We start from the raw sequence: 112,404 nt of genomic DNA, 5'->3' as shown, positions 1-112,404 counted from the left end.
CGCCGCCCATAGACACAACAGCCATGCCGAGCGCGCGGGTATCCATAGCCGAGACAAAGCCTTCGCTGTCCGCATAGACCGCTTTGCTGAGCATCGCGGTGGGCAGGTATTTCGCGTAGTTTTCCACGAAGTCGGTCGGGCCTTTCTGCGCCGCCACCATCCGACCAAAGATCTCCGCCGCTTTGCCGTTGTCCAGCACCGCCTGAAGCTTCGCGCGGGCTTCCGCGTCGTCTTTGGCCAACTTGCCGGAGATTAACATCTCAACGCACAGCGCCATGGTGACATCGAACAGGCGCGGGTTACGGTATTCGCCTGTGAGGAACTGCACGGCCTCACGGACTTCAACCGCGTTACCGGCGCTGGAGGCCAGCACCTGGTTCATGTCCGTCAGCAGTGCAGTGGTGCGCACGCCCGCGCCGTTGGAGACGCCAACGATCGCTTCGGCCAGCGCCTCAGAGAGTTCATAGGGTGGCATAAACGCGCCGCTGCCCACTTTCACATCCATCACCAGCGCATCCAGACCTTCCGCCAGTTTTTTGGCAAGGATAGAGGCGGTGATCAGCGGGATGGAGTCTACGGTCGCGGTAATGTCACGCGTCGCGTAGAAACGCTTGTCAGCCGGAGCAAGAGAGCTGGTCTGGCCGATAATCGCCACGCCAACGTCTTTAATAATGTCGCGGAAGCGGTTGTCATCCGGGAAGATATCGAAGCCCGGAATGGCTTCCAGTTTGTCGAGCGTACCGCCGGTATGACCCAGGCCGCGCCCGGAAATCATCGGGATGTAACCGCCACAGGCCGCCACCATTGGGCCGAGCATCAGAGACGTCACGTCGCCCACGCCGCCGGTGGAGTGTTTGTCCACAATTGGGCCGTTAAGGTTGAGGCTTTTCCAGTCCAGAACGGTTCCTGAATCTCGCATCGCCATGGTCAGCGACACGCGCTCAGGCATCGACATATCGTGGAAGAAAATGGTCATCGCCAGAGCCGCAATCTGCCCTTCAGAGATGGTGTTATCACGAATGCCATTGATAAAAAAGCGGATTTCTTCGTCGCTTAATGCATGACCATCACGTTTTTTACGAATAATTTCTTGTGCGAGAAACACGGTAACCTCCATGCGGAATCGGGTGAATGGCGGCGGATATGTTGACCCGCCCTACGCTCCTGTAGGCCGGGTTAGCGTAGCGCCACCCGGCAATTCAACTTAGTAGCTGCTTGCGCTCTTACCGTCACCGTGACCCAGCGCTTTCAGCAAGCTGGCCAGCAGGCTGGACGCGCCGAAGCGGTAGTGGCGGGAATCAGCCCAGTCGGCGCCGAACAGCTCGTCGGCAATCGCCAGGAACTGCTGCGCGTCTTCCGCGGTACGCACGCCGCCCGCCGGTTTGAAGCCAACGGTTTTGGACACGCCCATATCACGGATGACTTCCATCATGATGCGTGCGCTTTCCGGAGTAGCGTTGACCGGCACTTTACCGGTAGAGGTTTTAATGAAATCCGCGCCCGCTTTGATGGAGATTTCAGACGCCTTACGAATCAACGCCTCTTCTTTCAGCTCGCCGGTTTCGATGATCACTTTAAGCAGCACGTTTGCCGCCGCACACGCGTCTTTACAGGCTTTCACCAGGTCAAAACCGACCTGCTCGTTGCCGGCGATCAGCGCGCGGTACGGGAATACCACGTCAACTTCGTCCGCGCCGTACGCAATCGCCGCGCGGGTTTCTGCCAGCGCGATCTCGATATCGTCATTGCCGTGCGGGAAGTTAGTTACGGTGGCAATGCGCACGTCCGGCGTGCCCTGCTCTTTCAGCGTTTTGCGGGCAATCGGGATAAAGCGCGGGTAGATACAGACGGCGGCGGTGTTACCCACTGGCGTTTTCGCCTGATGGCACAGGGCGATGACTTTTTCATTGGTGTCGTCATCGTTCAGGGTGGTCAGGTCCATCAGTTTCAACGCGCGCAGGCTGCTTGCAGTTAAATCGGTCATAACATTCTCCAACGGCAGTGCCGTATAAATTTTACCTTGCGGGTCTGTGAGTATTCTAACATTCACCCGCATCCACACTTCGACATTCATCACAGTTAATGAAAACTGTGTGCAAATTTGCATTACTGTAATGAGATCTTCTTCAAATTTTAGTGCGTTAATTGCTGACTAAATCGGCGATATCCCCTGTCTGATCAAAAGCGCCACCAGGCTGGCTTCCTACAATTCGTTCACCATCCGCAGAACAACCAAGGAAGTGAACATGCCCGACGCCCTGCAACAACGTTGCCAGCACATTGTGACCAGCCCGGTGTTAACCCCGGAACAAAAACGTCATTATCTGGCGCTGGAAGCAGAGAACAATCTGCCCTATCCCGCTCTGCCAGAGGCGGCCCGGGCCGCGCTGGACGAGGGATTCATCTGCGACATGTTCGAAGGCCATGCGCCTTACAAACCGCGCTACGTGCTGCCGGACTACGCTAAATTTCTGGCTAACGGCTCAGAATGGCTGGAGCTGGAAGGGGCGAAAGATCTGGATGATGCCCTCTCGCTGCTCACTATCCTTTATCACCATGTTCCGTCCGTCACATCGATGCCGGTCTATCTGGGCCAGCTCGATGAGATACTCAGCCCCTATGTTAAAATTCTAACACAGGATGAAATCGATAGCCGAATAAAACGTTTCTGGCGTTACCTGGACAGAACCCTGCCCGATGCGTTTATGCATGCCAATATCGGCCCGGCGGATACGCCTGTCACCCGAGCCATCCTTCGCGCGGATGCCGAACTGAAGCAGGTTGCGCCGAACCTGACCTTTATCTACGACCCGGATGTAACCCCCAGCGATCTGCTGCTGAGCGTGGCGGAAAACATTTGTGAATGTAGTAAACCGCATATTTCTAATGGCCCGGTGAATGATAAAATTTTCACAAAAGGTCGCTATGGCGTGGTGAGCTGTTACAACTCCCTGCCGCTGGCGGGCGGCGGCAGCACGCTGGTGCGCCTTAACCTGAAAGCGATCGCGGAACACAGCCTCTCACCGGAAGACTTTTTCACCCGTACCCTTCCCCACTACTGCCAACAACAAATCGCGATCATCAATGCGCGCTGCGATTTTCTATATGAACAATCCGGCTTCTTTGAGAATAGCTTCCTGGTGAAAGAGGGGCTGATTGATGCCGATCGCTTTGTGCCGATGTTTGGCATGTACGGTCTGGCCGAAGCGGTGAATGTGCTGTGCGAGAAAGCAGGCATTACGGGACGTTACGGTAAGAACGAACAGGCCAATGCGCTGGGCTACCGCATCAGTGAACAGCTTGCGGCGTTTGTTGAAAACACGCCGGTGAAACACGGCTGGCAGCACCGCGCGATGCTGCATGCCCAGTCTGGGATCAGTTCCGATTCTGACACCACGCCGGGCGCACGTCTGCCGTACGGCGACGAACCGGACCCTGTCAGCCACCTGCTGGCCGTGGCGCCGCATCATAAACACTATCATTCGGGGATCAGCGATATTCTCACCCTGGAGGAAACGGTTAAACGCAATCCTCAGGCTGTGGTGCAGCTGTGCCTGGGGGCGTTCAACGCCGGTATGCGTGAGTTCACCGCGAATGTAGCCGGAAACGACCTGGTGCGCGTCACCGGGTATATGGTGCGGCTCTCCGATCTGGAGAAATACCGGGAGGCCGGCTCGCGCACCAACACCACCTGGCTCGGCGAGGAGGCCGCGCGCAATACCCGTATTCTGGAACGTCAGCCGCGCGTGATAAGCCATGAACAGCAGATGCGCTTTAGTTAGTCAGGTCATACCCTTCTCCTGCGTGGACGGGCCGGGCAGCCGCCTGGCGTTGTTCCTCCAGGGCTGTAACCTGCGCTGCAAAACCTGCCACAACCCGTGGACGATAGGGCGCTGCAACGACTGCGGCGACTGTGTTCCCCACTGTCCTCATGATGCGCTGGCAATTCAGGCCGGGCGCGTCTGGTGGCAGGAGAGTCACTGTCAGCAGTGCGACACCTGTCTGCACCTGTGTCAGCAGCAGGCGACGCCGATGGCGCAGCGCTATAGCGTCGAGGAGATCCTCTCCCGGGTTCGCACGTCCGCGCCGTTTATTGAGGGCGTGACCGTCAGCGGGGGTGAGGCCACCACGCAGCTGCCGTTTTTGGTTGCGCTGTTCACCGCGATCAAAGCCGATCCGTCCCTGCGCCATCTGACGTGCCTGGTGGACAGCAACGGCCTGTTAAGCGAAACCGGCTGGCAAAAGCTGTTACCGGTGTTTGACGGCGCGATGGTGGATCTGAAAGCCTGGGGCAATGAACATCACCGTTTTCTGACCGGGCGCGAAAACACGCAGATCAAGCAGAGCATCCGCTGGCTGGCCGATCGTCATCGCCTGACGGAGCTGCGCCTGATGGTGATCCCCGCTCGGTGTGATTATCTGCACCATCTGCCATCGCTGACCGCTTTTATCCACGCGTTGGGGAACGTTCCTGTGCGGATCAACGCGTTTCATGCTCATGGGGTTTACGGGGAGGCGGCGCGATGGCGGAGCGCCACGCCGGAGGACATCGAGCCGCTGGCGCAGGCCCTGGAACGGCAGCAGATCACGGTGATCCGCCCGGCCCTTTATTTATAGCGTGATGCCGAAGACCGCGCGGGTGTTTTCCAGCAGCGCGCTGGCAATCACATCTTCAGGCTCCTGACGCAGCTCACACAGCACATCAAAAACGCGTGCCGCCTGCTCCGGGCGGTTGGGCTGGCCCTGAAAACCATTCAGCGGCATGTCAGGCGCATCCGTTTCCAGCAGGAGCGAGGTCAGCGGGAGCTGCGCCATCACATCACGGGTTTTGCTGGCACGCGGATAGGTAATGGTGCCACCGACGCCAATCTTATAGCCCAGCTCAATAAAACGCTGCGCCTGCTGAAGGCTTCCAGCGAAACCATGGACCACGCCCCTGCGCGGCACGTCGATACGCTTCAGGTGCATCGCCAGTTTGTCATGGGTACGTCTGGAGTGGAGGATCACCGGCAGATCGTGGCGCTTTGCCAGCCGGAGCTGCGCATCCAGGATCGTCTGCTGGCGCTCAAACTGCGGATCTTCACGATAGAGATCGAGGCCGATCTCACCGATGGCAACCAGCTTCGTATCCGCATTTTGCAGCGTGGCATCCAGCCTGTCGAGATGGTCATCAAGATGGTGCTCAATAACGATCGGATGCAGACCCAGCGCGGCATACAGCGCATCGTGCTCCCGGGCAAGCGCCAGAACTTTGTCGAATCTCGCCGCTTCAATAGCGGGCACAATAATGGCTCTCACACCGGCCTCAGCCGCGCGCGCAATACTTGATGTTTCCTCCCCGCTAAACGGCGGGAAATCAAAGTGGCAATGGGTATCGATAAAGCAGTGCGTCACGCCAGATCCTCGTTATCGAGTAAGCCATCGTTGGCCTGCGGCGCGTCCACCAGCGGCATCGCCACCGCGTCATTGGCCACCACGGCAGGCGGCAAAATGATGCTTTTATGCCGATGAAGAGGCGGTTGCTCCGCCAGCATTTTCCCGACGGTCGCCAGGAAGTAACGCCCGCACAGCCGCCCCGTTTTGTAATCCATACGCAACGCAGGCAGCCGACTGCCCAGCGCCATGCTCAACAGCGGCTTAGGCGGATAAATTTCAAAGATGCGCAGCTTGCCCGGTGGTTTTTCAATAAAACGCTGCATCGCGCCGTAGGTGGTTTCATGCTGCTTCGCGATATTCACCAGCGGTTGCAGGCTGCTGTCGCCCAGCCAGCGTTCCATCCGCTTAAACCACTGTGGGGTGTAATACATCTGCGAAGGCACCGTGCGGATCACCACAATGGTTTTTGCCCCGCGCCGCGCCGCCTCCTGTACCGGCACCGCGTCGCTGATACCGCCGTCAAGATAGCTTATCCCCTCCAGCAGGGCGCCGGTGCGGTAGAATCCCGGGATCGCGCTGGACGCGCGGATGATATCCAGCCAGTTCTCTTTCTGCGGCGAAAAGTAACCCGGCGAATAGTCATCGCCACGGCTGGCGCACATCCAGAACTCTTTGCCGGTATCGAACAGACGTGACGCGGTATCCATGGCCAGCGGCATCTGGCTGGAGGTAGCATCCAGTAACCAGTCGAGATCGATCAGGTTCCCGCCGCGTACGAAGCGTACCGGATTGAAGAATTCTTTGGAGGTGGTGTAGCGCATAATCACTTTGCGCGCATAGCCGGGCTGGTTGCAGACATAGGCGGAGAGGTTCTGCGCCCCGGCAGAGGTACCGAAATAGAGATCGAACGGGTTGAATTGTGCGCGCATAAATTCGTCAAGCACGCCAGCAGTGAAAATACCGCGCTGCCCTCCCCCTTCACAGACCAGCGCAAGCTGGCCTGCATGAAACGGTTTTAACGTCAGCGGCGCAATATTGCCGAGCGTAACGGGAATTCGTTGCCCCACCTCTGCCTTCCTGTTTTCATTATTTTGATGAGACACAGTAACGCACTTCCCCGGTGGTTCTCAAACGAGAAAAAGCCAGTCACGAGGACTGGCTTGAGTTTGTTTAATAAATATTGCGTTTGCTACGGGCGACGTCGACCCGTAAACAGGCTGACCAGGAACAGAATAATACCGACGACGAAGACAATTTTCGCTGCCCATGCCGCGGTACCCGCCAGTCCACCAAAGCCCAATGCGGCGGCAATTAACGCGATAACCAGAAATATAATGCCCCAACGAAACATAAGCCTCTCCTTTACCATAGTTAATGTCGGCCGCTAAACGTGAGCGCTCAGGTCACTCACCGGCTTTTCCAGAATCGTTTTTATTTCGCCCGCAGTTTTCAGCCTGCGGGCGAATGGTACTGCTTTACTTCGTTTTCAGATCGTTTTTGACGCTTTTCACACCATCAATAGCTTTCGCAATTGACTCGGCACGATCGCTTTGTGCCTGATTCTCAACCGTACCGGACAGCTGGACCACACCATCGGTGGTTTCAACTTTCACCATACGGGATGGCACGATGTCGTCAGCTAACAGTTTAGCTTTGATTTCGCTGGTAGTTGCTGCATCTCCGGCATAGCCCTTCACCGACGATTCTTTGCTGTCACGTACGTGCAATTTGTCGCTGACGGAGCTTACGCCCTCAACGCCTTTTGCCACTTTAACGGCTTCTTCAGCCTGGGTCTGGCTTTCAACGAAACCGCTCAGGGTGACAACCTTATTGTCGGTTTTAACAGAAATATCGGTGCTCTTGATGGATTCGTGATCCACCAGTGCGGCTTTCACTTTTGCTGTGATTGAGCTGTCATCCATGAAATTACCGACTTTATTCATAGAGCTATCGATTTTTTCCCCTGCGGTATTGGCGGAATTTTGCGCTTTATCCATGGTGCTGGTTTCCGCCAGAGCAGAACCGCTTACCAGGACACTACCCAATGTTACAGCCAGCAGAGTTTTAGAAATCTTCAGTCTTGTCATATTCATCGATTTATTCCTGTGTTTTGCCCATTATTTGGGCGACATACTTCCCTAATCTTGGTTTTATATATTGCGAATTAACACCGGGGCAAAATGGAGAACCAATGGACATGCATTGAACAGTTAATTCATCCACGCCCGGTGCTAAACACTGAGTTAAATATAGATCACAATCAGAGGGGTGCATTCAGAATTGGGGAAAAAACGAACGAATAGCGAAAAATTGCGGTGAATTAAGAACATTCCGCAAGGGTTTAATAACACAGGAATTAAAGAAGAGCACGGCGGCTACCGTGCTCTGAAAGGAAATTAATGCTCGCGCGTTTTGCGGAACTGAACATCAGGATAACGTTCCTGCGTCAGGTTCAGGTTTACCATGGTTGGGGCGATATAGGTCAGGTTATCGCCACCGTCCAGCGCCAGCTGAACTTCGTTCTTACGTTTAAATTCTTCGAATTTCTTCACGTCTGAACATTCAACCCAGCGGGCGGTCGCCACGTTCACCGATTCGTAAATCGCTTCCACGTTGTACTCGCTCTTAAGACGGGCAACCACCACGTCGAACTGGAGCACACCCACCGCGCCTACGATCAGATCGTTGTTGGCGATGGGGCGGAACACCTGTACCGCGCCCTCTTCGGAAAGCTGGACCAGGCCTTTCAGCAGCTGCTTCTGCTTCAGCGGATCGCGCAGGCGAATGCGGCGGAACAGTTCCGGCGCGAAGTTCGGGATACCGGTGAACTTCATCATCTCGCCCTGCGTGAAGGTATCGCCAATCTGAATGGTGCCGTGGTTGTGTAAACCAATGATGTCACCCGGATAGGCTTCTTCTACATGCGAACGGTCGCCCGCCATGAAGGTCAGCGCGTCGGAGATCACCACGTCTTTACCGATACGGACCTGACGCAGCTTCATGCCCTTCTCGTACTTACCGGAGACCACGCGCATAAAGGCGACGCGGTCGCGGTGTTTCGGATCCATGTTGGCCTGAATTTTAAAGACGAAGCCGGAAAACTTCTCTTCCTTCGCTTCTACTTCGCGGGTGTCGGTTTTGCGCGGCATCGGCTGCGGGGCCCACTCCACCAGACCGTCGAGCATATGGTCAACGCCGAAGTTGCCGAGTGCGGTACCGAAGAAGACCGGGGTAATTTCACCGCTCAGGAACAGCTCTCTGTCGAACTCGTGCGACGCGCCTTTAACCAGCTCCAGCTCATCGCGCAGCTGGGCGGCCAGCTCTTCACCGACAGCGGCGTCCAGCTCCGGGTTGTCCAGACCTTTCACAATGCGGACTTCCTGAATGGTGTGGCCCTTGCCGGTCTGGTACAGGTAGGTTTCGTCTTTATAGAGGTGGTAAACCCCTTTGAACAGCTTGCCGCAGCCAATCGGCCAGGTGATGGGCGCGCAGGCAATCTTCAGCTCGTTTTCCACTTCATCCATCAGCTCCATCGGGTCACGGATGTCACGGTCGAGTTTGTTCATAAAGGTGAGGATCGGCGTATCGCGCAGACGGGTGACTTCCATCAGCTTGCGGGTACGATCTTCAACACCTTTCGCGGCGTCGATCACCATCAGGCAGCAGTCCACCGCCGTCAGCGTACGGTAGGTATCTTCGGAGAAGTCTTCGTGCCCCGGGGTGTCCAGCAGGTTCACCAGGCAGTCGTGATACGGGAACTGCATCACGGAGGTGGTAATCGAAATACCACGCTGCTTTTCCATCTCCATCCAATCGGATTTAGCATGCTGGCTGGAGCCACGGCCTTTAACGGTACCCGCGGTCTGGATCGCCTGTCCGAACAGCAACACCTTCTCGGTGATGGTCGTTTTACCGGCATCCGGGTGCGAGATAATGGCAAAAGTGCGGCGTTTGGCCACCTCTTGCAGATAAGGAGACAACGTCATAATCAATTCTTCTTAGGTAAGCGCGGCAGCAGGCCGCGCATCATGGAATACGAAAAATGCGGCTATTTTACCCATCAACAGGGGGCAGGCAATCATTGTTTACACAGGAGCTGCTCCAGTTCGTTCAATGACGTTACGGTCCAGGTCGGCTCGATGCCTTCCGGCAGCGTGCGGCCATGCGCATTCAGCCAGACGGTCGACAGGCTCGATCTCATACCTCCCAGAATATCAGATTCTGCCGTATCCCCCACCATCAGCACGCGATCGCGGTCAGGATTGCCGGCTTGCGCCAGCGCATAATCGAAAATACGCGGATCCGGCTTCGGTACGCCCACCTCTTCGGAGATCACCAGCGCGTCGAAATGATCGCGCAGGCCGGTGCGTTCAAGGCGGATCTGCTGAAGCGCGGTAAAGCCGTTGGTGATGATCCCAAGCTTCACCTTCCCTTTCAGCGAATCCAGCAGAGAAACGGCGCCGGGCAGCGGCGCGCAGATATCCGCCATCGCATTCAGGAAGGCCTCGTTCAGCGCCCCAGGACTGACGTTTAACCGTTCAGCCCACACGTCAAAACGCTGATGCTGAAGCTGTAACGCGGTGATGGCTCCGTTCTGGTAATCCACCCACAGCGGTTTGTTCACCGCCTGATAGTCCTGAAAATCTTCCGCGGTGAACGTCACGCTATAGTCGAGAAACATTCGCTGTAGGCCGCCGAACGAGTCAAACGTAAACAGCGTTTCGTCGGCATCAAAGAAAATCCAGTCCCATTTCATCGTTACAACCTTATTTTCGTTATCCAATCGGCAGAGCCATGATAATGGCGTCTTCACGTCCCTCTGCGGTGGGGTAGTAGTTACGGCGGATAGTCGCCTCGTTGAAGCCTAAGCTTTCATAGAGCGCGATGGCAGCGACATTGGACGCGCGCACCTCCAGCCACAGGGTGAAAACGTCACGGGTTTCCAGCTCACGAATGAGGTGCTCAAGCAGTTCCCTGCCCAGCCCGCGGCGCTGATAAGCGGGATCGACCGCAATATTAAACAGCGTCGCCTCGTCCAGAACGACCTGCGTGATGGCGAACGCAGCCATCGCACCGTCAACGTCCAGGCGGAGATTTAAATAGCGTTCGCCCTGATTGCTGGCAAACGTCTTTTCGCTCCACGGAAAGGCATGGGCGCGGGTTTCAATCGCGAACGCGGTGGTCAGGTCAGCCATCGTGAGGGAAGAAATCGTGTTCATATTCGCAAATTTGTTGCCATAGCGCGCTACGCGCTTTTGGGTTGGCTTTCAGTTCGTCCAGCGCTGGCGAACTGATCTGGCTTCCTTCAAGAGGTAGCTCGTCCACCGCCCCGATTCGCCAGCTGTTACAGCGGCTGTCAGGGGGAAGCATCGCGACGCTTTCGGGCGCCAGCTGTAATACCTGATCGCGGGTCACCTTCAGGGTGCGAAGGACATCCTCAATCAGGGGCTCGTTCAGGGCAGGCGGCGCTTCTGCCACCATCACCAGGCGGACATGCGCAGGTATGGAGATGGCTATTTCGCCCCGCAACGCCGTCGGGCGACGCAAAGCCCACTGGGTAATGCCCAGCTGCTGCAACTGCCAGTCTCGTCGGGATGTCATAGCGAAAACTCCTGTCTCTCAGGCGCGCAAATATAGCAAATGTGTCGAAACTGCGCCATCTACCTACTATAATCCCCGCCTGAGTTTATTGAGGAACAATTCATGTCTGCATTTACCCCGGCAAGTGAAGTCTTGCTGCGTCACAGTGATGATTTCGAAGAAAGCCGTATTCTGTTTGCCGGAGATATGCAGGATGACCTGCCCGCGCGTTTCGACTGTGCTGAAAGCCGTGCCCACACCCAATACTATCACCACTGGCAGGTGCTGAGCCGCCAGATGGGCGAGCGCGCGCGCTTTAGCCTGGCGGCGGAGCAGAGCGATATTGCTGACTGCGATACGCTCATTTACTACTGGCCGAAAAACAAGCCGGAAGCCCAGTTCCAGCTGATGAACCTGCTTTCTCTGCTGCCGGTCGGCTGCGATATTTTTGTTGTCGGTGAGAACCGCAGCGGGGTGCGTAGCGCAGAGCAGATGCTCGAAGCCTGGGCGCCGCTGACGAAAATCGACAGCGCCCGTCGCTGCGGACTGTACCATGGTCGTCTGGAAAAACAGACCACCTTCGATGCCGACGCTTTCTGGGACGAGTACCAGCTCGACGGCCTGACCATTAAAACCCTGCCGGGCGTGTTCAGTCGTGATGCGCTCGATACGGGCAGCAAGCTGCTGCTGTCCACCCTGACGCCTCACACCAAGGGCAAGGTGCTGGACGTCGGCTGTGGCGCGGGCGTGCTGTCAACGGTTCTCGCCAGCCACTCACCAAAAGTGCGTTTAACCCTGTGTGACGTGAGCGCCCCGGCAGTAGAAGCCAGCCGCGCCACGCTTGCTGCGAATGGCATAGAAGGTGACGTGTTTGCCAGCAACGTCTTCTCCGACGTGACCGGTCGCTTTGACATGATCATCTCTAACCCGCCGTTCCACGACGGAATGGAGACCAGCCTTGAAGCGGCGCAAACGCTGATCCGTGGAGCAACCCGTCACCTCAACAGCGGCGGTGAGCTGCGTATCGTAGCGAACGCCTTCCTCGCGTACCCGAAAGTGCTGGATGAAACCTTTGGCTTCCACGAAGTGATCGCCCAGACGGGCCGCTTTAAGGTCTATCGCACCGTGATGACGCGCCAGGCGAAAAAGTAACCCCCCGGTCCGGCGATGGCTGACGCTGCCATCGCCCATTTTTGCAGCAATCAAAACAACGTGCGCAATTTTCTGTTGACGTAAAGCTGAAAACATCTAGAATGCGCCTCCGTGGTTACGATACTTTTACAGTGTCGATGGTATGCGAAGGTGGCGGAATTGGTAGACGCGCTAGCTTCAGGTGTTAGTGTCCTTACGGACGTGGGGGTTCAAGTCCCCCCCCTCGCACCATAAATCACGTTGATATTGCTCGCACTGGGCGAAGGTGGCGGAATTGGTAGACGCGCTAGCTTCAGGTGTTAGTGTCCTTAGGATGTGGGGGTTCGAGTCCCCCCCCTCGCACCAACGAGGCGATATCAAACCAGTAAGATGACTGTGCGAAGGTGGCGGAATTGGTAGACGCGCTAGCTTCAGGTGTTAGTGTCCTTACGGACGTGGGGGTTCAAGTCCCCCCCCTCGCACCAATTATCTTACATCCCCTCAGCAGTGCCTCCTGTTTTTCCCTTTTATTTCAAACTCATCAGAATCACCAGCAGTCCACTGATTAGCGCAACGCATGATGGCAGCAGCACGTAATGCCGTAACTGTTTGTGCCAGATCATTGCGGATGTCACCAGCAAGCCTGAAACAATCATTGCTTTCCAGACATCAATGGGGAGATCGGCAAACATTAGCCCACCGATAATGGAACCAGGCAGTAATATTCCCCACCCACTTCCCAGCGCTTTGCTCAACATGGTTTCACCTCTCGCACTGATAATGATAACCAGTATCATATGATAGTAATTATCACTTGTCAGCATGCGACGTAAGAAATTGCGCCAGCAATTGCTTTCCCATAATGACAGAGAATGTGTAAGGTGATAAATTGCCCACCTGTTAACTTCCGATAAAGTTTTTCTGATAATAAAAATTCAATTTTTTAGCGCCCAATATTACACAACAACACCTTGCTCATTGTTTTAATTGAGTTTTAATAAAAACGCACGCATATGACATCACAATCCTGGCTGTCTTTAGTCAACAAGAAATATCAGCTATCTTTACGTTTGTTTTTATTTCTGAACGCCGCATCAGCATTGTTCTCGGTAACAAACCCTCTCTATTCCGTGCGTGTGTTATCAGTCCCGCTCTTTGCCGTACTGACTATCAGCACAGGCTTACTTATCTGGCACTGGAAAAACAGCACGCGAAAAATAAATATCCCTGTTGTTTCAGCTATTTTTGGTCTTTTATGGGCCTGGCAGATCGTCTCTAAATTTCTGTTAATCACGCACGATCACGCGACCTATTTAATGATGGCGCTATTAACAGTGCTTTTTATAGGGTCTCTGGCGTTCGCAAGTAATATTAAAGCCTTTACGTTACATTCATTTCCCGCTTTTATATCCTGCCTGTGGCTTAGTCCGTCCGAAAACTGGCTGAGAATGGCCTATTTTTTCGCGCTGCCGGTGGTCGCCATTGGTATCCATCATGTTCTTCAGCGGCGCAATGACCGTTTCGCCCAGGAGCTGCTTTCCGAACTGCTGGAGGAGCGCGAAACCCTGACCGATCTCAGCATGATGGACCCGCTCACCGGCCTATATAACCGTCGCGGGCTGCAAAGCCGGCTGGAGAATCTTCCCAGGCCTGACGCTGGCGAGCACTTCGTGCTGCTGATGGATATCGACCACTTCAAAGCCTACAACGACCATTATGGCCATATGATGGGCGATCAGGCCTTGATCAGGGTCTCGGCTGCGATACGCGACGCCGTGCGCTCACGCGATGTTGTCGCCCGGTTTGGCGGGGAAGAATTTATGGTGCTGTTGAGTAACATCCCGCTGGAGCAAGCGCGACAGACGGCTGAACGCATACGTCAGAAGGTTTACGATCTTAAAATCCCCCATATGTTTAACGAAAGCGTCGCCACTAACGTGACCATCAGCATCGGCATCGCCATGTTCGAGGGTGAAGACGTTGAAGGCGCGCTGGCGAAAGCCGATAAAGCCCTCTATGAAGCCAAGCATATGGGACGCAACAGCATTCTGCTGAGCGACGAGCTTCATACCGCCTGAAACCGCCTTCACAGCGCCAGGATAAAACGCTTGCGCTCGGTTTTATCTATAGTTAGGATTGGCAATCATTATCATTTAGATTTGTAATCCACACTATGGCAACTCGTACCGCACACATCGTTGAGCCCCTGCTCTGGCGAGCTCCACTCTCCGCCGGGGAAACGACGCTTGCGGATGCCATTCGGGAAAAAATTGCCGTAACGCGCGCCCATCTGCTGGATTTCATCAAACTGGATGAAGCACCGCCGCATCATGCTCTGACGCTGACTGAGTGGCAACGCCCTGCGGAGCTGCGGTCACTGCTGGCAACCTATTCCGACCATATTTATCGTAACCAACCTACCCTGACGCGGGAAAACAAACCGCTGTTATCCCTCTGGGCACAGTGGTATATCGGGCTGATGGTGCCGCCTGTCATGCTGGCCCTGTTGACCCAGGAAACGATGCTCGATCTCTCGTCGGAACATTTCCATGTTGAGTTTCATGAAACCGGGCGTGCTGCCTGTTTCTGGATTGATGTACACGAAGATCCGAGCGCGAGACACCTGTCAGCGCAGGCGCGTATGGAACGGCTGATTACAAGAGCGCTGGTTCCGGTCATTGATGCGCTGGAAGCGACGGGAGAGATTAACGGCAAACTGATCTGGAGTAATACCGGGTATCTTATCCACTGGTATTTAACGGAGATGAAGCCGCTGCTCGGCGACGAGAAAGTGGATGCACTGCGTCAGAGCTGTTTCTTTGCCAGACAGCTGTCGGATGGACGGGATAACCCTCTTTACCGCACCGTGGTTCCGCGTGAGGGACTTCTGGTACGTCGTACCTGCTGTCAGCGCTACCGTTTGCCGGACGTCCAGCAGTGTGGCGATTGCACGCTTAAGTAGTCTGGCCCGGCCTGAAACCCGCAGAGAGAGGGAACAAACATTAAAAACGGCAACCTGCGTTGCCGTTTTGCTTTTACCTAAGCGACCTGCTGATTTTCCTCTTCTCCATTACGCTGTGCTTCTTCCGCTTCCTGCTGAAGCAACTGTTTCTCGTACACCTTGAAGAACGGGAAATAGATAATGGCGGAAACGCAGGCCAAAACCAGCACCAGAATGGCTGCACGGAAATCCCAGCCCAGCGCCCAGGCGGCACCAACCGGAGCCGGTGCCGTCCATGGCACAACGGAAATCACGCGGCCAATCAGATCAAACTTCATCGCTGCCCATGCCAGCACGGCATTAACCATCGGCGCCAGCAGGAAAGGAATAAAGAACACCGGGTTCATCACAATCGGCGTACCGAAAATCACCGGTTCATTGATATTGAAAATGCTTGGTACCACGCTCAGACGTCCAATGGAGCGCAGGTGCGCGGAGCGGCTACGCAGATAGCAGAACACCAGCCCCATCGTCGCCCCCGATCCGCCGATAACGATAAAGAACGTCCAGAAGGCTTCCATAAAGATGTGTGGCAAAGGCTGGCTCGCCGCCAGCGCGGTCTGGTTCGCCCCCAGGTTTGTCAGCCAGAACATTTGCAGCATCCCGGAGACAATCGCCGCGCCGTGGATCCCGGCAAACCACAGCAGGTGGCCAATCAGCACCGCCAGCAGGATCGCAGGCAGCGAGTCAGCCGCAGAGACCAGCGGTTTGAATATCGACATGATGGCCTGTGGGATCAGCATACCGAACTGCGACTGGATCAGCAGGCTCAGCGGGTATAGCGTGAGCACCACTACCAGCACCGGGATCAGCAGGTCAAACGAGTTTTTGATCATCGGTGGAACCTGGTCTGGCAGGCGGATCCCGATATTGTGTGCTTTCAGGAAACGCATCATCTCAACGCAATAGATCGCCACCAGAATCGCGGTGAAAATACCGGTCCCTCCCAGGCTATCCACCGGTAAAGCGCCTTTGGTTTTAGGGGCGGCGACCAGCAGGAACGCCATCAGCGACAGCATCGCGCACATGAACGGATCCAGCTGATGCGTTTTAACGTAATGTTTGCCCAGGTTGTAGGCAATAGCCGCACAGATATAAAGGGACATCACCCCCATTGTCATATCAAACGGCGTCAGAATTTGACCTTCAAACTGCTTCGCCATATCCAGCCACGCGCGAGCAAAACCCCAGGTGGTATCTGGCGAAAAAGGCGGGTAAGCGAACACTAATAAAAACGAGCCTACAATCATAAACGGCATCGCTGAGATAAACCCGTCACGAATAGCCATAACGTGACGCTGGGAAGAGATGCGCCCGGCAATAGGGCTGACATAATTTTCAACGAAGCGGAAAATCAGATTAAATGCAGCGTGGTTGGCAGACATAGCAGATCTCCTGTCAGACGTTCGTTTTGGACGCTCTCACGTCACACGTTGTTCCATACATCAGCGTCACAACCTTGCCGGATCGTGTACCTGCGATACTGCTCAAACGGAATGGTTTCATAATTAGCTCTTATTATTAGATACAGGGGAAGTTACACACTTAGTATTAATCTCTGCATCACGCTCTGCAACCGGTTACTGTAACCGGTTTCTGTGAATGTGAAGGCGATCCAGAAATCGCCCCTGACGGATATTTGTTACTTAAGGGATATTTACAGCGACTAAATTCTTATGACAGATTACGCAGGATATTTGTCAGGAGGAATCAATGAGTTTGCAGTCTGTACAACAGTTTTTTGCCGAACACGCTCCGGATATAGAGATCATTGAGCTTAACCAAAGCACAGCGACTGTTGCCCTTGCTGCTGCCGCGCACAACGTTGAACCCGGCCAAATTGCCAAAACGCTGTCACTGAAAATTAAAAATGACGTGATTCTGGTGGTTGCAAAAGGCGATGCGCGTCTGGATAACAAAAAGCTTAAAGAGACATTCGGCGCAAAAGCCCGCATGCTCAGCAGCGATGAGGTAGTCACCCTGACGGGTCATCCTGTTGGCGGCGTCTGCCCTTTCGGACTGGAAAATCCGCTCTCTGTTTACTGTGACATCACATTAAAACAGTACGCGGAAGTGTTACCCGCAGCGGGTGCCATCCACAGTGCGGTGCGTATATCGCCCGACAGAATGGCGGAGCTGACCGCAGCAAAATGGGTCGATGTCTGCATTTAAACGTTGCGCCAGAAGAACTCTGGCGCACCACTTAACGCTGAGAGAATGAAGGAACGGTGAGAGCTGAACGACGCACTTCCCGGGCAGGGAGATGCGCCAGGATATCCGCCGCATCCAGTAATCCCACGTCAGAATTGACGCCCAGCTTTACCATTGCGTTAAACTTATGCGCCCGGATGGTTTTAATATTGCGTTCAAGCTGCGCCGCAATTTCAGGGATTGAAAAACCCGATGACATATAACGTAGTATTGCCCTTTCGGTTGGGCTTAACATACGATTCTGGCTAACACACCAGTGATTGTACATGTTGTCATTCACCTGATGCGTTTCGCTGAGTAATGTCTCCAGCCCCTCCATCAGCTGCTTTAGCGGAACCGATTTACTGATTATCCCATGCAGGCGAGAAGGCGAAAGATGGCTGACCAGCCTCGCCTCCATTTCGTCAGAGGCCAGCACGATACGCTGGACGTCGCTGTGGGTGAAGGTAAGATCCCGTAAACAGGCCAGACAGTTTCTCCGCTCTTCACGCTCATCAGACAGTGAATAGATAACCGCATAGAATGAGATATCCGAGAGCGCCGCTTTAAAGCTGGCGAATCTGCTAAACAGGTGCACCTGGTAATGGCTCAGGGCGGGCATCGCAAAGAGATGCTTCAGCCCTACAGCGCTCATTGAGCAGCTTTCGATGACGGCGATATGTCTTGTTGCAGTGGTCTTTTCCATTCCTCAAACTCTCCATAAGCCGACATTAAACTGAGTTCTCGCATTCCCTGGGTACTGCTTATCCACGCGTACATATCGGCATTACTGCGAAGTGATAAGCGGCGCATTGCACTGTTTTTCTGTGCACTGATCGTTTTATTACTTTTATTCAGCAGCGTGGCTATTTGGTTGATTCCCCAACCTTTACCTAATAAACGCAACACCTTGCGTTCAGAGTGGGTGAGTGCAATCATTTGCTCACTCTCTTCTTCAATATCGGACGTTTCCGGTATTAATAACGTCTGGCTTATTCGCTCGGCACGTTCACTGCCCGCGCGAATAGCGTTAATAACGCCTTCGATCGGTTCCATATCCGAAAGCAGCGTGCTTTCCGGACGCATAAGAAGCTCTACTGCAAGTGGATAAAGGGGACGCGAGACAAGGAATATCCAGTGAATGTCCCGATACTGATTCATTAATCCATAATACTGCTCAAGCGTGCCGCGAGGATTACGATACTCACCTGAAATATCGGCAATAACGACCCCAGCGCGACGCAATTGTAGTAGCGTCAACTCCTGCATCGAACGGCAGTACGTTATTTCAAAATCAGGAAAATGACGCGTCATGACGCCACCTAGCCCATTTTGCATAACCGGCACTCTACTAATCACCACTCCGTGTTTACCATTCAATGGCAACATAGACCCTCCCTGTCATAAATTCATTATTTAAGAACGAACTAACCCTACGAGTTTAAACACGCTTGCATCCCTCAGTACAAAACGGCTTAATACTCGCAAATCAGAAGAAATGTCACATGGGTTAAGAAACGCCCAATACTGGCTTAATATCGCATAAAGACCACAAAACTTTAATTAAGATTGCGTGAAAAGATTGAAAATATGAAATTAGAAATACTTAATATATTGTCTTTATAAATCTCTATTTTTATATTCATTAAATAAATAGAAAGTGCGGTTTTCTCCCCCTGCTCACGCGACTGATTGCACAAATGTTGATCTGGCCCAGCGCAAAGGGCCCGGCCCTTTGTGTTAAAAGTAAGCAATCTCTCTTCTCTTCAGGGCGTTTCATGCAGGCAGATCGGTCTACGCAACGTGCTACCACGCGGCTATGTATTCAGTGCGGGCTTTTTCTCTTACAACACGGGGCAGAAAGCGCCCTCGTGGAAGAACTTTCCACACGCCTTGGGCTGGCGCTGGGGATGGACAGCGTTGAGAGCTCCATCTCGTCAAATGCCATTGTGCTGACCACCATTAAAGACGGACAGTGCCTGACCTCCACCCGTAAAAATCATGACCGCGGTATTAACATGCACGTCGTGACGGAAGTGCAGCACATCGTGATCCTTGCTGAACACAAGCTGCTCGATCTGAGGGAGATAGAGAAACGCTTCAACCAGATCAAACCTCTCCGGTATCCACGCTGGCTGGTTGTGCTGATGGTGGGACTCTCCTGCGCCTGCTTCTGCAAGCTCAACGCGGGCGGCTGGGACGGCGCTGTCGTGACCTTCTTTGCCAGCAGCATCGCGATGTATGTCCGCCAGTTGTTGACGCACAGGCAACTGCATCCGCAAATTAACTTCTGCATCACGGCGTTCGTGGCGACAACCGTATCCGGCCTGCTTTTGCGCCAGCCTTACTTCGCCAGCACGCCTACTGTTGCGATGGCCGCCAGCGTATTGCTGCTGGTGCCGGGTTTTCCCTTAATCAACGCCGTCGCTGATATGTTCAAAGGCCACATCAACACCGGTCTGGCGCGCTGGGCGATAGCCAGCCTGCTGACGCTGGCGACCTGTATCGGGGTGGTAATGGCCATGACACTCTGGGGGTTACGCGGATGGGCGTGATGGATTTTCTGCTCGCACTGGCGCAGGACATGCTCCTGGCAGCCCTTCCCGCCGTTGGCTTTGCGATGGTGTTTAACGTACCACAGCGTGCATTACCCTGGTGTGCGCTGCTGGGTGCCATTGGCCACGGCTCACGTATGATCATGATGACCTCGGGCTTTAATATCGAATGGTCGACGTTTATCGCCTCCATGCTGGTCGGCAGCATCGGTATTCAGTGGTCCCGCTGGTATCTGGCGCACCCGAAAGTGTTCACCGTGGCGGCAGTCATTCCTATGTTCCCGGGCATTTCAGCCTATACGGCGATGATCTCCGCCGTCAAAATCAGCCACTTTGGCTACAGCGAACCGCAGATGATCCTGCTTCTGAGCAATTTCCTTAAAGCCTCGTCGATTGTGGGCGCGCTCTCCATCGGCCTGTCGATCCCCGGATTATGGCTTTACCGCAAACGTCCACGCGTATAATAAAATCGCTTGCAATTGTATCGTGCGCTATCTATATTCATTTCATGGACGCAAAAACGAACGACACTACCAACGCGCTTCTGCTGGATAACCAGCTCTGTTTTGCCCTCTATTCGGCAAATCTGGCGCTTAACAAGCTGTACCGGCAACTGCTGGCGCCGCTTAACCTGACCTACCCGCAATACCTTGTGATGCTGGTGCTGTGGGAGCAGGATGATATCACGGTGTCAGACATTGGCGAGCGGCTGTTCCTGGATTCCGCCACGCTGACTCCCCTGCTGAAACGCCTGGAAAGCGCAGGATTAATCTTCCGCCAGCGTTCCCGTCAGGATGAGCGTCAGGTCGCCGTCACCCTGAGAGACGCGGGTCGGGCGCTGCAACAGCAGGCCGTGACGATACCCCACGCCGTGGGCTGTGCAGCGCAGTGTGATACCGACACCATGCTGGCGCTCAAGCAACAGCTCGAACTTTTGCGCCAACAGCTTCATCGCGCGTAAGGCTATACTTTACGCGTCTGATTCTAACTTAATACATCGCGCGCTATTTAATAGTGCATATAAACGTAAGATGAGGAACCTGCCATGTCTTTAGAAAAAGTTGTCTACACTGCCAAAGCCAAAGCAACCGGAGGCCGTGATGGCCGCGCAACGTCTTCCGATGGCGTTCTGGATGTCAAACTGGGTGTGCCAAAAGAGATGGGCGGCATGGGGGGTGAAGTAACCAACCCTGAACAGCTGTTCGCTGCGGGCTACTCCGCCTGCTTCCTGGGCGCAATGAAGTTCGTTGCGGCACGCGACAAATTCGCTCTGCCAAAAGACGCCTTTATTGAAGGCGAAGTGGGGATTGGCCCGCTGCCAACCGGTTTTGGTATCGAAGCGAAGCTGAACATCCACGTTGAAGGGATGGACGCAGCGGAAGCCAAAAAACTGGTGGATGCAGCGCATATCGTCTGTCCGTACTCTAACGCGACGCGCGGCAATATCGACGTGACGCTGAACATCATCGCGTAAACTGCCGCCTGTGATTTTAGCCCCGGTAAGCGTAACGCCGCCGGGGAAATCCTCTCCTTTCCTCCCCCTCTCTCTGTGCTACCATAACCCTCAATCACGTCCGTAGTAATCAGTTGAGAAAGTGTTATGTCCTCCAGAATCCTGACCACCAGCATTGCTGGCATTGATGCCTTTATGCGCGATCCTCGCGGTGTGTTGACGCACGCCGAAGGCGGCACGGTCGCGGTATTTGCCGACAACGCCCCGGCGTTTTATGCGGTCACGCCGGAACGTCTGGCGCAGCTTCTGGAAATTGAAGCGAAGCTGTCGCGTCCGGCGAGCGATGTCATGCTGGATAATCAGTTTTTTGACGAACCCGCCAGCGCCCCGGTGGCCGTTCCAATGGGGAAATTTCCCATGTACGCCGGTTGGCAGCCGGACGCCGATTTTCAGCGGCAGGCGGCCTTATGGGGAATAGCCCTCGCGCAGCCCGCGACGCCAGAAGAGCTGGCGGCCTTTACCGCTTACTGGCAGGCTGAAGGAAAAGTCTTCCACCATGTTCAGTGGCAGCAAAAGTTCGCGCGCAGTCTGCAAATCAACCGCGCCAGCAACAATGGCCAGCCAAAACGTGATATCAATGCCTTTTCAGAACCGGACAAAAAAATCCCTGATGGATTCCGAGGTGCGAAATGAAAAACGTCGGCGACCTGATGAAACGTTTGCAGAAGATGATGCCCGCCAACGTGAAGCCCGCATTCACCACCGGTGAAGAGCTGCTGGCATGGCAAAAAGAGCAGGGTAAAATTCGCGCGGCTGCCCTCGCCCGCGAAAACCGCGCGATGAAAATGCAGCGCACCTTTAACCGCTCGGGCATTCGCCCTCTGCACCAGAACTGCTCCTTCGAGAATTATAAGGTCGAGTCACAGGGGCAGATGAACGCCCTCAACCAGGCGCGCCAGTACGTGGATGAATTTGACGGCAACATTGCCAGCTTCATCTTTAGCGGAAAACCCGGCACGGGGAAAAATCACCTTGCGGCCGCAATCTGCAACGAGCTGCTGCTGCGCGGGAAGTCAGTGCTGATTATCACCGTGGCCGATATTATGTCCGCCATGAAGGACACCTTCAGTAACCGCGAAACCAGCGAAGAACAGCTGCTGAATGATTTGAGTAACGTGGATTTGCTGGTCATCGACGAGATCGGCGTCCAGACGGAGTCCCGCTACGAAAAAGTGATCATCAATCAGATTGTCGATCGCCGTTCGTCGTCAAAACGCCCAACCGGTATGCTGACGAACCACAATATCGACGAGATGACCCGACTTCTTGGCGAGCGGGTGATGGATCGCATGAAGCTGGGTAACAGCCTGTACGTCATCTTCGACTGGGACAGCTATCGCAGCCGCGTCACCGGCAAAGAGTATTAAGATATTTCCAGGGAGCACCGGAAGAGCAGAGGTATATACTGAACCCACTTTTGGCCCAAAACGGACCTTGTTGAGTAAATCATTATGAAAAAACAGTTCCTTATCAGCATCCTTACTGGCGCCCTGCTGGTGACTGGCGCAGCGCAGGCCGCATCATGGCAGGAGTCGCTCTCCAGCGCAGCAAGTGAGTTAACCAAAGAGAGCGGCACTTCCCAGGGCGGGCTGTCAGCCTCGTCCCTCACCGGCCTGCTGAGTAACAGCTCCCAAAGCCTGAGCGCCGGAACGATGAACAACGCGGCGGGCATTCTGGAATACTGCGCGAAGCAGAAACTGGCTTCCGTCACCGATACCGAAAACATCAAAAACCAGGTGCTGGGTAAACTGGGTCTGGACACCCAGGAGCAGAAAGCGGACACCAACTATATGGACGGTATTCAGGGTCTGCTGAACGCGCAAAATGGCCAGCAGCTGAACCTCAGCACCCTTGGAAATTCATCTCTGGCGAAACAGGTGAAAACGAAAGCCTGCGATCTGGTGCTGAAACAAGGCGTTAATTTCCTCTCCTGATCGCCTCCCATTTTCTGCCAAAACACGCCGGGTTTATTACGTTAGTCTTACACCGCGGCGTGAAGTGCGTTTTTTTACCCCCTGCCACCACCTCAGCCTCCGTGTGCCACGATGCGACTGTATTCAAAAATCCGATTTTATAAACCAAATCCTAACAACAGCACACTTTCGTGACACTAAAATTGCAGCTAAGCGACATCGCAATTACATTGTATTACCCAAAAAATAAGCAATTAGCCGGCTAAGCGTCCGGCATGATGAGGATCTGCTGTTGTCAGAGTTAATGTCCCTTGTCCTTTTCCTGGCTTCCATCGGCGTTTATGCCTGGAAAGCCGGTCGTCACACCTGGTGGTTTGTGGCCACCCTGGTGGTGCTCGGCATTTTTATTGTTTTAAACATTACGTTATATGCCAGCGATTACTTTACCGGCGACGGTATTAACGACGCGGTGCTCTACACGTTGACCAACAGCCTCACCGGCGCTGGTGTGGGTAAGTACATCCTTCCGGGTCTGGGGCTGGTGGTCGCCCTGGTGGGCATCTTCGCCGCGCTGGCCTGGGTTCTGCGCCGTCGCCGTCACCGTCCGCATCATCATGGCTACAGCCTGCTGGCGCTGTGCCTGGCGCTGGCCTCCGTGGATGCCAGCCCGGCATTCCATCAAATTACCGAGCTGGTAAAATCCCAGTCGCGCGATGGCGATCCGGACTTTGCGGCCTATTACAAAGAACCCTCGAAGAAGATCGACAATCCCAGACTCAACCTGGTCTATATCTACGGCGAAAGTCTGGAACGCACCTATTTTGATAACGATGCTTTCCCGAACCTGACGCCAGAGCTTGGCGCGCTGAAAGACCAGGGCCTCGACTTCAGCCACACCATGCAGCTGCCCGGTACGGATTACACCATCGCCGGGATGGTGGCCTCCCAGTGCGGCATTCCGCTGTTCGCTCCGTTTGAAGGCAACGCCTCCGCCTCAATGTCGAGCTTCTTCCCGCAGAACATTTGCCTCGGCGATATCCTGAAAAACTCGGGCTATGAAAACTACTTTATGCAGGGCGCTAACCTGCGCTTTGCCGGGAAAGATGTGTTCCTGAAATCCCACGGTTTCGATCACTTGTATGGTTCCGAAGAGCTGAAAACCACGGTGGCCGATCCGGCCTACCGCAACGACTGGGGCTTTTACGACGATACCGTTCTGGATGAAACCTGGAAGAAATTCGAGGAGCTTTCCCGCGCCGGTAAACGCTTCTCGCTGTTTGCGTTGACCGTTGACACGCATCATCCGGATGGTTTCGTCTCACGCACCTGTAAACGTCAGGGCTATGACATTGACGGTAAAAACAACAAGTCGTTCAGCGCCGTAACCTGTAGCCAGGAGCATATCGCGGCGTTAATCGAGAAAATCAAAGCGTCGCCGTATTTCAAAAATACGGTCATCGTTGTCTCATCTGACCATCTGGCGATGAAAAACAGCGCCTGGGATGAACTGAATAAGCTGGATCGCAGCAACCTGTTTTTTGTGCTGCGCGGCGATAAACCGCAGCAGGAGATCATTGCCGCTAAACGTAACTCGATGGATAACGGCGCTACCGTGCTGGATATTCTGGGTGGCGATAACTTCATTGGCCTGGGCCGCAGTACGCTGTCGGGCCAGTCCCTGTCGGAAATCTTCCTCAACATGAAGGAAAAAATCCTCGCCTGGAAGCCGGATATCATTCGTCTGTGGAACTTCCCGAAAGAGATAAAAGACTTCACCATCGATCAGGATAAAAAAATGATCGCGTTCTCCGGCAGCCATTTCCGCCTGCCGCTGCTGCTGCGCGTGTCGGATAACCGCGTCGAGCCGCTGCCGGAAAGCGAATACTCCGCGCCACTGCGCTTCCAGCTGGCGGAATTTGCCCCGCGCGATAATTTCGTCTGGGTCGACAAATGCTACAAAATGGGCCAGCTCTGGTCGCAACAGCTGTCGCTGTCCACCGACTGGTGCGTTTCTCAGGGGCAACTCGGCGGCGAGCAGACCGTGCAACACGTTGACAAACCGCAGTGGCAGGGAAAAACCGCGTTTAAAGATACGGTTATTGATACCGCACGCTATCAGCGCAACGTAGACCTGCTGAAAATCGTCGACAACGACATTCGTTATAAAGCAGACAGCTTCATCTTTAATGTTGCCGGCGCACCGGAAGAGGTGAAGCAGTTCAGCGGTATTTCACGGCCGGAATCCTGGGGGCGCTGGTCTAACGCGCAGTTGGGCGATGAGGTGAAAATTGAGTATACCCATCCGCTGCCGGAGAAATTCGATCTGGTGATCACCGCCAGGGCATTTGGTCCCAACGCAAACCGTCCTATACCGGTGCGCGTCGGTGATAAAGAACAGACGCTGACGCTGAGCAATGACGTCACCACCAGCACGCTGCACTTCGATAACCCAACGCGCAGCAATACGCTGGTCATTGTGCCACCCGATCCGCAGTCCACTAACGAAGGGAATATTCTCGGTCACGCTCCGCGCAAGCTGGGGATCGGCATGGTGGAGATTAAAATTGTGAGCAGCGCTGGCTGATGACGGCGTTAACTCTTCGCCCGACGCGCATCGACGACGTCGCTGCCCTGCCCGCCATTGAACGCGCGGCGGGGCAGCGGTTTCGCGACGTTCCTGAGCTGGCCTGGCTGGCAGACAATGAGGTTATTTCTGTTGAAGATCACCTCGGTTACGCCGGACGCGGATTAAGCTGGCTGGCGCTGGCTGACGACAGGCCCGTGGGTTTTATTCTCGCCGAAGCTCATCCATCGTCGCTGTTTATTGTGGAACTGTCGGTTCACCTGGACTGTCAGGGACGAGGTCTTGGACGCCAGTTAATCGCCCGTGCCGCCGCGCATGCCCGCAGTCTGGGGCTGAACTCGCTGACGTTAACGACGTTTCGTGATGTCCCGTGGAATGCGCCCTTCTACAGGCGATTAGGGTTTGAAATGATGACGACGCTGACGCCGGAACTGCGCCAGAAACGCGAGGAAGAGACGGCGCACGGTTTAGCGTATGGTTCCCGCTGCGCCATGCGCCTGCCTCTGTAAGATCGCCCGGTGGCGCTGCGCTTACCGGGCCTACAAAACCCAATTCCGCAGCCGCCACCCGGCGAAACGCACAATCCGTAGGCCGGGTCAGGCGCAGCCGCCACCCGGCAAAACGCACAGCGTCAGAACGTTTCCCAGTTATCGCCCGCGTCTGCGGTCGCCGGTTTACGCGCCACTACCGGTGCGGCAACGCTTTTCGCGGAGGCGAACTCGCGCGCCTTCATCTGTTCCTGCTGAATACGGAACACCGCAACGGCCTGCGTCAGACGGCTCGCCTGCTCTTCCAGTGCCGCGGCCGCCGCCGCAGACTCTTCCACCAGCGAGGCGTTCTGCTGGGTCACGCGATCCATCTCAGCCACCGCCAGCCCAACCTGGTCAATACCGCGGCTCTGCTCGTCAGACGCAGACGCGATTTCGCCCATGATATCCGTCACGCGCGTTACCGCATTCACGATCTCACCCATGGTTTCACCCGCGCTTTCAACAAGCGTTGAACCAATTTCCACGCGCCCCACGGAGTCTTCAATCAGGCTCTTGATCTCGCGAGCCGCCTGGGCGCTGCGCTGCGCCAGGTTTCGGACTTCACCTGCAACCACCGCAAAACCACGCCCCTGCTCGCCCGCACGCGCCGCTTCTACCGCCGCGTTCAGCGCCAGAATATTGGTCTGGAAGGCAATCCCGTCGATCACGCTGATGATATCGGCGATTTTCTGCGAACTGCCGGCGATGTCACGCATGGTCTGCACCACGTTATCCACCACCTTGCCGCCTTTCTGCGCGGTTTCAGACGCGCTCAGCGCCAGGTTGCTCGCCTGACGGGCGTTCTCGGCGTTCTGCTTCACGGTGGCAGTCAGCTGTTCCATGCTGGCGGCGGTCTCTTCCAGAGAGGCAGCCTGCTGTTCGGTACGGGATGAGAGATCGTTATTGCCCATCGAGATTTCGCTCGCACCGCTGTAAATAGCGTTGGCGCCGTTACGCACGTCACCCACGGTACGCACCAGCTCGCCCTGCATATGGCGCAGGGAGTCAGCCAGTACCCCCATCTCGTTGGAGCCTTCCACGTCGATGCGCTTCACCAGGTCGCCGCTGGCGATATGACGAATGCTGTCAATCAGACGGTTCAGCGGCGAAATCAGCGCCTGACGAATACCCAGCCAGACGGCAACAATCACCACCAGCACCGCAGCCAGCACGCTAATCAGCACCCAGATAGCCTGGCGGTAAGAGCTGTTGCTGTCTTCAACCGCGGTCTGATACAGCGCGTCGTTCTGTTGCAGATAGTTGACGTACTGCTTCTCAAAGCCATCCTGATAGCTCTGGGTCGGCTGGTCGAAGAACTCATTGATTTTGCCCGCCCCCAGCAGCTGGATCAGCTCAGCCAGCGCGCCATGGTAAATATCGTAATTACGTTTGATTTCCAGTGCCGCAGCGTCGCTCTGACGCGGGTCGCGCGGCAGCGCTTCGTAATCCGCCCAGTTTTTTTCCGCCTGTTTCAGAGACGCAGAGGCAATCTGCATCAGCTCGGCGACGGTTGAGCCGCTGCCGATATTGTTCTGATCCATCATATAGCGGATACCCGCGCGGTTCAGGGTGTTACGGGTTTGCAGCAGCGCCACCCAGCTACCGTTCAGGGTGGATTGTTGCTGGCGAATGGTTTGCAGGATGGTGAAATTCTCTTTGTCATGCTTCAGGGCATTGAAGAAAAGACCACCAGACGTGAGTTGTAAAAGGCCAAATATCGCTAAAACCAGCAGTAAGCTGGTGACAATCTTGATTCGGTTTAACATGTTTTCTCTTTCCTCAGGCAGATACAGAATATTCGGCCTGGCATGAGAAAACTTTACGAAAATCATCCTGGAATTTAGGGTTTTTACGCTTCGTCCCTCGCGGCGATATGTCGGTTTCCAAGTTCAATAAACTCTTCCAGCAGCGCCGTGAGCTGCTTCATCTTCTCAGGCGTATATTCCGCCTCTATCTGCTGGTACGCCTCTTCCACCTGAGCCTGAGCACGCTGGTACAGCGCGTTGCCTTCTTTCGTCAGCGACACGTACAGCTTGCGCTGGTCAGTCACCGGTTTTAAGCGCAGCACCAGACCGTCGCGCTCCATCCGCGTCAGAATGCCGGTCAGGCTTGGGCGCAAAATACAGGTGCGGAACGCCAGATCGTGAAAATCCATGGAGGGATGCTCGGCCAGCACGCGGACGATACGCCACTGCTGCTCGGTCAGATTATGCCGCTTCACTATCGGGCGGAAGTAGCCCATCGCCGCTTCACGCGCCTGCAACAGCGCGATGGTTAATGAGTCATGCATCATCTACCCCTTACATCATTAACAAATAAACAATTAAAAACAGATGCTTTTATAGACAACACGTTTTAACCCAAAAAGTCTAACAGAAACAAAGCTATTTTTTTTAACTTATTGATTTAAATATATATTAACCCTTTTATGTAAATTTATTGTTATTTGCATCACAAATTATTCACTTCTGATTGCGAAACGAACAGCAAAAGCATAAAACCAGATCATTAACATATTAATGAAATCAAAACCGGACAGCCGGTTTGAGGAGTATGGGAATGAAAGGTACTGTTTTTGCCGTAGCGCTAAACCACCAAAGCCAGCGTGTGGCCTGGGCTGAGGCGTTTGAAAAAGCCCCCTATAACGCGCCGCCAAAAACGGCGGTGTGGTTTATCAAGCCACATAACGCTGTTATCCGCGCAGGCGAACCGATTCCCTTCCCGCAGGGAGAAACCGTGTTAAGCGGCGCGACGGTGGCGCTGGTGGTGGGCAAAACCGCCAGCAAAGTACGCGTTGAAGAGGCAGCGGCGTACATCGCCGGCTACGCGCTGGCTAACGAAATCAGCCTGCCGGAAGAGAGCTTCTACCGTCCGGCGATCAAGGCCAAATGCCGGGATGGATTTTGCCCGCTCGGCGAACCTGTCGCCGTTGATAACGTGGATAATCTGACCATCATCACCGAGATCAACGGCCGCGAAGCGGACCACTGGAACACGGCCGATCTGCACCGCAACGCCGCCGAACTGCTGAGCGCCCTGAGCGAATTTGCCACCCTGAACCCCGGCGATGCGATATTGCTCGGCACTCCGCAAAGCCGCGTCGAAGTTCGCCCGGGCGATCGGGTACGTATTCTGGCAGAAGGATTTCCGCCGCTGGAAAACCCGGTGGTGGAGGAACGCGACGTTGCCATCGCTTCGCGCACGCCGCCGCACGCCACGCTGTTCGCCCTCGGCCTGAACTACGCCGATCACGCCAGCGAGCTGGACTTCAAACCGCCCACCGAGCCGCTGGTGTTTATCAAAGCGCCAAACACCTTTAACGGCGACAACCAGACCTCGGTGCGCCCAAACAACATTGAATACATGCATTACGAAGCCGAGCTGGTGGTGGTCATCGGCAAAACCGCGCGCAAGGTCAGCGAAGCCGAGGCGATGGAGTATGTTGCGGGCTACACGGTGTGCAACGACTACGCCATCCGCGATTATCTCGAAAACTACTATCGCCCGAACCTGCGGGTGAAAAGCCGCGACGGGCTGACCCCCATCAGCCCGAACGTAGTGCCAAAAGAAGCCATTCCTGACCCGCACAACCTTCGTCTTCGCACCTACGTCAACGGTGAACTGCGTCAGGAAGGCACCACGGCAGACCTGATCTTCAGCATCCCCTACCTGATTGCGTATCTGAGTGATTTCATGACCCTGCAACCGGGCGACATGATTGCCACCGGCACGCCGAAGGGGCTGTCCGACGTGGTGCCGGGCGATGAGGTAGTGGTGGAAGTGGAAGGCGTAGGCCGTCTGGTAAACCGAATTGTCAGTGAGGAGACTGCAAAATGAAAAAGATTAACCACTGGATCAACGGTAAAAACGTCGCCGGAAGTGAGTACTTTCAAACCACTAACCCGGCCTCCGGCGAGGTGCTGGCAGAAGTGGCCTCAGGCGGCGAAGCCGAAATCCATCAGGCCGTTGCCGCCGCCAAAGAGGCGTTTCCGAAATGGGCCAACCTGCCGATGAAGGAGCGCGCGCGCCTGATGCGTCGCCTGGGGGATCTGATTGACCAGAACGTACCGGACATTGCCGCGATGGAAACCGCCGACACCGGCCTGCCGATCCACCAGACCAAAAACGTGCTCATTCCGCGCGCCTCGCACAACTTCGAGTTCTTCGCCGAGGTGTGCCAGCAGATGAACGGCAAAACCTACCCGGTCGACGACAAGATGCTCAACTACACCCTGGTGCAGCCGGTGGGTGTCTGCGCGCTGGTGTCGCCGTGGAACGTGCCGTTTATGACCGCCACCTGGAAGGTCGCGCCGTGCCTGGCCTTAGGGAATACCGCGGTGCTGAAGATGTCTGAACTCTCCCCGCTGACCGCTGACCGTCTGGGCGAGCTGGCCCTCGAAGCGGGCATTCCGGCGGGCGTGCTCAACGTGGTGCAGGGCTATGGCGCCACGGCGGGCGACGCGCTGGTGCGTCATCATGACGTGCGCGCCGTCTCCTTCACCGGCGGTACCGCCACCGGGCGCAACATCATGAAAAACGCCGGGCTGAAGAAGTATTCCATGGAGCTGGGCGGCAAATCGCCGGTGCTGATTTTCGAAGACGCAGACATCGAGCGCGCGCTGGACGCCGCCCTGTTTACCATCTTCTCCATCAACGGCGAACGCTGCACCGCCGGCTCGCGCATCTTCATCCAGCAGAGCATCTACCCGGAGTTCGTCAAACGCTTTGCCGAGCGCGCCAACCGCCTGCGCGTGGGCGACCCGACCGATCCGAACACCCAGATTGGCGCGCTCATCAGCCAGCAGCACTGGGAAAAAGTCTCCGGCTATATCCGCCTCGGCATTGAAGAAGGGGCAACCCTGCTGGCGGGCGGCCCGGACAAACCGACCGATCTACCTGCGCACCTGAAGGGCGGCAACTTCCTGCGACCAACCGTGCTGGCGGATGTCGATAACCGCATGCGCGTGGCGCAGGAGGAGATCTTCGGGCCAGTGGCCTGCCTGCTGCCGTTTAAGGATGAAGCGGAAGGCCTGCGCCTGGCGAACGACGTGGAGTACGGCCTGGCATCTTACATCTGGACCCAGGACGTCAGCAAAGTGCTGCGTCTGGCGCGCAGCATCGAAGCGGGCATGGTGTTCGTCAACACCCAGAACGTGCGCGACCTGCGCCAGCCGTTTGGCGGCGTGAAGGCCTCCGGCACCGGGCGTGAGGGCGGCGAGTACAGCTTCGAGGTCTTCGCGGAGATGAAGAACGTCTGTATCTCCATGGGTGACCATCCGATTCCAAAGTGGGGGATCTGACCATGGGTAAATTAGCGTTAGCGGCAAAAATCACACACGTTCCGTCAATGTATCTCTCTGAACTGCCGGGCAAAAACCACGGCTGCCGCCAGTCGGCCATCGACGGGCATAAAGAGATCAGCAAGCGCTGCCGCGAGCTGGGCGTGGACACCATTATCGTCTTCGACACCCACTGGCTGGTGAACAGCGCGTATCACATCAACTGCGCGGACCATTTTTCGGGCGTCTACACCAGCAACGAGCTGCCGCATTTTATTCGCGACATGACCTACGACTACGACGGCAACCCGGAACTCGGCCAGCTGATTGCCGACGAAGCGGTGAAGCTTGGCGTTCGCGCCAAGGCGCACAACATCCCGAGCCTGAAGCTGGAGTACGGCACGCTGGTGCCGATGCGCTACATGAATGCGGATAAGCACTTCAAAGTGATCTCCATCTCGGCGTTCTGCACGGTTCACGATTTCGCCGACAGTCGCCGGCTGGGCGAGGCCATCGTCAGCGCCATCGAAAAATATGACGGCACCGTGGCAGTGCTCGCCAGCGGCTCGCTGTCGCACCGCTTTATCGACGACCAGCGCGCGGAGGAAGGGATGAACAGCTACACCCGCGAGTTTGACCGTCAGATGGACGAGCGCGTGGTGAAGCTGTGGCGCGAGGGTCAGTTCAAGGAGTTTTGCAGCATGCTGCCGGAGTACGCCGACTACTGCTACGGCGAGGGCAATATGCACGACACGGTGATGCTGCTGGGGATGCTCGGCTGGGACAAATACAACGGTAAGGTGGAGTTTCTCACCGAGCTGTTCGCCAGCTCCGGCACCGGCCAGGTCAACGCCGTTTTCCCGCTGCCCGCGTAAGGAGCCGCCATGCCGCACTTTATTGCTGAATGTACCGACAACATCCGCGAGCAGGCCGACCTGCCAGGGCTGTTCGCCAAAGTGAACGAGGCGCTCGCCGCCACGGGCATCTTCCCCATCGGCGGCATCCGCAGCCGCGCCCACTGGCTGGACACCTGGCAGATGGCAGACGGTAAGCACGATTACGCCTTTGTGCATATGACGCTGAAGATCGGCGCGGGGCGCAGCCTGGAAAGCCGGAAAGAGGTCGGTGAAATGCTGTTTGCGCTGATCAAAACGCATTTTGCAGAGCTGATGGCCGCCCGCTATCTGGCGCTGTCGTTCGAGCTCGACGAGCTGCACCCGACGCTTAATTACAAGCAGAACAACGTGCACGCGTTGTTTAAGTAGCCGTTTGCTCGCCCGGTGGCGCTGCGCTTACCGGGCCTACAACGGCCCCAAACCGTAGGCCGGGTAAGCGCAGCGCCACCCGGCAACAGCAGCACCGAACCGTAGGCCGGGTAAGCGAAGCGCCACCCGGCAACAGCAGCACCGAACCGTAGGCCGGGTAAGCGAAGCGCCACCCGGCAACAGCCGCACAAAGGATACGCCATGCTCGACAAACACACCCATACCCTGATCGCCCACCGCCTGCATCAGGCGGAACAATCCCGGGAGCAGATCCGCGCGATCTCGCTGGAGTACCCGGAGATCACCATTGAAGACGCCTACGCCGTCCAGCGCGAATGGGTGAGCCTGAAAATCGCCGAAGGCCGCGTGCTGAAAGGCCACAAGATCGGCCTCACCTCCAAAGCGATGCAGGCCAGCTCGCAGATCAGCGAGCCGGACTACGGCGCGCTGCTGGACGATATGTTCTTCCACGACGGCAGCGACATCCCCGTGGATCGCTTTATCGTCCCGCGCATCGAAGTGGAGCTGGCCTTCGTGCTGGCAAAACCGCTGCGCGGCCCGAACTGTACGATCTTCGACGTCTACAACGCCACGGATTACGTCATCCCCGCCCTGGAGCTGATCGACGCCCGCTGCCATAACGTTGACCCGGAAACCCAACGCCCACGCAAAGTGTTCGACACCATCTCCGATAACGCCGCCAACGCGGGCGTGATCCTCGGCGGCCGCCCGATTAAACCCGACGAGCTGGATCTGCGCTGGATCTCCGCCCTGCTCTACCGCAACGGCGTGATCGAAGAGACCGGGGTCGCCGCAGGCGTGCTTAACCACCCGGCGAACGGCGTGGCGTGGCTGGCGAACAAACTCGCGCCATACGACGTGCAGCTTGAGCCAGGCCAGATCATCCTCGGCGGCTCGTTTACCCGCCCGGTTGCCGCCAGCAGAGGCGACACCTTCCACGTCGATTACGGCAACATGGGCTCCATCAGCTGCCGCTTTGTCTAGGAGAGCACGATGCAAAACGCATTTAAAGCGGCGCTGAAAGCAGGCCGTCCGCAAATTGGGTTATGGCTGGGGCTGACCAGCAGCTACAGCGCTGAGCTACTTGCCGGGGCCGGTTTTGACTGGCTGCTGATCGACGGGGAGCACGCGCCGAACAGCGTGCAGACCGTCCTGACTCAGCTCCAGGCCATCGCCCCTTATCCCAGCCAACCGGTGGTGCGCCCGTCGTGGAACGATCCGGTGCAGATCAAGCAGCTGCTGGACGTGGGGGCGCAAACCCTGCTGGTGCCGATGGTGCAAAACGCCGACGAAGCCCGTCTGGCGGTCAGCGCCACCCGCTATCCGCCTGCCGGCATTCGCGGCGTCGGCAGCGCGCTGGCGCGGGCGTCGCGCTGGAACCGCATCCCGGAGTATCTGCATCAGGCTAACGACGCCATGTGCGTGCTGGTGCAAATCGAAACTCGCGAGGCGCTGAAAAACCTGCCGCAGATCCTGGACGTGGAAGGGGTGGACGGCGTGTTTATCGGCCCGGCGGATCTGAGCGCCGACATGGGCTTCGCTGGCAATCCGCAGCACCCGGAGGTGCAGGCCGCCATTGAACAGGTGATCGCGCAGATCCTCAGCGCGGGCAAAGCGCCCGGCATCCTGATGGCGAATGAACAGCTGGCAAAACGCTATCTCAGCCTCGGCGCGTTGTTTGTCGCGGTCGGCGTGGATACCACCCTGCTCGCCCGCAGCGCCGAAGCGCTGGCGGCCCGCTTTACCGACGTCACCACAGCAGTTGATAACAATAAATCCGTCTACTAAACGTACGATGTGGAGCGCAACATGACGACCTCAACCCTGCATAATAAAGCTGTTGAACATCGCGTTATTAATAAGCTGTTCCGTCGTTTGATCGTGTTTCTTTTTATCCTGTTTGTTTTCTCGTTTCTCGATCGCATCAACATCGGCTTTGCCGGGCTGACGATGGGCAAAGATCTGGGCCTCACGTCGACCATGTTTGGCCTGGCCGCGACGCTGTTTTACGTGACCTACGTGCTGTGCGGTATCCCCAGCAACATCATGCTGGCGAAGGTCGGCGCCCGCCGCTGGATCGCCGGGATCATGGTGGTGTGGGGCATCGCCTCTACCTGCACCATGTTCGCCACCAGCCCCGAAACGCTCTACGTCCTGCGCATGCTGGTGGGCATTGCCGAAGCCGGTTTCCTGCCGGGCATTCTGGTCTATCTCACCTGGTGGTTCCCGGCGTATCACCGCGCCCGCGCCAACGCGCTGTTTATGATCGCCATGCCGGTGACCATGATGCTCGGCTCGATCCTCTCCGGGTACATTCTGGCGATGGACGGGCTGTGGAACCTGAAGGGCTGGCAGTGGCTGTTCCTGCTGGAGGGGCTGCCATCGGTGGTGCTCGGCGTGGTGACCTGGTTCTATCTTAACGACACCCCGGATCAGGCCGCCTGGCTGGATGATGACGAAAAGCAGGCACTCAAAACGATGATCGCCCGCGAACAGGAGCTGGCCATTGCGCACGCCGCCACGCCGCGCTCGACGCTGCGCGAGGTGCTGACGCCCGCCGTGCTGCTCTACACGCTGGCCTACTTCTGCCTGACGAATACGCTGAGCGCGATCAACATCTGGACGCCGCAGATCCTGCAAAGCTTCAACACCGGCAGCAGCAATATCGTGATTGGCCTGCTGGCGGCGATCCCGCAGTTTTGCACCATCCTCGGGATGATCTGGTGGAGCCGCCGCTCCGACAGGCTGAAAGAGCGAAAAAAGCACACCATCCTGCCGTATCTGTTTGCAGCGGCGGGATGGATGCTGGCCTCGGCGACCGATCACAGCCTGATCCAGCTGCTTGGCATCATCATGGCCTCAACCGGATCGTTTACCGCCATGGCGATATTCTGGACCACGCCGGATCAGGTTATTAGCCTGCAATCCCGCGCGGTGGCGCTGGCGGTGATCAACGCCATCGGCAACGTCGGGTCTGCCGTCAGCCCATTGCTGATAGGTATTCTGCGCGACGCGACCGGCAGCTTCAGCTCGGGACTGTGGTTCGTGGCGGGTCTGCTGGTGGTGGGCGCGCTGGTGCTGACGCGCATTCCGATGACGCAGCGGGATCAACAGAGGAACGATCATGTGCCAGAGCCCCATCGCCAACATTGATATCAGCAAGGATTACGACGAAAGTCTGGGCACCGACGATGTGCACTACCAGTCGTTTGCCCGCATGGCGGCCTTTTTTGGCCGCGACATGCAGGCGCACCGCCACGACCAGTATTTTCAGATGCATTTTCTCGACACCGGGCAGATTGAGCTCCAGCTCGACGACCACCGTTACTCGGTGCAGGCGCCGCTGTTCGTGCTAACGCCACCGTCGGTGCCGCACGCGTTTATTACCGAATCCGACAGCGACGGCCACGTGCTGACGGTGCGCGAGGATCTCATCTGGCCGCTGTTAGAAGTGCTCTACCCCGGTACGCGGGAAGCGTTCGGCCTGCCGGGGATCTGCCTGTCGCTTGCCGACAGGCCTGACGAGCTGGCGGCGCTGAAGCACTACTGGCAGCTGATTGCCCGGGAATCCACGGAACAACTGCCCGGTCGCGAGCATACGCTGGTCCTGCTGGCGCAGGCCGTTTTTACCCTGCTGCTGCGCAACGCGAAGCTCGACGACCACGCGTCAGGCGGCATGCGCGGTGAGCTGAAGCTTTTTCAGCGCTTTAACCAGCTGACAGATGCTCATTACCACGAGCACTGGACGGTGCCGGAGTATGCAAGCGAATTGCATCTCACCGAATCTCGCCTGACCGATATCTGTCGCCGCTTCGCCAACCGCTCGCCGAAACGGCTGATCTTCGACCGCCAGCTGCGGGAAGCCAGGCGTTTGCTGCTGTTTTCCGACAGCACAGTGAGCGAAATTGCCTGGCAGCTGGGGTTTAAAGATCCGGCCTATTTCGCCCGTTTTTTTAACCGACTGACGGGGTGCTCACCCAGCGCATACCGGGCGCAGAAAGTACCGGTTTCCTGAACGCATAACGGTTCGTAGGGCGGGTAAGCGCAGCGCAACCCGCCGAAAAGCCGCACAGATCACAAAACCACATCTCACCCGAAAAGTACCTGCCGTTGTCCCAATCGTCCCTTCACGTTCCGCCCCTCTCACGCTTCAATTAAACAACAAAAACAAAACATAAATTTAACAACCATCTTCCGATACGAGGTCCCTATGAAGCCTGAAGATTTCCGCGCTGATGCCAAACGTCCGTTAACCGGTGAAGAGTATTTAAAAAGCCTGCAAGATGGCCGTGAGATTTATATCTACGGCGAGCGCGTTAAGGACGTCACTACCCACCCGGCATTTCGCAATGCGGCGGCGTCCATCGCCCAGATGTACGATGCCCTGCACAAGCCAGACATGCAGGATACCCTCTGCTGGGGTACCGATACCGGCAGCGGCGGCTACACCCATAAATTCTTCCGCGTGGCGAAAAGTGCCGACGATCTTCGCCAGCAGCGTGACGCCATCGCCGAGTGGTCGCGCCTGAGCTACGGCTGGATGGGGCGTACGCCGGACTACAAAGCCGCGTTCGGCTGCGCGCTCGGCGCTAACCCTGCCTTCTACGGTCAGTTCGAGCAGAACGCCCGCAACTGGTACACCCGTATTCAGGAAACCGGCCTGTACTTTAACCACGCCATCGTCAACCCGCCGATCGATCGCCATAAACCGGCGGACGAGGTGAAAGACGTTTACATCAAGCTGGAGAAAGAGACCGACGCCGGGATCATCGTCAGCGGCGCGAAAGTGGTGGCCACCAACTCGGCATTGACCCACTACAACATGATCGGTTTTGGTTCTGCGCAGGTGATGGGCGAAAACCCGGACTTCGCGCTGATGTTCGTCGCGCCGATGGATGCCGAAGGGGTGAAGCTGATCTCCCGCGCCTCATACGAGATGGTGGCAGGGGCGACAGGCTCTCCGTACGACTACCCGCTCTCCAGCCGCTTTGACGAGAACGACGCCATTCTGGTAATGGATCATGTGCTGATCCCATGGGAAAACGTGCTGATCTACCGTGATTTCGACCGCTGCCGTCGCTGGACGATGGAAGGTGGCTTCGCCCGCATGTACCCGCTTCAGGCCTGCGTGCGTCTGGCAGTGAAGCTCGACTTCATCACCGCTCTGCTGAAGAAGTCGCTGGAGTGTACCGGCACCCTCGAGTTCCGCGGCGTGCAGGCGGATCTCGGCGAAGTGGTGGCGTGGCGCAACATGTTCTGGGCGCTGAGCGACTCCATGTGCTCCGAAGCCACTCCGTGGGTAAACGGCGCGTATCTGCCTGACCACGCGGCGTTACAGACCTACCGCGTGATGGCGCCAATGGCCTATGCGAAGATCAAGAACATCATCGAACGTAACGTGACCTCGGGGCTGATCTACCTGCCGTCCAGCGCGCGGGACCTGAACAACCCGCAGATCGACCAGTACCTGGCGAAGTACGTGCGCGGCTCCAACGGGATGGATCATGTCGAACGCATCAAGATTCTGAAACTGATGTGGGATGCCATCGGCAGCGAGTTTGGCGGACGTCACGAGCTGTACGAAATCAACTACTCCGGTAGCCAGGATGAGGTCCGCCTGCAATGCCTGCGTCAGGCGCAAAGCTCCGGCAACATGGACAAGATGATGGCGATGGTTGACCGCTGCATGTCCGAGTACGACCAGCACGGCTGGACCGTACCGCACCTGCACAACAACACTGATATCAATATGCTGGATAAGCTGCTGAAATAACGCAGCGGGAGGTTTCAATGCAATCTGAAGAACGCCTGCGTTTTCGCGACGCGATGGCCAGCCTGTCGGCGGCGGTGAATGTGGTCACCACCGAGGGCGATGCGGGTCGCTGCGGCATTACCGCCACCGCCGTCTGTTCGGTCACGGACACCCCGCCCTCGGTCATGGTCTGCATCAACGCCAACAGCGCCATGAACCCGGTCTTCCAGGGCAACGGCAAACTGTGCGTCAACGTGCTGAACCACGAGCAGGAGATCATGGCCCGCCACTTTGCCGGGATGACCGGCATGGCAATGGAGGAGCGCTTTGCTCTCTCCTGCTGGCAGAAAGGACCGCTGGCGCAGCCGGTGCTGAAAGGCGCTCTGGCAAGCCTGGAAGGTGAGATAACCCAGGTGCAAACCATCGGCACCCATCTGGTCTACCTTGTAGAGATTAAGAACATCATCCTCAGCAGCGAGGGGCACGGCCTGATCTACTTCAAACGCCGTTTCCACCCGGTGATGATGGAGATGGAAGCCGCGATTTGATCCCGTTGCACAAAAAAACGCTAAGGTTTCCGCAAAGGTGCGCCGTTAACTATCCATAAGATAAATTTTCCGGGGCGGCTGGCAACGTCGTCAGCCGCCCCCTTAACGCTGGAAAGTCTTATGGCCCCTTCACCCCGAAGCCGCTCGGCTGAACGTCTGGTTGAAATCATTATTGCCCTGCACCGCAACGGAAGCGTTAATCGCCGCGATCTGATGCAAAAATTTGGCATTACCGAACGCACGGTGTACCGCGATTTACAGGCGCTTTCCCCGATTATTGAACACGACGGCAAAGGGCGCTATCAGCTGCTGCCCGTGTATCAGCCCTGCCGCTGCGTGCACTGCCCTGAAGCGAACGACAAAAGCTCACAGGGCTAGATTATTCTCAGTGATCTCAATCACATATTTTCTCCCACCGGGGGTGAGCCTTAACCACTCACCCTCGCTTTTGACCGCTCACGCATCGCTTTCAACCACTCACCCATTTACCGTGCTTTACACGCGCGAGGATCTGGCACGATCGCTCCAGCATTAATCAATACCTCCTCACAACGAACCCTGACCCTTTTTTCTTTACATAAAAAACCAGGTCTTATTATGGATACTAAAAAACTACTAAAGCACGTGCCCTGGGCCATCCTCGGGATCATCGGTGCTTTCTGTCTGGCGGTTGTCGCGTTACGCCGGGGCGAGCACGTCAGCGCCCTGTGGATCGTGGTCGCGTCGGTTTCCGTCTACCTTGTGGCTTATCGCTACTACAGCTTGTACATCGCGCAGAAGGTTATGAAGCTCGACCCGACGCGCGCCACCCCGGCGGTTATTAACAACGACGGCCTGAACTACGTGCCAACCAACCGTTACGTGCTGTTTGGTCACCACTTCGCCGCCATTGCAGGCGCGGGTCCGCTGGTCGGTCCGGTGCTGGCTGCGCAGATGGGCTACCTGCCGGGTACGCTCTGGCTGCTGGCGGGCGTGGTGCTGGCGGGAGCGGTGCAGGACTTTATGGTGCTGTTTATCTCCTCGCGCCGTAACGGTTCGTCGCTGGGCGAGATGATCAAAGAGGAGATGGGCCGCGTGCCAGGCACGATCGCCCTGTTCGGCTGCTTCCTGATCATGATCATCATCCTGGCGGTGCTGGCCCTGATCGTGGTGAAAGCGCTGGCCGAAAGTCCGTGGGGCGTCTTCACCGTCTGCTCTACCGTACCGATTGCGCTGTTCATGGGCATCTACATGCGCTTCCTGCGCCCTGGCCGCGTTGGCGAGGTGTCGATCATCGGTATCGTGCTGCTGGTCGCCTCCATCTACTTCGGCGGCGTGATTGCGCACGACCCGTACTGGGGTCCGGCGCTGACCTTTAAAGACACCACCATCACCTTCGCGCTGATCGGCTACGCATTCATCTCAGCGCTGCTGCCGGTGTGGCTGATTCTGGCTCCGCGTGACTACCTGGCAACCTTCCTGAAAATCGGCGTTATCGTCGGGCTGGCCATTGGTATTGTGATCATCAACCCGGAGCTGAAAATGCCGGCGGTGACGCAGTACATTGACGGTACCGGTCCGCTGTGGAAAGGCGCCCTGTTCCCGTTCCTGTTTATCACCATTGCCTGCGGTGCCGTGTCTGGCTTCCACGCGCTGATCGCCTCCGGCACCACGCCGAAGCTGATGGCCAACGAAACCGACGCGCGCTTCATCGGTTACGGCGCGATGCTGATGGAATCCTTCGTGGCGATCATGGCGCTGGTTGCGGCGTCGATTATCGAGCCTGGCCTGTACTTTGCGATGAACACCCCGCCGGCGGGTCTCGGCCTTACCATGCCAAACCTGCATGAGATGGGCGGCGAAAATACCGCGCTGATCCTGGCACAGCTGAAAGACGCCAGCGCGCACGCGGCGGCGACCGTCAGCTCCTGGGGCTTCGTGATTTCGCCCGAGCAGATCATGCAGACCGCAAAAGACATCGGCGAACCGTCCGTGCTGAACCGCGCAGGTGGCGCGCCAACGCTGGCGGTGGGTATCGCACACGTGTTCCACAAAGTGCTGCCGTGGGCGGACATGGGCTTCTGGTACCACTTCGGCATTCTGTTTGAAGCGCTGTTCATCCTCACCGCGCTGGATGCCGGTACGCGTGCAGGCCGCTTCATGTTGCAGGATCTGCTGGGTAACTTCGTGCCATTCCTGAAGAAAACCGACTCTCTGGTGGCCGGCGTTCTGGGCACTGCGGGCTGCGTAGGCCTGTGGGGTTATCTGCTGTATCAGGGCGTTGTTGACCCGCTGGGCGGCGTGAAGAGCCTGTGGCCGCTGTTCGGTATCTCTAACCAGATGCTGGCGGCTGTGGCCCTGGTGCTGGGTACCGTTGTCCTCGTGAAGATGAAACGCACCAAATACATCTGGGTCACCGTGGTGCCTGCGCTGTGGCTGCTGCTCTGCACTACCTGGGCGCTGGGTCTGAAACTGTTCAGCACCAACCCGCAGCTGGAAGGCTTCTTCTTCATGGCTAACCAGTACAAAGAGAAGATTGCCGCAGGCGGCGCGGATCTGACCGCGCAGCAGATTGCCAACATGAACCATATCGTGGTGAACAACTACACCAACGCGGGTCTGAGCATTTTGTTCCTGGTGGTGGTGTACAGCATTATCTTCTACGGCATCAAAACCTGGATGAAAGTGCGTAACGTTGAGGGCCGTACGGACAAAGAGACCCCGTACGTACCGGTGCCGGAAGGCGGCGTGAAGACCTCCTCACACCATTAATTAAGCATGTTACTGTAGGCCCGGTAAGCGTAGCGCCACCGGGCTTCTTCTGTCTGGAACCCTCAATGTTTGGTAACTTAGGCGAAGCAAAAAAATACCTCGGTCAGGCGGCGAAAATGTTGATTGGCATTCCGGACTATGACAACTACGTTGAGCATATGAAGACCAACCATCCGGATAAGCCGTACATGACCTACACTGAATTCTTCCGCGAGCGTCAGGAAGCGCGCTACGGCGGAAGTGGAGAAGGCGGCGTCCGCTGCTGCTAAAGGAGAAACCATGACCCCGATTGCCGTTACCCTGCTGACCGGTTTCCTCGGCGCCGGTAAAACCACCCTGCTGCGCCACATTCTGAACGAGCAGCACGGCTTCAAAATCGCCGTCATCGAAAACGAATTTGGCGAAGTCTCCGTTGACGATCAGCTGATTGGCGACCGCGCCACGCAGATCAAAACCCTGACCAACGGCTGCATCTGCTGCACCCGCTCTAACGAATTAGAAGACGCCCTGCTGGACCTGCTCGACAGCCGCGATCGCGGTGACATCGACTTCGACCGACTGGTGATCGAGTGCACCGGCATGGCCGACCCCGGCCCGATTATTCAGACCTTTTTCTCCCATGAGATCATTTGCCAGCGCTACCTGCTGGACGGCGTCATCGCTCTGGTGGATGCGGTCCATGCCGACGAGCAGATGAACCAGTTCACCATCGCCCAGTCCCAGGTTGGCTACGCCGACCGCATCCTGCTGACCAAAACCGACGTGGCGGGTGAAAGCGAAAAACTGCGCGAGCGCCTGACGCGCATCAACTCGCGTGCGCCCATTTACACGGTGACGCACGGCGATATCGATCTCGCCCAGCTGTTCAACACCAACGGCTTTATGCTGGAAGAGAACGTCACCGCGAAACCGCGCTTCCACTTTATGTCCGACAAGCAAAACGACGTGACGTCGATTGTGGTTGAGCTGGACTACCCGGTGGACATCAGCGAGGTCTCCCGCGTGATGGAGAACCTGCTGCTGTCGTTTGCCGACAAGCTGCTGCGCTATAAAGGGATGCTGTGGATCGACGGCGAGCCGAACCGCCTGCTGTTCCAGGGCGTGCAGCGCCTGTACAGCGCCGACTGGGATCGCCCGTGGGACGATGAAGCGCCGCACAGCGTGATGGTGTTTATTGGAATACAGCTGCCGGAAGAGGAAATTCGGGCAGCGTTTGCGGGGCTGAAGAAATAACCGCACCGATTATCCCCTCTCCCCCGCGGGGAGAGGGTTAGGGTGAGGGGGAAACTTATTTCAACGCCTCCGGCAGCGTCACAATCCACAGCTCGCTGTCGGACTCCGGTTTCTTCAACGGCTTCACGCTGAGGGTGGTTTCAACCGGTTTGTCATCCAGCGTCAGCGCCCCCTGCGCGTTCACCCTATAATCCTTGAGCTTCTTGCCTTCGACTGGCTTCTGCATCGCCACCTTCACGCCAAAGTCATTATCGTTCGCCACTGCCAGCGTTTTGCTGTCAATCAGCGCCAGCCCTTCGGCCTTTTCCTGCTGCCAGCCCAGCGCACGCAGATCGACCACCTGCGTTTTTTCCGCAAGCGTGATGCCGCGCTGCGCCAGCGTTTTCTCATCATCAAACTCCGGGTATTCGCCCGGCTTGTCGAAGGCCGCCAGATCGCTCGCCTTGCTCAGATCAACCCTGTAGATGAGGTTACGCATTGCGTCATTTTTATCCTCGCCCTGTTCAATCAGCAGGATGGTGTGGTTATCCAGCGCCACTATGTCGCCGATTTTGGCGTCGCTGTCTTTGCTGTAGGCCGCGCTGTCGACAGGGTAGCCGTACATCGCGGTTTTCCCGGTCGCCGGATCGAAGCTCACCAGACGCGTAAACAGCGCCTGTTTTTTGCTCTTCCCGTCGATATCCAGCGTGCTTTGCACGGCGGCGATAATGCGTCCGTCCGGCATGCGGGTCAGCCCTTCAAAGCCCCGGTTTGCCTGACGCCATTTGATAACGTTTGGCAGACCGCCCGCGATGGATTTCTCCCCTTCCGTCGCCTGCGGACCGTGGATCGCGAGGATTTTCCCTTTACTGTCGACGTTAATCAGGAACGGGCCATACTCATCGCACAGCCAGTAACCGCCCTTCCCGTCCGGCGTGATGCCTTCCGTATCCAGCCCGCGGTTATCGCCTTTCAGCACTTTTAAGGTGTCGCTTAGCGCGACTTCATTGGTAGATCCAATCACGCCGCTTTGCAGCGGCAGGCCGTTGATCTCGCCTTTATCATCATGCAGCGGTCGCGCGTCCACGGCCTCCGCTTTGCCGTTTAGCACACGGATCGTCAGCAGCATCGGGGCGAAATCCGGGGTAACAAAGATTTTGGCATCGTTTTTCCCCATTTTTGGCGAATCCGCGTTAGGACCGCGATCGGTCACGGTCGCAAACGTCAGCGCATCGCCCTGCTTGCCCGTGAATAACAAACCCGAACCAATCCCCACCGGGAGCCCGTTCGGGAATGCGCTGGCAAACGCACCGCTGTATTTGACATGCGCGCCTTCGGGAAAGCTGACGACGTAGCGCTCCGCGGTTGGCTGTGCCGCCAGGCCAGAGAAAGAGAGCGCACAACCGATTAGCACAGGAATAATTTTTCTTTTCATATTGTTAGCATCCAGTAAGTGAAGCCAACAACGTAATGAAGAAACGTGTCAGAAAAATGACATGTAATGGCAACGAAGCGGCGCGTACGGACGTATATCAATCACCAGAAATGTAAACCTCTGTCTTTATCTGTGTCAGCTGAAATACTTTTGGAAATTATTAGAAACCCAATTAATTCATGGCGAAGGACTATTTGCGCCTCGTTCATTTTACGTTTAGCCAGGAATGTAAACTGTCCCTAAACGCGAATGTATTGGACATTGACGATTTGCCATATAAACAACTCATCAACATTTACCATTCAAAAACCCAACACAAACAGCATATAAATGCGAGACATATCACATTTGCAGTCATAAACATCGCTTGTTAAGGTGCCCTCATATTAATTTAATGACGAGGAAACACTCATGAAAAAACTTAACATCCTGATCCTTTCTGCTCTGACCGCCGTATCGGGCTCCGCACTGGCCATGGGTGGCAGCATTGAGCAGGGTAAAAACTTTACTAACCTCAATCTGGAAATGGGGAAATCCTCATCCGGCCTGTATGCGGAGAGCAACTGGCTGAAAAACACCGATGACGGCACCCAGACCGGCGGCGTTGGGGCAGGCTACAACCTGGAAGTGGGTCCGGTGATGCTGAATGCTGGCGCGAAAGCCATCTACATCGGCCCGAAAAAAGGCGATAACGGCGTGGCATTCCCGATTGGCGGCGGCGTTAACGTTGCGCTTACGGACAGCATTCACGTGTTTGGTGAAGGTTATGTGGCGCCAGACGGCCTGAACAACAGCGTGAAGAACTATGTTGAAGCTAACGGCGGCGTAAGCTGGACGCCAGTCAAACCTGTCACGCTGAAAGTGGGCTATCGCCACGTGAGCGTAGACGGTAAAGACGGTCGTCCAAACCACACGCTGATCGACGGTGCATATGTAGGCGGTGGAGTGTCCTTCTAAGCCTGTTTGCGCGTTTCGCCCGGCGGCGCTACGCTTGCACGGGCCTACAATGAAGGGTGCAATGTATTAAAATTATTGCACATTGTAGGCCGGGTAAGCGCAGCGCCACCCGGCAAGAAAGGCGATGCGACCGTTAATAAAAAACCTGCCGGATGGCAGGTTTTTTTATTACCGCATTACTTGCGAACGACCACCAGCTTCTGGTTCACAAACTCTTTGATCCCCAGGTCCGACAGCTCGCGTCCGTAACCCGAACGTTTTACGCCGCCGAACGGCAGCTCTGCCGCAGTGTCGGTGAGCCAGTTGATGTACACCATCCCGGTCTCAATGCGCGACGCCATTTTCTTCGCGCGCTCGATGTTCTGGCTGAACACCGCGCCGCCCAGACCGTAGTGGGAATCGTTAGCCAGTGCGACCGCTTCGTCGTCGCTTTTCACCACGTAAACCTGCGCTACCGGACCGAAGAACTCCTCGAAGTACGCCGGATTATCGCGCGAGATATGCGTCAGGATGGTCGGCTCAAAGAAGCTTCCGTCACGCTGAACCGGCTTGCCGCCATGGTGCAGCTTCGCGCCATTTTTCACCGCCTCGTTAACCTGTTTAGTTAGCGTCTCCAGCGCGTCTTTGGATGACAAAGGCCCCAGCGTGGTGCTTTCGTCCAGCGGATCGCCAATTTTCACCTGCTTAAACGCCTCGGTGAATTTGCTCAGGAAGGCGTCTGCAATCTTTTCATGCAGGATAAAGCGCTTCGCCGCGGTACAGACCTGCCCGGCATTGTTCAGCCGCGCGTTAACGCCGATCTTCACGGCTTTATCCAGGTCGGCATCGTCCAGCACCACGAACACGTCGTTCCCGCCCAGTTCCAGGGTCGATTTTTTGAGGTGCTTCGCAGCCTGTGCCGCAACCACGCTACCCGCTTTTTCTGAACCGGTCAGCGCCGCCCCCTGTACGCGATCGTCGGCGATGATGTTCGCCACCTGTTCGGACGAGATAAACAGGTTGGTCCACGCCCCTTCCGGCGCGCCCGCTTCACGTACCAGCTGTGCAAAGGTCTCTGCACAGTGCGGCACGATGCTGGCGTGCTTGGCGATCACCGGGTTGCCCGCTGCCAGGTTTGGCGCCAGAACGCGCATCAGCTGATAGTACGGGAAGTTCCATGGCTCGACGGCCATCAGCACGCCGATGGGGTGATGTTCAACCCATGCTTCCCCGAGTTCAGAGTCATACTTCACCGGGGCCAGGAACTGCTTCGCGTTGTCCGCATAGTAGCGGGCGATTTGCGCGCACAGCTTCACTTCGCCGCGGCTTTGTTCGATGAGCTTACCCATCTCCTGACTGGCGATTTTCGCCAGATCCTCCACGCGTTCGTCGATCAGGTCCGCCAGCTTATGCAGCACTGGCAGGCGCTGGCTTATGTCGCCTTTCGCCCAGTCGGAATGATAGAGCGCATCGGCTGCCTTCAGCGCCGCTTCAACGTCTGCGTCAGTGTGGGAGGGATATTCTTTGATGAGCTGGTTCGTGGCAGGATTTACTGTCTGGTAAGCCATATCGAATCTCCTTGTTTTACCGCTTAGGGTATTAAGGGTAGTCAATCTGACTGGCTTTGAAGGTAAAGTTGGGTATATACGGAGGGTTCTTATACGTTTTCCCCCTTTCGTTTACGGACAGGGGGAACTGTGATTTTAATTATTTCACCCAATGAGGGATATTTTCTGTCGATACATTTTTTACAGTATATCCTTTCCCCTCTTGCGAGTTTTTAACACAAGTTATTTCATCGAACCCCCACTTTCCGTTACGATTGAAAAAGTAAGCTGTGTACTTATCAGTATTATAACCGAAATATCTCTCATTAGGGCGTGATATTTTTTCATTCTCACATGTAAAATCACTCCGCCATTCACTGCCAGTAGAATATTTTAAAACATAATATGCTACTACATCCGGCCTACTTGAGACAAATAATACAATTAAACTCGTTAGCATTAAAGCGCCCAAAATAGTAAAAAGTCTATATCCTTTTGCATGATCAGCAGTCACGATGAATATTACGTAAGTAGTCAACTGTAATATAAAAAATATCAATACAAAAAATGAACTGAGCTTCCATGTAAACTCCAACCATGGACTGGATGATAAATCCATATTACTCAACTGAAGAAATAAACTTGCCGAGAACGCACTAGATGCAACATAACAAATTGATATAAATGAAAATAACATAACCCGTATATTTTTTACTTTCTCATGGCCATTTTTCTCGAGAACAAAGATTGTTAAAACGCTGCTAATAACAATAAAAATGGAGAACATCACTAACAGTACTTTTGCAAGAAAACCAAACTGTATATTTATTGCAAAAGGAAAAAGAAGAAACGCCCCCCAAGCAAGGAGCGACGCCCATCCGGCCAACTTATTTACAACACCGCCACTTTCGAACCGAATAAAATGAATAATAATTTCCCGGGCTCGCTTCCTTTTTAAATACAGTATTACTAAAAGGCCAATAAATAATGCATATGACAAATAAACCCGAACTGGATCTTTTATTTTCAACAAAACAAAACAACCTACAAAGAAAAGTAACAAATATAAATCCAAGGATTTATTTTTTATTTCATTTATAAAACGATACAGTAAATTCATTTTATATACCCCAGAAAGTAGATTATTATTAGCTATGAAAAACGAATACTCCGAACCAGAAAGAGAATGCAACAAATCTTCTGATCTGTCAGTTAAAAGAGGAATTTTAATTCTTCACCAGATAACACATTTTGCATTTTACCTCCATCACCCTCTATCCTTAACCCATGGAAAAACATACCGAACTCAAACGCGCCAAGCTTCTCGCGCTGTCGCTGCTGCTGATTGCCGTCGCAGCGTTTATCACCACTCTGTTCCTGCCGCAAACCTTCTGGGTGCGCGGCGTAAAGGCCATTGCCGAAGCGGCGATGGTCGGCGCGCTGGCGGACTGGTTTGCCGTTGTCGCGCTGTTCCGCCGGGTGCCAATTCCCTTTATCTCGCGCCATACGGCGATTATCACGCGCAATAAAGACCGCATCGGCGACAATCTCGGCCAGTTCGTGCAGGAAAAGTTTCTCGATACGCAATCCCTTGTCGATCTTATCCGTCGCTACGAGCCCGCACAGATGATTGGGACCTGGTTCAGCCAGCCCGATAACGCCCGGCGCGTGGGGCAGCATCTGGTGCAGGTGATGAGCGGTTTTCTGGAACTTACCGACGATGGACGCATTCAGCGCCTGCTCAAACGCGCCGTGCACAAGGCTATCGACAAAGTCGATCTAACCGAGACCAGCGCCGTCATGCTGGAAAGCATGACCAAAAACAACCGTCACCAGGTGCTGCTGGACGCCATCATCAACCGCCTGATTACCCTGATTCAGCGGGAAAGCACGCGGGAATTTATTGCCGACCAGATCGTCCACTGGCTTAAGACCGAGCATCCGCGCAAGGCGATGGTGCTGCCCACCGAGTGGCTGGGCGATCAAAGCGCGGAGATGGTGTCGAACGCGGTGAACACGCTACTGGACGATATCAGCCACGACCGCACGCACCAGATCCGTCAGGCGTTTGACCGCGCCACGATCAAGTTCATCGACAATCTGAAAAACGATCCGGAGATGACGGCAAAAGCCGAGAATATCAAACACTACCTGAAGAATGACGAAGCCTTTAACCGCTATCTGGGGGAAATGTGGGCTGACCTGCGCCAGTGGCTGAAAAATGACATGCAGAGCGATGATTCCCGCGTGAAGCAGCGTATCGCCAACGCCGGGCTGTGGTTTGGCGAAACGCTGACCAACGACGCCAGCCTGCGGGCGTCGCTGAATGAGCATCTGGAGCATGCCGCGCACCGCGTGGCGCCGGATTTCGCCGCGTTCCTGACGCGCCATATCAGCGACACGGTGAAAAGCTGGGATGCCAAAGACATGTCACGCCAGATAGAACTCAATATCGGTAAAGATCTTCAGTTCATTCGCGTTAACGGTACCCTGGTGGGCGGAACAATTGGCCTGATCCTGTTTCTGCTCTCGCAACTGCCCGCCGTGCTGGGGCATTAATCCGCTTTTGGCGGCGCGATAACGTAGCGCGTCGCCTCGAAGCGGTTCAGGATCAGGTGCACCAGAAAGACCATCGTCAGCGTGACCACCAGCGCGAAGGTGACGGAGGTGATGCGGTACAGATCGCTGAACACCAGGTCGCTGTCCGGGTGCATGTTCTGCCCGAACATAATGCCGATGGTGGTGATACTGGCGAAGCCTACCCCGGCGCCGACCTTCTCCATTACGTGCAGACGCGCGCCAAACGCCAGTCCAAGGCCAATCAGCGGCATCATCAGCAGCATATGGCTGCTGTGATCGTAGAGGATAAGCTGGACGACAAGGATATAGAGACACCCCAGCACCACGCCGACTACGCGCCAGATGGAGCTGATAACCGAGCCGCGATAGTGCATCGGGAACAGGATCAGAATGCCCGCCATCAGCGCCGAAAGCGAATCGCTTAAGTCGCTCATCTGGAACACCACGAAAATCAGCGTCGCCACGGTGCCCGAGAGCAGAGACTCGTGGCGCACGCGGGCGTCATCTTTCTCGATCAGCGGCGGCGGCTTACGCGGCTCCACGTCCGGCAGCAGGTAGTTCATCAGCGCGCTCAGGCACACCGCCATTACGCTCGCTTCGATGTTAGAGAATAAAAGCGTGTGCCAGTTGGTGGTGGGGTAGCTCATAAAGTTGAGCATCACGCTCTGGCAAACCACGCCCATCGAGCCGAACAGGAACAGCGGCCCCTTACTCATAAAGCGAAAACGCATCACGTACAGGGCAAACACCATCAGCGTCATAATGACCGGCCACTGGGACAGATAGCCGATGATAAACACCATTTCGATGCAGTTCAGCGAGGCGCTGAAGATAAACTGCTTCGCCACGTGGCGGTTAAACACCGGCACCAGCGAGAGCAGCATGATCGGATAGACCACAAAAAACACGCCGTAGCTGGTGTTGTAGAAACTCGAAATACTGAGCGCAATCATCCCGGCAAAGACGATACGCAGGGTCTGGCGAAAGTCGTTTGCCGTATAGACGATGTTGCCGTGCGGGGTAAATACCCGCGCCAGGGTGCTAATAGACATAGTGAAGCAGGCTCACCAGATGGATTTGCATCCCGGAGAAGAATCGCGCAAACGGCCCTTCGCTATTGTAGAGCTGCACGGTGGCGCGCGCGCCGGTCGGCAGCGACTTCGGTAAGGCTTCGTCCAGCGCCACGTGAATGCGCATACGCTGGGCATCACGCACCCAGCGGTTGGAGGTTTCCGGTTCAGAAAGTTGACCGTTTACGGCCTCCTGTCCGGCGAGGATCCCCGCGTCGCTGCTGGTGACGTGGGCACGGAAAACTTGCCCCGGGAAGGCGTCGAACACCACGGCGGCGTCGATCCCCTGGTGGGTATGCCGCAGGCTCTTCTCGCGGAAATCCGCCACGATATCGATCCGGGTGTTCACCAGCGCCAGCGCAGCCGAACCGGACGAGGCGTAAAAACCGGGGCTTAATTGCAGGTTACTGACCGTGCCGTCCGCCTCGGCGTAGACCTTCGTCCAGCCAAGATTCAGCTCCGCTTCATCCAGCGCGTTACGGTATTTTTGCAGCGTCACGTTGTGGTGCTCGTCCTGCTCGCCGCGCTGAATGCGCAGGTTATGAATATTCGCCTGAATCGAGCTGACGGACTGCTCGCTGCTCTGCCAGGTGGTACGGACCTTATCCAGATCCGCCTGCGACACGCTCTGCAAGGTACTCAGTTTCTGGTAGCGGTCGAAGGTAACTTTGTCATTACGCGCCGTCAGCACCGCGGTTTTCAGGCTGGCCTGCGCCGCGGCAATCTGCGCGTCCAGCTGATCGTTAGACAGACGCGCCTGTTCCAGCGCAATCTGCGCCGCTTCGACCTTATTGCGAAACGGCGTGGCGTCGAGCTCAAACAGCAGATCGCCTCTCTTAACCTGGCTATTGTTGTGGACATGTACCGCCGCCACATACCCGGAGACGCGGGCAGACACCGGGGTCACCACGCGCATCACGGTGGAGTCCGGCGTCAGCGGGATCCAGATATCCGCGACGATAAAGTAGACAAACATCAGCAGGAAAGAGGCAATACTCACCCTTACCCAGCGGGCAAACTTTTGTTCAGGAGTCATTATTTTTCGGTCTTATTATCTTCTTCGCGGATTGTCCGCAAATTGCAGGCGATTTGATTGAGTGTGGCGCTGAAAATATCGATATGTTCCGGCGCGATGTTTTGCGATACGCGCGCCTGATACGTCTCAATCACCTGAGAGAGCCTTTCAAGAATGGCTTTTCCCTCAGGCGTCAGCGTCAGCAGCCGGATACGCTTGTCATACGGCGAGACGGTGCGCAGCAGGTAGCCCTGCTTTTCCAGCTGTGTCAGCGTACGCATTAGCGGAGGCAGTTCAATCCCCTGCACTTCCGCCAGCTCGCTGACCGAGACGTTATCCCCGAGTTGATGAAGCTGCATCATCACCGTCCAGCTCGACTGGGTTAACCCGGTGTCGAGAATGGCGTCGTCGATGACTGCGCGCCACTGACGCACGATCATCGCCATCCGCATGCCCATCGGCCTGCGGTTAAACAGATCTTCTTCACTCATGGGGAATCCTCTCGTAGTACGCCATTACGATAATAGTTATCAGGGTAAGTATCAAGAAACGCGAGGTGAAAGAGCAGGAATTGCGAAACAATGTTCTCCCTCTCCCTGTGGGAGAGGGTCGGGGTGAGGGCATCAGCCCGCAACGGCGTTTAGCGGCTAAAATGCTTCCTGACGGCACTTTTCCCCGAAGCCGTCACCACCACCTCCCTGTACCCCGCCACCCGCTGGATCCAGCCTTTGCTTTCCAGATAAATCAACAGCGCAGCGCCCGCCTCACCGCCAAGATGAAACCGCCGCTCGCTCCAGTCCAGGCAGGCGCAGCACGCCTTGCGACGGGTATTGGGATTTAACGGAATACCAAGCTTCAGAAACTGCTCGCGGCCATGTAGCGTGAGCGCTGAACCGTCTGCCTCAAGCCAGCCTTCCGCCTGCATGAATTCATAGATATGCACCGCCACCGTTCCGGCAAGATGGTCGTAGCAGGTTCGTGCTTCGCGCAGGGCTTTTGGCGCGGAGGTTTCCGGCGGCGTGATGCGGCTCCAGGAGAGCCCCATCATCTGCTCGACAAGCGCCGCCACGTCGTGTCCCGCCAGGCGATAGTAGCGATGCCGCCCCTGAGACAGGCAGGTAATCAACTTTCCCTCCACCAGCCGCGCGAGATGCCCACTGGCGGTCGACGGCGCAACGTCTGCCGCCACGCTCAGCTCTGTAGCCGTCCACGCCCGCCCGTCCATCAGAGCACAGAGCATCTTCACGCGCGACGGATCGGCCATTGTAGCCGCTACAGCGGCAATGGCCTGTTCCAGCGCCGCCGCAATTTCACCCTGCTCGCCGGGCCTGTTGTCGAAAATCACATGAACGTCATACATCCGCGTGCCCTCCGGTTTCGGAACTGTATTCCCGCACCAGTTGCGCCACGCGAATACGGTAGAAAGAAAAAATCGACGCCCGTCCTTCGGCCTGCGCCGCCTGATGAAAGACGTTCTGCTTCCAGCGGCGGACGGCCTCTTCATCCCGCCACCAGGAAAGGGACAGGATTTTGCCGTCGGTCGTCAGGCTCTGGAACCGTTCGATATCAATAAAGCCGTCGATATCGGCCAGCAAAGGCTTAAGCTCTGCGGCAAGTTGAAGATAGCGCGCCTGATGCGCCGGTGCAGCTTTAGCTTCGAAAAGGACTGCGATCATGAAGGTCTCTCCGTTGTGATGATATGGAGAGAATGCGGGACTAATGGTATGGATGCTTCGGTATGGAGCGAAGTGTTTGCCGGATGGCGCTGCGCCTACGGTGTTTTGTAGGCCCGGTAAGCGTAGCGCCACCGGGCAGGGTTTAACCCACAATCGACCTCGGCTCCATAAACGCCCGAATCCCCCACTCGCCATCGTCACGTCCCGCCAGGCTTACGGGCGCTGGTGGCGATAATCCGCGAGCGCGGGATTACTCCAGGTTAGCCTTGTTCAGCCCATATGCCGCATCCAGCGAGCCCGGCTCCATGCGGGAGGTAATGCCCAGGCGGTTCCAGGCGTTGATCGCTACGATGGCGAAGTTCAGCTCTGAAATCTCCACGTCCGAGAAGTGCTCCGCCACGCTGCGGTACAGCGCGTCGCTCACGCCGTGAACGCCAATCTGGGTCAGCGCTTCGGTGAAGGCCAGCGCGGCTTTCTCGCGGGCGCTGAACAGCGGGGACTCGCGCCACGCCGCCAGATGGTACAGGCGCAGCTCGCGCTCGCCGGCAATTTTGGCCTCTTTCGAATGCATATCCAGGCAGAAGGTACAGCCGTTCAGCTGCGAGACGCGAATGTCGATCAGGTGCTTTAGCGCCGGATCAATGGAGGTTTTCGCCACTTCCATGCTCAGGGCGGAAAGCGCGTTGGCGAGTGCAGGTGTGGCTTTGTGGTGGTTTACGCGGGTGCTCATTGTCTTTCCTCTTTTTTGTGCGGTTTTTATCATGCGATGAGGCAAATCTACGCCGTTAATGACATAGTAAAAAGACACAAAAAACCTGAAATGAGGTAGGACATGAAGCCAGGCTATCACGACATTTATACCCGCTATCGCGATAACATCACGCGCGGCGTACTGAAGCCCGGCGACAAAGTGCCTGCCATCCGCGTGCTGGCTGAAGAGCTGAAGGTGGCGCGAAAAACCGTTGAAACAGCCTATGCCATTCTGACGGGAGAAGGATATCTGGTAAGCCAGGGCGCGCGCGGGACGCGGGTGAATCCGGATCTTCTGCTGCCCGCGCAAAACGCTCCGGCAGAACAAGCGACCGGCACGCTGCCGGCGTCGTTGATTAGCCAGCGCGAACGGGCCGGTTTTCTGCGCCCCGGCATTCCCGCGCTCGACAGCTTCCCCTATAAAAAATGGCTGCTGCTGGCAGGCCAGGCGACGCGCGCCATGCGTCAGGATGAAATGCTCAACCCGCCGGTGCTGGGCTGGTATCCGCTGCGCGAGGCAATTGCCCGCTATCTCAATATCTCGCGCGGGTTGTCCTGCACCGCAGAACAGGTGCTGATCACCAGCGGCTACAGCGGCAGCCTGCGCCTGATCCTCGACACGCTCGCCAGCCGCAGCGATAAGGTGGTATTTGAGGATCCGGGCTACTTTATGGGCCAGCAGTTGCTCAAGCGCATTGTGCCCCGCCTGCACACCGTCCCGGTCGATCGCGCAGGGATGGATACGGACTACCTGCTGCGTAATCACCACGATGCCCGCTTCGCCATCGTTACCCCGTCGCACCAGAGCCCGCTGGCGGTGACGCTCTCCCTGCCGCGCAAGCAGCAGCTGCTCGACTGGGCGTCACAAAACGAGGCGTGGATTATCGAAGATGACTATGACGGCGAATTTCACTACACCCGCAAAGTGCTGCCGTCGTTGAAAAGCCTCGACCAGCATGACAGGGTGATCTTTATGGGCACCTTCAGCAAAACCATCATGCCTTCACTGCGCATGGGCTACGTGGTGATGCCCGCCAACACCGTCGGCGCGTTTACCGACAGCGCGGACATCCTCACCAGCGGCCAGCCGGTCCTGACGCAAAAGATCCTCACAGCCTTTCTCAACGAGGGGCATTTTTTCCGTCATCTGAAAAAGATGCGCGCGCTCTATCAAACCCGCCGCGACTGGATGATTGCCGCCCTGCGTGAGGTCTATGGTGATCTGTTCTTCACCGAGCAAAACGACGGTGGAATGCATATTGTCGCGTTCCTCGCAAAGGGAAGCGCTGACCGGGAGATCGCCCGCTGCTGGCAGGAACAGCAATTGCAGGTCAATGCGCTTTCGGCGTGGTATCGCGGGTCGGGCAAACGCTACGGGCTGGTGATGGGCTATAACAACGTGCGGTCATATCAGGAGGCGGTTGAGCTGCTGGAAAGGCCGAAACGGCAGACGCTTGCGCTGTTGAGCTGAAAACCGCCGGGTGGCGGCTGCGCCTTACCCGGCCAACGGTCTCCTGTAGGCCCGGTAAGCGTAGCGCCACCGGGCAACCCTATGCTCACACATCATATCGCGATAACCCGACGTCCTTGAGCTGCTCGTCGCTCATCTGGCTCAGAATACGGCGGGTACGGTTGATGCGATACCAGTTACGCAGCGTTTTCGCTACCCAGACAAACGCGATAAACGGACGTTTTGAACGATTCTCGTAGAATTCCATGATGCTCTCCTCGCTGTGCCAGTGGAGTTATCATCATGGAAAACGGCCAGTACAATACAGATTCAAAAACTGCTTTTGTTTACCATACAGATCCGCTAAAACGGTATCTGCATGGTGGTTTACCCATCAATCTGTACTGGTTTAATGCTCTGTATGGTGAAAAAAAAGGATACAGCATGACGCGCTATCAACATCTGGCCAACCTCCTGGCGGAACGTATCGAACAAGGGCTGTATCGCAGCGGTGAACGTCTGCCGTCGGTACGCACGCTGAGCCAGGAGCACGGCGTGAGCATCAGCACCATACAGCAGGCCTACCAGATCCTCGAAAACCGCCAGCTGATTACGCCTCAGCCGCGCTCCGGCTATTTTGTCTCGAAACGCAAAGCCCAGCCGCCCGTCCCGGCGATGACGCGCCCGGTACAGCGCCCCGTGGACGTCACCCAGTGGGACGAAGTGATGATGCTGCTGGACGCCCGCGCCGACAAAGAGATGATCTCCTTTGGCGGCGGCTCACCGGACATTAACCAACCGAGCCTGAAGCCGCTGTGGCGTGAGATGAGCCGCATTGCGCAGCATAATCCGGGCGAAATGCTGAGCTATGACGTGCTCGACGGGCGCCTGGAGCTACGCGAGCAAATCGCCCGTCTGATGCTGGATGGCGGCTCCACCGTGGCGGCAAACGAGATTGTCATCACCAACGGCTGCCACGGCGCGCTGTCGATCGCTCTGCTCTCGGTGTGCAAGCCGGGTGACATCGTGGCAGTCGAGTCACCATCGTTTCACGGCACCATGCAGATGCTGCGCGGCTTTGACATCAAGGCCATTGAAATTCCCACCGATCCCGAGACCGGGATCAGCATCGAGGCGTTAGAGCTGGCGCTGGAGCAATGGCCGATCAAGGCGGTGATCCTGGTGCCGAACTGCAATAACCCGCTCGGGTTTATCATGCCGGAGTCTCGCAAGAAGCAGGTCTTAGCCCTGGCACAGCGGCACGATATCGTGATTGTTGAGGATGACATTTACGGCGAGCTGGCGGCGGAGTACCCGCGTCCGCGCACCATTCATTCTATGGACATAGATGGCCGCGTGCTCTTATGCAGCTCGTTTACCAAAACCGTGGCGCCGGGCCTGCGCGTCGGCTGGATCGTGCCGGGGCGCTATTACGACCGGGTGATGCACATGAAGTACGCCGCGGGCGGGTTTAACGTGCCGGGCACGCAGATGGCGGTGGCGGCGTTTATTCGCGACGGCCATTACCATCGCCACGTGCGCCGTATGCGTCAGATTTATCAGCAGAATATGGAAACCTATACCTGCTGGGTGCGGCAGTATTTTCCGGCAGAGATATGCGTCACCCGCCCGCAAGGAAGCTTCCTGCTGTGGGTTGAGCTACCGGAGACGGTCGATATGGTGTGCGTCAGCAAGCAGCTGTGCCGTCTGAAGATCCAGGCTGCGGCCGGGTCGCTGTTTTCTGCCTCCGGGAAGTACCGCAACTGCCTGCGGATCAACGTGGCGTTGCCGCCGACGGAGAAGAACCGCGAAGCGCTGAGGAAGATGGGCGAGGCAATTGTGATTGCGATGGAGGAGTAGTGCGGCCTGTTGCCCTCACCCCAACCCTCTCCCAAAGGGAGAGGGTGGAAACCGCCACCGGGCAATGGTCAACGACTCAGAACTTCCACGAAACGCTGCCAACAATGCTGCGTTCTGCACCGAAGTAGCAGTAAGAGAGCGAGTTACACGCCGCGACGTAGCTTCTGTCCGTCAGGTTATTGACGTTCAACTGCGCGCTCACGCCCGTGAGCCCCACTTTCGACAGGTCATACCCCACGGTCATATCCACCAGCGTGTACGACGGAAGCGTATGGGTGTTCTGGCGATCGCTGGCGATCCCGTTGACATAGCGCACGCCGGAGCCGACGGTCAGGCCGTCCAGAGGGCCGGTTTTGACGTCGTAACTCAGCCAGGCGCTGGCCATGTTACGCGGGGCATAAACGGCGCGCTTGCCCTCCTCTTCCGGGCTGCTCTTCTTGTAGCGAATATCCGTGTAGGTGTACGCGGCCTGCATACGCAGGCTGTCGGTCAGCTGACCAATCGCCTCCAGTTCAACGCCTTCGGATTCGATTTCACCGATGGAACGGTACGGATCGGTCGGCTCCTCTTTAGTGGCAATGTTCTTCTGGTTAATGCGGAACACCGAGGCGCTGAACTGGCTGTTCATCCCCTCCGGCTCATACTTCACACCCGCTTCCCACTGCTTGCCCTTCATCGGATCCAAAATGTTGCCCTGCTCGTCGGCAAAGCTGGTCGGCGTAAAGGCGGTAGAGTAGCTGACGTACGGCGCAACGCCGTTATCAAACAGATACAGCAGCGCCGCGCGGCTGCTGAAGTTATTTTTATCCAGATCGCTGCGGGTGTGGTTGAAGTTGTCGACGTTCGACACGCTCACCTGGTCGTAACGCCCGCCCAGCGTGAGGCGCCAGCGGTCAATGGACATCTGATCCTGTAGGTAGTAGCCGGTCTGGCGCAGCTTGTGTTTTTCCCTGCTGTACTGGGTGATGTAGTCCGGCTTCGCGCCGTAAACAGGATGGAAAGCGTCAATCGGCGGGAAGCCGCCGTAGTAGCCGGTGACGTTGTTGGTGCGGTCCTGGTAGTCCATGCCGATCAGCACGCGGTGGTTTACCGCCCCGGTATCGAAGCTGCCGTCGACCTGGTTATCCAGGGTGATGGCGTTCATCTTCTCGTCGGAGCCGGAATAGCCGCGGTTCAGCTCGGTGTCATTCAGCCAGCCTGCGGCATACACCTGGTTCAGCTCGACTTTGGTGTGCAGGTAGCGCAGCTTCTGGCGCACGGACCAGCCGCTGTCAAACAGGTGCTCAATGTTATAGCCGACCATGTTTTCCCGACGATCGTACTTGTCGTAATCGTCCTCGCCCTCGAAGAAGGTGTTGGAGATTTTCTTACCGCTGTGCGGTACAACGGTGCCCTCATATGGCAGGCCGGAGTGGCTGCCGCCTTCCGGATCGCGGTGCAGGTAGGCCATCAGATCCAGACGGGTGTTGTCGGTGATACGCCAGGTCAGGCTCGGCATCAGGGCGTAACGCTCTTCCTTCAGCGGATCGAACTGGGAATCGGCATAGCGGGTCATCCCGCTGAGGCGCACCGCCACGCGGTCGTTATCATCAACCGGGCCAGTGACGTCGAACATCGCCCCACGCTGGTTATTGTTACCGGCGAAGAGCTTGATCTCCCCGCCAGGATCGAACGATGGCTTACGGGAGGTGAGCGCCACAATCCCGCCCGGCGATGAGCGGCCATAGAGCACGGAGGCCGGACCGCGCACGACTTCGATACTGTCCAGGAACCACGGGTCAACCACCAGCGAGCTGTGGGAGTTGGTGTCGCCCATCATCTTCAGGCCGTCGAGGTAGACGTTGTCCAGGCTGCCGTCCGAGAAGCCGCGCAGCACCATGTAGTCAAAGCGGTTTGACGCCCCGATCTGGTTGCTGTAGACCCCCGGCGTGTAGCTCACGGCCTGACGCACGCTGGTTGCGCCCTGCTCTTCGAACTGCTCGCGAGTGACGATAGAGACCGACTGCGGGGTTTCAATATCCGGTGTTTCAAGCTTGGTGGCCGCAGACTGCATCTGCGAGGTCACCACCACGGTGTCAGTTTTTTGGGCATCCTGCGCCAGTAAAGGAAAAGCAACGCTACCGGTAACCCATCCCACCAGCAGTGCCAGACGCGATTTAGCAAACATAACCCTCTCCAGAGATATTTCTTATTGTTAATAAGAATTATTACCTTTTTGAGCGTGCAAACGGCTATGCGTGCCGCCAGGTTACGTATGCGCGATGCTAAACCACACGGAATGCATTCGCGCGACAGGAGAAATTACGTTAGCGGAGTTTGCGCACGTCCCCCGGTGAAATCCCGTAATGACGACGAAACGCGGTGGCGAAGTTGGTGGCATGCTGATACCCGCACATCCAAGCCGCCTGCTGCACGCTGTGGCCTTCCAGCAGATAGCGGCGCGCCAGCGCAAGGCGACAGTCGCGAAGGTAATCGAAAAGCGTGCAGCCGTAGCGCTGACGGAACTTGCTGCGCAGGCTGCTTGGGCTCATTGCGGCAAGGGCTGCCAGCTGCGCGAGAGTATGATCCCGTTCAGGAGACTGTTCCAGCAGGCTCCGCACGCGTTCAAGACGCGCATGCTCAGGCCGCCGCGGGCAAGGCTGCTGGCGCTGGTTGAGGCCATGGCCGAGCAGCTGATACATCAGCCCCTCCAGCAACAGCTTGCGTGAGAGCACGCTTCCCCCCTGCCGCTGCGCATGCAGAATACCTGACATCACAAACTCGGGAACCTGCCAGACAAACGCGGGTGCATTCAGGCTTTGCCATTCCAGAAGCAATGACTCAAGCAGGGCTTCACGTCCGGCATCGTGCGGGTAGACGCCAAACGAGAGCGTTTTCAGCGTGCTGTCGGCATCGTGACGCGCGCTCATCACCTGATCTTCACTCAGACGTGAGCTGAACGCCATGCCCGGGCGGACGGGATAATTGATACCATTGAGCGTGAGCGTCACGCACCCTTCCAGCACCACCAGCATATAGAGCGGGCTGCTGTGGCGAGAGGTGGTTTCATAGGGCTGTAATACACGTACGTCGGAGTGGGTCAGCGAAATGCCGGACGAGAGCATCATCTCTTCAACATTCCCCTGCAACACGGGGCTACCGCTGACCTGCGCCTCTTTTAACTGGGGGAAACGGTAGTCGATGCCGTAGCGCTCGCCGAATACCTGAAAATCTTCAACTAAAAATATGCGTTTCGCTGATCTATTTTCACTCTGGAGCATCATTCGGGGCCTGCATCGGGGAAAGGACAGGCAAAACAGTATCATCCATTTGTAATGGCAGCAATCACCGGGCGCAGACACTATTACGCTCCGGACGAAGCCGGAGCGAAGGCATATATTTCCTTGCGAGAAATATATTTATGCTTCCTGCCACTCAGCAAAAACCTCTTTATGGTTTTTGGTCAGGACAACTTTATTATCTTCGACCTTATCAACCCAGCCGAGAGGAATAAAGTGGTGTTTGCCGCCCGATTCCGGATCGCTCTTCGCAAGCTTGATACGCTCACCATCAAGATGGTCCACAACCCCGACGTGCGTTCCGCAGCTGGCGACAACCTGAGTGTGATCCTTAATTGCGCTTTTATCTACCATAATTATTCTCCTGTTTCGGTTATTTGCCTGTTGCACGAAATTAACTGTAGCGCATAAATTCAGGCTTAAACGTCCTGTTAGCATTTTGAAACATCATTGACAGAACTGAATATTAAGTCTACTTAATGCCGAAATGGAAAAATAAGAATGAGATGAATTATTACCGACTGATTATTTCCCGTTCATAATTAGATTATCGCAACCAACGAGGAGGTATTTATGACGATTCGCAATAATCGGGCAGAAATTTCACTGGCTCTTGGTGAAGCGGTTTTAGACATCGTGCAAAAAGGCCATGAAGTATCGCGAGAAAATCTCGCCCAGGCGATGAAAATCAAAGCGGAGAAAGAGCGCGACGATGAGCGGCTTCTTAACTACTGGAAGGCCTGTAATATGCTGGTCTGAACCTGGCGGCGTTTAGCCTGACTAAACGCCGCCTGCTGTTACTCGTCGAAGAACCAGTAGCCCTGGTTAATCAAACCGGTCAGCTCTTCCACAAACGCCGGATTATTCAGCGCATCGCCCAGCTCAGCCTGGCCGAGCTCGGTGAAGCGGCACAGCGCGTCCGCCCCGTTCACATCCGCCGTTTCCAGCTGTTCGCTGTTGATAAAGACGCTGCCGTTGATGTTCAGCACGCGCAGCCCGCTCAGGCGGGAGAGCGTTTCGCCCCCTTGCAGCGCGTCGAGCACCTCTTCTGCGGAATACGGCGGCTCGGCGGCGGCAATATCCAGCTCGTGACGCGGCGTGGAGACGAAGCTGCCAAACCATTTCGTAAAATCATCTGGCTTGCTAATCATGTCGATCATCATCTGGCGAATGCGATCGAGCTCGTACTGCTCCACGCGGCCAGGGTGTTCGCGGCAGGTCAGATCCGGATCGCTGTAATGTTCGCCGCCCAGATCGTTCTCCAGCGCGTAGTCGGCAAAGCTGCTGATCAGATCGCGACCGTTCGGCCCGCGGAAACCGACAGAGTAGTTGAGCGCGGTTTCATGGGTGAAGCCGTCATGCGGGAATCCAGGCGGAATGTAGAGGATATCGCCCGGGGCCAGATCTTCGTCGATGATCGGCTCAAACGGATCGACATGCAGCAGGGCCGGATGCGGACAGAACTGACGCATCGGCAGCTTGTCCCCCACGCGCCAGCGGCGGCTGCCCATCCCCTGGATAATAAACACATCGTACTGATCGATATGCGGCCCAACGCCGCCACCCGGGACGGAGAAGGAGATCATCAGGTCATCAAGACGCCAGTCCGGCAGGACGCGGAACGGACGCACCAGCTCTGCTGCGGGCATATGCCAGTGGTTCACCGCCTGCGCCAGCAGGGACCAGCCGGTTTCACCGAGGTTATCGAAATGCTCAAACGGGCCATTGCTCGCCTGCCACTTGCCGTTAGCATGGCTTACCAGGCGGCTATCAACTTCCGGCTCCATCGCCAGACCCGCCAGTTCATCAGGGGTAATGGGGTCGACAAAATTCGGGAAGGCATTTTTCAGCACAACGGGTTGTTTTTGCCAGTATTTTTCAAGAAACTCCGGCCAGTTCAGGTTCAGTTGATACGCCATGGGTAGCACCAGTGAGAGGGGAGACAGGCGCGATTATGGAAGAGAGCGCATCAAACTGCATTGTCATGGGTCAATGTCGAAGACTCTTCAGCGGACGGAATGATGAGATCGCATCAAATCTTTTCCCGTATGCGCTTCAACAATACGTAAAAATTCATCCCGATATTGACGTATTATTTTAGGATCCCACGCCACACAAATTTCCCAGTACAGTGATTCCAGGTCAGGTGCAATAAGCCTTACTCCTTCTGGTGAAAAATGCCTTACGCTTTCAGGCAAAAAAGCGACTCCATTTCCTCCCGCGATCAATGCCATCAGAGTTGGCATATCATCTGTCACCGAGACAGGGTCAGCATGTAATTGGTTGGTAAGGAGAAACTGATTAGTTTGTTCTGCAAGACATGGACCAACAGCAGGAGTTAATTGTAATAAAGGATACTGAGATAGCACATCACGGATATGTGTAATATCGTTTTTATGAGTTGATGGTATAGCCAGTATCAACTTTTCTTTGTACAGCACCCTAGAGGTTAACTCATTGCCAGCCGGCATCCGGAAGAATCCGATATCAAGTGTTCCTTCAAGTAGCATTTTACGCTGCACTCCTGAGGGGAGATTGCTTATATTTACCTCACACGCCGAAAATTTATTCCGGAAGGTATTTATCCATAAAGGTACTGTATGAAAAGTTGAAATCCCAAAACCAAGCATAAGTTTTTCATGGCTATCTTTAAATATTTTTTCGGCATAATTCAAAAAATCAGCATGAATCTTCAGTAACTCATTTGCCTTCAAAAAAAGCTGGCAGCCGTGCTCAGTTAATATTGCGCCATATCGACCGCGAGTGAAAAGAGGACCGCCAATAAGCGTCTCTAACATTTTTATCTGCTTTGATAACGCGGGTTGCGTCAAAAACAACAGCCGCGAAGCGCGATGATAACTCCCCTGCTCTGCAAGTGTTACAAACGCCCGTAACAACTTGATATCGATTCCTTTCATTTATCAAACCCTGAAAAAATGGAATTTTACAAGAACACGTCATAAACACATTATAGAAAATACCAGCCAAAGAAGAAACCGTGTCTGGCAGTAAGATTTATGTAATTCACTATATGAATATAAAGGAATATATAAAAATGCCAAATGTTGCTGTACTGACTAACGATCTGCAGTATGAGTTCACTTATAAAATTACGCATTCTGAAGCAGAACTCGCGCAAAAGTTGACAGCTTTCAATGCCTTTTTAGATGGTGTGAGAAAAAAAAATCAAACGGTCATTCATCTGCAACTCATAAATGACCCCAGCGATCCCGCTGTTCAACGGCGCTATAAAAATCGCGCTGCGGGCATTCCCGCTCTAGCCGGAAGACCTGAAAATCAAATTATCAGTAGTATATGCCATTCATCAGATCTTATCGTTGTAAAAGGTCGAGATAGTGGTTTCTTCAACAATAACCTTGATGAGACGCTACAGGAACTCGGAATCAAAACGGTCATCGTTACGGGTTTGCAAACCCATGTTTGCGTACAGACAACGGCTGCAGATGCATTTTTTCGCGGATACAACGTTTGGGTCCCGGAAGACTGTGTATTTGCCCCTTCTTCAGAAGATACAGCCCGTGCTCTGGAATGGCTTTCAAGTTATTGCGCTACCGTAGCGTCCTCCATTGAGATTCTTTCTTTATTAGAAAAACATGGCGATCTTCCGGAACGTAGTGAAAGGAGAGGATCATGAGCAACGTATTAGAAATTCAAGGTAAAACAACAGAGACCGTCGTGCTGGATCATGGTACTGGCGCTCGCTTAAGTCGTGAATTGGTTGAGTTGATCGCGCATATTCTGGGAGATACCTACCTTGGAACAATGGAAGACAGCGCACTGCTGGAACTTCCTTCCCGAAAGCTCGCATTTACTACGGACTCATTTGTCGTAACACCGATCATCTACGGCAATGGCGACATAGGAAAAATTGCGGTATGTGGTACCGTCAACGATCTCGCTGTGAGCGGAGCAAAACCGCTTTATCTGACGCTCAGTCTGATCATTGAAGCTGGGATGTTAATGTCAGACCTGATCAAGATTATTGAATCAGTGCGTGAAACAGCGAAAGCGGCCGATATTAAAATTGTAGCAGGGGATACAAAAGTTGTAGATAAAGGTGAAGCCGATCAGTTGTTTATTAATACCGCAGGCATTGGTGTCTTCGAAAATCCGTCGGTTTCAATCAAAAATGTACGTCCAGGACAAAAAATCATTCTCAGCGGGTACATTGGAAACCACTCTATTCACCTTTTATCTATCAGAGAAGGTCTGGGATTTGAAAGAAATATTCTGAGCGATTGCGCACCTCTCAACCATATGATTCGATCCCTGCTCAATAATCTTCCTGCTGGGAAAATAGCGTCCATGAGGGACGTTACGCGTGGCGGCTTATCTGCCGTTCTCCACGAGCATGCCCGAGCTTCCGGAAATGAGATTCGTTGCGAGAAGCAATCCTTGCCGATACAGCCTGAAGCAGCAATGGCTGCCAATATGTTAGGAGTGGATGTAATAAACCTTGCTAACGAAGGTTGTCTTTGCCTGTTCGTTGAGCCAGATAGCGCAGATGAGGCGCTTGCCCTTTTAAGGACCCATCCGCTCGGCCAAAATGCGGCTATTGTCGGCGAAGTTCTTCCAACCATTGAGCCAAAAGTTACCATGCTTGAGCCAGATGGAACACTGTCAACAATTGAGGAACTTTATGGTGCTGAACTCCCACGACTCTGTTAATCAATTCGATGACATTTTAATACGGCGTTATCGCGTATGTGGCATCGTCCAGGGGGTCGGATTCAGGCCCTTTGTGCATCGCCTGGCACAGTTATTTGATGCTACAGGCTGGGTTCTTAATGATTCAGAAGGCGTATTAATTGAAATACAAGCAACACAAGACAATATTACCCGTTTCCTTGACGAACTGATATTAAGCCCTCCTCCTATGGCCAAAATTATCAGTGTGCAGGAAGTGCAAAGAGAAAAAAGCGATCTGCTGTATAACAAGTTCACTATTCGAGAAAGTCATCTTCTTAGCAGTATGAATACTATTATTCCTCCAGATTCGAATGTTTGTAGTGACTGTCTGGAAGAAATGAACACACCAGATAATAGGCGCTATAAATACGCCTTTATAAATTGTACGAACTGTGGACCACGTTATAGCATCATTAAAGGGATGCCTTATGATCGAGAAAAGACCACAATGCGTGCCTTTTCGATGTGTAGCGCATGTCAGCATGAATATGATGATATTGAAGATCGTCGCTATCATGCCCAACCAAATGCCTGTCCCGAATGTGGTCCACAATTGCAATTAACCCAACGCGACGGCACAACAATCGTTACCGATGATATTATCGATTTCGCCCTCGCACGGTTACAGGAAGGAGCCATTGTTGCCGTGAAAAGCTTAGGTGGATTTCATCTCGTCACCGATGCAAGTAACGATAAGGCTGTTCAGGAATTAAGAAAACGTAAACGCAGAGACTCAAAACCTTTCGCGGTGATGCTCTTAAACAGTGATAGTGCATCACGTATTGCTTATGTAAATGTGCAGGAGCAAGAAGTTCTTGAAAGTTCACAGCGACCAATCGTATTGCTACGAAAGCGACACAATATGCTCGCAAACTCTGTTGCACCACATAATCCCAGTATTGGAGTAATGCTGCCCTCAACTCCCCTTCAATATCTATTACTGAGCGATCCGAAAATGCCAGCGCTGGTGATGACGAGCGGGAATCGCTCTGGCTACCCTATTGTTTGTGATAATGTTAGCGCAATTGAACAATTAGGTGACATTGCTGATTATTTTATTCTCAACAATCGTGACATACATACGCGCGTTGATGACTCTGTCGTTCGTGTTATGTCGCTACCAGAGGGAAGACATAGTCACCTTTCTTTCATTCGACGCTCGCGCGGGTATGCTCCTTATCCTGTTCATCTGCCGTTTGATGCAGGTAAGGCTATTGCGCTAGGTGCTGAACTAAAGACCACCGTGAGTATCGCTAAGGGTAAAGAGGTTTTTATCAGTCAACACATTGGCGACTTAAAAAATGACCAAACGTTCAATTCCCATATCGAATGTGTAAACCATCTGCAAACATTGCTTGGCGCAAGCGCTGATGCAATAGCCTGCGATCTGCATCCTTCTTTTCGCTCTACACGTAATGCACTAAAGCAATCAAAGCTACACGTTGTTCAGGTACAGCATCACCACGCACACATGGTGTCATGCATGGCAGAAAATGGGCTTTCTGGTAAAACTATCGGCGTTATTTTCGATGGTACGGGGTATGGAACAGACGGCACCATATGGGGTGGAGAATTTCTTACCGGTGATGAAAAAAGCTTTGAAAGGGCTGCACACCTTCGTGCCTTCTCTCTTCCGGGCGGAGACAAGGCTGTTAAAGAGCCTGTCAGGGTTGCCATATCGTTGCTAACAGCACTATACGGAGAACATTTAGAGGGCGTTAATCTTCCTGCGCTTAATGCGCTGCCGGCTCAGCAGCTTAGCGTGTACGCTAAAATGGCTGCAAGGCATTTCAACTCCCCCAAAACCAGTAGTATGGGCAGGTTATTTGACGGCATATCAGCGTTAATAGGTATTTGCTCGTATGTCGAATATGAAGCACAAGCGGCTATTGAGCTTGAAGCCTTACTGAATCGCGATCTCTACATGTCACAACCTTTTTCATATTGTGTCCAGGAAAAAAATGGTCACCTGGAAGTGGATTATCGTCCAATGATAAGGGAATTAGTGTCTGAGCTTACTACGACGGCGCCTAATCTCCCCCTATTGAGCAGGCGTTTTCATTCAACAATTGTGGATATGATCATCTCAGTATGTATACGTTTATCAAAAGTATGCGCAACAAGACAGGTCGTATTAAGCGGTGGTGTATTTTTGAATGAATTTATCCTGCTTAATACTGTGGAAGGTTTACATGCCGCTGGCCTGAAGCCTTATTTCCACCATAGCGTCCCCACCAACGATGGCGGTATATCACTAGGACAAATTGTTGTAGCGAGGGGGCAATTACAGGCAAAACATATTGATGTCAGGGAGATCGAGCATGCGTGAATACGTAAATCATTTTTCAGCCGTATTATTTGACATGGATGGCGTGCTTATTGACTCCAACTCAGTCATTGAAAGAGGCTGGCGAGAAGCTGCGGAAACATTTGGCAAGACAATTTCGCAAGACGACATTATCAAGCACATACACGGACAGCCGGGACCTCATACTATCCAGGCACTTTTTAGTGACCTGCCTGTTGAAGCGCAGAGAAAAATTCAGGCACACATTATTTATGTTGAGAATACAGCCGAATATGATCCTATACCGGGCGTTGCTGCGCTAATTACTTCCCTTGATTCAGTAGGAATCCGCGTTGGCATAGTGACTAGCGGATGGAGAGAGAAAATTGATCGTGTAACGGCCATGCTAGGAGTGCAACACTGTATTTCGGTTATCGTTGAGCGTGATGATGTCAAAAAAGGTAAACCCTTTCCAGAACCCTATCTACTTGCAGCAGAACGACTCTCAACGCCACCCGAGAAAATCATTGTTTTTGAAGATTCAAGGAGTGGAGTGACTTCTGCAGTGAGCGCTGGCACCTGTTGCGTTGGAATAGGTGGGATTGAACTGATTGCTAATGGAGCCAGGTGCGTTATCCCTGATTTCACAGGAGTCGAGGTATTAACTCGTCTGGATAGTAACGTCGCAATTTCATTATACCCAGGGCACGTATTAGTTGCAGAAAGATTTATTGAGTCTGACGAGTAGCTACATGCTTTCTTTGGATTGTTCTTGCTCCCCTTAACAGGGAGCAAGAACTTTCAGGCTTATAGATGGATAAAAAACTTAATCCAGGTTCAGCTCGTCATAATGGGTAATCAGTTTACCCACGATGCCGTAGTCCAGCGCTTCCGCCGGTGACATCCAGAAGTTACGGTCGGTGTCTTTCTTCACTTTCTCCAGCGGCTGGCCGGTGGCGTCAGCAATCAGCTTGTTCACGCGCTCCAGCATGCGGATGATCTCGCGCGCTTCGATTTCGATATCCGTTGCCTGACCGCGCACGCCGCCCAGCGGCTGGTGGATCATAAAGCGGGTATTCGGCAGAGCGTAGCGGTGCTCTTTTTTCGCCGCCAGGAAGATGGTAATCCCGGCGCTCGCCACCCAGCCGGTGCCGATCACATGCACTTCCGGACGGATAAACTTAATGAAGTCGTGGATGGTGTCGCCCGCTTCTACGTGGCCGCCCTGACTGTTGATGTACAGCTTGATCGGATCGTTGCTGACGCTTTGCAGCAGGATCATCTGAGTGATGACCTTCTGGGCCAGCTCCTGGTTAATCTCTCCGGAGATGACAATCGAACGGGATTCCAGCAGTTTTTGCTGTAGAGCGCCCGCGCCGTTTGTTCCTTCCGCTTTTTCCTTGTCGCTTTCTTTCAGTGTGTAGTGCATTGTTGTTTCCTCAGCTTGTCGCGCTCAAAACCAGAGTGTAGCCTGTTTTACCGGTGAAAGTCCTCACAGACAAATAACGAGGGATCTTATGAATATTGCACATGTCGCACTCTGGACCCGCAGCCTGGACGCTCAGGTTCAGTTCTGGGAAACGGTGTTTGGCGGCCGCAGTAATGACCGCTACGTCAGCAAAAATCGTCCGGGGTTTAAATCTCACTTTATTACCCTGGATGACGGGCCGACCATCGAGCTGATGACGCTGCCGGGCCTGCCCAGTGCACCTTCGCACCCGGAATTTATCGGCTGGGCGCATATCGCCATCAACGTCGGCAGCAAAGCGCAGGTGGACAGTATGGCAGCGCAGGCGCAGGCAAGCGGCTCCCTGCTCAGCGCCCCGCGTATGACCGGGGACGGTTTCTATGAAGCGGTGATTGCGGACCCGGACGGCAACCGTATTGAGCTTGTCGGTGCATAAAAACAGCGTTTCGTTCCTTCATCGCCTCCGCTCCAGCTCGCTATACTTCATATGGTTATCATATTGCTAAATGATAATGATATTTAATGTGTTAAGATGAAAGTCAGCATAAACAGTCTCTTACGTAGCCATAGTGACTGTTTACATCCTCGACATTTAAATCAACACCGGGGCGGTGAATGGAACACATTGTTTATGTGGTTGATGACGATGACACAGTCAGGCAGTCCGTTGTCAGGCTGCTGGAGTCTGCGGATATACATGCACTTGGCTTTTCCTCAGCAGAAGCCTTTCTCAGCCATCCCTTTGAGGATCTGCCCTCCTGCGTGATCCTCGATATGCAAATGCCCACGATAACCGGGTTTGATGTCGCAGATGCGCTGAAAGCCAGCGGGCGGGAAATACCGATCATCTTTCTCACCGGCCACGGCACCATCCCTATGTCCGTCCGGGCGATCAAAGGCGGGGCCTACGAATTTCTCACTAAGCCCGTTGAATCCAGCGCGCTCATCGGCTCCATCGAATCCGCGCTCAGGCTGGCACAGCACAACGCCGCCCGCGTCAAAGAGCACTACGCCCTGAAACAGCGCCATCTGTCCCTCACGCCGCGCGAGCATGAGGTGCTTGAGCTGGCCGTCAGCGGCAAGCTCAACAAGCAGATCGCCGCCGAGCTGGGCGTCAGTGAGATTACGGTGAAAGTGCACCGCCGCCGGGTGATGGAGAAAATGCAGGTCCGCTCCGTGGCTGAACTGGTCAGGGCCGTCGAGCGCCTGACCAAACATCAGCCAGCGGAATAAACGTTACATCTCCTGTCCGGCAAGCGGCAACGCGAAGGTAAACACCGTGCCGTACGGCTCTCTGCGGCGCGCGCTCAGTTTCCCCCGGTGCCGTTCAATGATGCTGGCGCTGATGGTCAGCCCCATCCCCATTCCCTGCGCTTTGGTCGAATAGAACGAGTCAAAGATCCGCTCGGTGAGCTCCGGCTCAATGCCGCTGCCGGTATCGGCGATCTCGAAGATCACCTTCCCCTCGGCGCAGTTCGCGGTGGCGATCGTGATGCTGCACGGGCGATCCGTCACTTCCGCCATCGCTTCCATCGCATTCATCACCAGGTTAAGCAGCACCTGCTGGATCTGCACGCTGTCGCCGATGATAAAGCTGTCGTCAGCGTTCAGAAGATAATCAACGCTTATGTGTCGCAGCTCAAGTTCGCTGCGGGAAAGCATAATGATGTGGTGGATCAGGAAGTGCAGATCGATTCGCGTAAACGTGGGGTCCTGTTTGCGCGTCAGAGACTGAATGCTGCGGATGATCTCCCCTGCCCGCTCGCCCTCGGCGGCGATCTCCTCCAGCCCCTCGCGCACTTTTTCCAGCCGCGCCGGATCGCGGTTGAGCCAGCGCAGGCTCGCGCCGGCGTTCGAGACAATCGACATCAGCGGCTGGTTGATCTCGTGCGCGATCGAGGAGGTCAGTTGCCCGACGGTAGTGGCTCGTGAGACCCGTGCCAGATCCGCCTGCGCCACCCGCATCGCATCCTCCGCCGCCCGCTGGCTGGTGATGTCGGTAATGATGCCGTAATACTCATTCACCTCGCTGCCCACCCCCACCGGATCGCCAATCCCGAGGAGGTAACGAACGGAGCCGTCGGTGCGGATGATGCGAAACTCCGCGCGCATCGACAGCCCGTCACGCACGCTCTGATTAACGAGGGTGCTGATCCGGCCATAATCATCCTCATGCACGAAGGTCAAAAACTCCGCCATTGAGATCATCTTTTGCTGTTCCGGCAGGCCAAGGATACGGGCGTACTCTTCGGACATAAACATCAGATCCTGCACCAGTTCCCAGCGCCAGCTGCCGGTATGGCTGATCTGCTCGCCCAGCATCAGTGAGGTCTGGCTGGCGCGCAGCTCTTTCTCCACCCGTCGGCGCTGGATGTTTTCCGCCAGCAGCTCGGCGTAGAGCCGCGCCGTCTCCAGCGAAACCGCCGCCTGCGCACCCAGCAGGCTGACCACGCGCGAATGTTCGGCGGTAAACACCTCCGGCATCAGGCGGTTTTCCAGATACAGAATCCCCACCAGCCGCGCCTGTTTGAACATCGGCACGCACATCACGGCGGCGCCGGACGTCACCAGATACGGATCCTGGCTGAACGGGTGGAACTCCTCCGGTTTGCCGGTGCGGATCTCCTGCCCGGTGCGGATCACCGCGGCCAGCACCGACAGCGGCATGTCCGTCGCCATCGGTGACGCTTTCAGGATGCGTACCCGCACGCCGTCGGTACTGGTCCAGGCGCTGGCTTCAATCTCCGGGATGTGATTATCGCTGACGCGCAGCAGCAGGCCACGCTGCGCCCCGGCCCGTTCAAGCAGCAGCGTCATCAGGTTTTCGATTAAACGTTCAAGGTTGATCTCTTCGGATAAGGCGCGTGAGGCTTTGATGACGCTCTGCAAATCGCGGATCACCTCGTTCTGGGCAAACGCCGCCGTGTCATACGCGCGGCTCTGCCCGGAGGCCAGCAGATGGGGGAAATCCTGCTCCAGCTGGCGCACCTTGGCCTGCGCCCCGACGCGCCCCCAGGCGGCAATCGCGCCGCGGAAATGGGCGTCGGAGGCGGTCGGGTAGCCGCAGGCCAGCGAGAAACGCCCGGCCAGCTCGTGCGCCAGGGCATTGATCGGGTTAAACCCGCCCTCCCGCGAGAGTCGCACCGCTTTTTCATACTGCTCCAGCGCGATGCTGTTCATGCCGTCCAGACGGACGATTTCGGCATAAATCAGCGCCTCTTTATCGGCAAATGTGCCCGGATTGATCCGCGCCCAGAGGGCAATTTTGTCGTAATGGTGATGAATACTGCGGCGATAATCCGCCGAAAAGGTTTCCGGCGTGAGCTGGCGGGAGAGCGCCAGCGCGCTGTAAAAATGGTAATCCAGCAGATGAATATGACCCGGCGCGGACCACGCATACCAGCCCGCCATTTCTAAATCCGCCTGTGCGTCGGCGTATTCGCCGCAGGAAAAGTGCGCCATCCCGCGATAGAGCCAGTACCAGAAGAGCATGGTCGAGGTCTGCTCGGGCGCCTGCTCCGGCGGCGCGGGCAGCAGATCGTCAGGCAGCGCCTGGGCGGCGCTCCATGGGCCCGTCACCGGCGTGCGTAAAAACTCCACGTAGCGGCGCTGAATGTGCAGAACGGTTTCAATGTCCTGGTAATCCGTTTTGCGCACAAAGGCCAGACCGCGATCGATGCTGGTCAGCACGCCATCCAGATGATCGCCCCGGGAGAGGAAGTTAATGATCTGATGACAGGCCGCGAAGCAGGCCATCGTCATGTCGCCGTGGGTCACCGCTGAGGTAAAGCAGGCCTTGGCGCACTCGATAGTGTACGACAGCGGCTGGGTCCAGACGCTGAGCTGGTCGAGCGGCAGCAGAGTTTTGGCTTCATAGGCATCATAGCCGTGGCGGTTCACCAGCTCACGAGCCAGCGTGCCGTACTCAAACCCGAGACGGTATTCGGCGTAGCGGTGGCCAATCAGCACGCCAAACCAGGCCATCGCCGTGGTGGAAGCACCGGTTATGCCGTGATCGAGCGTGAGGTGCATCATCCGGCACAGGAGTAAAAAGTGTAGGCGCGGGCAGGTAAAGCTGGCGAAAATACTGGCGCTGTAAAGCAGGTTCATCACCGCTTCGGTCTCTGCGTTCTCCATCAGCTTAAGCTGAGAAAACGGGTTCTGCGGCGCGTCGGCGGTGCGTTGACAGAACTGCTGCCAGGCCTCGTCACATTCGGCATTTTCCGGGTAGCGGCTGATCTGGATCCCGAACACGCCCAGCCAGCATAACGACGCCTCCAGCGCCAGGCGGATCTCCGACTGGCGCATATAAACTTCCGCCAGCAGGTTGGCGGCCAGCGCTTTCTCCGTCAGCCCGCCCGGTGAACCGAGGATCGCATCGCACAGCGCACGCGTGCGCTCCAGGTGTCCGAGCGCAAACTCACAGCCCGCCTCTTCGATATCCAGCATAAAGTCCGAGACCGGGCCCGCATTCCCCAGCGCTCTGGCGGTCTGGATATAGCTCAAGGCGGAAAGGTAATCGCCGGTACGCTTCGCACGCCGCGCGGCCTGAAGGCTCAGCTCCCGGAATCGCTGCCGCTGGGGTGCAGGCTGGATGCAGTCCAGCGCGGCGCTGACGTGGTGAACCGCGCGGAACAGCAGTTCGTTGCCCGCCGTCTGCCGCGCGGCATCCGCCAGCAGGCTGGCGGTGGTCAGGTGCAGATGGCTTTTCTCGCCCTCATCCAGCAGGGCAAAGGCGGCTTCCTGCACCCGATCGTGGGTAAAAGCGTACTCTTTCTCCGTCAGCACAATCAGCTGAGCGGTCACCGCCGGATGAAGCGCGTAGCGGATTTCCGCCGCCGACCGCCCCACCACGCGGCACAGCATCTCCAGCTCGCCCGTGCAGCCGAGGCAGGCGATGCTGCCCAGCAGGCGGCGCGTCTCGTCGGGCATCTCCTTGAGCTGTTCAAGCACCAGCGTCACCACGTTCTCGGTGTAGTGCCGGGCGCGGATGGCCTGGAGATCGTAATGCCATTTCCCCTGATATTTGTTGTGCACCACCAGTCCGTCATCGACGATGCGGCGGAAAAATTCCTGCACGAACAGCGGGTTGCCGCCGGTTTTTTCATGGATCAGCGTGGCAAGATCGGCGGTACCGGTACTGCGGGCATGAAAAATCCCCCCGAGCCAGCGCGCCACGGCCTTCACCGACAGCGGCTGCGGCACGATCGTCGTGGCGTGCTGCGCCGCCTCCGGCAGGCTCGCCAGCGCGGTCTGCAAGGTGGGCTCAGAAAGCGAACTGAGATCGCGGTGCGCCACCACCACCAGCAGCGGGATGGCGCCGCAGGCGCGCAGCAGGTGATCGAGCGTTTGCAGGCTTGCGGCGTCGATCCACTGCACATTATCCAGCAGCAGCACCAGCGGCGCGCCCTGGGTGGCGAAGGTTTTCACCAGCGCCAGCACCATATGGCTGAAGCGCGCCCGCGCGTCGATGGAAAAGGTATCCGCAGAGAAACGCGGTTTGTTCTCAAGGAGTAAATTCAGCTCCGGCACCAGGCTAACGGCCAGCTCCTCGAAGCCTTCCAGCGCGCGCGACAGGCGGATTTTCCACGTCGCTACCTCCCCGGCTGGCAGCCCGAGCAGGTGCAGCGTGAGCGTCCGAAACGCCGAACTCAGCACGCCGTAGGGCAGCGTGGGAGAATATTGATCGACCTTGCCCACCGCCAGCAGCACCTTGCGCTGTTGCAGCGATTTCAGCGTGGTGGCGATCACGGAAGATTTGCCGATCCCCGAAGGCCCCCCAATAGTCACCAGTTCCGGCGCACCGCTCTGGCTGACCCGCTCAAACGCGGCGATGACGTCGCTGGCCTGCGGATGCGCAGAGAAAAGCGAATCGGCAAGATGGATCGCCGGAGAGCGATCCTGCTGGCCGGGAATAAAGTCGACGATCTCACCTTCGGCGGTCAGCGTCGCCTGGCAGCGCCTGAGGTCGGCAATCAGCCCGTCGACGGTCTGATAGCGATTCTCCGGATTCTTCTCCAGCAGCTTAAGGATAATGGTCGACAGCATGCCGGGTACGTCCGGGCGCACCCGCCCCGGCGCAAGCGGCTCAGAGGCAATGTGGTAATGCGCCCAGTTGGTCTGGTCATCAGCGCTCAGTTCAAACGGCAATCGCCCGGTCAGAAGTTCATAAAGCACGATACCCAGACTGTAGAGATCGCTCCGGCTGTCGACGGCGCGCCGGGTACGCGTGGTATGTTCCGGTGACATGTAGGCGGGCGTGCCGCCAGACGCGGCAAGCCGGGACTGGGAGAACGCGTCGGAGGTGCCGCAGGAAAGACCGAAGCTGCAAAGACGGCAGGTGGCGTCGTGATGAACGAAGAACGCCCCGGGTTTGATATCGCCGTGGATCAGGTTGTGCAGATGCATCTGGCGCAGGGGACCGCAGATGCGGATCGCCATTTCGATAAAGCGGGCGATCCCGGAAATCGCCTTACCTGCCCGGCACGCCAGCAGTTCAAAGCAGAACGGCGCGTAGACCAGCGCAAAACGTCCGCGGTACTGGGTTGAAGCGACGGGCCGGATAGCCCAGCCGTCATGAAGCCGGTCGCGCAGGGCAAACTCGTTTTTCAGCAGCCGCGTTGCCCGCTCCTCTTCTTCATCGCTGACCGCGGTGGCAATAATAAACGAACCGCCGGACTGGGGATGCCGCCCGTTCATCCAGGAGATGCCGCCCTCCTGCGCCAGCACGGTAAAAATGACATCCTCTTTCAGAACAAAAGCCCGCCCTTCATGGAGACTTCCCCGGGCGGGCCAAAATGCAGGCGACGTATGTTCGTTCATCCGCGATCCTTATTGTCGGCGGGTCAGCTCCCGATGAATATGATCCAGCAGAATATCGATGTTAATCGGCTTACGCAAAAATGCAGCGGCGCCCAGACTGAGTGCATACCGCTGCATATTTTCATCAGCATGACCGGAGATAAACAGTATTGGCGGTGGCGGCGTGGCCAGCAACCGCAGCTTCTCAAACAGCTCGATGCCGTTCATGCCGCGTAGCTTGATGTCGGTGATCACCAGCGACGCGCCGGACAGGGCGAGAGGGTGGCTCAAAAACACCTCTGCCGAATCGAAGGTATCGGTAGCATACCCTTCCGATTGCAGCAGGTTACTGAGCCCGCTGCGAACAGAGCGTTCGTCATCAATGATGGCAATGCGCCACGGCAGCGTCATGCTGTCTTTCCTCAAACAAATCGTTACGCGTCGCGGCTTTCCTTCGCGGGCGCTGGGGGCGCGGTACCGCTGATCTTCGGTACGCATTCATGACGAAACCAGGCCAGGGTCAACGGTTCGCGGCTCACCAGACGCCGTCCGATGGGGATCAGCTGTTCACCCACCAGCATGCCGAACAGGCCAAGCAGCGCGACGACCGGCGGCGCCGGGGAATGCACGTCGAGCAGGGCGTAAAGTACCCCAGCCGCGACCCCGCACACCAGCGAAATAATCCAGGCCTTCATGATGACGCTCCGGTCAGGTGCTGAACGTGGGGAACCGTCACCTGCACGCCCGCGGGATTATCGCGGGATAAAAGATGACGCATCGCCTGTTCCCCCGCCAGCATCCCCAGCAGGCCAATCAGCGCCAGCGCGGGCGGCGCGGGGGAACGCACCTTCAGCACGGCATACATCAGGCCAATCAACACGCCTGCCGCGAGGGATATCAACCCTGTACTCATTGTGAACTCCAGAGAAAAAGGCAGCGGCGAGCCGGATGAGGGACCAGCCCGCCAGCGGGACTTAGCGTGCCGGAACCGGCGCTAAGGTGCGGTGCTCGCTCTTCTGACGAGACGGCGCTTTGTGCACCATGGTGTAGGCGTAATCCACCCCCATTCCGTAGGCGCCGGAGTGCTCGCGCACGATATCCATCACCGCGGTGTAGGTCTCTTTGCGCGCCCAGTCACGCTGCCACTCCAGCATCACCTGCTGCCAGGTCACCGGGATCACACCCGCCTGGATCATGCGCTGCATCGCGAAGTCGTGGGCTTCTTTGGAGGTGCCGCCGGAGGCGTCTGCCACCATATAAATTTCGTAGTCGCCTTCCAGCATCGCGCACAGGGCAAAGCTGTTATTGCACACTTCGGTCCACAGGCCCGCGACAACCACCTTCTTCTTGCCGTTGGCCTTCAGCGCGTCGCGCACCTTCTGGTCGTCCCAGGAGTTCATGGAGGTACGCTCCAGAATGTCCTGGCCCGGGAACACGTCCAGCAGCTCCGGATAGGTATTGCCGGAGAAGCTTTCGGTCTCAACGGTGGTGATGATGGTTGGGATGTTGAACACCTTAGCCGCTTTCGCCAGCGCCACGGTGTTGTTTTTCAGCACCTGGCGGTCAATAGACTGCACGCCGAACGCCATCTGTGGCTGGTGATCGATGAAGATGATCTGACAGTTGGCAGGGGTTAAGACTTCGAGCTTAGAAGTGGTCATAAGATTATCCAGTGAGGTTAAAGGTTAAAATCGCCGCGAACAGCACGCCGATAAAATCGCGTTCATCCTATGACCCACAGCGCTGTGGTGTAATTATCTCTTCGTATAGTTAACCTTAGGTATAGTTATACTTTGGTATACCTATCCTATTGTATAACTGGATCTTTGCCGAAACCGGTTCCCATAATCCTGACCATTCCCCTCTTAGTCTGGAGCTATTATGGTTACCCTCGGTAAAGCCGATCTCATTCTGGTTAACGGCCAGTTTCACACCGTCGATCGCGAGAATCCTGTCGCGGAAGCCGTTGCCGTGCGCGACGGAAAATTTCTGGAAGTGGGTACCGTCGCCGAGGTGATGCAACACCACTGCGACGGCACTAAGGTGGTCGACTTAAAAGGCCACACCGCCATCCCCGGCCTGAACGACTCGCACCTGCACCTGATCCGCGGCGGCCTGAACTACAACCTCGAGCTGCGCTGGGAAGGCGTGCCGTCCCTGGCCGACGCCCTGCGGATGCTAAAAGAGCAGGCCCTGCGCACGCCATCGCCCCAGTGGGTGCGCGTGGTGGGCGGCTGGAGCGAGTTCCAGTTCGCCGAGCGCCGCATGCCGACCCTCGACGAAATTAACGACGCCGCGCCTGACACCCCGGTGTTTATCCTCCACCTGTACGACCGCGCCCTGCTCAACCGCGCCGCGCTGAAGGTGGTCGGCTACACCAAAGACACGCCAAACCCGCCGGGCGGGGAGATCCAGCGCGACGCCAACGGCAACCCGACCGGAATGCTGATCGCCCGTCCGAACGCCATGATCCTCTACGCCACGCTGGCCAAAGGGCCGAAGCTGCCGCTGGAGCAGCAGGTCAACTCCACCCGCCAGTTCATGCGCGAGCTCAACCGCCTGGGTCTGACCAGCGCCATCGACGCGGGCGGCGGCTTCCAGAACTACCCGGAAGATTACGAGGTGATTGCCGAACTGCACGAGAAAAAGCAGATGACCATCCGCATCGCCTACAACCTGTTTACCCAGCGTCCGGGCCACGAGCTGGAAGACTTTGAAAAATGGACCGACATGCTGACGCCGGGCCAGGGCAGCGACTTCTTCCGCCACAACGGCGCGGGCGAGATGCTGGTCTTCTCCGCCGCCGATTTTGAAGACTTCCTCGAGCCGCGCCCGGATCTCGCACCGGGCATGGAGGACGAGCTGGAGCGCGTAGTGCGCCATCTGGTGGAGCACCGCTGGCCGTTCCGCCTGCACGCCACTTACAACGAATCCATCAGCCGCATGCTGGACGTGTTCGAGAAGGTGAACCGTGACATTCCGTTCAACGGGCTGCACTGGTTCTTCGACCACGCCGAAACCGTGTCGCAGGCCAACATTGACCGCATCAAAGCACTCGGCGGCGGCATTGCCGTCCAGCACCGCATGGCCTTCCAGGGCGAGTACTTTGCCGAGCGCTACGGCATCGAAGCCACCCGCCACACGCCGCCGGTGGCGAAAATGCTCGAGACCGGCGTGCCGGTGGGCCTGGGAACGGACGCCACCCGCGTGGCGAGCTATAACCCATGGACCGCGCTCTACTGGCTGGTCTCCGGCCGCACCGTTGGCGGGATGCAGATGTACGATCACAGCGCCCGTCTGGATCGCGATACCGCCCTGATGCTCTGGACCCAGGGCAGCGCGTGGTTCTCCAGCGAACAGAACCAGAAAGGGCAGATCAAAGCGGGCCAGCTCGCGGATCTGGCGGTGCTCAGCAAAGATTACTTCCGCGTGCCGGAGGAGGAGATCAAGGGCATCGAGTCCGTCCTCACCGTAGTGAACGGCGATATCGTCTATGCCGCAGGCGCTTTTGGCCCACTCGCGCCGCCCGCCATTCCGGTCCTGCCCGAGTGGTCCCCGGTGGTGAAGGTGCCGGGCCACTACCGCAGCGCGCCGCCGCAGGCCGCACGCGTGGGTATGAGTATGGCTCACCACTGTAGCGGCCCGTGCGGGGTTCACAACCACCAGCATGACTTTGCCCGCACGTCAGAGATGCCGGTATCCGACGATAACGCTTTCTGGGGTGCGCTGGGTTGCAGCTGCTTTGCATTCTGATGAAACAAAATAACGCTTCGCCCCGGATCGATCCGGGGCTGTTCTTTCTGCGCCTGACCGGCAGTCTGCTGCTGCTTTACGTGCACGGTCTGCCGAAGGTGCTGCACTTCAGCGAAGAGCTGACGCGCATCGAAGATCCGTTTGGTTTTGGGCCGTATGCCAGTCTGATCCCGGCGATCGTCGCCGAGGTGATCTGCCCGCTGTTTATCATTGCGGGGATTTACACCCGCCTGGCGTGCCTGCCGATTATCGCCGTGCTGCTGGTGGCGATGCTGGCGGTCCACCCGAACTGGTCGATTGCCGAGGGGCAGTTTGGCTGGCTGCTGCTGATTATCTTCACCACCCTCGCCCTTACCGGGCCGGGCCAGTGGCGAATGCAGCGTAAAACAACGGAGAGGTTCGCATGACCCAGGTAAACGACGTTCGCGACGCACACGTCGAGACGACGCCCGCCCCCGCGGTTTCACCCTGGCAGCCGCTGAGCCAGCCGGTGTTCCGCATGCTGTGGATCGCCACGGTGGTCTCTAACGTCGGCTCATGGATGAGCGACGTCGGTATCAACTGGAGCATGCTGACGCTCAGCGCCGATCCGCTGGATATCGCGCTGGTGCAGGCGGCGAGCAGCCTGCCGATGTTCCTTTTCGCCCTGCCGTCCGGGGTGATGGCGGACATCGTTGATCGACGTAAATACCTGCTCTTCTCCCAGCTGTGGGTGTTCATTGCCGCCGCCGGGCTGACGCTGCTCTCTTTTACCGGACACGTCACCCCCACCGTTCTGCTGGCGGCGACGTTTCTGCTGAGCGTGGGTGCGGCCATGAGTTCGCCGCCGTTTCAGGCGATTGTCCCTGACCTGGTGAGCAAGCCCGAGCTGGGTTCCGCCGTGGCGCTTAACTCGCTCGGGGTCAATATCAGCCGGGCAATTGGCCCTGCGCTGGGCGGTTTTCTGCTGTCGCTTGCCGGGCCGTGGATGGTGTTTGCCCTGAACGCGCTGTCCGTGATGGGCGTGGCATGGGTGCTGTGGCGCTGGCGTCCGGCACCGTCCGTGCAGCGTTTGCCACCGGAGCACTTCTTCTCCGCGGTGCGCTCCGGGATTCGCTACGTGCACGCCGCGCCGGTGCTGCGCAACGTGCTGGTGCGCACCGTGGCCTTTTTTGTTTTCGGCAGCGCGGGCTGGGCATTGCTGCCGCTGGTGGCGCGCCGCGAGCTGGGCTTAGGCCCGGCGGGCTACGGCGTGATGCTGGCGTGTATCGGCCTTGGCGCCATTGCCGGGGCCATCCTGCTGCCGCGTCTGCGCCAGCGGCTGAACGCCGATCGGCTGATGGTGGCCGCCAGCCTGACGTTTGCGATCACCATGCTGGCGCTGGCATTTGTACGTCACTTTTGGCTGCTAAACTTGTTTGAGTTCTTTACCGGCTTCGCGTGGATTGCGGTGCTCTCCACCCTCAACCTTGGCGCGCAGCGCAGCGCCGCACGCTGGGTAAAAGCCCGGGCGCTGGCGGTGTATCTGACGGTCTTTTTCGGTTCGATGACCGCAGGCAGCGCCGTCTGGGGCCAGATCGCCTCGCAGTTCGGCACTCCGGCTTCGCTGGTTGTCGCCACGCTGGGGATGGTGCTGGCGAGCATGACGGTGTTCCGCTGGAAGCTGGAGAAAGATCCGGATTTAAATCTCGACCTGAGCGGGCAGCCGCTGGACGGGGTGGAGATTGAACTCCCGAACGAGCGTGGCCCGGTGCTGGTCTCGCATGAGTACATCATCGACCCGCAGAACGCGAAAGCGTTTTTGCAGGCCGTGCACGAGCTACGCCGGGTGCGCCGCCGCGCCGGGGCGATGAGCTGGGCGGTGTACGAAGATATTGAACGTCCGGGTCTGTTTATCGAGACCTTCCTGATGGGTTCCTGGATCGAGCATCTGCGCCAGCAGGAGCGCCACACCATGAATGACCTCCTGTTGCAGAGCCGCGTTCTGGCTTTTCATCAGGGCACAACATCACCGGCAATTCGTTATCTGGTCGCGCCGGTCTGAACATAACAATCACCTGTAGAGGAACACACTATGGCAACGTTTAAGGCAAAAGATGGTACGCAGATTTATTACAAAGACTGCGGCGCGGGCAAACCGGTTCTTTTCAGCCACGGCTGGCCGCTGGATGGGGATATGTGGGACAGCCAGCTGAACCACCTGGCCGAGCGCGGCTACCGCACCATCGCCTTTGACCGTCGCGGGTTTGGACGTTCAGATCAGCCGTGGAACGGCTATGACTACGATACCTTTGCATCCGACATTAACGACCTGATCACCACGCTGGATCTGCGCGACGTGACGCTGGTGGGCTTCTCCATGGGCGGCGGCGACGTGACGCGCTACATCAACAATTACGGCAGCGAACGCGTGGCCGGTCTTGCCCTGCTGGGCGCGGTAACGCCCATTTTCGGCAAATCCGAAAGCTACCCGGAAGGGGTCGATCAGAGCGTTTTCAGCGGGATTCGCGACGGACTGCGTAAAGATCGCGCTCAGTTCATCAGCGATTTCGCCACCCCATTCTACGGCACCAACGCCGGGCAGACCGTTTCTGCCGGTGCCCTGACGCAGACGCTGAACATCGCCCTGCTGGCGTCCCTGAAGGGCACCATCGACTGCGTAACCGCCTTCGCCGAGACCGACTTCCGCCCGGATATGGCGAAAATCGACGTGCCGACGCTGGTGATCCACGGCAGCAACGACCAGGTCGTGCCGTTTGAAACGACCGGCAAGCTGGCGGCAGAGATGATCAAAAACGCCACGCTGAAAGTGTACGACAACGCGCCGCACGGCTTCGCGCTGACCCACCAGGACCAGCTCAACGAAGATCTGCTGGCGTTTGTGAAGTCGCTGTAAGTCATTACGCGAAGCCTGATGGCGCTTCGCTTATCAGGCCTACAAGGGCTGGTCCTGTAGGCCGGGTAAGGCGCAACCGCCACCTGGCGCTTTCGCAGACGCATTCCGCTCCGCCAGCAGCCGACAAATCTCCGCATGCTTCTCTTCGGTAAAGGTAAAGCGCGACATAAACCCCATTCGGATCAGCGAGCCTATCGCCGGTAACAAACAAATCCCGAAGAACAGTCCCGCCAGTACGCTGTCGCTCTGTGACTGCGCCTGCGGCACATAGTCGATCATCGTCAGAAACACGCCGATGAGCCCGCCGCCCACCGCCACCGACATCTTGCCGGTAAAGGTCTGCCCGGAGAAGGTGATCGCCGCGCAGCGCTTGTGGGTGTGATACTCCGCATACTCAATGGTGTCGGCAATCATCGACGAGGTGAGGATGTTGGTCATCATCACGAACAGCGTGCTCAGGCCGAGCAGGACAAACAGCAACGCCGTGTGCTGATAGCCCGTGAACCACATCACCACGCGCACCGCCACGTCCAGCCCGCAGAGGATCATAAACAGTTTCCGCTTCTGCATCCGACGGGTCAGCAGCGGGGCGACCAGGCACAGCACCGCCGCCACTATCCCCATCACGCCAATTGCCATTTGCAGGCTGCCGTCGCCCATATTGTTGATAAAGAAGTAGATATAGAGACCGCCCGCCACGTTATGGAACACGCAGAAAAAGAACGACAGCAGGACGATAAACAGCGGCTTGTTCTGGCGCAGGTTGTGGAAGGTGTCGCGCATCGTCACCTTTTCCGGGCTCGGCGGCACGCGCTCTTTGATCTGCATAAAGCCGTTGAGCATCAACGGCAGGCCCACCAGCATCATCACCAGCGCCGCCATAAAGTAGCCTTTATCGTTGCTGTACTGGGCGAAGAACGCTGCCAGCTTCGGGAAGAAGATGTTAGCGCAGGCAATCCCGGCGTTCACTCCGAGCATCGCCGCCGTCACCGCGCGGGTGCGCTGGCCGGAGTCGTTGGTCATCACCGATGACATCGACCAGAACGGGATATCGGAGATGGCGTACAGCGTCCCCCACAGGATATACGTCACCCCGGCGTAGAGGATTTTGGTGGTCATATCCGCTTCGATTTTATAGAACGCCAGCAGGGTGACCCCGGTGATCAGCAGCGGGGCGATCAGTAAAAAGTGGCGAAACTTTCCGAACCGGCTGTTGATGGTGTCCATAATGCTGGCAAACAGCGGATCGTGAACCGCATCCCATGCACGGGCAATCAGGAAGATGGTACTTGCCGCCAGCGCCGAGATCCCCAGCACGTCGGTGTAAAAATAGTTAATAAACGAACCCACTAAACCAAAGCTAAAACACTGACCTAAACCATAGCCAAAGTAAGACCACAACTCGCGAGACGGTATTTTCATTGTCATTGCCATAGTGCGTACCTGGTTGCCCGGCGACAGCGCGCCGGGTCATTATTATTAGCCCTGCGGATTCGGGGCGATTTTGCGCAGCTTCTTCATCAGCGCGATTTCAGCGCGTGAGAACGGGATACCGTTCTCCTCAAACACGTCGTGGAACCACAGGCGGCAGTAGTCCGTGGACTCCTTCATCACTACCGGCCACGGCAGCCAGGTCTGGGTTTTACCGCGCACCAGCCCCCACTGATACGGCGCGACCTTCGCCATGTACATCAGCGGGAGCTGCTCTTCGATGGTGCCGCCCACGTGACGCGCCAGCCATTCGGTGCAGAAGATCGGGCGGCCCAGCGCCTGAAGCTGCTGGATAATCGCCGTCATGCGCCCGGTATTGGTATAGGCGTGATAGCTCACCACATCTGACAGCGCCAGCGCGGTCTGGTCCAGCGGGTGCTGGTAAAACGTCTCGCTCTCTTCTTCCGCGGGCAGGCGCCACGCGCAGACGGTGAGCGGCTGGGTCGGGTCTTCCTCACGCACCCAGCGGAACGCCTGCTTCATCAGCTCGTGCGCGCAGGTTTCCAGCTTCTCGTCGTACAACACCTCTTCGGTGCCGGTCGCGAAAATGCCGCGGTTGCCCGGCTCGTTATACAGATCCCAGAGCAATACGCGCTTATCCTCGCGGAACTGGCGCACAACGTCGCGGATATAGCGCTCAATCTGTGGCCAGCAGTCGCGATCGCACACCTTATCGCGTCCCGGGCTCGCCGCCGCCTGGCTGTTGTGTTTGCCCGGTACGGGCGGCTTTTGCGGGCCGAGGTACGGCTCGTCGCCGGAGAAGCCGCAGTCGTCCATCAGGGTCAGCATGGTGCTGAACCCGTGACCGTCGGCAATCGTCAAAAAGCGGTCTATGCGCGCCATCAGCCCGTCGCGGTCGTGCTCCCAGACGATGAACGGCAGGTTGATGCGCAGGGTGTTATAGCCCGCGTCCGCCGCCCAGCCCAGCTCGCGGTCGATGGTTTCGGCATCGAAGGTCTCTTCCTGCCAGATATCGGTCCAGTTCACCGCCGTCGACGGCAGATAGTTAAACCCGCACAGCCAGCCTTTCTGCTGATACCACGCCTGTGCCTGCTCCCTGCTCCACTGCTCTTTCATTACGCATCCTCTTACTGATAATGTTTAGCTAATAAATATTAGTTGCAGAATAAATGCGCAAACCGCGGCACTCAGAAAAGCGACGCCTCTCACAAAGTTCACGCTTCGATGGATGAGAAACGTGATCGACGGCGCGGAAGCGCGCGGTTAGGGTATGATGCAAATTCGCGAAAGGGAGAGGACGGATGAAGCGAAAAACAAAAGTGACGATGAACGATATTGCGCGGGCGGCAGGGGTGTCGCAGGCGACGGTATCGCTGGTGCTCAACCAGTCCCGCAACATCAAGCTCAGCGACGACACCCGCCAGCGGGTGATTAATGTGGCTACCGAGCTCGGCTACGACCGCCTCCCCGCCGTTCACGCCCCGCGCAACCAGGAGGAGATCGCCCTGCTGGTCAGCTCCATGCAGAGCTTCGACCCGTTTATCGACGCCATCAGCCAGGCGCGGGAAGCGGCGTGGCGCAACGAGACCCTGCTCACCGTCTACGACTACGGCGACGACGTGGAGCTGGCCCTGAACATCATCCGCCAGCTGGACAAGCGCAACTGCATCGGGATTATCCTTGCCTCTCCGGTCACGAACGTCGTCGATATGACGGCATTCCAGGACTGCACCCGCATCCCGCTGGTGCTGCTCAACCAGCGCGACCCCGGCTCGCCGCTGCTGCCGTCGTTTATTCCGGACGACTACGCCAACGCTTTCCAGGTTACCAGACACCTCATCGCCTGCGGCGCCACGCGCATCGCCCACATCACCGGCGAGAGCTGGATGGAGGCCTCGCGCCAGCGTCTGGCGGGCTACCAGGCAGCATTACAGCAGGCCGGACTCGCGTGCGACGACGGCCTGGTGCGCCAGACCAACTGGCAGTTCAGCGAGTCCTTTACCGCAACAGCTTCCCTGCTGGAACTGGCCGAGCGCCCGGACGCCATCTTCTGCGCCAGCGACTGGCTGGCGATTGGCTGCTATCAGGCGCTGGCGGTGAACGGCGTGCGCATTCCGCAGGATATGCTGCTGGCGGGCTACGACGACCAGAAGATTTCCGAGCAGCTCACCCCGCCGCTGACCAGCATCCAGTTGCCTTACAGCGAGCTGGGACGGCTGGCGGTGGAGTACCTGTGCAATCAGGAAGATGCCGCCACGCACGTGACGCTGGCGGGCAGGCTGAAGGTGCGCGCCTCAAGCCTTGTCTGAGGTAAACACCATGCCCGCATAGGGCTTCTCGCGACACGCCGCCAGCCGCGCGGCGAGGCTACCCACGTGCAGCTCCAGCTTGTGCCCGTCCGGGTCGAGAAAGTAAAACGATGCCCCCTCGCTTTTGTTCTGCTTCCAGACGGTGACGCCCGCCTGCTCAAGCCTTTGCGAGAACGGTTCAAAATCCGCTTCCGCCACGGTAAACGCGTAGTGGGTATAGTCGCTCTCCTGCGGCGGCACGTACCGGCGCGCCTCGTCGTACGACAGGCAGACCCACAGATCGCCGCAGGTGAGATAGGCCCCGGTATTCCAGCGGGCGTGCAGCGTCAGCCCCAGCAGCTCGTGCCAGAAGGTGACGCTTTTTTGCAGGTCGCTGACCGCGAGGGTCAGGTGGTTGAGAGATTGCAGCATGACGTGCCCCGCATGACTGAAATTTAGTTAATTGATCTTACCTCTACAAGCCTTTTCAAAAGCATTTCGGAGTAATTTGCATTAAGTGAACTCCATATTTAGCCCCCCCCCATAATTGACAGCAGTAGATGCAAAGGATCTTGTTATATGATACTCGCTATCATATACCTCGGACATATAACCAAATGAAAAAAATCATAAAATACAGTTTAAGTAATCTTCAGACATTCATGATTTCTTTTTTCTTAATAATTATCGGTTGTAGTATAACGCGGTATACCAGCCTTGAAACCGCATGGCTTTTTTTGTTGGGTGGGCTTTTTTTAGCATTTATATCACTTCTGGAAAGCAAGCGTCTTTCGCGCGTTGAAAAAGGGGTTTCTCTCATTTTCTTTGGGATATTCATGGGATTAGGAATTCCAGAACTGTTCCAAAAAAACTATAAAGACTTAATGACCCCTGATTTCAACGAGAACCTTGCTATATTTACTCAAATGGCTTTTTTTGTTTGTGCCGGAGCCGGAGGAGGTGTACTCGCCAACCATGCTGAGAATATTAAGACGGTCGACGTCACACCAAATACGCAAAATGGAAATGTTGATACAGCATTAAACTATATAAAAACATTGCAAGTAGAAGCCATATCACAGCGTAAAAAGATAGAGCAGTTAAGGTTAGTTATAATCGTAGCTGTAGGCTTGGGTTTGGCAAACCTTATCGTAACCATTTTAAAGTAGAGCAGGATGCAATTGAATTGTTCAATAATTATGATACTGTAGTTCTATGAACATAAACCACGCCGTGCTCACCGTAAACCGCTGGTGGCTGCCTTCTTAAAGGCGGCACGGAGTTGTTTTCCTCATTTTCAGATAGCCGCCGAAAGGCGGCTTTCTCACATCTAAGACCCCTTTCGGCATTACAACGTTAAGGAGTCTTTATGAACGCACCAACCATTCTCACCGGCGATCGCCCAACCGGCCCGCTGCACCTCGGTCATTTCGTCGGATCGCTGCGCCAGCGCGTGGCGCTTCAGCAGACGCACAACCAGTTTGTGCTGATTGCTGACCTTCAGGGGCTAACCGACAACGGCAGCAACCCGCAAAAAATTCGCGACAACATCCCCGAAGTGCTGGCCGACTACCTCGCCGCGGGCATTGACCCGAACCAGACCACCATCTGCCTGCAGTCCGCCCTGCCCGCCCTTGCAGAGCTGACGATGCTGTATATGAACATCGTCACCGTCGCCCGCGTGGAGCGTAACCCGACGGTGAAAAACGAGATTGCGCAGAAGGGCTTCGCCCGCTCGCTGCCGGTCGGGTTTATGGCCTACCCCATCAGCCAGGCGGCGGACATCACCGCGTTTAAGGCCGAGTGCGTGCCCGTCGGCGACGACCAGCTGCCGATGATTGAGCAGACCAACGAGATTGTGCACAAGATGAACAGCCTGCTGCCCGCCCCGGTGCTGCGCCACTGCAAGGCGATGCTGAGCGACACCAGCCGCCTGCCCGGCATCGACGGCGGCGCCAAGATGTCGAAATCGCTGGGCAACACGCTGCACCTTTCGGCCAGCGAAGAGACCATTCACCGTGCGGTCAGCGCCATGTACACCGACCCGAACCACCTGAAGGTGAGCGACCCGGGGCAGATTGAGGGGAACGTGGTGTTTACGTACCTTGACGCGTTTCATCCGGACAAGGAGAAAGTGGCGGCGATGAAGGCGCACTATCAGGCGGGTGGGCTGGGTGACCGGGTTTGTAAGAACGAGCTGGAAACGTGCCTGCAGGAGCTGATTGCGCCGATGCGGGAGCGCAGGGCGATGTATATGCAGGACAAGGGCGAGCTGATGGCGATGCTGAAGCGCGGGACCGAACGGGCGCAAGGGGTGACGCAGGAGACGTTGAGGGAGGTGAAGGTGGGGCTGGGGGTGCCGGTGTTTTGAATAGATAAAGTGATTGAGGCTGGGCGGCGGAGTGCGTGGTGTTAGCACAAAGCCGCTTATTATTTCATTTAATATAATATTAATTCCGCCAATAATTCTTAATTCATCGTTTAGATATAATTAATTGCTTTATCTACATTAATATCACATTGATATTACCCTTTATAATAAATTTAAAGGGATACTATGGCTGATGTAGAAGATATAGCCCGGAGATTATGCAACATAATCGCTTCTCCTGATACAGTTACTGGGCTTATAAATGGAGGGCTATCTGTACCGCTAGATTATGGATATCTGGTCTATGGAATCTTTGACACGGATACCAGGTATGCTCGTGAAACTCAACGTATAAGAATGATGACTGCCATAAAAAACGACATTTTGAATTACGAGAACATTGTCAACGCAGTTAAAATTATTTTTAAAGCATTCAATAGATATTTAACCGAGGATGAGCAGGATAAAATATACAGATCTGTAATGACTTCAATAGCAGGTAGAATATCAACCAATATTATTGCATCAACAATCGCAAAGCATGTTATTGAAAGAACGTCCTTCACGTTTGTTGTTTTCAAAGGGAAAAATAACCCAATCACGGCACTGAGCACACTCCTTTTGTTTGGGGGAATGGCTGAACGATCAATAAGAACATCTGACAGACTCAAAGCAGAAGCCCCAGAAGTATATCAACTTCTGAGACCAAGAGACTATGACTTACTTTATTTTCTGTTCGCTGATGCCGTCCAGCCTTTCGTAGATGCTATCCATGCAGGTTATTCAGAAGGAAAACCTGTATTTAATCAAATCATGAAGAAAGTTAATGAAAAACTAACTGCACACACTACGGCAGGCGCGTATGAGTAAGTTTATCACCCCAGTTATAAACCTGCTTCTTTGCTCATATTTAGTTTTAGCCTATATCCTTAGCTGGGTTGAATTCGAAACCTGGCATGATAAAACAATCGCCTTTTGCATCATTACCCTAAGCGCTTACATTATTTCATTAATAATGAATAAATTACTGCCAGGAAAGATACGTATTTTTGGCGGGCTCCTGGATGTGTTATCAGGTCCCTTAATGATCATCGGGGCATTTGCTTGTATAGCTGTCCTTGAACCATGGCCGCTGAAAATAATTGGCTTATTCATATGGGTCGTGGCGATGTTGCACCTACCTTCTTTTGTAAATATAGATGAGGAATAATCATGTCAAATCCAGCATATCTATGGTTAACCGATGCTAATGGCTCACCCGTCGTAGGAGGTTCCATGGTGTCCGGTCGGTTAGGTGCTATTGAATTAAAGGCAGTCGCTCATCACCTCACCATTCCTGTGAGTGGAAATACAGGCCGACTAACAGGTACCCGTGTACATACACCGATTGCTGTTCAGAAAGAGTTTGATAAAACAACTCCGGTTCTTATCAGGGCACTGTGTGAAAACCAAACGCTAAAATCGGCTACGATCAAAATGTATCAAATTGATGATGCAGGAATCGAGAGAGAATATTTCAACATTATCCTGGAGAATGTAAAAATCACGGGGATTACGCCAAATCTGTTCCCGAGTTCTGGAACAGGAACGCATTCAGAGACGATCGAGCTAAGATATGAGGCAATCACCTGGAAACACTGTGACGGGAATATCGTTTACAGAGATGCCTGGAATCATATGGCGATCGCCTGAACTGACTTCAAAATTTCTCGGGCCGAGGTAACGTTGTGCTTGTCGGTCTGACCAAGCGGAACGCCGCCGGAAAGCGCTGGCGATGATTTCCACCGCTTTAAAGGAGAGCATCATGATGGAACCCACTCTCTCACAAGTTATTGAGGTTGTTCGAAACTCCTCAGGGGAGCAGCGTAAACCTATCGATAGCAATACGTTGATTGAGGCCGATTTGCATATTTGCGGTATGGACGGCGAAGACCTACTGGAAGACTGCGAAGAAGCGTTTGGCGTTCAGCTTGCCACGGAAGAAGATGGCTATATGAAAACGTTCTCTCTCGCAGAAAATGAGTATCTGTTTACGGGTGAAGGTATAGACTTTTTTGGCATCTGTCGGTTTATCCGCTGGGTACGTGGCATACCCGAACCTGTTATACGTGATTTAACCGTCGGCGAACTTCACGCTGTGCTGGTTAAGGCTGTGAAAGAGCAGGTAAAGCACGAGTGATTTTTACTTACAACGGGCATGGGATGACATGCCCGTTTTATTGCTTCACGGATTACATTGGATGGGAAGCACAGTTACTCCACTATCGCCTGCCCTGTTCCACGCTTAACAGTCGGTATATCACCGGTATCATTCAGCGCCCCCGGAAAGGTTTTCAGCCACTGGGCGACTTTATGCTTATTGATATTCACCACGCTCATACCTTCCAGGCATCCCCATAATTCTCTTGTATGCTGTGGTGTAATCACAATGCAGTCTTTCATGGCGCGGATTTTTACCGGCATGCCGTTAATAAAGCCAGCACGGGTTAACCACTCGCCGCCCAGAAGAAGATATTTCATGTCTATGCGAGCATAGAGTTCGCAGCAGGCGGCACTGTCCTGCGGCGTTTCGGCGCGGGGATGGACGGGCGCTGCGTTGGGCGGGTTGCCGTGTAAACGGCGGGCGCTGTTTTTGCGGACCAGCTCGCGGTTTTCAATCATGCCGGTGAAAGCGTCTGATTCTGTTTTGCAAACGGTAAACTCTGGCTTAAAATTCTTCGCAGCCATTTTCAACTCCTCGATAGTTGGTTGTGGTTAGCGGTATGGGGGTGTTGCAGCACCTTCATATCGCGAATTCCTCGTTAAATATTCTTCAATATATCCTTTGCCGTTCGGCGTAATTTCTGGTGCTCATTATACAAAGCTGAATATAAATACAGCGGTTTGGTGTGGGGTAAATTTGGAATTTGCGAGGGGGATTCAGAAAATAGAGTTCTATGCGGTAAGGTCATGTTTTTGTTGATTGCGGGTTGATTGGTCTGGGTTTTGCGAGCATCATCGCAATTATTTAGCTTCTTCCGTAACGCGATGGCTTCCAGCAAAACTCTCGAACAGGCAATTGCCGATATCACCATCTGGCGCAAAGGCGAACAGCGTGCGCCGCATAAGCCTTTATTGCTTCTGTACGTGCTGGCGAACTATCAGCAGGGGCATGCGCGACTGTTTGATTATGGAACCGAGGTCCATGAGCAGCTGCTTAGCCTGTTAGAACGCTTTGGCCCACAGCGGAAGGCGCATTATCCGAATATGCCCTTCTGGCGGCTCAAGGGGGACGGGTTTTGGGATCTTCAGAATACTGAGTTCTGTTCGACCACTGGCAGTAAGCAACCGCCTGTTAAAGAACTTGTAGAGCATAACGTCGCAGGCGGGTTTGATGAAAAACACTTTGCGTTGCTGAGTAAGAACAAAAACCTGATCGGCTCGCTGGCGCAGCAGATCCTTGAAGCGCATTTTCCTGAAAGCATTCAGGAAGAGATCGCGGATGAGATGGGTTTTGATATCCAGCAGATCCGTAAGGTTCGAGATCCGCTGTTCCGCCAGCAGGTGCTGCGTGCTTATAACTATGAGTGTGCAATCTGCGGATTCAACATGCGGCATGATAACGCATCTGTTGGACTTGAAGCTGCGCATATTAAGTGGAAGCAGTTTGGCGGGCCGTGTGAGATCCCGAACGGACTGGCGCTATGTGCGATTCATCATAAGGCGTTTGATAAGGGATCGATTGGGCTGGATGACAGTATGCGGGTGCTGGTGTCTGAGGCGGTGAATGGGAATGGGATCGTTGGGCGGTTGTTCTGGGATTTTGCCGGGAAGCAAATTGCGTTGCCGATGGTGAAAGGGAATTATCCAAGTGAAGGATTTGTGAAGTGGCATAGAAAGGAGGTATTCATGGGGGGGAGTAAAAAATGGGGCTAGTTTTTGATATATCCAAAGCACAATGCTCTATGTGGCTTAATATTTATGCAAAGCTTATGAGGGAGCGCTGTCCATCAGGCTTTTCTTTAGGGATAAAGACTTCAGTACCTCTTACGACATACGAATAATCAGCAATAAATATGTTTAGTGCTAAAATGATCAAAAAATCTATAATTTATATTTGCAAATCAGCCGATTATCATAAAAAATCCTTTTTGGGATCTTTTCATTGGGGCCTTAAATGAAGAGCATATCTTTGCCACCCTATGCACCAACTTTGATCGAATCAACTCGAGCCATTGGCTATACTTTAGAAGCCGCTGTAGCCGATATCATTGACAACAGTGTCTCCGCACAGGCTTCTTGGATTGATATTTTCTTCTTCCCAACTGGAAATTCATACATTGCTATAATGGATAATGGTTGCGGAATGGATGCGCAGGAGCTAGATGCTGCTATGCGTTATGGGAGTCAAAATCCAAACGTCAAACGCACTGCAAATGATCTGGGACGTTTCGGGCTTGGTTTGAAAACAGCGTCACTTTCTCAATGTCGGATCCTAACAGTGGCTACGAAGCAGGGAAAACATATAGAGGCAAGGCGCTGGGATATTGACCATGTAATCGAAACTCAAGATTGGTCTCTTTTAATTCTTGAATCCAATGATGAAATAAATAAAATTCCACGCATTGAAAAGCTAAAAGAAATTAATTCCGGCACCTTAGTTGTGTGGCAAAACCTGGATAGACTTAATGTAGGAGAGCTTAATTTTGAATCTTCAATGGGCAAAAAAATGGACGACATTCGCAATCATCTATCCTTAGTTTTTCATCGTTACCTAAGCGGGGAGTCGGGTCTAAAAAAAATAAACATTAGGATGAATAATACCGCCATTAATTATTTAGATCCATTTTTGTCTCATCGAAACACTCAGATAATGTCAGACGAATCATTACAATGTGAAGATTCAAAAATAGTTATTCGTCCATATTTGCTTCCACATATTTCAGATTTAACCAATAACGAAATTGAGACTCTTGGTGGAAAAGATGGCCTCAGAAAAAACCAAGGTTTTTATGTTTACAGAAACAAACGATTATTAATATGGGGTACTTGGTTTAGGATGATGCGTCAAGGGGAATGCTCTAAATTAGCCCGCGTACAAATTGATATCCCAAACGAATTAGACACTATGTGGACTTTGGATATTAAAAAGTCAAAAGCAATGCCACCGGAGATCGTTCGTAAAAACCTCGCACCTATAATTCAAGGGCTTGCTGAAAAAAGTAAAAAAACATGGGAATTCCGAGGAAAAAGAGAAACAAACGATTCAATAGTACATATTTGGCAACGTTTTAAAGGGAAAAATGATGGTTATTTCTATAAGATAAATCGCAACCATCCGTAAATTCAAACACTTTTTAATAACTCACAAAAAATAAAGAAAAACCTTGATGGGCTGCTAAAATCTATTGAATCTAGCATACCACTCAATCAATTATATCTTGATTTAACATCTGATAAACAAATTAAAAACGAATCTGAGTTAATCGACAAAGAGATTGAGTTAATGATAAAAGGTTTACTTGAACAATTTTCAACACGGAAAGCAAAAAATGATATGTTAGAGCAGCTAACCATAACAGAACCGTTTATGCATTACCCTCATTTAATCGAACGTTATAAAGGGGAATATTGAAATGTCAGCAAGTAACATGGAACAATTGGAAGGCATAATATCTTCCAGCACAAACAAAGAATACCCTAATACCCCTCCAACAGAAGCTCAATTTGCAGATATCGCTGATAAATTGAGAAAATTAATGGCACCTTTATATCCTGTTAGTGATGATGAATTCGATAAGCTCAGGCGGAGACTTAAAGAAAAAATCGTTGTTGAGATGGATTTAGGAACAGCAATTACTGATGAAAATCAAGAACATAAATCGTGGCTACCAGCGAGACGAGCTAATTTAGATTTTTATTTCTGGAAACGTTATAAAACATACCTAGAGGAGGCTAAAGGCTGGAATTCTCGTGTTACAGGCAGCCTTGATCGTGTCTCTGATGAGATTGTTGATTTACTAGGTGACCCTAAAAATGCTGAGCCATTTCAAAGAAGAGGATTAGTTATTGGAGATGTACAGTCGGGTAAAACAGCCAACTATACAGCCATATGTAATAAAGCTGCAGATACGGGTTATAATGTAATAATTATACTTGCGGGAACCATGGAAAACCTTCGTCAACAAACACAAGAACGTCTTGATGAAGAGTTCTCAGGAAGAAAAAGTGAGTACCTATTAAATCCTAAGAGGGATATTGAAAATATACCAGTTGGTGTCGGTAAGCATGGACATAAAAAAAGAATAGAATCATTCACGTCAGTTATAAAAGATTTTGATAAAAATATATTACGTCAAATGAGCCTGTCGTTACAAAGTGTTAACAACACAGTCCTGTTTGTCATCAAAAAAAACAAAAGCATCCTTGCAAATCTAAATAGATGGTTGAAAAGTAACAATGCTGATGCAAATGGTTTAATTGCTAAGTCATTACTTCTGATTGATGATGAAGCTGATAATGCATCCGTAAATACAAATGATTCGGAAAAAGATCCTACAGCAATTAATAAAGCGATACGCAGTTTGTTGAAACTTTTCCGTCAGGCATCTTACTTAGGTATTACCGCAACACCGTATGCAAATATATTTATCGATCCTGAAAGTGCTGACGAGATGACAGGCGATGATTTATTCCCGCGTGATTTTATTTATACGCTATCTCCTCCAACAAACTATATCGGTGCAGAGAATATATTTGGTGGTAATGAACAGTATCCTGCAAAATATAAAACCGCTCTTGAACCGATATATTCATCTGAAATGGATGATTTCTTTCCCTTTAATCATAAAAAAGAACATCATGTCACAGCATTACCACCAAGCATGATAGAAGCAATGGCCTATTTTTTGCTAGCCACTGCTATTCGTGATATAAGAGGAGATTCCAACAAGCATCATTCCATGATGATTCATACTAGTCGCTTCACTAATATCCAAAATCAAATTCGTGATTTGGCTGGGGAATGGATAATAAAGATACGCTCTGACTTACAAAACTATGCAAATTTGTCTGAAGAAGAAAGCGAAAGTATATCCAGCATCGCTTATCTTAAAACAGTGTGGGAAAAACACGAGCTAGCTTTTAAAGCAGGCACCGCCAAACATCCACTGACATGGTATGAATTTTTAAGTAAACATCTTTATAAAGCTGTGGCGCCAATTGACGTAAGATCCGTTAATCAAAAAAGCGGCTCAACCGGGCTTGATTATTTTAATCATAAGGACGATGGGCTACGTGTAATTGCGGTTGGAGGTAATAGTTTATCTCGAGGATTAACCCTCGAAGGATTATGCGTTAGTTATTTTTATCGTCGTTCTATTATGTATGATACATTATTACAAATGGGGAGATGGTTTGGATACCGTCCTAATTATGATGATTTATTCAAGATTTGGATTAGCTCAGAAGCAATTGATTGGTATGGTTACATAACCGCAGCGGCAGAAGAGTTAAAACAAGAAGTCGCACGCATGAAAAATGCAAATCTTACACCGATGGATTTTGGTTTAAAAGTTCGTCAAGATCCTGCATCACTTATAGTTACTGCGAAAAACAAAATGAGAGCAGCGACCTTCGTGAAGCGTCCAATAACAGTATCAGGACGTTTACTTGAGACTCCCCGACTGAAATCAGATACAATGTCATTAAATATTAATGAGGAAACTTTTAAAGATTTCATCAATAGGTTGCCAGAGAATGGGGTTAGGGTTACTAGGAAAGATGAAAAGTACTTCTGGAAGGATGTACATAAAGATGAAGTTGAACAACTACTTCGAGACTTTAAAACTCATCCTTGGCAACTTAATTTCCAAGGAGCTGCCCTTGCGGATTTCATAAGGGATGATTCGAATTTAGAAAAATGGGATGTACACATTGCGCAAGGTAGTGGATCTCGTTTTTATCCTTTAAATTATGGCAATCAAGAAATTTTGATTCAACCAGAATCACGTACAGTTAAAGCTGCAGGCTCTCAAATTTGCATTAGTGGAACCAAAGTGCGTGTAGGGGCTGGTGGCGCAACTAAAATTGGCTTGACCGAAGAACAAAAAAAATCAGTCGAAATCAAATTTCGGACCGATAACCCTAAGGCTCAATACATCCCAGACAAAGCATATTTATGCATACCACGAAACCCTATTTTAATATTGCATGTAATTGAAGTTGACAAAGCAAGAAGTCAAATTGAAGGTAATATAAAAGTCCCTGATTATCTCTTTGCTTTAGGGATCGGCATCCCAGCAAATGGAAAAGAAAAAACAGCTAATTATATGGTTAACCCAATTGAGCTACGCGACTATAATGATTTCATTGAAGATGAGGGAAACGACGAATGAAATTAACACCTGAACAACTTTCACAGCAATGGGATGATATAGATTATAAACAGGGTGGATTTTTACAGATTAATATCATACACCCTCTTGAGTGGCATATTGGTTATCAATCAATTAGCCAGAGAACTTTATTATTATTATGCAATGCTGATATCGAAGCTATCGAATCTTCAAAATCATTGATTGTTAGTCGTCGTCATAGAGAGAGTGACAATCGTTGGCTGTTGACCTTTGAGTTAGTAAATGACGCACAACAAGATGTATTTGCAATTTTATGTTGCGATATTATTGAACATTCAAGTGCGGCAGAAAATGAACAAGGCTCTTTAGCTTTAGTTATAAATCGATATCGACAATGGACTAGATTACTTGAGTCACAAAAAAATGGACTCATGGAGGAACATATACGCAAGGGACTTTTAGGAGAATTATTATTCTTAGAATATTACATGCAGAATTGTGATTCTAATCTATATGCAGTTAATGGCTGGACAGGTGCCGACGCTAGTGATCAAGATTTTATGTACGCAGAAGGATGGTATGAAATAAAGGCAACAGGTATATCATCATCAACGGTTACGATTTCTTCTTTAGAACAATTAGATTGTATTGACACTGGGGAACTTGTAATCATGAGAATTGATAGAGTCACTTCAAATAAAGCAGACGCAATATCACTGAATGACGTTGTTTACCGGATAAGGGAAAAACTCTTATCACACAAAGATGCATTTGAATTATTCCACCAAAAACTTACCCATTACGGCTATATTGACATTAAAGAATACTCAGATACAAAATATTACTTCTCTAAAATGGAAAGATTTACAGTTGATAAGTCATTTCCTAGAATTTTAAAAAGCACAATACCAAACGAAGTAGTTTCACTCAGTTATAAGCTAAGTTTACCTGCATTAAGCAAATGGCTAAAAGGATAAAAATGGACGCCAATGAATTTAAGATAGATTTTTTAGAAGAAATAAAAGTCAGTGCGGCTGTAACTGGGGATGGAACATGCGCTACTTTTGTATCTACTTTCGCCAATTATTTACAAGAGGGTGAGTTTTTGCCGGATTTTTCAGCTTGTTATTTTGAGGGTCTTGGTAAACATAACAGGAAACTACGTATTGATGGTTATGCATATGATGAATTCGATAAAACAATGAATCTTATAATCGCGGATTATGATGGTTCTCAGAGTGAACAGCTTCTATCGAAACAAAAAGCAAAACAGTTACAAAATCATATAATGAACTTCGTATACGAAGCACAAAATAATTTTTTCAGTCGTGGCTTAGAAATGAGCAGACCATGTTGGGACTTGGCTGATTTTATTAAAGAAAAGAAAAATGAAATACGTAAATATCGCTTCCTTATTTTTACAAATTCAGTAATAAGAACAAGCATAAAGAAAATTGAATCTGATGCTATAAACGGAATTCCTACTGAGTGTGAAATTTGGGACATTGAACGTTTATTCAATATGTGTGCGTCTGATTCAGGCAGGCATGTTGTTGAGATTAATTTTAAAGAGTATACGCCAAATGGAATTCCCTGCTTGAATGCAAGCGAGACATCGACGAGAGATTTCAAAAGTTATCTTTGTATTATACCTGGAGAAGTTTTAGCTGATGTATATGACCAGTATGGTAGCCTTCTTTTAGAGGGAAACGTTCGCTCATTTTTATCTACTAAAGTTGCAGTTAATAAAAAAATACGGTCAACGATAATTGAAACTCCAGAACGATTTTTTGCATATAACAATGGAATATCAGCTACTGCAATGAATGTCTTAATCGAGAAAACTCAAGAAGGGCAACGACTAGTACTTGCGAATGATTTTCAAATAATCAATGGAGGGCAAACTACTGCCTCTCTCTCAAATACACGACATAAAGACAAACATGATTTAAGCGAAGTGTTCGTTCAAATGAAACTCACGGTAATTGAACAAATTTCGGAGGACAAAGCTACACAACTTATTCAGGATATTTCTCGCTCATCCAATAGTCAAAATAAGGTAAGCGATGCAGATTTCTTTTCAACACATCCATTTCATATTTGGATGGAGCGATGCTCACAACGACTTTATGCAAGAGCAAATGAAAATGCCCAATTTGACACAAAGTGGTTTTATGAAAGGGCAAGAGGGCAATATCTTCAAAAACAAATGCGTTTAACTCGGACAGAGAAGAAAACATTCCTCCTTCAGAACCCCAAAAACCAATTAATTACTAAAACCGATCTTGCCAAGGTGCGCAATACTTGGGCAGGCTTTCCATATATAGTCAGTCGTGGTGCACAAACAAATTTTATGAAATTCGCTGATAAAATGGCTAAGGAATGGAGTAACCAAAAGGAGGTAGCAAAGTTAGATAATAAATATTTCCAGGAATCAGTCGCACTAATTCTGATGTTTAAATATATGGAGAAAATGATACCACATCAAGGATGGTACTCACAAGGATACCGCGCTAATATTATTACATACACAATTGCTTTCCTGCACAAATTAATACAAAAAAAATACAAGTCCCAAGAGCTTGATTTAATTGCTATCTGGGCAAGACAATCCATACCTCATCCCATTGAGAAAGCTTTAATCGAGTTATCTGAAATCGTTTACTACAAGCTCACTGAGGCATCACGCGGTGTGGAAAACGTTACTCAATGGTGTAAGCGCGAAGAATGCTGGAGGAGTGTTTTAAGCATTCCATATGAACTTTCTGATGAAATGGAAAATTGCCTAACAGAACTGAATGACTAAGATTTCGAAAATAAATTACCGATACAGCCAGTAATTATGAATATATTTTCTAACCATCGATAAATTCATTGAAAACATGGCAAAAAGGTGAGAAAATTAGGTAACTGCATTTTATATGCTCAACTATTTATGTTTCATACAGTTAATGTCATTAGGAAAAGTTGGACTCGTTTATGAGCGAACAAGTTACATCAACATCGAAATACAGCATAGTAGATTTGTTCGCTGGTGCAGGCGGACTCAGCTATGGTTTTCTGCAGACTGGGAGATTCTCGGTTAAAGCAGCATTCGAGTTGAATGCTAGTGCGCGGCAAACTTATCAACATAACCATGGTAATAACGTGGCTATGTATAGCGACGTTGAATATGCTCTTTCAGATACAATTAAAGCAGAACTTGGCCAAGTCGATGTTGTGATTGGAGGACCTCCTTGCCAAGGATTTTCAAGCGCAAACCGCCAAAAAAATCATGCGATCAGTCAGAATAATTCACTAGTCAAAAAATTCGTTCAGGCTGTTCTCAATTTACATCCAAAAGCCTTTGTTATGGAAAACGTTAGCCTTTTGCAATCGAAAGTCCATCGGTTTTATGTTGATGAGAATGATCAACACATCATAAAAAAATATAATATCGATACGGAGACTGCTGAGATCTCACTACTTGATAAGCCATTCCTTTTTGACGGGGCTATAGATGTAGTGCGCCACAAAGAAAAAATAGAAAAATATTTATGGAATGAAAAGGATTATTTCACTTTTAACGTTGTTTATAAAGTCAGAAAAAACCAAGACAAGCTAAAATTAGCTTTAGAAAAACATAAAAAAAAATTACTTTCTCTAGCAGAAAAACTGATAAATGAGAAAAAAACCAGTTTGCAAGACCCTATTGTTCACTATAATTTTCTTGCAGGGATGGTCATAAATCAGTATTTCAATAATACCACTGAAATTAGGCATACAAATCTTTTATGCACAACAATTGAACCAGTTGTTATGATCCAAAGAATGTTGTCTAAAGCCATGGAGATTCATTGTAATAATATTGTTGTAAAAGAATATTCTATAAAAAATGGCTTAACCGCTATTGTGACGTCTATGGCAGTTGTTGATTATGTTGAGTCAATACTTGGTTCTGTAGATAGCGGTTATAACATCACCAAAGGTGTTTTGTCTGCAGCTCATTTCGGCGCGCCACAAAAACGTATGCGCTTTGTTATTATGGGAATAAAAAAATGCATTGCAAAAAGCATTAGCTTACCTGTAGGTCATTTCTCTGAAAAACAATTCAGAACTGTTAAAGATGCCATAAAGGATATAGATAATATTAAAGTTGCTACCACTGTTAAAGAGGGTAGTATTGGAATTGAGCTTCCAGTTATTGAAGAACCTATTAGCGAGCTAGGACAACAGCTTCGTAATTCAAAAATTCTTTATAATCATGTTTCTACCGAAACGACACCACATGCCTTAGAACGATTTAAAAAGATTCCGCAGGGCTGTAATTTCCATGATTTGCCATTAGAACTTAAGACTACTTATTCTGATAGCTCACGAACACAAAATACAATCTATTTACGTCTCAAATATAATGAGCCTTCCGGGACAGTAGTTAATGTTAGGAAATCAATGTGGATTCATCCCATTCATGATCGAGCTTTGAGTATCCGTGAAGCCGCTCGCTTACAAACTTTTCCAGACAGTTTTGTATTCTATGGAGTTAAGGATTCTCAATATCAGCAGATTGGCAATGCTGTACCACCAATCTTAGCAAAGGCTTTAGCGCAACAATTATGTTCTTTTTTAGACCATGACATAGCCGCTCACACTGACACTTTTAGTCTATCTAGTAATTGCTGAATAAAATAAAAAGACGAGCCTGATTGGAAGTAATATCAGGCTCAAAATACTTATTTTCCATATCCTTCTTTTACTATCGGTTATTGTTCTCTTTTAAAGTAAAAATTATAATTCATAAAAAGAGAGTCAAAATCTATAAAAATGCTCTTTACAGTTAAACGTACGCTCATTATCATATGAATATTAACTATGGACTATGAGTTCCATTTGGAAAACTGTTAGATACTCGCTTTCATTACAATTGGTATTGTTTTTATTTCTCCTAATGACGGCTGGAATTAATCATTAATTATTTAAATATCAGATTTATAAAGCTAAATAATTAATATTCTGCCATGATAGCCAACCCCCTATTCTATTGCCTCATACATAGATATCATCTGCTAATAGTTAGATATTAAATTTAAAGGTGCTTATTTTTAATTTCTTATATACAACACACAACTATTTTTTGTTTTTTAGTATTTAAAACGCAAATTAAAGCACTGCCATTAATCATCAAATTTTAGTATTACACATCCCTCATGTTCCACGGATTCCAGACACAAAAAAAGCCGCCCGTAAGCGACTTTCATTTGCATCTTTTGGTGCCGAAGGCCGGACTCGAACCGGCACGTATTTCTACGGTTGATTTTGAATCAACTGCGTCTACCGATTTCGCCACTTCGGCACTGAAGGGGATGCGGAAACGTTGTGGATTATACCTGTCGCGCGCCGCCATGCAAGCGACGACGCGCGAAACCCGCGCTAAGTGCCCAAAAAACCAGCGCCCTTCGTCACTCCAGCTCAGACACCGCCAGCCGAATCACCCCCGCCGCCTTCTGCTCAGGCAGCGCCAGCACCTTCGCCCACATCTCCTTCACCATATCGCAGGAGAGCTTCTCCTTGCCCACCGCCTTCTCCGGCATCTGCAACAGCTGGATGTCCTCGCCGTACTTATCGGCAAGTTGCTTCATAATCGGTCGCACATCTTCGACAGCCGCCTCGCGCTCGGCCGGGGTCACGGTGTGGCGATTTTTGCCGTAGGCCGCGCGCATCATGTCGGCGTCGGCCTGCATGCGACGCGCCATCAGGTCTTTATCCAGCATGCGCATCGGGTTGATGCCGCCCTTCACCATCGGGTAGAGGAAGCGGAAGCAGGCGTCGTCGCTCACCTTCTGGATGGCGGCGGTCTGCTCCATATTGATGGTCATGTAGTTCACCACGTTGGCGTCCGGGGCGTTTTGCAGGCGCGACATCTGCAGATGCAGGATCTGCGGCTGGATGGTGTCGATAATCTGCTGCTCCGGCTCGCCCGCTTTTTGCAGGGCGGCCATCTGGTCGAGGATGCGCTGATGCAGCGCGGGCTCCTGCTCCTTAATCACCTGCCAGGCGGGCATCGCGTTGAGGGTGGTATCAATCTGCGCTTCCGGAGCGCGTTGCCTGTCAAAGAACACCCAGAACGCCACGGCGGCGGCCGCGACAATAACAACGACCGTACTGATCCACGTCTTTTTCATCTCGCATCCTTATCCTTGAGTTGTGCCGGTTTACACCGGCACGCCGCTGTGGAAGCGAAACTCGTGGTCCGGTGTCGAGATAAGTGTGGCTTCAATTTCGCCAAAAAGCTGTATGCGCGGTGAGATATCGTCGTCGCTCACCTGCTGGGCCAGCGTCAGGTAGTCCTGATAATGGCGCGCTTCCGAGCGCAGCAGCGAGAGATAGAACTTCTGTAAGTCATCGTCGAGGAACGGGGCCAGCGCGGCGAAGCGTTCGCAGGAGCGGGCTTCGATGTAGGCGCCGCAGATGAGCTTGTCGATCAGCGTCAGCGGTTCGTGGGTGCGCACGTCCTTCAGCATCCCTTTGGCGTAGCGGCTGGCGGTAATTTTGACGTACGGAATATCGCGGGCCAGCATCGCCTCGCGCACCTGCCAGAAATGGTGCAGCTCCTCTTTAATCAGCAGCACCATGCTGTCGATAAGCGCCTGGCCCCACGGGTCGTCGGTTTTGGGCATCACGCTTTTGCCAATCTGCCTGTGCAGGGCGATGAAGTCAGGCTCCGGGCCGTCGCGGAAGGTGAACTGTTCGTAGGGCTTGAGCCAGTCGAGCAGCGCATCGGCACCGCTTTCGTCGGCGACGTATTTACGCACCAGCAGCAGCGCGGTCTGGGCGGCCTTGAGCTCGCATACCATGTGGTCGGTGAGCAGCAGCGGCAGGTTCGCCGGGTCGCGGGCTTTATCAATCCATGCTTGCGGGGTCGGGCACTGGAGGAAGTTGAGTACGGGGGCGAGTATCTGCGGGTAATCCATGGTTCTGCCTTGAAAAAGCGGTGGCGCGCGCCACCGCCTGAAACGCTTAGTGACGCACGCCGTCGTCGTCTTCGTCGACGTAATCTTCGTCGTCGCCTTCTTCGCCGTCTTCACCGTTCGGATCTTCGAAGTAGGTTCCCCAGCCGTCGTACTCCACATCAAACTTCTCGGCCAGGTTCATCAGCTGTTCTACCTGCGCGTCGATCAGCTCCGCCTTCAGCGCGCCTTCGCTCAGGATGTCGCAGCAGATGACGGTGTCGCCCTCTTCCACTTCCAGCTCTTCCGGCTCGGTCACTTCGTAACCCAGCTTGAAGGCTTCCACGGCCATTTTTTCCAGCGCTTCAAAGTCGTCCGCAGAGAAATGGTGTTCGATGGTGTACAGCGCGTCCGGATCGCTACCGTCTTCCAGCAGTTCTTCAATAATCAGACGCGTCTCTTCGCGTTGCTCTTCCAGTAATTCCGGGTTTGCCATGGGTCAATCCTCTTTAAAGTGCGGCAGATACTTCTATTTTCACACACGGACGGGTTTGCCTCCACCTTTGTTGGAAAGATTTGTGAAACGGGGTTGAAAATGAATAATTACACATATAAAGTGAATTTTAATTCAATAAGTGGCGTTCGCCATGCGAGGATAAAATGTCTGATCTGTACAAGAAACACTTTCTGAAATTGCTCGACTTTACCCCTGCACAGTTCACTTCTCTGCTGACCCTTGCCGCACAGCTCAAAGCCGATAAAAAAAAGGGCAAGGAAGTACAAAAGCTTACTGGCAAAAACATCGCGCTCATCTTCGAAAAAGACTCGACCCGTACACGTTGCTCTTTCGAAGTTGCCGCATTTGACCAGGGCGCACGCGTTACCTATTTAGGGCCGAGCGGCAGCCAGATTGGGCATAAAGAGTCAATTAAGGATACCGCACGGGTTCTCGGGCGGATGTACGACGGCATTCAGTACCGCGGCCACGGCCAGGAAGTGGTCGAGACGCTGGCGCAGTATGCGGGCGTACCGGTGTGGAACGGGCTGACCAACGAATTCCACCCGACGCAGCTGCTGGCTGACCTGCTGACCATGCAGGAGCACCTGCCGGGCAAGGCGTTTAACGAGATGACGCTGGTCTACGCGGGCGACGCGCGCAACAACATGGGCAACTCGATGCTGGAAGCGGCGGCGCTGACCGGGCTGGATCTGCGCCTGGTAGCCCCGAAGGCCTGCTGGCCGGAAGAAAGCCTGGTGGCGGAGTGCAGCGCGCTGGCGGAGAAGCACGGCGGTAAAATCACCCTGACGGAAGACGTGGCGGCGGGCGTGAAGGGCGCGGACTTTATCTATACCGACGTGTGGGTGTCGATGGGCGAAGCCAAAGAGAAGTGGGCGGAGCGTATCGCGCTGCTGCGCGGGTATCAGGTGAACGCCCAGATGATGGCGCTGACCGGCAACCCGAACGTGAAGTTCCTGCACTGTCTGCCGGCGTTCCATGACGACCAGACCACGCTCGGCAAGCAGATGGCGAAAGAGTTCGATCTGCACGGCGGGATGGAAGTGACGGACGAGGTGTTTGAGTCGCCGGCGAGCATCGTGTTCGACCAGGCGGAAAACCGGATGCATACGATTAAGGCGGTGATGGTGGCGACGCTTGGGGAGTGATTGGGTCCTCTGAGCGCTGGTGCCCTCACCCCGGCCCTCTCCCACAGGGAGAGGGAGAAAACCCAGCCCGTAGGCCCGTGCAAGCGCAGCGCCGCCGGGCGAATCAGGCGACGATGCGGCCTGATGCCCTTTCTCCCACAACCCGCTCTACTCAATTGATTTTTCACCCCGAAAAAGGTACGTTTTCGCCTTCATTCCAGCGTGGACATACCAGCATTATGCCGATTATTCAGTCTGTTGAACGTGCGTTGCAGATCCTCGACCTGTTCAACGAGCAGGCCACCGAGCTTAAGATCACCGACATCAGCAAACTGATGGGGCTGAGCAAGAGTACCCTCCACTCGCTGCTGAAAACCCTCCAGCTTCACGGCTATATCGATCAGAACCCGGAGAACGGTAAGTATCGCCTCGGCATGAAGCTGGTCGAGCGCGGTCATTTTGTCGTGGGCTCGATGGATATTCGGCAGAAGGCGAAAGGCTGGCTGACGGAGCTGTCCCGGCGAACCGGGCAGACTACCCATCTGGGGATCCTGGACGGGCGTGAAGGGGTCTATATCGAGAAGATTGAAGGCAAGCTGGCCGCCATCGCCTATTCGCGCATCGGCCGCCGCCTGCCGGTTCACGCCACCGCCATCGGCAAAGTGTTGATTGCCTGGCTGGGCGAGGCCGAGCTGAACGCCCTGCTGGAGGGCTATCAGTACACCACCTATACCCCTTCTACCCTTGCCTCTCGCGAAGCCTTAATGAGTGCCCTGGCGCAGACCCGCGAGCAGGGTTACGCCCTGGATAGCGAAGAGAACGAGCAGGGCGTGCGCTGCGTGGCGGTGCCGGTGTGGAACCACGAGTCCCGCGTCATTGCCGCCCTGAGCCTGTCGACGCTGACCTCCCGCGTGGACGACGCAGAGCTGGCTAATTTCCGCGAGCAGCTTCAGCAGGCCGGGCTCCAGCTCTCACGCGCGCTGGGCTACCCGGCCTGAGCCGTCAGACCGGCTCGTAGGTGAAGTAGTCGAAGTCAGCGTGGCAGCCGTCGCCGCTGATGTCCTCGCAGTGCAGTCCCACAAACGCGCCGGTGAAGAAGCCGCGCCCGCCGATATAGTCATCCGACAGCTTCCACGCCTCATACGTCACCGGCACGGTGTGCCACGTCTCGCCGTCGAACGAGTAGCTGTAGCGGTAGACCAGCGCATCCACATCCACCCTTAGCCAGACGCTCTCCGCACTCTCCGGCACGGGAATGGGCTGCTCGTGCAGCGGCCACGACGGCACGTTGTGGTCAAGCTGGATCACCTTAATCGTTCTGCCCTGCCCCTCCTCGTAGTCCACAAAGCAGTAGCTCCAGTTTTTGCTGTTGTAGTAGCAGGTCAGCCCCGCGCTCTGCTGGAAGTGCACCGGCGAGAACTGCATCCGCGTCTCGGCCCGGAAGGTGAAGTGCTGCCAGCGGCGCGCCACGGTCGACTGGGTAAAGGTCGAGTTGAGCGAGTCGTTGCCGTATAACCGTAAATAGCCGGGGCGCGCGGTGAGCGAGCCGAGGGTGTCGTCGAACGGAATGCGCAGAGTCTGCAATTCAGGGTCAAGCGTGCTGCCGTCGAAATCATCCCGCCAGCTACCTTGAACGGCGGCGGGCTGCTCCGCCACCTGCGGGCCTTTCACGGTCAGCTGCGCGTGCTTACCGCCCTCCACGTACGGCCAGCCATCGCGCCATTCAATGCGGGCGACGCCGGTCTCGCGCCCCAGCGGACAGTAGCCGCGTCCGCCAGAGGCCAGCAGCGGCACGCCGGGCAGGCGCAGCGGGCGGCTGGTAAGGTAGGCCATATACCACTCCCCGGTGTGGGTTTGCAGCAGCGAGCCGTGGCCGCTCTTTTGCAGCGGGTTCTCCGGCAGGTGCCAGCTGGTCATCATCGTCACGTCCGGGTGAAGCTCGTACGGCCCGTCGATGGTTTTTGCACGCAGCACCACGACGGCGTGCTCGTAGCTGGTGCCGCCTTCGGCAACCATCAGGTAGTACCATCCCGCGTGCCGATAAAGATGCGCCCCTTCGGTGTAGCAGAGCGGCGTGCCGGTAAACAGCGTTTTGCGCTCGGGCGAGAGGGTGCCGGTCTGCGGGTCAAACGCCTGCATCACGATGGTGTTGTGCGGGTTGCTGTGATGGCGCGGCCCCCACGGGCGGTAGAGGTAGTATTTGCGGCCATCGTCGTCGTGGAACAGGGACGGATCGAACCCGCCGTTGCCCATCGGGATCGGCTCGCTCCACGGCCCTTCGATGGACGGCGCAGTGACGAGGAAGTTACGGCCATTTTTCCACGGCGAATCGACAATCTTCACGTCGGTATAGAGCAGCCAGAATTTGCCGTCGGCGTAGCTCAGGCACGGTGCCCAGATACCGCCGGAGTCCGGGTTGCCCTTCATATCCAGCATCGACACGCGGTCCAGCGGCGTGCTGACCAGCGTCCAGTTTTTCAGGTCGCGGGAGTGATAGATGCGCACGCCCGGGAACCACTCGAAGGTCGAGGTGGCGATGTAGTAGTCCTCGCCCTGGCGGCACAGGGACGGGTCCGGGTTGAAGCCGGTGAGTATCGGGTTAGTGATTTCCATGTTGCCTCCGGTTAATGGGATGCGGCTGTCGCGGCGTCGGGAATGGCCTCGCCCTGCGCCGCGCGGTGCTTGATCAGCTGCTGGCTGATGGCCTCCACGCGGGCGTCGGTGAGCTTATAGAACGACAGCATGGTGAACATGCCCACGTAGAGCACCACCGGCACCACGCAGAACAGAATTTTGATGGTGGTCAGCACCTCGACCGGCTGCACGCTGCTGCTGGCGGAGTAGTTCACGTACGCCAGGATCCAGCCCACCACCGCCCCGCCAATTGCCAGGCCAATCTTCAGGCTGAACAGGTAGGTGGAGAACACCAGCCCGTCCAGGCGTCGCCCGCTGCGGCTTTCTTCGTAATCCACCACGTCAGAGGCCATCAGCCACTGTAGCGGCGTGGTGGTGTTAAACACAAACAGGAACAGGATGTTGAGGGCGAAAATCAGGGCAATATGCTCCGCCGGCGTGAAGAAGATCAGCAGGCTAATCAGAGAGTAAGCGACGATGATCCACTTAAAGGCGGTGACGCGGTCGAAGCGGCCCAGCAGGCGGGAGGAGCAGAGCGAGCCGAACATGGTGGCGAGGCTGCCGTAGAGTAAAAACTGCGTCGCCATCTCCGGGTGATCCATCACGTATTTCACGAAGTAGAGCGTCGCCCCGCCGCGCACCACGTTAGAGCAGGTCGCCATCATCTTGAAGGCGCACATGATCCGCCACTGGCCGTTGCCCAGCAGCAGCTTAAGATCTTTCGCCACCGACGAACCCGGCTGCACCTCAAAGGTGTAGCGCTCTTTGGTGGTGAAGAAGCAGACATAAAGCAGGACTACGCCGCTCAGCCCCAGCACGCACATGGCGCCGAAATAGCCCACCTGCTCGTTCCCTTTGCCGATGATGCTGACCAGCGGCAACGCGATGCCGCTGATGGCGAGCGACCCCGCGGCGGCGAGGAAGAAACGCCAGGACTGAAGGGCATGACGCTCTTTCGGGTCGGCGGTGATCACCCCCGGCATGGCACAGTACGGGACGTTAACGAAGGTGTAGACCAGAGTCAGCAGAATGTAGGTCACGCAGGCGTAGATGATTTTGCCCTGCGCGGAGAAGTCCGGCGTGTAGAAGGTCAGCATGCAGACGATGCCAAACGGGATGGCGCCCCACAGCAGGAACGAGCGGAACTGGCCGTAGCGGGTGCGGGTGCGGTCTACCAGCAGCCCCATCAGCGGATCGGTCACGGCGTCGAGCACGCGGGAAACTAAAAACAGCGTCCCCATTATGCCCGCGGAGAGACCGAACACGTCGGTGTAGAAATAGGCCAGCAGGAACATCGTGGCCTGCCAGACGAAGCCGCAGGCGGTATCACCCAGCCCGTAGCCAATTTTGTCTTTCATGGTTAATTGCGTCATCAGAATTACACCCTTATGTAGTGTGCTGAATTACAACATTGTGTTACTGGAGTGTAATGAGCTGCTCAATTAACCAGCAATGGTCATATCTTATTTCTGAATTACGTTATTTCGCTTTTGTGACGCCAACGATATATCATAAATCATTGTTTAAATTAGTAAATTAAAGACAAGCAAAAACCGCCCGCGGAATATTTTCCGCAGACGACTTTCTCTCAAAAAATAATTAAAGGCCGAGTGCTTTTTTACCGGCGTTAATTACCTCAATGATTTTATCGGTGTCATAAATACAGCCTTTCCAGGTGCCGCCACTCACGGACTGTAATGCCGCCCACAGCCGGGTATCGTCCGGCAAAAAGTCGTGAGCGTGCAGATCCGGGTGCGTCTGCCGCCGCGCCAGCTCGCGCGCCCCCTCTTCCGGCGTCAGCGGGTTGTCCGCGGTACCGATGAAGTTCACGCTACCGGTCAGAGTCAGGCGGTCCACGGCAATCTCAATGATGTCGTTATCGCGCAGCTTACCAATCGGCCCTCCCGCCAGCGCCTCCGGCGATACGTGGCCGAAGCAGGCCCCCGTCGACACGCCCGAGAAGCGCGCATCGGTGATTAACGACACCGACTTGCCCCACGAGATGTGTTTGAGCGCGGAGGTGAGCTGGTAGGTCTCTTCCATGCCAGTGCCGGACGGTCCACCGCCGATCACCACCATGATATCGCCCTGCTTAATCTCTTCCCGCTTGATGGCCTTAATCGCCTGCGCCTCCGAGACAAACACCCGCACCCGGCCGGTGTGGCGGTAAACGCCATCTTCACCCACCACCGACGGGTCGATCGCCGTGGCCTTGATCACCGATCCTTCCGGCGCGATGTTGCCCGTCGGGAAGCAGACCGTCGAGGTCAGCCCTTTCGCTTTTGCCTTCTCCGGCGGCAGGATCACGTCATCCGGCTCCACGCCGTCCTGCTCGCGCAGGCACTGGCGGAAGCGCTTACGGCGCTCCGAGCTCTGCCACCAGTCGAGGTTCTCGCCCACTGTCTGGCCAGTGACGGTCATGGCGTCCAGATGCAACAGGCCGAGATCGCGCAGGTGGAGCATCACCTCCGGCACGCCGCCCGCGAGGAAGGCGCGCACGGTCGGGTGATAGTCCGGGCCGTTGGGCAGCACGCTCACCAGGCGCGGCACCCTGCGGTTGACGCGCGTCCAGTGTTCAACGTCCGGGATCGTGCAGCCCGCCGCGTGGGCGATGGCCGGAATGTGCAGCAGTAAATTGGTGGAGCCGCCGAACGCCGCGTGGATCACCATCGCGTTTTCGATGGCTTTGTCGGTGAGGATATCGCGCGTGGTGATGCCACGGTTATCCAGTTCACTGACCGCGCGTGCCGACTGGCGGGCGATCTCCAGCCACACCGCCTGCCCGGACGGGGCCAGCGCGGAGTGCGGCAGCGCCAGACCCAGTGCCTCCGCCACTACCTGCGAGGTGCCCGCCGTACCGAGGAACTGACACCCGCCGCCCGGCGACGCGCAGGCGCGACAGCCCAGCTCGGCGGCCTCCTGCAAGGAGAGCTCATGGTTGGCGAAGCGCGCGCCGATGGTCTGCACTTTGCCCGCATCTTCCCCCACGGTGGGCGGCAGCGTCGCCCCGCCCGGCACCAGAATGGTCGGCAGATCGTGCATGGAAGCCAGCGCAATCATGGTGGCGGGCAGCCCTTTATCGCAGGTTGCCACGCCGATCACCGCCCGGCGCGTCGGCAGGGAGCGGATCAGGCGGCGAAACACGATCGCCGCGTCGTTGCGGTACGGCAGGGAATCGAACATGCCGTGCGTGCCCTGCGAACGACCGTCGCACGGATCGCTGACGAAGGCTGCGAACGGGATCCCGCCGTTGCGGGTGATCTCCTTCGCCGCCGCCTGCATCTGCATGCCGATCTCCCAGTGCCCGGTGTGGTAGCCCAGCGCGACCGGGCGTCCGTCTCCGGCGCGGATGCCGCCCTGGGTACCGATGATCAGCACCTCTTTGCCGGTGAGCTTGTTGGCATCCCAACCCATCCCGGCGTTCTGCGTCATACCGAACAGGTTGCCGCTGGGGGATTCCATCAGCATCTGCGGTGTCAGCGGCAGCGTGCCCTGCGGCCCCGCCGCGTGGGTGATCACCGCATAAAACGCATCGTCCTGTGGGGTGAAAATTTTCTCAATGGTCATCGTTATCGTCCGGCTCAGCAGAGTTTGAGCTGTTGTAACAGGGTTTTCAGCTGCGCCTTGCGCGGCTCGTCCAGCGGCGAGGCTGGCGGCAGGACGTGCGTAGAAATCGGACGACCGCAGAGCACGATCGCCTCTTTAATGACGTTCACAAACGGCGTATCCAGCTGATACATCTGCGGGATTTGCAGCAGGGTCTGATGATACTCAGCCGCTTTCGCCACGTCGTTATCCCGCCAGGCTTTCAGAAGATTTACCGACACCTGTGGGGCAAAGTTGCCGCTGGCCGAGATCGCCCCGTCGCCGCCGAGCAGCAGGGTATTAAACAGATGATCGTCGTAGCCGCACAGCACCGTGAAATGAGGATGGGCGCCTTTAACGGTGTGGATCATGCTGCGCAGGTGAGCGACGGAGTCGATGGTGTCTTTGATGCCGACGATGTTACTGCGCGAGTCGGCGAGGGTTTTCACCAGCGCCGGGGTCAGATCCTGCCCGGT

Annotated in this window: 107 protein-coding genes, 4 tRNA genes and 1 pseudogene (2 of these 112 cut by a window edge); 63 read left to right on the top strand and 49 right to left on the bottom strand. The window is 54.6% G+C overall.

What is annotated here, in order from left to right; genetic code table 11:
• Nucleotides 1-1,105, bottom strand: the 5' portion of a protein-coding gene (gene deoA, locus ACQG1Y_RS03305; protein ID WP_426736670.1) for a thymidine phosphorylase. Its footprint begins 218 nt before the window's first position; the window shows 1,105 of its 1,323 coding nt (coding positions 1-1,105); it begins with the start codon at nucleotides 1,103-1,105; the stop codon falls past the left edge of the window.
• A 99-nt stretch (nucleotides 1,106-1,204) separates the two neighbouring features.
• Nucleotides 1,205-1,984, bottom strand: a complete 780-nt coding sequence (gene deoC / locus ACQG1Y_RS03300) for a deoxyribose-phosphate aldolase (protein ID WP_003856543.1) — start codon at nucleotides 1,982-1,984, stop codon at nucleotides 1,205-1,207.
• 262 nt (nucleotides 1,985-2,246) lie between these two features.
• Between deoC and ACQG1Y_RS03295 the strand changes: the two genes are divergently transcribed.
• Nucleotides 2,247-3,782 (top strand): YjjI family glycine radical enzyme, encoded by a 1,536-nt coding sequence (locus ACQG1Y_RS03295; RefSeq protein WP_426736669.1) that lies wholly within the window; start codon nucleotides 2,247-2,249, stop codon nucleotides 3,780-3,782.
• Nucleotides 3,757-4,617, top strand: coding sequence for a YjjW family glycine radical enzyme activase (locus tag ACQG1Y_RS03290; RefSeq protein ID WP_048973366.1), 861 nt, complete (start codon nucleotides 3,757-3,759; stop codon nucleotides 4,615-4,617). Before ACQG1Y_RS03295 ends, ACQG1Y_RS03290 begins: the two co-directional genes overlap by 26 nt.
• Here the strand turns inward: ACQG1Y_RS03290 and ACQG1Y_RS03285 are convergent.
• The 8 genes from ACQG1Y_RS03285 to ACQG1Y_RS03250 all read right to left on the bottom strand — a co-directional run bounded on the left by ACQG1Y_RS03285 (nucleotide 4,612) and on the right by ACQG1Y_RS03250 (nucleotide 10,977).
• A complete protein-coding gene (locus tag ACQG1Y_RS03285) occupies nucleotides 4,612-5,394 on the bottom strand; it encodes a TatD family hydrolase (protein ID WP_032652508.1) in 783 nt (260 codons plus the stop codon). The two genes, ACQG1Y_RS03290 and ACQG1Y_RS03285, sit on opposite strands and share 6 nt — an antisense overlap.
• On the bottom strand, nucleotides 5,391-6,443 hold the full coding sequence (locus ACQG1Y_RS03280) for a patatin-like phospholipase family protein (protein WP_003856550.1): 1,053 nt from the start codon (nucleotides 6,441-6,443) through the stop codon (nucleotides 5,391-5,393). The genes ACQG1Y_RS03285 and ACQG1Y_RS03280 overlap by 4 nt, the downstream gene beginning before the upstream one ends.
• A 122-nt stretch (nucleotides 6,444-6,565) precedes the next feature.
• Nucleotides 6,566-6,727, bottom strand: a complete 162-nt coding sequence (locus tag ACQG1Y_RS03275; protein ID WP_003856556.1) for a DUF1328 domain-containing protein — start codon at nucleotides 6,725-6,727, stop codon at nucleotides 6,566-6,568.
• Between the two features lie 124 nt (nucleotides 6,728-6,851).
• Nucleotides 6,852-7,469 (bottom strand): molecular chaperone OsmY, encoded by a 618-nt coding sequence (osmY, locus tag ACQG1Y_RS03270; RefSeq protein ID WP_015572610.1) that lies wholly within the window; start codon nucleotides 7,467-7,469, stop codon nucleotides 6,852-6,854.
• 303 nt (nucleotides 7,470-7,772) lie between these two features.
• Nucleotides 7,773-9,362, bottom strand: a complete 1,590-nt coding sequence (gene prfC / locus ACQG1Y_RS03265; RefSeq protein ID WP_006810210.1) for a peptide chain release factor 3 — start codon at nucleotides 9,360-9,362, stop codon at nucleotides 7,773-7,775.
• 92 nt (nucleotides 9,363-9,454) lie between these two features.
• Nucleotides 9,455-10,132 carry a pyrimidine 5'-nucleotidase gene (gene yjjG / locus ACQG1Y_RS03260; protein ID WP_254309577.1) on the bottom strand — a complete coding sequence of 226 codons (678 nt, stop codon included), beginning with the start codon at nucleotides 10,130-10,132 and terminating at the stop codon, nucleotides 9,455-9,457.
• Between the two features lie 19 nt (nucleotides 10,133-10,151).
• The gene (gene rimI, locus ACQG1Y_RS03255; RefSeq protein ID WP_086524243.1) at nucleotides 10,152-10,595 is read right to left on the bottom strand and encodes a ribosomal protein S18-alanine N-acetyltransferase; all 444 of its coding nucleotides are present in this window, start codon (nucleotides 10,593-10,595) and stop codon (nucleotides 10,152-10,154) included.
• Nucleotides 10,564-10,977 carry a DNA polymerase III subunit psi gene (locus ACQG1Y_RS03250; protein WP_023295888.1) on the bottom strand — a complete coding sequence of 138 codons (414 nt, stop codon included), beginning with the start codon at nucleotides 10,975-10,977 and terminating at the stop codon, nucleotides 10,564-10,566. The genes rimI and ACQG1Y_RS03250 overlap by 32 nt, the downstream gene beginning before the upstream one ends.
• 102 nt (nucleotides 10,978-11,079) lie before the next feature.
• Here ACQG1Y_RS03250 and rsmC point away from each other — a divergent pair, with 102 nt between their 5' ends.
• From rsmC to ACQG1Y_RS03230, 4 genes are all read left to right on the top strand, one after another.
• On the top strand, nucleotides 11,080-12,108 hold the full coding sequence (gene rsmC, locus ACQG1Y_RS03245; protein ID WP_015572609.1) for a 16S rRNA (guanine(1207)-N(2))-methyltransferase RsmC: 1,029 nt from the start codon (nucleotides 11,080-11,082) through the stop codon (nucleotides 12,106-12,108).
• A gap of 144 nt (nucleotides 12,109-12,252) precedes the next feature.
• A tRNA-Leu gene (locus ACQG1Y_RS03240) sits at nucleotides 12,253-12,339 on the top strand.
• Between the two features lie 28 nt (nucleotides 12,340-12,367).
• Nucleotides 12,368-12,453 (top strand) — tRNA-Leu (locus tag ACQG1Y_RS03235).
• Between the two features lie 32 nt (nucleotides 12,454-12,485).
• Nucleotides 12,486-12,572: transfer RNA gene (locus tag ACQG1Y_RS03230), tRNA-Leu, on the top strand.
• A 42-nt stretch (nucleotides 12,573-12,614) separates the two neighbouring features.
• Here the strand turns inward: ACQG1Y_RS03230 and ACQG1Y_RS03225 are convergent.
• A complete protein-coding gene (locus tag ACQG1Y_RS03225; RefSeq protein ID WP_026080652.1) occupies nucleotides 12,615-12,884 on the bottom strand; it encodes a DUF1435 domain-containing protein in 270 nt (89 codons plus the stop codon).
• Between the two features lie 216 nt (nucleotides 12,885-13,100).
• Between ACQG1Y_RS03225 and ACQG1Y_RS03220 the strand changes: the two genes are divergently transcribed.
• Entirely contained in the window at nucleotides 13,101-14,165 is a 1,065-nt protein-coding gene (locus ACQG1Y_RS03220; protein WP_033486722.1) for a GGDEF domain-containing protein, read from the top strand.
• A 95-nt stretch (nucleotides 14,166-14,260) separates the two neighbouring features.
• Nucleotides 14,261-15,049: a siderophore-iron reductase FhuF gene (gene fhuF / locus ACQG1Y_RS03215; RefSeq protein ID WP_003856570.1), complete on the top strand. Its 789-nt coding sequence runs from the start codon at nucleotides 14,261-14,263 to the stop codon at nucleotides 15,047-15,049.
• A gap of 77 nt (nucleotides 15,050-15,126) precedes the next feature.
• Here the strand turns inward: fhuF and ACQG1Y_RS03210 are convergent, their stop codons facing one another.
• Entirely contained in the window at nucleotides 15,127-16,473 is a 1,347-nt protein-coding gene (locus ACQG1Y_RS03210; RefSeq protein ID WP_003856571.1) for a PTS cellobiose transporter subunit IIC, read from the bottom strand.
• Nucleotides 16,474-16,801: 328 nt separating this feature from the next.
• On the opposite strand from ACQG1Y_RS03210, the gene ACQG1Y_RS03205 reads away from it, so the two are divergent.
• The gene (locus ACQG1Y_RS03205; RefSeq protein WP_003856572.1) at nucleotides 16,802-17,260 is read left to right on the top strand and encodes a YbaK/EbsC family protein; all 459 of its coding nucleotides are present in this window, start codon (nucleotides 16,802-16,804) and stop codon (nucleotides 17,258-17,260) included.
• Between the two features lie 31 nt (nucleotides 17,261-17,291).
• On the opposite strand, the gene bglJ is transcribed toward ACQG1Y_RS03205, so the two are convergent.
• The gene (gene bglJ / locus ACQG1Y_RS03200; RefSeq protein ID WP_017383840.1) at nucleotides 17,292-17,933 is read right to left on the bottom strand and encodes a DNA-binding transcriptional activator BglJ; all 642 of its coding nucleotides are present in this window, start codon (nucleotides 17,931-17,933) and stop codon (nucleotides 17,292-17,294) included.
• Nucleotides 17,930-18,667 (bottom strand): helix-turn-helix transcriptional regulator, encoded by a 738-nt coding sequence (locus ACQG1Y_RS03195; protein ID WP_017383841.1) that lies wholly within the window; start codon nucleotides 18,665-18,667, stop codon nucleotides 17,930-17,932. The genes bglJ and ACQG1Y_RS03195 overlap by 4 nt, the downstream gene beginning before the upstream one ends.
• 389 nt (nucleotides 18,668-19,056) lie before the next feature.
• Here ACQG1Y_RS03195 and ACQG1Y_RS03190 point away from each other — a divergent pair, with 389 nt between their 5' ends.
• The 9 genes from ACQG1Y_RS03190 to ACQG1Y_RS03150 all read left to right on the top strand — a co-directional run bounded on the left by ACQG1Y_RS03190 (nucleotide 19,057) and on the right by ACQG1Y_RS03150 (nucleotide 26,352).
• Nucleotides 19,057-19,833 (top strand): threonine/serine ThrE exporter family protein, encoded by a 777-nt coding sequence (locus ACQG1Y_RS03190; protein WP_017383842.1) that lies wholly within the window; start codon nucleotides 19,057-19,059, stop codon nucleotides 19,831-19,833.
• Entirely contained in the window at nucleotides 19,824-20,297 is a 474-nt protein-coding gene (locus tag ACQG1Y_RS03185; protein ID WP_015572605.1) for a threonine/serine exporter, read from the top strand. The genes ACQG1Y_RS03190 and ACQG1Y_RS03185 overlap by 10 nt, the downstream gene beginning before the upstream one ends.
• Nucleotides 20,298-20,341: 44 nt before the next feature.
• A complete protein-coding gene (locus tag ACQG1Y_RS03180; protein ID WP_047741008.1) occupies nucleotides 20,342-20,794 on the top strand; it encodes a MarR family winged helix-turn-helix transcriptional regulator in 453 nt (150 codons plus the stop codon).
• 84 nt (nucleotides 20,795-20,878) lie between these two features.
• Nucleotides 20,879-21,307, top strand: coding sequence for an organic hydroperoxide resistance protein (locus ACQG1Y_RS03175; RefSeq protein ID WP_003856578.1), 429 nt, complete (start codon nucleotides 20,879-20,881; stop codon nucleotides 21,305-21,307).
• A gap of 126 nt (nucleotides 21,308-21,433) precedes the next feature.
• Complete coding sequence (gene dnaT, locus ACQG1Y_RS03170; RefSeq protein WP_045906501.1) at nucleotides 21,434-21,979, top strand: primosomal protein DnaT; 546 nt, start codon at nucleotides 21,434-21,436, stop codon at nucleotides 21,977-21,979.
• Nucleotides 21,976-22,713: a DNA replication protein DnaC gene (dnaC, locus tag ACQG1Y_RS03165; protein ID WP_003856580.1), complete on the top strand. Its 738-nt coding sequence runs from the start codon at nucleotides 21,976-21,978 to the stop codon at nucleotides 22,711-22,713. Before dnaT ends, dnaC begins: the two co-directional genes overlap by 4 nt.
• 84 nt (nucleotides 22,714-22,797) lie before the next feature.
• Entirely contained in the window at nucleotides 22,798-23,280 is a 483-nt protein-coding gene (locus tag ACQG1Y_RS03160) for a DUF2501 domain-containing protein (protein ID WP_015572603.1), read from the top strand.
• Between the two features lie 271 nt (nucleotides 23,281-23,551).
• Nucleotides 23,552-25,843, top strand: a complete 2,292-nt coding sequence (opgB, locus tag ACQG1Y_RS03155; RefSeq protein WP_047726414.1) for a phosphatidylglycerol--membrane-oligosaccharide glycerophosphotransferase — start codon at nucleotides 23,552-23,554, stop codon at nucleotides 25,841-25,843.
• A complete protein-coding gene (locus tag ACQG1Y_RS03150; RefSeq protein WP_033486717.1) occupies nucleotides 25,843-26,352 on the top strand; it encodes a GNAT family N-acetyltransferase in 510 nt (169 codons plus the stop codon). Before opgB ends, ACQG1Y_RS03150 begins: the two co-directional genes overlap by 1 nt.
• Nucleotides 26,353-26,474: 122 nt before the next feature.
• Here ACQG1Y_RS03150 and tsr read toward each other — a convergent pair whose 3' ends face one another.
• Nucleotides 26,475-28,139 carry a methyl-accepting chemotaxis protein gene (gene tsr, locus ACQG1Y_RS03145; RefSeq protein WP_017383845.1) on the bottom strand — a complete coding sequence of 555 codons (1,665 nt, stop codon included), beginning with the start codon at nucleotides 28,137-28,139 and terminating at the stop codon, nucleotides 26,475-26,477.
• An 83-nt stretch (nucleotides 28,140-28,222) separates the two neighbouring features.
• Entirely contained in the window at nucleotides 28,223-28,663 is a 441-nt protein-coding gene (hpaR, locus tag ACQG1Y_RS03140; RefSeq protein WP_017383846.1) for a homoprotocatechuate degradation operon regulator HpaR, read from the bottom strand.
• A 269-nt stretch (nucleotides 28,664-28,932) separates the two neighbouring features.
• Here hpaR and hpaG point away from each other — a divergent pair, with 269 nt between their 5' ends.
• From hpaG to yjiA, 14 genes are all read left to right on the top strand, one after another.
• On the top strand, nucleotides 28,933-30,210 hold the full coding sequence (hpaG, locus tag ACQG1Y_RS03135) for a 4-hydroxyphenylacetate degradation bifunctional isomerase/decarboxylase (RefSeq protein WP_017694558.1): 1,278 nt from the start codon (nucleotides 28,933-28,935) through the stop codon (nucleotides 30,208-30,210).
• Nucleotides 30,207-31,673, top strand: coding sequence for a 5-carboxymethyl-2-hydroxymuconate semialdehyde dehydrogenase (gene hpaE / locus ACQG1Y_RS03130; protein ID WP_017383848.1), 1,467 nt, complete (start codon nucleotides 30,207-30,209; stop codon nucleotides 31,671-31,673). The genes hpaG and hpaE overlap by 4 nt, the downstream gene beginning before the upstream one ends.
• A 2-nt stretch (nucleotides 31,674-31,675) precedes the next feature.
• Nucleotides 31,676-32,527, top strand: coding sequence for a 3,4-dihydroxyphenylacetate 2,3-dioxygenase (gene hpaD / locus ACQG1Y_RS03125; protein ID WP_126765615.1), 852 nt, complete (start codon nucleotides 31,676-31,678; stop codon nucleotides 32,525-32,527).
• Nucleotides 32,528-32,536: 9 nt separating this feature from the next.
• Nucleotides 32,537-32,917: a 5-carboxymethyl-2-hydroxymuconate Delta-isomerase gene (locus ACQG1Y_RS03120; protein ID WP_015572594.1), complete on the top strand. Its 381-nt coding sequence runs from the start codon at nucleotides 32,537-32,539 to the stop codon at nucleotides 32,915-32,917.
• A gap of 201 nt (nucleotides 32,918-33,118) precedes the next feature.
• On the top strand, nucleotides 33,119-33,922 hold the full coding sequence (gene hpaH, locus ACQG1Y_RS03115) for a 2-oxo-hept-4-ene-1,7-dioate hydratase (protein WP_015572593.1): 804 nt from the start codon (nucleotides 33,119-33,121) through the stop codon (nucleotides 33,920-33,922).
• 9 nt (nucleotides 33,923-33,931) lie between these two features.
• On the top strand, nucleotides 33,932-34,726 hold the full coding sequence (gene hpaI / locus ACQG1Y_RS03110) for a 4-hydroxy-2-oxoheptanedioate aldolase (protein ID WP_252064917.1): 795 nt from the start codon (nucleotides 33,932-33,934) through the stop codon (nucleotides 34,724-34,726).
• Between the two features lie 21 nt (nucleotides 34,727-34,747).
• Nucleotides 34,748-36,091: a 4-hydroxyphenylacetate permease gene (hpaX, locus tag ACQG1Y_RS03105; RefSeq protein ID WP_048973360.1), complete on the top strand. Its 1,344-nt coding sequence runs from the start codon at nucleotides 34,748-34,750 to the stop codon at nucleotides 36,089-36,091.
• A complete protein-coding gene (hpaA, locus tag ACQG1Y_RS03100; RefSeq protein ID WP_017383853.1) occupies nucleotides 36,063-36,953 on the top strand; it encodes a 4-hydroxyphenylacetate catabolism regulatory protein HpaA in 891 nt (296 codons plus the stop codon). The genes hpaX and hpaA overlap by 29 nt, the downstream gene beginning before the upstream one ends.
• A 195-nt stretch (nucleotides 36,954-37,148) precedes the next feature.
• The gene (gene hpaB / locus ACQG1Y_RS03095; RefSeq protein ID WP_023295873.1) at nucleotides 37,149-38,711 is read left to right on the top strand and encodes a 4-hydroxyphenylacetate 3-monooxygenase, oxygenase component; all 1,563 of its coding nucleotides are present in this window, start codon (nucleotides 37,149-37,151) and stop codon (nucleotides 38,709-38,711) included.
• A gap of 17 nt (nucleotides 38,712-38,728) precedes the next feature.
• The gene (locus ACQG1Y_RS03090) at nucleotides 38,729-39,238 is read left to right on the top strand and encodes a 4-hydroxyphenylacetate 3-monooxygenase reductase subunit (protein WP_017383854.1); all 510 of its coding nucleotides are present in this window, start codon (nucleotides 38,729-38,731) and stop codon (nucleotides 39,236-39,238) included.
• A gap of 120 nt (nucleotides 39,239-39,358) precedes the next feature.
• Complete coding sequence (locus tag ACQG1Y_RS03085) at nucleotides 39,359-39,616, top strand: HTH domain-containing protein (RefSeq protein ID WP_063135007.1); 258 nt, start codon at nucleotides 39,359-39,361, stop codon at nucleotides 39,614-39,616.
• A 219-nt stretch (nucleotides 39,617-39,835) separates the two neighbouring features.
• Complete coding sequence (locus tag ACQG1Y_RS03080) at nucleotides 39,836-41,989, top strand: carbon starvation CstA family protein (RefSeq protein WP_058688950.1); 2,154 nt, start codon at nucleotides 39,836-39,838, stop codon at nucleotides 41,987-41,989.
• A 65-nt stretch (nucleotides 41,990-42,054) separates the two neighbouring features.
• Nucleotides 42,055-42,258, top strand: coding sequence for a YbdD/YjiX family protein (locus ACQG1Y_RS03075; protein ID WP_003856610.1), 204 nt, complete (start codon nucleotides 42,055-42,057; stop codon nucleotides 42,256-42,258).
• Between the two features lie 10 nt (nucleotides 42,259-42,268).
• Nucleotides 42,269-43,222, top strand: a complete 954-nt coding sequence (yjiA, locus tag ACQG1Y_RS03070) for a GTPase (protein WP_063151197.1) — start codon at nucleotides 42,269-42,271, stop codon at nucleotides 43,220-43,222.
• Between the two features lie 55 nt (nucleotides 43,223-43,277).
• On the opposite strand, the gene ACQG1Y_RS03065 is transcribed toward yjiA, so the two are convergent.
• On the bottom strand, nucleotides 43,278-44,636 hold the full coding sequence (locus ACQG1Y_RS03065; RefSeq protein WP_426736667.1) for an esterase-like activity of phytase family protein: 1,359 nt from the start codon (nucleotides 44,634-44,636) through the stop codon (nucleotides 43,278-43,280).
• 411 nt (nucleotides 44,637-45,047) lie between these two features.
• Between ACQG1Y_RS03065 and ACQG1Y_RS03060 the strand changes: the two genes are divergently transcribed.
• Complete coding sequence (locus tag ACQG1Y_RS03060) at nucleotides 45,048-45,593, top strand: YfaZ family outer membrane protein (RefSeq protein ID WP_006810254.1); 546 nt, start codon at nucleotides 45,048-45,050, stop codon at nucleotides 45,591-45,593.
• 176 nt (nucleotides 45,594-45,769) lie between these two features.
• On the opposite strand, the gene ACQG1Y_RS03055 is transcribed toward ACQG1Y_RS03060, so the two are convergent.
• Both ACQG1Y_RS03055 and ACQG1Y_RS03050 read right to left on the bottom strand, forming a co-directional pair.
• Nucleotides 45,770-47,140, bottom strand: a complete 1,371-nt coding sequence (locus ACQG1Y_RS03055) for an NAD-dependent succinate-semialdehyde dehydrogenase (RefSeq protein ID WP_017694568.1) — start codon at nucleotides 47,138-47,140, stop codon at nucleotides 45,770-45,772.
• 139 nt (nucleotides 47,141-47,279) lie between these two features.
• Nucleotides 47,280-48,239, bottom strand: coding sequence for a hypothetical protein (locus ACQG1Y_RS03050; RefSeq protein ID WP_050594731.1), 960 nt, complete (start codon nucleotides 48,237-48,239; stop codon nucleotides 47,280-47,282).
• 167 nt (nucleotides 48,240-48,406) lie between these two features.
• Between ACQG1Y_RS03050 and ACQG1Y_RS03045 the strand changes: the two genes are divergently transcribed.
• Nucleotides 48,407-49,678 (top strand): DUF445 domain-containing protein, encoded by a 1,272-nt coding sequence (locus tag ACQG1Y_RS03045; protein ID WP_426736665.1) that lies wholly within the window; start codon nucleotides 48,407-48,409, stop codon nucleotides 49,676-49,678.
• On the opposite strand, the gene ACQG1Y_RS03040 is transcribed toward ACQG1Y_RS03045, so the two are convergent.
• The 6 genes from ACQG1Y_RS03040 to ACQG1Y_RS03015 form a co-directional block, all read right to left on the bottom strand.
• Nucleotides 49,675-50,751 (bottom strand): DUF2955 domain-containing protein, encoded by a 1,077-nt coding sequence (locus ACQG1Y_RS03040; RefSeq protein ID WP_063413568.1) that lies wholly within the window; start codon nucleotides 50,749-50,751, stop codon nucleotides 49,675-49,677. The genes ACQG1Y_RS03045 and ACQG1Y_RS03040 overlap by 4 nt on opposite strands.
• A complete protein-coding gene (locus ACQG1Y_RS03035) occupies nucleotides 50,741-51,808 on the bottom strand; it encodes an HlyD family secretion protein (protein WP_368740768.1) in 1,068 nt (355 codons plus the stop codon). The genes ACQG1Y_RS03040 and ACQG1Y_RS03035 overlap by 11 nt, the downstream gene beginning before the upstream one ends.
• Nucleotides 51,805-52,275, bottom strand: a complete 471-nt coding sequence (locus ACQG1Y_RS03030; protein ID WP_033486706.1) for a MarR family winged helix-turn-helix transcriptional regulator — start codon at nucleotides 52,273-52,275, stop codon at nucleotides 51,805-51,807. The genes ACQG1Y_RS03035 and ACQG1Y_RS03030 overlap by 4 nt, the downstream gene beginning before the upstream one ends.
• 149 nt (nucleotides 52,276-52,424) lie before the next feature.
• A complete protein-coding gene (locus ACQG1Y_RS03025; protein WP_058688944.1) occupies nucleotides 52,425-53,144 on the bottom strand; it encodes an ArsR/SmtB family transcription factor in 720 nt (239 codons plus the stop codon).
• The gene (locus ACQG1Y_RS03020) at nucleotides 53,137-53,460 is read right to left on the bottom strand and encodes an antibiotic biosynthesis monooxygenase family protein (protein WP_003863082.1); all 324 of its coding nucleotides are present in this window, start codon (nucleotides 53,458-53,460) and stop codon (nucleotides 53,137-53,139) included. Before ACQG1Y_RS03020 ends, ACQG1Y_RS03025 begins: the two co-directional genes overlap by 8 nt.
• Nucleotides 53,461-53,710: 250 nt before the next feature.
• Complete coding sequence (locus ACQG1Y_RS03015) at nucleotides 53,711-54,190, bottom strand: carboxymuconolactone decarboxylase family protein (protein WP_010427243.1); 480 nt, start codon at nucleotides 54,188-54,190, stop codon at nucleotides 53,711-53,713.
• 102 nt (nucleotides 54,191-54,292) lie between these two features.
• Between ACQG1Y_RS03015 and ACQG1Y_RS03010 the strand changes: the two genes are divergently transcribed.
• Complete coding sequence (locus ACQG1Y_RS03010) at nucleotides 54,293-55,681, top strand: PLP-dependent aminotransferase family protein (protein WP_032670618.1); 1,389 nt, start codon at nucleotides 54,293-54,295, stop codon at nucleotides 55,679-55,681.
• Nucleotides 55,682-55,766: 85 nt separating this feature from the next.
• Here ACQG1Y_RS03010 and ACQG1Y_RS03005 read toward each other — a convergent pair whose 3' ends face one another.
• A complete protein-coding gene (locus ACQG1Y_RS03005; protein ID WP_003863073.1) occupies nucleotides 55,767-55,928 on the bottom strand; it encodes a DUF1127 domain-containing protein in 162 nt (53 codons plus the stop codon).
• Nucleotides 55,929-56,104: 176 nt separating this feature from the next.
• On the opposite strand from ACQG1Y_RS03005, the gene ACQG1Y_RS03000 reads away from it, so the two are divergent.
• Entirely contained in the window at nucleotides 56,105-57,520 is a 1,416-nt protein-coding gene (locus tag ACQG1Y_RS03000; RefSeq protein ID WP_026080655.1) for a PLP-dependent aminotransferase family protein, read from the top strand.
• A 76-nt stretch (nucleotides 57,521-57,596) separates the two neighbouring features.
• Here the strand turns inward: ACQG1Y_RS03000 and foxA are convergent, their stop codons facing one another.
• The 3 genes from foxA to ACQG1Y_RS02985 form a co-directional block, all read right to left on the bottom strand.
• Nucleotides 57,597-59,705 (bottom strand): ferrioxamine B receptor FoxA, encoded by a 2,109-nt coding sequence (foxA, locus tag ACQG1Y_RS02995; protein WP_103270103.1) that lies wholly within the window; start codon nucleotides 59,703-59,705, stop codon nucleotides 57,597-57,599.
• A gap of 121 nt (nucleotides 59,706-59,826) precedes the next feature.
• Nucleotides 59,827-60,783, bottom strand: a complete 957-nt coding sequence (locus ACQG1Y_RS02990) for a helix-turn-helix domain-containing protein (RefSeq protein WP_426736664.1) — start codon at nucleotides 60,781-60,783, stop codon at nucleotides 59,827-59,829.
• A 135-nt stretch (nucleotides 60,784-60,918) separates the two neighbouring features.
• Nucleotides 60,919-61,152: a DUF2171 domain-containing protein gene (locus ACQG1Y_RS02985; RefSeq protein ID WP_003863067.1), complete on the bottom strand. Its 234-nt coding sequence runs from the start codon at nucleotides 61,150-61,152 to the stop codon at nucleotides 60,919-60,921.
• A gap of 219 nt (nucleotides 61,153-61,371) precedes the next feature.
• Here ACQG1Y_RS02985 and ACQG1Y_RS02980 point away from each other — a divergent pair, with 219 nt between their 5' ends.
• Nucleotides 61,372-61,557, top strand: coding sequence for a hypothetical protein (locus ACQG1Y_RS02980; RefSeq protein WP_023295865.1), 186 nt, complete (start codon nucleotides 61,372-61,374; stop codon nucleotides 61,555-61,557).
• 38 nt (nucleotides 61,558-61,595) lie between these two features.
• Here ACQG1Y_RS02980 and ACQG1Y_RS02975 read toward each other — a convergent pair whose 3' ends face one another.
• Both ACQG1Y_RS02975 and ACQG1Y_RS02970 read right to left on the bottom strand, forming a co-directional pair.
• A complete protein-coding gene (locus ACQG1Y_RS02975; protein ID WP_015572567.1) occupies nucleotides 61,596-62,717 on the bottom strand; it encodes a cupin domain-containing protein in 1,122 nt (373 codons plus the stop codon).
• An 87-nt stretch (nucleotides 62,718-62,804) separates the two neighbouring features.
• Entirely contained in the window at nucleotides 62,805-63,716 is a 912-nt protein-coding gene (locus tag ACQG1Y_RS02970; protein WP_426736663.1) for a LysR family transcriptional regulator, read from the bottom strand.
• Nucleotides 63,717-63,796: 80 nt separating this feature from the next.
• Between ACQG1Y_RS02970 and ACQG1Y_RS02965 the strand changes: the two genes are divergently transcribed.
• From ACQG1Y_RS02965 to ACQG1Y_RS02950, 4 genes are read left to right on the top strand one after another with little or no spacing between them, the layout of a single operon-like run.
• Nucleotides 63,797-64,453: a cysteine hydrolase gene (locus ACQG1Y_RS02965; RefSeq protein ID WP_223230152.1), complete on the top strand. Its 657-nt coding sequence runs from the start codon at nucleotides 63,797-63,799 to the stop codon at nucleotides 64,451-64,453.
• Nucleotides 64,450-65,487 carry a hydrogenase expression/formation protein HypE gene (hypE, locus tag ACQG1Y_RS02960; RefSeq protein WP_058688020.1) on the top strand — a complete coding sequence of 346 codons (1,038 nt, stop codon included), beginning with the start codon at nucleotides 64,450-64,452 and terminating at the stop codon, nucleotides 65,485-65,487. The genes ACQG1Y_RS02965 and hypE overlap by 4 nt, the downstream gene beginning before the upstream one ends.
• Complete coding sequence (hypF, locus tag ACQG1Y_RS02955; RefSeq protein WP_077580354.1) at nucleotides 65,459-67,837, top strand: carbamoyltransferase HypF; 2,379 nt, start codon at nucleotides 65,459-65,461, stop codon at nucleotides 67,835-67,837. Before hypE ends, hypF begins: the two co-directional genes overlap by 29 nt.
• Nucleotides 67,830-68,543: an HAD family hydrolase gene (locus ACQG1Y_RS02950; protein WP_250023203.1), complete on the top strand. Its 714-nt coding sequence runs from the start codon at nucleotides 67,830-67,832 to the stop codon at nucleotides 68,541-68,543. Before hypF ends, ACQG1Y_RS02950 begins: the two co-directional genes overlap by 8 nt.
• 78 nt (nucleotides 68,544-68,621) lie before the next feature.
• Here the strand turns inward: ACQG1Y_RS02950 and ACQG1Y_RS02945 are convergent.
• Nucleotides 68,622-69,227 (bottom strand): annotated as a pseudogene (locus ACQG1Y_RS02945) (ATP-dependent Clp protease proteolytic subunit); the annotation flags it as partial.
• An 85-nt stretch (nucleotides 69,228-69,312) separates the two neighbouring features.
• On the opposite strand from ACQG1Y_RS02945, the gene ACQG1Y_RS02940 reads away from it, so the two are divergent.
• Both ACQG1Y_RS02940 and ACQG1Y_RS02935 read left to right on the top strand, forming a co-directional pair.
• A complete protein-coding gene (locus ACQG1Y_RS02940; protein ID WP_015572565.1) occupies nucleotides 69,313-69,699 on the top strand; it encodes a VOC family protein in 387 nt (128 codons plus the stop codon).
• A gap of 179 nt (nucleotides 69,700-69,878) precedes the next feature.
• Nucleotides 69,879-70,496, top strand: a complete 618-nt coding sequence (locus ACQG1Y_RS02935; RefSeq protein WP_260673266.1) for a response regulator transcription factor — start codon at nucleotides 69,879-69,881, stop codon at nucleotides 70,494-70,496.
• A gap of 3 nt (nucleotides 70,497-70,499) precedes the next feature.
• On the opposite strand, the gene ACQG1Y_RS02930 is transcribed toward ACQG1Y_RS02935, so the two are convergent.
• From ACQG1Y_RS02930 to ACQG1Y_RS02910, 5 genes are all read right to left on the bottom strand, one after another.
• Complete coding sequence (locus ACQG1Y_RS02930) at nucleotides 70,500-76,085, bottom strand: trifunctional serine/threonine-protein kinase/ATP-binding protein/sensor histidine kinase (RefSeq protein ID WP_232945352.1); 5,586 nt, start codon at nucleotides 76,083-76,085, stop codon at nucleotides 70,500-70,502.
• 9 nt (nucleotides 76,086-76,094) lie between these two features.
• Nucleotides 76,095-76,475: a response regulator transcription factor gene (locus ACQG1Y_RS02925; RefSeq protein WP_048243475.1), complete on the bottom strand. Its 381-nt coding sequence runs from the start codon at nucleotides 76,473-76,475 to the stop codon at nucleotides 76,095-76,097.
• A gap of 23 nt (nucleotides 76,476-76,498) precedes the next feature.
• Nucleotides 76,499-76,759 (bottom strand): XapX domain-containing protein, encoded by a 261-nt coding sequence (locus ACQG1Y_RS02920; RefSeq protein ID WP_003863056.1) that lies wholly within the window; start codon nucleotides 76,757-76,759, stop codon nucleotides 76,499-76,501.
• On the bottom strand, nucleotides 76,756-76,977 hold the full coding sequence (locus ACQG1Y_RS02915) for a DUF1427 family protein (protein ID WP_022646923.1): 222 nt from the start codon (nucleotides 76,975-76,977) through the stop codon (nucleotides 76,756-76,758). The genes ACQG1Y_RS02920 and ACQG1Y_RS02915 overlap by 4 nt, the downstream gene beginning before the upstream one ends.
• A gap of 61 nt (nucleotides 76,978-77,038) precedes the next feature.
• Complete coding sequence (locus ACQG1Y_RS02910) at nucleotides 77,039-77,725, bottom strand: hydrolase (RefSeq protein WP_003863053.1); 687 nt, start codon at nucleotides 77,723-77,725, stop codon at nucleotides 77,039-77,041.
• A gap of 220 nt (nucleotides 77,726-77,945) precedes the next feature.
• Here ACQG1Y_RS02910 and ACQG1Y_RS02905 point away from each other — a divergent pair, with 220 nt between their 5' ends.
• The 4 genes from ACQG1Y_RS02905 to ACQG1Y_RS02890 are packed head-to-tail and all read left to right on the top strand — an operon-like array spanning nucleotide 77,946 to nucleotide 82,692.
• Nucleotides 77,946-79,817, top strand: coding sequence for an amidohydrolase (locus ACQG1Y_RS02905; protein WP_047732735.1), 1,872 nt, complete (start codon nucleotides 77,946-77,948; stop codon nucleotides 79,815-79,817).
• Nucleotides 79,817-80,224 (top strand): DoxX family protein, encoded by a 408-nt coding sequence (locus ACQG1Y_RS02900; protein ID WP_252013404.1) that lies wholly within the window; start codon nucleotides 79,817-79,819, stop codon nucleotides 80,222-80,224. Before ACQG1Y_RS02905 ends, ACQG1Y_RS02900 begins: the two co-directional genes overlap by 1 nt.
• Nucleotides 80,221-81,840, top strand: a complete 1,620-nt coding sequence (locus ACQG1Y_RS02895; protein WP_023303025.1) for an MFS transporter — start codon at nucleotides 80,221-80,223, stop codon at nucleotides 81,838-81,840. The genes ACQG1Y_RS02900 and ACQG1Y_RS02895 overlap by 4 nt, the downstream gene beginning before the upstream one ends.
• Nucleotides 81,841-81,870: 30 nt before the next feature.
• Nucleotides 81,871-82,692, top strand: coding sequence for an alpha/beta fold hydrolase (locus ACQG1Y_RS02890; protein ID WP_058685934.1), 822 nt, complete (start codon nucleotides 81,871-81,873; stop codon nucleotides 82,690-82,692).
• A 39-nt stretch (nucleotides 82,693-82,731) separates the two neighbouring features.
• Here the strand turns inward: ACQG1Y_RS02890 and ACQG1Y_RS02885 are convergent, their stop codons facing one another.
• The gene (locus ACQG1Y_RS02885; RefSeq protein ID WP_032647113.1) at nucleotides 82,732-84,126 is read right to left on the bottom strand and encodes an MFS transporter; all 1,395 of its coding nucleotides are present in this window, start codon (nucleotides 84,124-84,126) and stop codon (nucleotides 82,732-82,734) included.
• Between the two features lie 45 nt (nucleotides 84,127-84,171).
• The gene (locus ACQG1Y_RS02880; protein ID WP_032670626.1) at nucleotides 84,172-85,260 is read right to left on the bottom strand and encodes a cellulase family glycosylhydrolase; all 1,089 of its coding nucleotides are present in this window, start codon (nucleotides 85,258-85,260) and stop codon (nucleotides 84,172-84,174) included.
• A 185-nt stretch (nucleotides 85,261-85,445) separates the two neighbouring features.
• Between ACQG1Y_RS02880 and ACQG1Y_RS02875 the strand changes: the two genes are divergently transcribed.
• Nucleotides 85,446-86,453, top strand: coding sequence for a LacI family DNA-binding transcriptional regulator (locus tag ACQG1Y_RS02875; RefSeq protein ID WP_017383881.1), 1,008 nt, complete (start codon nucleotides 85,446-85,448; stop codon nucleotides 86,451-86,453).
• Here the strand turns inward: ACQG1Y_RS02875 and fosA are convergent.
• Entirely contained in the window at nucleotides 86,439-86,864 is a 426-nt protein-coding gene (gene fosA / locus ACQG1Y_RS02870; RefSeq protein WP_063659327.1) for a FosA/FosA2 family fosfomycin resistance glutathione transferase, read from the bottom strand. The genes ACQG1Y_RS02875 and fosA overlap by 15 nt on opposite strands.
• Before the next feature lie 185 nt (nucleotides 86,865-87,049).
• On the opposite strand from fosA, the gene ACQG1Y_RS02865 reads away from it, so the two are divergent.
• From ACQG1Y_RS02865 to ACQG1Y_RS02840, 6 genes are all read left to right on the top strand, one after another.
• Nucleotides 87,050-87,601, top strand: coding sequence for a hypothetical protein (locus tag ACQG1Y_RS02865; protein ID WP_155734017.1), 552 nt, complete (start codon nucleotides 87,050-87,052; stop codon nucleotides 87,599-87,601).
• A gap of 200 nt (nucleotides 87,602-87,801) precedes the next feature.
• Nucleotides 87,802-88,803 carry a tryptophan--tRNA ligase gene (trpS, locus tag ACQG1Y_RS02860; RefSeq protein ID WP_063659324.1) on the top strand — a complete coding sequence of 334 codons (1,002 nt, stop codon included), beginning with the start codon at nucleotides 87,802-87,804 and terminating at the stop codon, nucleotides 88,801-88,803.
• Nucleotides 88,804-88,989: 186 nt separating this feature from the next.
• Entirely contained in the window at nucleotides 88,990-89,673 is a 684-nt protein-coding gene (locus ACQG1Y_RS02855) for a hypothetical protein (RefSeq protein WP_045339582.1), read from the top strand.
• A complete protein-coding gene (locus ACQG1Y_RS02850; RefSeq protein ID WP_045339580.1) occupies nucleotides 89,666-90,013 on the top strand; it encodes a hypothetical protein in 348 nt (115 codons plus the stop codon). The genes ACQG1Y_RS02855 and ACQG1Y_RS02850 overlap by 8 nt, the downstream gene beginning before the upstream one ends.
• 2 nt (nucleotides 90,014-90,015) lie before the next feature.
• Nucleotides 90,016-90,495: an Hcp family type VI secretion system effector gene (locus tag ACQG1Y_RS02845; RefSeq protein ID WP_040117170.1), complete on the top strand. Its 480-nt coding sequence runs from the start codon at nucleotides 90,016-90,018 to the stop codon at nucleotides 90,493-90,495.
• Between the two features lie 115 nt (nucleotides 90,496-90,610).
• On the top strand, nucleotides 90,611-90,982 hold the full coding sequence (locus tag ACQG1Y_RS02840) for a hypothetical protein (RefSeq protein ID WP_032620952.1): 372 nt from the start codon (nucleotides 90,611-90,613) through the stop codon (nucleotides 90,980-90,982).
• 74 nt (nucleotides 90,983-91,056) lie between these two features.
• Here ACQG1Y_RS02840 and ACQG1Y_RS02835 read toward each other — a convergent pair whose 3' ends face one another.
• Nucleotides 91,057-91,530, bottom strand: a complete 474-nt coding sequence (locus tag ACQG1Y_RS02835) for a SymE family type I addiction module toxin (protein ID WP_074181804.1) — start codon at nucleotides 91,528-91,530, stop codon at nucleotides 91,057-91,059.
• A gap of 300 nt (nucleotides 91,531-91,830) precedes the next feature.
• Between ACQG1Y_RS02835 and ACQG1Y_RS02830 the strand changes: the two genes are divergently transcribed.
• From ACQG1Y_RS02830 to ACQG1Y_RS02805, 6 genes are all read left to right on the top strand, one after another.
• Entirely contained in the window at nucleotides 91,831-92,718 is an 888-nt protein-coding gene (locus tag ACQG1Y_RS02830) for a phosphorothioated DNA-binding restriction endonuclease (RefSeq protein WP_063659323.1), read from the top strand.
• A 241-nt stretch (nucleotides 92,719-92,959) separates the two neighbouring features.
• A complete protein-coding gene (locus ACQG1Y_RS02825) occupies nucleotides 92,960-94,126 on the top strand; it encodes an ATP-binding protein (protein WP_368740757.1) in 1,167 nt (388 codons plus the stop codon).
• Between the two features lie 292 nt (nucleotides 94,127-94,418).
• On the top strand, nucleotides 94,419-97,178 hold the full coding sequence (locus ACQG1Y_RS02820; protein WP_063659321.1) for a Z1 domain-containing protein: 2,760 nt from the start codon (nucleotides 94,419-94,421) through the stop codon (nucleotides 97,176-97,178).
• Nucleotides 97,175-98,116 carry a PD-(D/E)XK motif protein gene (locus ACQG1Y_RS02815; protein WP_368740758.1) on the top strand — a complete coding sequence of 314 codons (942 nt, stop codon included), beginning with the start codon at nucleotides 97,175-97,177 and terminating at the stop codon, nucleotides 98,114-98,116. Before ACQG1Y_RS02820 ends, ACQG1Y_RS02815 begins: the two co-directional genes overlap by 4 nt.
• A 2-nt stretch (nucleotides 98,117-98,118) precedes the next feature.
• The gene (locus ACQG1Y_RS02810) at nucleotides 98,119-99,945 is read left to right on the top strand and encodes an AIPR family protein (RefSeq protein WP_063659318.1); all 1,827 of its coding nucleotides are present in this window, start codon (nucleotides 98,119-98,121) and stop codon (nucleotides 99,943-99,945) included.
• Nucleotides 99,946-100,118: 173 nt separating this feature from the next.
• The gene (locus ACQG1Y_RS02805) at nucleotides 100,119-101,801 is read left to right on the top strand and encodes a DNA cytosine methyltransferase (protein WP_063659316.1); all 1,683 of its coding nucleotides are present in this window, start codon (nucleotides 100,119-100,121) and stop codon (nucleotides 101,799-101,801) included.
• A gap of 585 nt (nucleotides 101,802-102,386) precedes the next feature.
• Here the strand turns inward: ACQG1Y_RS02805 and ACQG1Y_RS02800 are convergent.
• The 4 genes from ACQG1Y_RS02800 to rraB form a co-directional block, all read right to left on the bottom strand.
• Nucleotides 102,387-102,471: transfer RNA gene (locus ACQG1Y_RS02800), tRNA-Leu, on the bottom strand.
• Nucleotides 102,472-102,577: 106 nt separating this feature from the next.
• The gene (locus tag ACQG1Y_RS02795) at nucleotides 102,578-103,300 is read right to left on the bottom strand and encodes a hypothetical protein (protein WP_063659314.1); all 723 of its coding nucleotides are present in this window, start codon (nucleotides 103,298-103,300) and stop codon (nucleotides 102,578-102,580) included.
• Between the two features lie 30 nt (nucleotides 103,301-103,330).
• Entirely contained in the window at nucleotides 103,331-104,089 is a 759-nt protein-coding gene (gene miaE, locus ACQG1Y_RS02790; RefSeq protein ID WP_032625253.1) for a tRNA isopentenyl-2-thiomethyl-A-37 hydroxylase MiaE, read from the bottom strand.
• 46 nt (nucleotides 104,090-104,135) lie between these two features.
• Nucleotides 104,136-104,561, bottom strand: a complete 426-nt coding sequence (gene rraB, locus ACQG1Y_RS02785; RefSeq protein WP_032625251.1) for a ribonuclease E inhibitor RraB — start codon at nucleotides 104,559-104,561, stop codon at nucleotides 104,136-104,138.
• Between the two features lie 99 nt (nucleotides 104,562-104,660).
• On the opposite strand from rraB, the gene argL reads away from it, so the two are divergent.
• The 3 genes from argL (at nucleotide 104,661) to xynR (ending at nucleotide 106,707) form a co-directional block, all read left to right on the top strand.
• The gene (gene argL / locus ACQG1Y_RS02780) at nucleotides 104,661-104,756 is read left to right on the top strand and encodes a putative translational regulatory protein ArgL (protein ID WP_213083700.1); all 96 of its coding nucleotides are present in this window, start codon (nucleotides 104,661-104,663) and stop codon (nucleotides 104,754-104,756) included.
• Complete coding sequence (gene argF / locus ACQG1Y_RS02775; RefSeq protein WP_045350171.1) at nucleotides 104,726-105,730, top strand: ornithine carbamoyltransferase; 1,005 nt, start codon at nucleotides 104,726-104,728, stop codon at nucleotides 105,728-105,730. The genes argL and argF overlap by 31 nt, the downstream gene beginning before the upstream one ends.
• 218 nt (nucleotides 105,731-105,948) lie before the next feature.
• A complete protein-coding gene (xynR, locus tag ACQG1Y_RS02770) occupies nucleotides 105,949-106,707 on the top strand; it encodes a DNA-binding transcriptional repressor XynR (protein ID WP_032652348.1) in 759 nt (252 codons plus the stop codon).
• 4 nt (nucleotides 106,708-106,711) lie between these two features.
• On the opposite strand, the gene ACQG1Y_RS02765 is transcribed toward xynR, so the two are convergent.
• From ACQG1Y_RS02765 to yagE, 4 genes are all read right to left on the bottom strand, one after another.
• Nucleotides 106,712-108,322 (bottom strand): glycoside hydrolase family 43 protein, encoded by a 1,611-nt coding sequence (locus ACQG1Y_RS02765; protein ID WP_368740759.1) that lies wholly within the window; start codon nucleotides 108,320-108,322, stop codon nucleotides 106,712-106,714.
• Between the two features lie 11 nt (nucleotides 108,323-108,333).
• A complete protein-coding gene (locus ACQG1Y_RS02760; RefSeq protein WP_368740760.1) occupies nucleotides 108,334-109,716 on the bottom strand; it encodes an MFS transporter in 1,383 nt (460 codons plus the stop codon).
• A gap of 226 nt (nucleotides 109,717-109,942) precedes the next feature.
• Nucleotides 109,943-111,910, bottom strand: a complete 1,968-nt coding sequence (yagF, locus tag ACQG1Y_RS02755; protein WP_368740761.1) for a xylonate dehydratase YagF — start codon at nucleotides 111,908-111,910, stop codon at nucleotides 109,943-109,945.
• Nucleotides 111,911-111,924: 14 nt separating this feature from the next.
• Nucleotides 111,925-112,404 carry the 3' portion of a 2-keto-3-deoxygluconate aldolase gene (gene yagE, locus ACQG1Y_RS02750; RefSeq protein WP_023302991.1) on the bottom strand. It continues 429 nt past the right edge of the window, so the window shows 480 of its 909 coding nt (coding positions 430-909); its start codon lies beyond the right edge, outside the window; its stop codon occupies nucleotides 111,925-111,927.

It is taken from the genome of Enterobacter cloacae complex sp. 397G4, from assembly GCF_050031515.1.
GTDB classification, from domain to species: domain Bacteria; phylum Pseudomonadota; class Gammaproteobacteria; order Enterobacterales; family Enterobacteriaceae; genus Enterobacter; species Enterobacter hormaechei_C.
Note: the sequence above shows the minus strand (reverse complement) of the source record. Positions and strands in the feature narration are given on the sequence as shown.

What these genes read in the sequence shown, in the direction of transcription:
- hpaB (WP_023295873.1), top strand. Translation starts at nt 37,149, where the DNA reads ATGAAGCCTGAAGATTTCCGCGCTGATGCCAAACGTCCGTTAACCGGT.
- ACQG1Y_RS02820 (WP_063659321.1), top strand. Translation starts at nt 94,419, where the DNA reads ATGTCAGCAAGTAACATGGAACAATTGGAAGGCATAATATCTTCCAGC.
- ACQG1Y_RS03190 (WP_017383842.1), top strand. Translation starts at nt 19,057, where the DNA reads ATGCAGGCAGATCGGTCTACGCAACGTGCTACCACGCGGCTATGTATT.
- ACQG1Y_RS02940 (WP_015572565.1), top strand. Translation starts at nt 69,313, where the DNA reads ATGAATATTGCACATGTCGCACTCTGGACCCGCAGCCTGGACGCTCAG.
- bglJ (WP_017383840.1), bottom strand. Translation starts at nt 17,933, where the DNA reads ATGAGCGCTGTAGGGCTGAAGCATCTCTTTGCGATGCCCGCCCTGAGC.
- ACQG1Y_RS03220 (WP_033486722.1), top strand. Translation starts at nt 13,101, where the DNA reads ATGACATCACAATCCTGGCTGTCTTTAGTCAACAAGAAATATCAGCTA.
- rraB (WP_032625251.1), bottom strand. Translation starts at nt 104,561, where the DNA reads ATGGCAAACCCGGAATTACTGGAAGAGCAACGCGAAGAGACGCGTCTG.
- osmY (WP_015572610.1), bottom strand. Translation starts at nt 7,469, where the DNA reads ATGAATATGACAAGACTGAAGATTTCTAAAACTCTGCTGGCTGTAACA.
- ACQG1Y_RS02850 (WP_045339580.1), top strand. Translation starts at nt 89,666, where the DNA reads ATGAGTAAGTTTATCACCCCAGTTATAAACCTGCTTCTTTGCTCATAT.
- trpS (WP_063659324.1), top strand. Translation starts at nt 87,802, where the DNA reads ATGAACGCACCAACCATTCTCACCGGCGATCGCCCAACCGGCCCGCTG.
- rimI (WP_086524243.1), bottom strand. Translation starts at nt 10,595, where the DNA reads ATGAACACGATTTCTTCCCTCACGATGGCTGACCTGACCACCGCGTTC.
- miaE (WP_032625253.1), bottom strand. Translation starts at nt 104,089, where the DNA reads ATGGATTACCCGCAGATACTCGCCCCCGTACTCAACTTCCTCCAGTGC.
- yjiA (WP_063151197.1), top strand. Translation starts at nt 42,269, where the DNA reads ATGACCCCGATTGCCGTTACCCTGCTGACCGGTTTCCTCGGCGCCGGT.
- ACQG1Y_RS03080 (WP_058688950.1), top strand. Translation starts at nt 39,836, where the DNA reads ATGGATACTAAAAAACTACTAAAGCACGTGCCCTGGGCCATCCTCGGG.
- ACQG1Y_RS03030 (WP_033486706.1), bottom strand. Translation starts at nt 52,275, where the DNA reads ATGAGTGAAGAAGATCTGTTTAACCGCAGGCCGATGGGCATGCGGATG.
- ACQG1Y_RS03295 (WP_426736669.1), top strand. Translation starts at nt 2,247, where the DNA reads ATGCCCGACGCCCTGCAACAACGTTGCCAGCACATTGTGACCAGCCCG.
- ACQG1Y_RS03120 (WP_015572594.1), top strand. Translation starts at nt 32,537, where the DNA reads ATGCCGCACTTTATTGCTGAATGTACCGACAACATCCGCGAGCAGGCC.
- ACQG1Y_RS03020 (WP_003863082.1), bottom strand. Translation starts at nt 53,460, where the DNA reads ATGATCGCAGTCCTTTTCGAAGCTAAAGCTGCACCGGCGCATCAGGCG.
- hpaX (WP_048973360.1), top strand. Translation starts at nt 34,748, where the DNA reads ATGACGACCTCAACCCTGCATAATAAAGCTGTTGAACATCGCGTTATT.
- ACQG1Y_RS02845 (WP_040117170.1), top strand. Translation starts at nt 90,016, where the DNA reads ATGTCAAATCCAGCATATCTATGGTTAACCGATGCTAATGGCTCACCC.
- ACQG1Y_RS03195 (WP_017383841.1), bottom strand. Translation starts at nt 18,667, where the DNA reads ATGTTGCCATTGAATGGTAAACACGGAGTGGTGATTAGTAGAGTGCCG.
- dnaC (WP_003856580.1), top strand. Translation starts at nt 21,976, where the DNA reads ATGAAAAACGTCGGCGACCTGATGAAACGTTTGCAGAAGATGATGCCC.
- ACQG1Y_RS02830 (WP_063659323.1), top strand. Translation starts at nt 91,831, where the DNA reads ATGGCTTCCAGCAAAACTCTCGAACAGGCAATTGCCGATATCACCATC.
- ACQG1Y_RS03210 (WP_003856571.1), bottom strand. Translation starts at nt 16,473, where the DNA reads ATGTCTGCCAACCACGCTGCATTTAATCTGATTTTCCGCTTCGTTGAA.
- ACQG1Y_RS02765 (WP_368740759.1), bottom strand. Translation starts at nt 108,322, where the DNA reads ATGGAAATCACTAACCCGATACTCACCGGCTTCAACCCGGACCCGTCC.
- hpaA (WP_017383853.1), top strand. Translation starts at nt 36,063, where the DNA reads ATGTGCCAGAGCCCCATCGCCAACATTGATATCAGCAAGGATTACGAC.
- ACQG1Y_RS02760 (WP_368740760.1), bottom strand. Translation starts at nt 109,716, where the DNA reads ATGACGCAATTAACCATGAAAGACAAAATTGGCTACGGGCTGGGTGAT.
- ACQG1Y_RS03290 (WP_048973366.1), top strand. Translation starts at nt 3,757, where the DNA reads ATGAACAGCAGATGCGCTTTAGTTAGTCAGGTCATACCCTTCTCCTGC.
- ACQG1Y_RS03050 (WP_050594731.1), bottom strand. Translation starts at nt 48,239, where the DNA reads ATGAATTTACTGTATCGTTTTATAAATGAAATAAAAAATAAATCCTTG.
- hpaG (WP_017694558.1), top strand. Translation starts at nt 28,933, where the DNA reads ATGAAAGGTACTGTTTTTGCCGTAGCGCTAAACCACCAAAGCCAGCGT.
- ACQG1Y_RS02970 (WP_426736663.1), bottom strand. Translation starts at nt 63,716, where the DNA reads ATGAAAGGAATCGATATCAAGTTGTTACGGGCGTTTGTAACACTTGCA.
- ACQG1Y_RS02865 (WP_155734017.1), top strand. Translation starts at nt 87,050, where the DNA reads ATGAAAAAAATCATAAAATACAGTTTAAGTAATCTTCAGACATTCATG.
- ACQG1Y_RS03160 (WP_015572603.1), top strand. Translation starts at nt 22,798, where the DNA reads ATGAAAAAACAGTTCCTTATCAGCATCCTTACTGGCGCCCTGCTGGTG.
- ACQG1Y_RS03025 (WP_058688944.1), bottom strand. Translation starts at nt 53,144, where the DNA reads ATGTATGACGTTCATGTGATTTTCGACAACAGGCCCGGCGAGCAGGGT.
- rsmC (WP_015572609.1), top strand. Translation starts at nt 11,080, where the DNA reads ATGTCTGCATTTACCCCGGCAAGTGAAGTCTTGCTGCGTCACAGTGAT.
- argL (WP_213083700.1), top strand. Translation starts at nt 104,661, where the DNA reads ATGAATAATTACACATATAAAGTGAATTTTAATTCAATAAGTGGCGTT.
- fosA (WP_063659327.1), bottom strand. Translation starts at nt 86,864, where the DNA reads ATGCTGCAATCTCTCAACCACCTGACCCTCGCGGTCAGCGACCTGCAA.
- ACQG1Y_RS02905 (WP_047732735.1), top strand. Translation starts at nt 77,946, where the DNA reads ATGGTTACCCTCGGTAAAGCCGATCTCATTCTGGTTAACGGCCAGTTT.
- xynR (WP_032652348.1), top strand. Translation starts at nt 105,949, where the DNA reads ATGCCGATTATTCAGTCTGTTGAACGTGCGTTGCAGATCCTCGACCTG.
- ACQG1Y_RS03180 (WP_047741008.1), top strand. Translation starts at nt 20,342, where the DNA reads ATGGACGCAAAAACGAACGACACTACCAACGCGCTTCTGCTGGATAAC.
- fhuF (WP_003856570.1), top strand. Translation starts at nt 14,261, where the DNA reads ATGGCAACTCGTACCGCACACATCGTTGAGCCCCTGCTCTGGCGAGCT.
- ACQG1Y_RS03175 (WP_003856578.1), top strand. Translation starts at nt 20,879, where the DNA reads ATGTCTTTAGAAAAAGTTGTCTACACTGCCAAAGCCAAAGCAACCGGA.
- ACQG1Y_RS02805 (WP_063659316.1), top strand. Translation starts at nt 100,119, where the DNA reads ATGAGCGAACAAGTTACATCAACATCGAAATACAGCATAGTAGATTTG.
- ACQG1Y_RS02880 (WP_032670626.1), bottom strand. Translation starts at nt 85,260, where the DNA reads ATGAAAGAGCAGTGGAGCAGGGAGCAGGCACAGGCGTGGTATCAGCAG.
- ACQG1Y_RS03005 (WP_003863073.1), bottom strand. Translation starts at nt 55,928, where the DNA reads ATGGAATTCTACGAGAATCGTTCAAAACGTCCGTTTATCGCGTTTGTC.
- deoC (WP_003856543.1), bottom strand. Translation starts at nt 1,984, where the DNA reads ATGACCGATTTAACTGCAAGCAGCCTGCGCGCGTTGAAACTGATGGAC.
- hpaR (WP_017383846.1), bottom strand. Translation starts at nt 28,663, where the DNA reads ATGCATGACTCATTAACCATCGCGCTGTTGCAGGCGCGTGAAGCGGCG.
- hypE (WP_058688020.1), top strand. Translation starts at nt 64,450, where the DNA reads ATGAGCAACGTATTAGAAATTCAAGGTAAAACAACAGAGACCGTCGTG.
- yjjG (WP_254309577.1), bottom strand. Translation starts at nt 10,132, where the DNA reads ATGAAATGGGACTGGATTTTCTTTGATGCCGACGAAACGCTGTTTACG.
- ACQG1Y_RS02985 (WP_003863067.1), bottom strand. Translation starts at nt 61,152, where the DNA reads ATGGTAGATAAAAGCGCAATTAAGGATCACACTCAGGTTGTCGCCAGC.
- dnaT (WP_045906501.1), top strand. Translation starts at nt 21,434, where the DNA reads ATGTCCTCCAGAATCCTGACCACCAGCATTGCTGGCATTGATGCCTTT.
- ACQG1Y_RS03085 (WP_063135007.1), top strand. Translation starts at nt 39,359, where the DNA reads ATGGCCCCTTCACCCCGAAGCCGCTCGGCTGAACGTCTGGTTGAAATC.
- ACQG1Y_RS03045 (WP_426736665.1), top strand. Translation starts at nt 48,407, where the DNA reads ATGGAAAAACATACCGAACTCAAACGCGCCAAGCTTCTCGCGCTGTCG.
- ACQG1Y_RS02915 (WP_022646923.1), bottom strand. Translation starts at nt 76,977, where the DNA reads ATGAGTACAGGGTTGATATCCCTCGCGGCAGGCGTGTTGATTGGCCTG.
- ACQG1Y_RS03225 (WP_026080652.1), bottom strand. Translation starts at nt 12,884, where the DNA reads ATGATACTGGTTATCATTATCAGTGCGAGAGGTGAAACCATGTTGAGC.
- ACQG1Y_RS02855 (WP_045339582.1), top strand. Translation starts at nt 88,990, where the DNA reads ATGGCTGATGTAGAAGATATAGCCCGGAGATTATGCAACATAATCGCT.
- ACQG1Y_RS03205 (WP_003856572.1), top strand. Translation starts at nt 16,802, where the DNA reads ATGAGTTTGCAGTCTGTACAACAGTTTTTTGCCGAACACGCTCCGGAT.
- tsr (WP_017383845.1), bottom strand. Translation starts at nt 28,139, where the DNA reads ATGTTAAACCGAATCAAGATTGTCACCAGCTTACTGCTGGTTTTAGCG.
- ACQG1Y_RS03250 (WP_023295888.1), bottom strand. Translation starts at nt 10,977, where the DNA reads ATGACATCCCGACGAGACTGGCAGTTGCAGCAGCTGGGCATTACCCAG.
- ACQG1Y_RS03010 (WP_032670618.1), top strand. Translation starts at nt 54,293, where the DNA reads ATGAAGCCAGGCTATCACGACATTTATACCCGCTATCGCGATAACATC.
- ACQG1Y_RS02980 (WP_023295865.1), top strand. Translation starts at nt 61,372, where the DNA reads ATGACGATTCGCAATAATCGGGCAGAAATTTCACTGGCTCTTGGTGAA.
- ACQG1Y_RS03065 (WP_426736667.1), bottom strand. Translation starts at nt 44,636, where the DNA reads ATGAAAAGAAAAATTATTCCTGTGCTAATCGGTTGTGCGCTCTCTTTC.
- ACQG1Y_RS02825 (WP_368740757.1), top strand. Translation starts at nt 92,960, where the DNA reads ATGAAGAGCATATCTTTGCCACCCTATGCACCAACTTTGATCGAATCA.
- ACQG1Y_RS03055 (WP_017694568.1), bottom strand. Translation starts at nt 47,140, where the DNA reads ATGGCTTACCAGACAGTAAATCCTGCCACGAACCAGCTCATCAAAGAA.
- ACQG1Y_RS02900 (WP_252013404.1), top strand. Translation starts at nt 79,817, where the DNA reads ATGAAACAAAATAACGCTTCGCCCCGGATCGATCCGGGGCTGTTCTTT.
- yagF (WP_368740761.1), bottom strand. Translation starts at nt 111,910, where the DNA reads ATGACCATTGAGAAAATTTTCACCCCACAGGACGATGCGTTTTATGCG.
- ACQG1Y_RS02815 (WP_368740758.1), top strand. Translation starts at nt 97,175, where the DNA reads ATGAAATTAACACCTGAACAACTTTCACAGCAATGGGATGATATAGAT.
- ACQG1Y_RS03000 (WP_026080655.1), top strand. Translation starts at nt 56,105, where the DNA reads ATGACGCGCTATCAACATCTGGCCAACCTCCTGGCGGAACGTATCGAA.
- ACQG1Y_RS03015 (WP_010427243.1), bottom strand. Translation starts at nt 54,190, where the DNA reads ATGAGCACCCGCGTAAACCACCACAAAGCCACACCTGCACTCGCCAAC.
- ACQG1Y_RS02925 (WP_048243475.1), bottom strand. Translation starts at nt 76,475, where the DNA reads ATGACGCTGCCGTGGCGCATTGCCATCATTGATGACGAACGCTCTGTT.
- ACQG1Y_RS02910 (WP_003863053.1), bottom strand. Translation starts at nt 77,725, where the DNA reads ATGACCACTTCTAAGCTCGAAGTCTTAACCCCTGCCAACTGTCAGATC.
- hpaH (WP_015572593.1), top strand. Translation starts at nt 33,119, where the DNA reads ATGCTCGACAAACACACCCATACCCTGATCGCCCACCGCCTGCATCAG.
- ACQG1Y_RS03185 (WP_015572605.1), top strand. Translation starts at nt 19,824, where the DNA reads ATGGGCGTGATGGATTTTCTGCTCGCACTGGCGCAGGACATGCTCCTG.
- ACQG1Y_RS02835 (WP_074181804.1), bottom strand. Translation starts at nt 91,530, where the DNA reads ATGGCTGCGAAGAATTTTAAGCCAGAGTTTACCGTTTGCAAAACAGAA.
- ACQG1Y_RS03040 (WP_063413568.1), bottom strand. Translation starts at nt 50,751, where the DNA reads ATGTCTATTAGCACCCTGGCGCGGGTATTTACCCCGCACGGCAACATC.
- ACQG1Y_RS03275 (WP_003856556.1), bottom strand. Translation starts at nt 6,727, where the DNA reads ATGTTTCGTTGGGGCATTATATTTCTGGTTATCGCGTTAATTGCCGCC.
- hpaE (WP_017383848.1), top strand. Translation starts at nt 30,207, where the DNA reads ATGAAAAAGATTAACCACTGGATCAACGGTAAAAACGTCGCCGGAAGT.
- ACQG1Y_RS02840 (WP_032620952.1), top strand. Translation starts at nt 90,611, where the DNA reads ATGGAACCCACTCTCTCACAAGTTATTGAGGTTGTTCGAAACTCCTCA.
- ACQG1Y_RS02930 (WP_232945352.1), bottom strand. Translation starts at nt 76,085, where the DNA reads ATGAACGAACATACGTCGCCTGCATTTTGGCCCGCCCGGGGAAGTCTC.
- ACQG1Y_RS03060 (WP_006810254.1), top strand. Translation starts at nt 45,048, where the DNA reads ATGAAAAAACTTAACATCCTGATCCTTTCTGCTCTGACCGCCGTATCG.
- ACQG1Y_RS02795 (WP_063659314.1), bottom strand. Translation starts at nt 103,300, where the DNA reads ATGAAAAAGACGTGGATCAGTACGGTCGTTGTTATTGTCGCGGCCGCC.
- prfC (WP_006810210.1), bottom strand. Translation starts at nt 9,362, where the DNA reads ATGACGTTGTCTCCTTATCTGCAAGAGGTGGCCAAACGCCGCACTTTT.
- hpaD (WP_126765615.1), top strand. Translation starts at nt 31,676, where the DNA reads ATGGGTAAATTAGCGTTAGCGGCAAAAATCACACACGTTCCGTCAATG.
- hypF (WP_077580354.1), top strand. Translation starts at nt 65,459, where the DNA reads ATGGTGCTGAACTCCCACGACTCTGTTAATCAATTCGATGACATTTTA.
- ACQG1Y_RS03150 (WP_033486717.1), top strand. Translation starts at nt 25,843, where the DNA reads ATGACGGCGTTAACTCTTCGCCCGACGCGCATCGACGACGTCGCTGCC.
- ACQG1Y_RS02935 (WP_260673266.1), top strand. Translation starts at nt 69,879, where the DNA reads ATGGAACACATTGTTTATGTGGTTGATGACGATGACACAGTCAGGCAG.
- ACQG1Y_RS02990 (WP_426736664.1), bottom strand. Translation starts at nt 60,783, where the DNA reads ATGATGCTCCAGAGTGAAAATAGATCAGCGAAACGCATATTTTTAGTT.
- argF (WP_045350171.1), top strand. Translation starts at nt 104,726, where the DNA reads ATGTCTGATCTGTACAAGAAACACTTTCTGAAATTGCTCGACTTTACC.
- ACQG1Y_RS02875 (WP_017383881.1), top strand. Translation starts at nt 85,446, where the DNA reads ATGAAGCGAAAAACAAAAGTGACGATGAACGATATTGCGCGGGCGGCA.
- ACQG1Y_RS03075 (WP_003856610.1), top strand. Translation starts at nt 42,055, where the DNA reads ATGTTTGGTAACTTAGGCGAAGCAAAAAAATACCTCGGTCAGGCGGCG.
- ACQG1Y_RS02950 (WP_250023203.1), top strand. Translation starts at nt 67,830, where the DNA reads ATGCGTGAATACGTAAATCATTTTTCAGCCGTATTATTTGACATGGAT.
- ACQG1Y_RS02810 (WP_063659318.1), top strand. Translation starts at nt 98,119, where the DNA reads ATGGACGCCAATGAATTTAAGATAGATTTTTTAGAAGAAATAAAAGTC.
- ACQG1Y_RS02885 (WP_032647113.1), bottom strand. Translation starts at nt 84,126, where the DNA reads ATGGCAATGACAATGAAAATACCGTCTCGCGAGTTGTGGTCTTACTTT.
- ACQG1Y_RS02975 (WP_015572567.1), bottom strand. Translation starts at nt 62,717, where the DNA reads ATGGCGTATCAACTGAACCTGAACTGGCCGGAGTTTCTTGAAAAATAC.
- ACQG1Y_RS02895 (WP_023303025.1), top strand. Translation starts at nt 80,221, where the DNA reads ATGACCCAGGTAAACGACGTTCGCGACGCACACGTCGAGACGACGCCC.
- hpaI (WP_252064917.1), top strand. Translation starts at nt 33,932, where the DNA reads ATGCAAAACGCATTTAAAGCGGCGCTGAAAGCAGGCCGTCCGCAAATT.
- ACQG1Y_RS02920 (WP_003863056.1), bottom strand. Translation starts at nt 76,759, where the DNA reads ATGAAGGCCTGGATTATTTCGCTGGTGTGCGGGGTCGCGGCTGGGGTA.
- ACQG1Y_RS02890 (WP_058685934.1), top strand. Translation starts at nt 81,871, where the DNA reads ATGGCAACGTTTAAGGCAAAAGATGGTACGCAGATTTATTACAAAGAC.
- ACQG1Y_RS03090 (WP_017383854.1), top strand. Translation starts at nt 38,729, where the DNA reads ATGCAATCTGAAGAACGCCTGCGTTTTCGCGACGCGATGGCCAGCCTG.